The 114,191-nt window shown below is 72.6% G+C and carries 102 protein-coding genes and 2 pseudogenes (2 of these 104 cut by a window edge); 51 read left to right on the forward strand and 53 right to left on the reverse strand.

Annotated elements, in window-relative coordinates; translation table 11 throughout:
• Positions 1–3,085: the 3' portion of an SCO7613 C-terminal domain-containing membrane protein gene (locus OHA72_RS61320; RefSeq protein ID WP_327005245.1), read on the forward strand. 722 nt of this gene lie to the left of the window's left edge; the window shows 3,085 of its 3,807 coding nt (coding positions 723–3,807); its start codon lies beyond the left edge, outside the window; its stop codon occupies positions 3,083–3,085.
• Between the two features lie 65 nt (positions 3,086–3,150).
• Here the strand turns inward: OHA72_RS61320 and OHA72_RS61325 are convergent, their stop codons facing one another.
• From OHA72_RS61325 to OHA72_RS61350, 6 genes are all read right to left on the reverse strand, one after another.
• Entirely contained in the window at positions 3,151–4,044 is an 894-nt protein-coding gene (locus tag OHA72_RS61325; protein ID WP_327005246.1) for a Gfo/Idh/MocA family protein, read from the reverse strand.
• A gap of 79 nt (positions 4,045–4,123) precedes the next feature.
• The gene (locus tag OHA72_RS61330; RefSeq protein WP_327005247.1) at positions 4,124–5,116 is read right to left on the reverse strand and encodes a 1-acyl-sn-glycerol-3-phosphate acyltransferase; all 993 of its coding nucleotides are present in this window, start codon (positions 5,114–5,116) and stop codon (positions 4,124–4,126) included.
• Positions 5,116–5,952, reverse strand: a complete 837-nt coding sequence (locus tag OHA72_RS61335; RefSeq protein WP_327005248.1) for a patatin-like phospholipase family protein — start codon at positions 5,950–5,952, stop codon at positions 5,116–5,118. Before OHA72_RS61335 ends, OHA72_RS61330 begins: the two co-directional genes overlap by 1 nt.
• On the reverse strand, positions 5,945–7,597 hold the full coding sequence (locus tag OHA72_RS61340; protein WP_327005249.1) for a protein kinase domain-containing protein: 1,653 nt from the start codon (positions 7,595–7,597) through the stop codon (positions 5,945–5,947). The genes OHA72_RS61335 and OHA72_RS61340 overlap by 8 nt, the downstream gene beginning before the upstream one ends.
• A 130-nt stretch (positions 7,598–7,727) precedes the next feature.
• The gene (locus OHA72_RS61345) at positions 7,728–8,999 is read right to left on the reverse strand and encodes a glycosyltransferase family 4 protein (protein ID WP_327005250.1); all 1,272 of its coding nucleotides are present in this window, start codon (positions 8,997–8,999) and stop codon (positions 7,728–7,730) included.
• A gap of 206 nt (positions 9,000–9,205) precedes the next feature.
• A complete protein-coding gene (locus OHA72_RS61350; RefSeq protein ID WP_442788461.1) occupies positions 9,206–11,125 on the reverse strand; it encodes an amylo-alpha-1,6-glucosidase in 1,920 nt (639 codons plus the stop codon).
• 695 nt (positions 11,126–11,820) lie between these two features.
• On the opposite strand from OHA72_RS61350, the gene OHA72_RS61355 reads away from it, so the two are divergent.
• On the forward strand, positions 11,821–14,478 hold the full coding sequence (locus tag OHA72_RS61355) for an MGH1-like glycoside hydrolase domain-containing protein (protein WP_327005252.1): 2,658 nt from the start codon (positions 11,821–11,823) through the stop codon (positions 14,476–14,478).
• Between the two features lie 511 nt (positions 14,479–14,989).
• Here the strand turns inward: OHA72_RS61355 and OHA72_RS61360 are convergent.
• Both OHA72_RS61360 and OHA72_RS61365 read right to left on the reverse strand, forming a co-directional pair.
• A complete protein-coding gene (locus tag OHA72_RS61360) occupies positions 14,990–17,650 on the reverse strand; it encodes a putative bifunctional diguanylate cyclase/phosphodiesterase (protein ID WP_327005253.1) in 2,661 nt (886 codons plus the stop codon).
• 77 nt (positions 17,651–17,727) lie between these two features.
• Positions 17,728–18,243, reverse strand: coding sequence for a TetR/AcrR family transcriptional regulator (locus OHA72_RS61365; protein ID WP_327005254.1), 516 nt, complete (start codon positions 18,241–18,243; stop codon positions 17,728–17,730).
• A gap of 71 nt (positions 18,244–18,314) precedes the next feature.
• On the opposite strand from OHA72_RS61365, the gene OHA72_RS61370 reads away from it, so the two are divergent.
• Positions 18,315–19,430: an FAD-dependent oxidoreductase gene (locus OHA72_RS61370; RefSeq protein ID WP_327005255.1), complete on the forward strand. Its 1,116-nt coding sequence runs from the start codon at positions 18,315–18,317 to the stop codon at positions 19,428–19,430.
• A 49-nt stretch (positions 19,431–19,479) separates the two neighbouring features.
• Here OHA72_RS61370 and OHA72_RS61375 read toward each other — a convergent pair.
• Positions 19,480–20,226, reverse strand: a pseudogene (locus tag OHA72_RS61375) (PP2C family protein-serine/threonine phosphatase); the annotation flags it as partial.
• A gap of 487 nt (positions 20,227–20,713) precedes the next feature.
• Here OHA72_RS61375 and OHA72_RS61380 point away from each other — a divergent pair.
• A complete protein-coding gene (locus OHA72_RS61380; RefSeq protein WP_327005256.1) occupies positions 20,714–22,930 on the forward strand; it encodes an ATP-binding protein in 2,217 nt (738 codons plus the stop codon).
• On the forward strand, positions 22,894–23,169 hold the full coding sequence (locus tag OHA72_RS61385) for a response regulator transcription factor (RefSeq protein WP_327005257.1): 276 nt from the start codon (positions 22,894–22,896) through the stop codon (positions 23,167–23,169). Before OHA72_RS61380 ends, OHA72_RS61385 begins: the two co-directional genes overlap by 37 nt.
• A 14-nt stretch (positions 23,170–23,183) precedes the next feature.
• Here the strand turns inward: OHA72_RS61385 and OHA72_RS61390 are convergent, their stop codons facing one another.
• Entirely contained in the window at positions 23,184–24,527 is a 1,344-nt protein-coding gene (locus OHA72_RS61390; protein ID WP_327011905.1) for a serine/threonine-protein kinase, read from the reverse strand.
• Positions 24,528–24,547: 20 nt separating this feature from the next.
• Entirely contained in the window at positions 24,548–25,540 is a 993-nt protein-coding gene (locus tag OHA72_RS61395) for a LacI family DNA-binding transcriptional regulator (protein ID WP_327005258.1), read from the reverse strand.
• 192 nt (positions 25,541–25,732) lie between these two features.
• Here OHA72_RS61395 and OHA72_RS61400 point away from each other — a divergent pair, with 192 nt between their 5' ends.
• The 5 genes from OHA72_RS61400 (at position 25,733) to OHA72_RS61420 (ending at position 31,032) form a co-directional block, all read left to right on the forward strand.
• On the forward strand, positions 25,733–26,551 hold the full coding sequence (locus OHA72_RS61400; RefSeq protein ID WP_327005259.1) for a serine/threonine-protein kinase: 819 nt from the start codon (positions 25,733–25,735) through the stop codon (positions 26,549–26,551).
• 190 nt (positions 26,552–26,741) lie between these two features.
• Positions 26,742–26,909: an LPXTG cell wall anchor domain-containing protein gene (locus tag OHA72_RS61405; protein ID WP_327005260.1), complete on the forward strand. Its 168-nt coding sequence runs from the start codon at positions 26,742–26,744 to the stop codon at positions 26,907–26,909.
• Positions 26,910–26,912: 3 nt separating this feature from the next.
• The gene (locus OHA72_RS61410; protein WP_327005261.1) at positions 26,913–28,223 is read left to right on the forward strand and encodes a glycosyltransferase family 2 protein; all 1,311 of its coding nucleotides are present in this window, start codon (positions 26,913–26,915) and stop codon (positions 28,221–28,223) included.
• A 13-nt stretch (positions 28,224–28,236) separates the two neighbouring features.
• Entirely contained in the window at positions 28,237–29,406 is a 1,170-nt protein-coding gene (wecB, locus tag OHA72_RS61415) for a non-hydrolyzing UDP-N-acetylglucosamine 2-epimerase (RefSeq protein WP_327005262.1), read from the forward strand.
• A gap of 21 nt (positions 29,407–29,427) precedes the next feature.
• Positions 29,428–31,032 (forward strand): DUF2334 domain-containing protein, encoded by a 1,605-nt coding sequence (locus tag OHA72_RS61420; RefSeq protein WP_327005263.1) that lies wholly within the window; start codon positions 29,428–29,430, stop codon positions 31,030–31,032.
• Between the two features lie 58 nt (positions 31,033–31,090).
• On the opposite strand, the gene OHA72_RS61425 is transcribed toward OHA72_RS61420, so the two are convergent.
• Positions 31,091–31,456 (reverse strand): hypothetical protein, encoded by a 366-nt coding sequence (locus OHA72_RS61425; RefSeq protein ID WP_327005264.1) that lies wholly within the window; start codon positions 31,454–31,456, stop codon positions 31,091–31,093.
• A gap of 79 nt (positions 31,457–31,535) precedes the next feature.
• Between OHA72_RS61425 and OHA72_RS61430 the strand changes: the two genes are divergently transcribed.
• Together OHA72_RS61430 and OHA72_RS61435 are read left to right on the forward strand one after the other, a co-directional pair.
• Positions 31,536–32,843: a hypothetical protein gene (locus OHA72_RS61430; RefSeq protein WP_327005265.1), complete on the forward strand. Its 1,308-nt coding sequence runs from the start codon at positions 31,536–31,538 to the stop codon at positions 32,841–32,843.
• Complete coding sequence (locus OHA72_RS61435) at positions 32,840–33,595, forward strand: 3-ketoacyl-ACP reductase (RefSeq protein ID WP_327005266.1); 756 nt, start codon at positions 32,840–32,842, stop codon at positions 33,593–33,595. The genes OHA72_RS61430 and OHA72_RS61435 overlap by 4 nt, the downstream gene beginning before the upstream one ends.
• Here the strand turns inward: OHA72_RS61435 and OHA72_RS61440 are convergent.
• From OHA72_RS61440 to OHA72_RS61460, 5 genes are read right to left on the reverse strand one after another with little or no spacing between them, the layout of a single operon-like run.
• Positions 33,555–34,973 carry an MFS transporter gene (locus OHA72_RS61440; protein ID WP_327005267.1) on the reverse strand — a complete coding sequence of 473 codons (1,419 nt, stop codon included), beginning with the start codon at positions 34,971–34,973 and terminating at the stop codon, positions 33,555–33,557. The two genes, OHA72_RS61435 and OHA72_RS61440, sit on opposite strands and share 41 nt — an antisense overlap.
• Positions 34,974–35,010: 37 nt before the next feature.
• Complete coding sequence (locus tag OHA72_RS61445; protein ID WP_327005268.1) at positions 35,011–35,724, reverse strand: ABC transporter permease; 714 nt, start codon at positions 35,722–35,724, stop codon at positions 35,011–35,013.
• A complete protein-coding gene (locus tag OHA72_RS61450; protein WP_327005269.1) occupies positions 35,724–36,635 on the reverse strand; it encodes an ABC transporter ATP-binding protein in 912 nt (303 codons plus the stop codon). The genes OHA72_RS61445 and OHA72_RS61450 overlap by 1 nt, the downstream gene beginning before the upstream one ends.
• Complete coding sequence (locus tag OHA72_RS61455) at positions 36,635–37,507, reverse strand: ABC transporter permease (protein WP_327005270.1); 873 nt, start codon at positions 37,505–37,507, stop codon at positions 36,635–36,637. The genes OHA72_RS61450 and OHA72_RS61455 overlap by 1 nt, the downstream gene beginning before the upstream one ends.
• Positions 37,491–38,441 carry an ABC transporter ATP-binding protein gene (locus OHA72_RS61460; RefSeq protein ID WP_327005271.1) on the reverse strand — a complete coding sequence of 317 codons (951 nt, stop codon included), beginning with the start codon at positions 38,439–38,441 and terminating at the stop codon, positions 37,491–37,493. The genes OHA72_RS61455 and OHA72_RS61460 overlap by 17 nt, the downstream gene beginning before the upstream one ends.
• Before the next feature lie 144 nt (positions 38,442–38,585).
• On the opposite strand from OHA72_RS61460, the gene OHA72_RS61465 reads away from it, so the two are divergent.
• From OHA72_RS61465 to OHA72_RS61510, 10 genes are all read left to right on the forward strand, one after another.
• Complete coding sequence (locus tag OHA72_RS61465; RefSeq protein WP_327005272.1) at positions 38,586–38,774, forward strand: hypothetical protein; 189 nt, start codon at positions 38,586–38,588, stop codon at positions 38,772–38,774.
• A 32-nt stretch (positions 38,775–38,806) separates the two neighbouring features.
• Entirely contained in the window at positions 38,807–39,064 is a 258-nt protein-coding gene (locus OHA72_RS61470) for a hypothetical protein (protein WP_327005273.1), read from the forward strand.
• A gap of 118 nt (positions 39,065–39,182) precedes the next feature.
• The gene (locus OHA72_RS61475) at positions 39,183–39,767 is read left to right on the forward strand and encodes a YidC/Oxa1 family membrane protein insertase (RefSeq protein ID WP_327005274.1); all 585 of its coding nucleotides are present in this window, start codon (positions 39,183–39,185) and stop codon (positions 39,765–39,767) included.
• A 167-nt stretch (positions 39,768–39,934) separates the two neighbouring features.
• A complete protein-coding gene (locus OHA72_RS61480; RefSeq protein ID WP_327005275.1) occupies positions 39,935–41,050 on the forward strand; it encodes an inositol-3-phosphate synthase in 1,116 nt (371 codons plus the stop codon).
• A 159-nt stretch (positions 41,051–41,209) separates the two neighbouring features.
• Positions 41,210–41,917, forward strand: a complete 708-nt coding sequence (locus OHA72_RS61485) for an SCO3242 family prenyltransferase (protein WP_327005276.1) — start codon at positions 41,210–41,212, stop codon at positions 41,915–41,917.
• Positions 41,914–42,774: a sugar phosphate isomerase/epimerase family protein gene (locus OHA72_RS61490; RefSeq protein ID WP_327005277.1), complete on the forward strand. Its 861-nt coding sequence runs from the start codon at positions 41,914–41,916 to the stop codon at positions 42,772–42,774. The genes OHA72_RS61485 and OHA72_RS61490 overlap by 4 nt, the downstream gene beginning before the upstream one ends.
• Complete coding sequence (locus OHA72_RS61495; RefSeq protein ID WP_327005278.1) at positions 42,771–43,376, forward strand: EboA domain-containing protein; 606 nt, start codon at positions 42,771–42,773, stop codon at positions 43,374–43,376. Before OHA72_RS61490 ends, OHA72_RS61495 begins: the two co-directional genes overlap by 4 nt.
• Positions 43,376–44,227: a TatD family hydrolase gene (locus OHA72_RS61500; protein ID WP_327005279.1), complete on the forward strand. Its 852-nt coding sequence runs from the start codon at positions 43,376–43,378 to the stop codon at positions 44,225–44,227. Before OHA72_RS61495 ends, OHA72_RS61500 begins: the two co-directional genes overlap by 1 nt.
• Positions 44,227–45,363, forward strand: a complete 1,137-nt coding sequence (gene eboE, locus OHA72_RS61505; protein WP_327005280.1) for a metabolite traffic protein EboE — start codon at positions 44,227–44,229, stop codon at positions 45,361–45,363. The genes OHA72_RS61500 and eboE overlap by 1 nt, the downstream gene beginning before the upstream one ends.
• A complete protein-coding gene (locus tag OHA72_RS61510; protein ID WP_327005281.1) occupies positions 45,360–46,733 on the forward strand; it encodes an alkaline phosphatase family protein in 1,374 nt (457 codons plus the stop codon). Before eboE ends, OHA72_RS61510 begins: the two co-directional genes overlap by 4 nt.
• A gap of 83 nt (positions 46,734–46,816) precedes the next feature.
• Here OHA72_RS61510 and OHA72_RS61515 read toward each other — a convergent pair whose 3' ends face one another.
• The 6 genes from OHA72_RS61515 to OHA72_RS61540 form a co-directional block, all read right to left on the reverse strand.
• A complete protein-coding gene (locus OHA72_RS61515) occupies positions 46,817–47,692 on the reverse strand; it encodes a diacylglycerol/lipid kinase family protein (protein WP_327005282.1) in 876 nt (291 codons plus the stop codon).
• 55 nt (positions 47,693–47,747) lie between these two features.
• Positions 47,748–48,179, reverse strand: a complete 432-nt coding sequence (locus tag OHA72_RS61520; protein WP_327005283.1) for a hypothetical protein — start codon at positions 48,177–48,179, stop codon at positions 47,748–47,750.
• A 4-nt stretch (positions 48,180–48,183) separates the two neighbouring features.
• The gene (locus tag OHA72_RS61525) at positions 48,184–51,069 is read right to left on the reverse strand and encodes an AAA family ATPase (RefSeq protein ID WP_327005284.1); all 2,886 of its coding nucleotides are present in this window, start codon (positions 51,067–51,069) and stop codon (positions 48,184–48,186) included.
• Between the two features lie 22 nt (positions 51,070–51,091).
• Positions 51,092–53,839 carry an ATP-binding protein gene (locus OHA72_RS61530; protein ID WP_327005285.1) on the reverse strand — a complete coding sequence of 916 codons (2,748 nt, stop codon included), beginning with the start codon at positions 53,837–53,839 and terminating at the stop codon, positions 51,092–51,094.
• 905 nt (positions 53,840–54,744) lie between these two features.
• Positions 54,745–54,876, reverse strand: coding sequence for a hypothetical protein (locus tag OHA72_RS61535; protein ID WP_327005286.1), 132 nt, complete (start codon positions 54,874–54,876; stop codon positions 54,745–54,747).
• A gap of 141 nt (positions 54,877–55,017) precedes the next feature.
• Positions 55,018–55,527, reverse strand: coding sequence for a hypothetical protein (locus OHA72_RS61540; protein ID WP_327005287.1), 510 nt, complete (start codon positions 55,525–55,527; stop codon positions 55,018–55,020).
• A gap of 108 nt (positions 55,528–55,635) precedes the next feature.
• Between OHA72_RS61540 and OHA72_RS61545 the strand changes: the two genes are divergently transcribed.
• Positions 55,636–56,379: a DUF72 domain-containing protein gene (locus OHA72_RS61545; RefSeq protein WP_327005288.1), complete on the forward strand. Its 744-nt coding sequence runs from the start codon at positions 55,636–55,638 to the stop codon at positions 56,377–56,379.
• 114 nt (positions 56,380–56,493) lie between these two features.
• On the opposite strand, the gene OHA72_RS61550 is transcribed toward OHA72_RS61545, so the two are convergent.
• The gene (locus tag OHA72_RS61550) at positions 56,494–57,474 is read right to left on the reverse strand and encodes a Kelch repeat-containing protein (RefSeq protein ID WP_327005289.1); all 981 of its coding nucleotides are present in this window, start codon (positions 57,472–57,474) and stop codon (positions 56,494–56,496) included.
• A gap of 272 nt (positions 57,475–57,746) precedes the next feature.
• Here OHA72_RS61550 and OHA72_RS61555 point away from each other — a divergent pair, with 272 nt between their 5' ends.
• Both OHA72_RS61555 and OHA72_RS61560 read left to right on the forward strand, forming a co-directional pair.
• The gene (locus OHA72_RS61555) at positions 57,747–58,205 is read left to right on the forward strand and encodes a MarR family winged helix-turn-helix transcriptional regulator (protein WP_327005290.1); all 459 of its coding nucleotides are present in this window, start codon (positions 57,747–57,749) and stop codon (positions 58,203–58,205) included.
• A 242-nt stretch (positions 58,206–58,447) separates the two neighbouring features.
• Positions 58,448–59,824: a serine/threonine-protein kinase gene (locus OHA72_RS61560; protein ID WP_327005291.1), complete on the forward strand. Its 1,377-nt coding sequence runs from the start codon at positions 58,448–58,450 to the stop codon at positions 59,822–59,824.
• Between the two features lie 48 nt (positions 59,825–59,872).
• On the opposite strand, the gene OHA72_RS61565 is transcribed toward OHA72_RS61560, so the two are convergent.
• Genes OHA72_RS61565 through OHA72_RS61575 form a run of 3 tightly spaced genes read right to left on the reverse strand, consistent with a single transcriptional unit; the run spans position 59,873 to position 62,573 of the window.
• The gene (locus OHA72_RS61565) at positions 59,873–60,697 is read right to left on the reverse strand and encodes a sugar phosphate isomerase/epimerase family protein (RefSeq protein WP_327005292.1); all 825 of its coding nucleotides are present in this window, start codon (positions 60,695–60,697) and stop codon (positions 59,873–59,875) included.
• Positions 60,694–61,845: a Gfo/Idh/MocA family protein gene (locus tag OHA72_RS61570; protein ID WP_327005293.1), complete on the reverse strand. Its 1,152-nt coding sequence runs from the start codon at positions 61,843–61,845 to the stop codon at positions 60,694–60,696. Before OHA72_RS61570 ends, OHA72_RS61565 begins: the two co-directional genes overlap by 4 nt.
• Positions 61,846–61,853: 8 nt before the next feature.
• Positions 61,854–62,573, reverse strand: a complete 720-nt coding sequence (locus OHA72_RS61575; protein WP_327005294.1) for a cupin domain-containing protein — start codon at positions 62,571–62,573, stop codon at positions 61,854–61,856.
• A gap of 92 nt (positions 62,574–62,665) precedes the next feature.
• Here OHA72_RS61575 and OHA72_RS61580 point away from each other — a divergent pair, with 92 nt between their 5' ends.
• Complete coding sequence (locus OHA72_RS61580) at positions 62,666–63,679, forward strand: LacI family DNA-binding transcriptional regulator (protein WP_327011906.1); 1,014 nt, start codon at positions 62,666–62,668, stop codon at positions 63,677–63,679.
• Positions 63,680–63,890: 211 nt separating this feature from the next.
• Here OHA72_RS61580 and OHA72_RS61585 read toward each other — a convergent pair whose 3' ends face one another.
• Together OHA72_RS61585 and OHA72_RS61590 are read right to left on the reverse strand one after the other, a co-directional pair.
• Positions 63,891–64,625, reverse strand: coding sequence for an isocitrate lyase/PEP mutase family protein (locus OHA72_RS61585; protein WP_327005295.1), 735 nt, complete (start codon positions 64,623–64,625; stop codon positions 63,891–63,893).
• Positions 64,622–65,614, reverse strand: coding sequence for a hypothetical protein (locus OHA72_RS61590; protein WP_327005296.1), 993 nt, complete (start codon positions 65,612–65,614; stop codon positions 64,622–64,624). Before OHA72_RS61590 ends, OHA72_RS61585 begins: the two co-directional genes overlap by 4 nt.
• Positions 65,615–65,741: 127 nt before the next feature.
• Here OHA72_RS61590 and OHA72_RS61595 point away from each other — a divergent pair, with 127 nt between their 5' ends.
• The 11 genes from OHA72_RS61595 to OHA72_RS61645 all read left to right on the forward strand — a co-directional run bounded on the left by OHA72_RS61595 (position 65,742) and on the right by OHA72_RS61645 (position 76,195).
• Entirely contained in the window at positions 65,742–66,365 is a 624-nt protein-coding gene (locus tag OHA72_RS61595) for an ArsR/SmtB family transcription factor (RefSeq protein WP_327011907.1), read from the forward strand.
• Between the two features lie 47 nt (positions 66,366–66,412).
• Positions 66,413–66,604: a hypothetical protein gene (locus OHA72_RS61600; RefSeq protein WP_327005297.1), complete on the forward strand. Its 192-nt coding sequence runs from the start codon at positions 66,413–66,415 to the stop codon at positions 66,602–66,604.
• Positions 66,605–66,702: 98 nt separating this feature from the next.
• Complete coding sequence (locus tag OHA72_RS61605) at positions 66,703–67,458, forward strand: crotonase/enoyl-CoA hydratase family protein (RefSeq protein WP_327005298.1); 756 nt, start codon at positions 66,703–66,705, stop codon at positions 67,456–67,458.
• Between the two features lie 118 nt (positions 67,459–67,576).
• Positions 67,577–68,521 carry a serine/threonine dehydratase gene (locus OHA72_RS61610; RefSeq protein WP_327005299.1) on the forward strand — a complete coding sequence of 315 codons (945 nt, stop codon included), beginning with the start codon at positions 67,577–67,579 and terminating at the stop codon, positions 68,519–68,521.
• Positions 68,522–68,531: 10 nt separating this feature from the next.
• Positions 68,532–69,083 carry a QsdR family transcriptional regulator gene (locus tag OHA72_RS61615; RefSeq protein WP_327005300.1) on the forward strand — a complete coding sequence of 184 codons (552 nt, stop codon included), beginning with the start codon at positions 68,532–68,534 and terminating at the stop codon, positions 69,081–69,083.
• Positions 69,084–69,248: 165 nt separating this feature from the next.
• Positions 69,249–69,935, forward strand: a complete 687-nt coding sequence (locus tag OHA72_RS61620) for a response regulator transcription factor (RefSeq protein ID WP_033363396.1) — start codon at positions 69,249–69,251, stop codon at positions 69,933–69,935.
• Between the two features lie 38 nt (positions 69,936–69,973).
• Complete coding sequence (locus OHA72_RS61625; protein WP_327005301.1) at positions 69,974–71,380, forward strand: HAMP domain-containing sensor histidine kinase; 1,407 nt, start codon at positions 69,974–69,976, stop codon at positions 71,378–71,380.
• 342 nt (positions 71,381–71,722) lie between these two features.
• Entirely contained in the window at positions 71,723–73,732 is a 2,010-nt protein-coding gene (locus OHA72_RS61630; RefSeq protein ID WP_327005302.1) for an RICIN domain-containing protein, read from the forward strand.
• 236 nt (positions 73,733–73,968) lie between these two features.
• The gene (locus OHA72_RS61635; protein WP_327005303.1) at positions 73,969–74,598 is read left to right on the forward strand and encodes a hypothetical protein; all 630 of its coding nucleotides are present in this window, start codon (positions 73,969–73,971) and stop codon (positions 74,596–74,598) included.
• Positions 74,599–74,694: 96 nt separating this feature from the next.
• Complete coding sequence (locus OHA72_RS61640) at positions 74,695–74,904, forward strand: hypothetical protein (RefSeq protein WP_327005304.1); 210 nt, start codon at positions 74,695–74,697, stop codon at positions 74,902–74,904.
• 97 nt (positions 74,905–75,001) lie between these two features.
• Positions 75,002–76,195: a LacI family DNA-binding transcriptional regulator gene (locus tag OHA72_RS61645; RefSeq protein ID WP_327005305.1), complete on the forward strand. Its 1,194-nt coding sequence runs from the start codon at positions 75,002–75,004 to the stop codon at positions 76,193–76,195.
• Between the two features lie 74 nt (positions 76,196–76,269).
• Here OHA72_RS61645 and OHA72_RS61650 read toward each other — a convergent pair whose 3' ends face one another.
• Together OHA72_RS61650 and OHA72_RS61655 are read right to left on the reverse strand one after the other, a co-directional pair.
• The gene (locus OHA72_RS61650) at positions 76,270–77,772 is read right to left on the reverse strand and encodes an MFS transporter (protein WP_327005306.1); all 1,503 of its coding nucleotides are present in this window, start codon (positions 77,770–77,772) and stop codon (positions 76,270–76,272) included.
• A 90-nt stretch (positions 77,773–77,862) separates the two neighbouring features.
• The gene (locus OHA72_RS61655) at positions 77,863–78,435 is read right to left on the reverse strand and encodes a TetR/AcrR family transcriptional regulator (protein ID WP_327005307.1); all 573 of its coding nucleotides are present in this window, start codon (positions 78,433–78,435) and stop codon (positions 77,863–77,865) included.
• Between the two features lie 235 nt (positions 78,436–78,670).
• On the opposite strand from OHA72_RS61655, the gene OHA72_RS61660 reads away from it, so the two are divergent.
• Positions 78,671–79,513 (forward strand): SCO6745 family protein, encoded by an 843-nt coding sequence (locus OHA72_RS61660; RefSeq protein WP_327005308.1) that lies wholly within the window; start codon positions 78,671–78,673, stop codon positions 79,511–79,513.
• An 80-nt stretch (positions 79,514–79,593) separates the two neighbouring features.
• Here the strand turns inward: OHA72_RS61660 and OHA72_RS61665 are convergent, their stop codons facing one another.
• The 11 genes from OHA72_RS61665 to OHA72_RS61715 form a co-directional block, all read right to left on the reverse strand.
• Positions 79,594–79,860, reverse strand: coding sequence for a GNAT family N-acetyltransferase (locus tag OHA72_RS61665; RefSeq protein WP_327005309.1), 267 nt, complete (start codon positions 79,858–79,860; stop codon positions 79,594–79,596).
• Positions 79,861–80,841 carry a pirin family protein gene (locus tag OHA72_RS61670; RefSeq protein WP_327005310.1) on the reverse strand — a complete coding sequence of 327 codons (981 nt, stop codon included), beginning with the start codon at positions 80,839–80,841 and terminating at the stop codon, positions 79,861–79,863.
• A 123-nt stretch (positions 80,842–80,964) separates the two neighbouring features.
• On the reverse strand, positions 80,965–82,110 hold the full coding sequence (locus tag OHA72_RS61675; protein ID WP_327005311.1) for a golvesin C-terminal-like domain-containing protein: 1,146 nt from the start codon (positions 82,108–82,110) through the stop codon (positions 80,965–80,967).
• Positions 82,110–83,357, reverse strand: coding sequence for a BNR-4 repeat-containing protein (locus OHA72_RS61680; RefSeq protein ID WP_327005312.1), 1,248 nt, complete (start codon positions 83,355–83,357; stop codon positions 82,110–82,112). Before OHA72_RS61680 ends, OHA72_RS61675 begins: the two co-directional genes overlap by 1 nt.
• Before the next feature lie 22 nt (positions 83,358–83,379).
• A complete protein-coding gene (locus OHA72_RS61685; RefSeq protein ID WP_327005313.1) occupies positions 83,380–83,964 on the reverse strand; it encodes a bifunctional 4-hydroxy-2-oxoglutarate aldolase/2-dehydro-3-deoxy-phosphogluconate aldolase in 585 nt (194 codons plus the stop codon).
• Complete coding sequence (locus OHA72_RS61690) at positions 83,961–84,713, reverse strand: SDR family NAD(P)-dependent oxidoreductase (RefSeq protein WP_327005314.1); 753 nt, start codon at positions 84,711–84,713, stop codon at positions 83,961–83,963. Before OHA72_RS61690 ends, OHA72_RS61685 begins: the two co-directional genes overlap by 4 nt.
• A complete protein-coding gene (locus OHA72_RS61695; RefSeq protein WP_327005315.1) occupies positions 84,706–85,860 on the reverse strand; it encodes a mandelate racemase/muconate lactonizing enzyme family protein in 1,155 nt (384 codons plus the stop codon). The genes OHA72_RS61690 and OHA72_RS61695 overlap by 8 nt, the downstream gene beginning before the upstream one ends.
• Positions 85,857–87,143 (reverse strand): ABC transporter substrate-binding protein, encoded by a 1,287-nt coding sequence (locus OHA72_RS61700; protein WP_327005316.1) that lies wholly within the window; start codon positions 87,141–87,143, stop codon positions 85,857–85,859. Before OHA72_RS61700 ends, OHA72_RS61695 begins: the two co-directional genes overlap by 4 nt.
• Positions 87,144–87,174: 31 nt before the next feature.
• Positions 87,175–87,993 carry a carbohydrate ABC transporter permease gene (locus OHA72_RS61705; protein WP_327005317.1) on the reverse strand — a complete coding sequence of 273 codons (819 nt, stop codon included), beginning with the start codon at positions 87,991–87,993 and terminating at the stop codon, positions 87,175–87,177.
• Positions 87,990–88,856, reverse strand: coding sequence for a carbohydrate ABC transporter permease (locus OHA72_RS61710; protein WP_327005318.1), 867 nt, complete (start codon positions 88,854–88,856; stop codon positions 87,990–87,992). Before OHA72_RS61710 ends, OHA72_RS61705 begins: the two co-directional genes overlap by 4 nt.
• Positions 88,853–89,656, reverse strand: coding sequence for an IclR family transcriptional regulator (locus OHA72_RS61715; RefSeq protein ID WP_327005319.1), 804 nt, complete (start codon positions 89,654–89,656; stop codon positions 88,853–88,855). The genes OHA72_RS61710 and OHA72_RS61715 overlap by 4 nt, the downstream gene beginning before the upstream one ends.
• Positions 89,657–89,741: 85 nt before the next feature.
• Here OHA72_RS61715 and OHA72_RS61720 point away from each other — a divergent pair, with 85 nt between their 5' ends.
• The 5 genes and pseudogenes from OHA72_RS61720 to OHA72_RS65430 all read left to right on the forward strand — a co-directional run.
• Positions 89,742–90,887, forward strand: a complete 1,146-nt coding sequence (locus tag OHA72_RS61720; protein WP_327005320.1) for a mandelate racemase/muconate lactonizing enzyme family protein — start codon at positions 89,742–89,744, stop codon at positions 90,885–90,887.
• Positions 90,884–91,912 (forward strand): dihydrodipicolinate synthase family protein, encoded by a 1,029-nt coding sequence (locus tag OHA72_RS61725; RefSeq protein WP_327005321.1) that lies wholly within the window; start codon positions 90,884–90,886, stop codon positions 91,910–91,912. The genes OHA72_RS61720 and OHA72_RS61725 overlap by 4 nt, the downstream gene beginning before the upstream one ends.
• Positions 91,909–92,622 carry an SDR family NAD(P)-dependent oxidoreductase gene (locus tag OHA72_RS61730; protein ID WP_327005322.1) on the forward strand — a complete coding sequence of 238 codons (714 nt, stop codon included), beginning with the start codon at positions 91,909–91,911 and terminating at the stop codon, positions 92,620–92,622. The genes OHA72_RS61725 and OHA72_RS61730 overlap by 4 nt, the downstream gene beginning before the upstream one ends.
• On the forward strand, positions 92,619–93,545 hold the full coding sequence (locus OHA72_RS61735; RefSeq protein ID WP_327005323.1) for a sugar kinase: 927 nt from the start codon (positions 92,619–92,621) through the stop codon (positions 93,543–93,545). Before OHA72_RS61730 ends, OHA72_RS61735 begins: the two co-directional genes overlap by 4 nt.
• A 1,319-nt stretch (positions 93,546–94,864) precedes the next feature.
• Positions 94,865–95,218: pseudogene (locus tag OHA72_RS65430) on the forward strand (methyl-accepting chemotaxis protein); the annotation flags it as partial.
• A 46-nt stretch (positions 95,219–95,264) separates the two neighbouring features.
• On the opposite strand, the gene OHA72_RS61745 reads toward OHA72_RS65430, so the two are convergent.
• The 4 genes from OHA72_RS61745 to OHA72_RS61760 all read right to left on the reverse strand — a co-directional run bounded on the left by OHA72_RS61745 (position 95,265) and on the right by OHA72_RS61760 (position 100,413).
• Entirely contained in the window at positions 95,265–96,443 is a 1,179-nt protein-coding gene (locus OHA72_RS61745) for an MFS transporter (RefSeq protein ID WP_327005325.1), read from the reverse strand.
• A 38-nt stretch (positions 96,444–96,481) separates the two neighbouring features.
• A complete protein-coding gene (locus OHA72_RS61750; RefSeq protein ID WP_327011908.1) occupies positions 96,482–97,342 on the reverse strand; it encodes a YhjD/YihY/BrkB family envelope integrity protein in 861 nt (286 codons plus the stop codon).
• A 30-nt stretch (positions 97,343–97,372) separates the two neighbouring features.
• Positions 97,373–99,208 carry an anthranilate synthase family protein gene (locus OHA72_RS61755; protein ID WP_327005326.1) on the reverse strand — a complete coding sequence of 612 codons (1,836 nt, stop codon included), beginning with the start codon at positions 99,206–99,208 and terminating at the stop codon, positions 97,373–97,375.
• Between the two features lie 230 nt (positions 99,209–99,438).
• Entirely contained in the window at positions 99,439–100,413 is a 975-nt protein-coding gene (locus OHA72_RS61760; protein ID WP_327005327.1) for an aldo/keto reductase, read from the reverse strand.
• Between the two features lie 106 nt (positions 100,414–100,519).
• On the opposite strand from OHA72_RS61760, the gene OHA72_RS61765 reads away from it, so the two are divergent.
• Positions 100,520–100,939, forward strand: coding sequence for a MerR family transcriptional regulator (locus tag OHA72_RS61765; protein ID WP_327005328.1), 420 nt, complete (start codon positions 100,520–100,522; stop codon positions 100,937–100,939).
• Here OHA72_RS61765 and OHA72_RS61770 read toward each other — a convergent pair.
• Positions 100,876–101,709, reverse strand: a complete 834-nt coding sequence (locus OHA72_RS61770) for a hypothetical protein (protein WP_327005329.1) — start codon at positions 101,707–101,709, stop codon at positions 100,876–100,878. The two genes, OHA72_RS61765 and OHA72_RS61770, sit on opposite strands and share 64 nt — an antisense overlap.
• A gap of 87 nt (positions 101,710–101,796) precedes the next feature.
• Between OHA72_RS61770 and OHA72_RS61775 the strand changes: the two genes are divergently transcribed.
• From OHA72_RS61775 to OHA72_RS61785, 3 genes are read left to right on the forward strand one after another with little or no spacing between them, the layout of a single operon-like run.
• On the forward strand, positions 101,797–102,453 hold the full coding sequence (locus OHA72_RS61775) for a copper resistance CopC family protein (RefSeq protein ID WP_327005330.1): 657 nt from the start codon (positions 101,797–101,799) through the stop codon (positions 102,451–102,453).
• Between the two features lie 36 nt (positions 102,454–102,489).
• Positions 102,490–102,879, forward strand: coding sequence for a response regulator (locus OHA72_RS61780; RefSeq protein WP_327005331.1), 390 nt, complete (start codon positions 102,490–102,492; stop codon positions 102,877–102,879).
• A 36-nt stretch (positions 102,880–102,915) separates the two neighbouring features.
• The gene (locus OHA72_RS61785; RefSeq protein ID WP_327005332.1) at positions 102,916–103,899 is read left to right on the forward strand and encodes a YihY/virulence factor BrkB family protein; all 984 of its coding nucleotides are present in this window, start codon (positions 102,916–102,918) and stop codon (positions 103,897–103,899) included.
• Between the two features lies 1 nt (position 103,900).
• On the opposite strand, the gene OHA72_RS61790 is transcribed toward OHA72_RS61785, so the two are convergent.
• The 3 genes from OHA72_RS61790 to OHA72_RS61800 all read right to left on the reverse strand — a co-directional run bounded on the left by OHA72_RS61790 (position 103,901) and on the right by OHA72_RS61800 (position 106,600).
• A complete protein-coding gene (locus OHA72_RS61790; RefSeq protein ID WP_327005333.1) occupies positions 103,901–104,296 on the reverse strand; it encodes a roadblock/LC7 domain-containing protein in 396 nt (131 codons plus the stop codon).
• 22 nt (positions 104,297–104,318) lie between these two features.
• Positions 104,319–105,743, reverse strand: coding sequence for a sensor histidine kinase (locus OHA72_RS61795; RefSeq protein ID WP_327005334.1), 1,425 nt, complete (start codon positions 105,741–105,743; stop codon positions 104,319–104,321).
• A gap of 281 nt (positions 105,744–106,024) precedes the next feature.
• The gene (locus OHA72_RS61800) at positions 106,025–106,600 is read right to left on the reverse strand and encodes a nitrate- and nitrite sensing domain-containing protein (RefSeq protein WP_327005335.1); all 576 of its coding nucleotides are present in this window, start codon (positions 106,598–106,600) and stop codon (positions 106,025–106,027) included.
• Positions 106,601–106,838: 238 nt separating this feature from the next.
• Between OHA72_RS61800 and OHA72_RS61805 the strand changes: the two genes are divergently transcribed.
• Together OHA72_RS61805 and OHA72_RS61810 are read left to right on the forward strand one after the other, a co-directional pair.
• Complete coding sequence (locus OHA72_RS61805) at positions 106,839–108,782, forward strand: DUF1800 domain-containing protein (RefSeq protein ID WP_327005336.1); 1,944 nt, start codon at positions 106,839–106,841, stop codon at positions 108,780–108,782.
• A gap of 4 nt (positions 108,783–108,786) precedes the next feature.
• A complete protein-coding gene (locus OHA72_RS61810) occupies positions 108,787–110,142 on the forward strand; it encodes a DUF1501 domain-containing protein (protein ID WP_327005337.1) in 1,356 nt (451 codons plus the stop codon).
• Between the two features lie 2 nt (positions 110,143–110,144).
• Here OHA72_RS61810 and OHA72_RS61815 read toward each other — a convergent pair whose 3' ends face one another.
• Positions 110,145–110,516: a subtilase-type protease inhibitor gene (locus tag OHA72_RS61815; RefSeq protein WP_327005338.1), complete on the reverse strand. Its 372-nt coding sequence runs from the start codon at positions 110,514–110,516 to the stop codon at positions 110,145–110,147.
• A 384-nt stretch (positions 110,517–110,900) separates the two neighbouring features.
• Between OHA72_RS61815 and OHA72_RS61820 the strand changes: the two genes are divergently transcribed.
• Both OHA72_RS61820 and OHA72_RS61825 read left to right on the forward strand, forming a co-directional pair.
• A complete protein-coding gene (locus OHA72_RS61820) occupies positions 110,901–111,509 on the forward strand; it encodes a helix-turn-helix domain-containing protein (RefSeq protein ID WP_327005339.1) in 609 nt (202 codons plus the stop codon).
• Positions 111,510–111,608: 99 nt separating this feature from the next.
• Entirely contained in the window at positions 111,609–111,926 is a 318-nt protein-coding gene (locus OHA72_RS61825; protein ID WP_327005340.1) for an STAS domain-containing protein, read from the forward strand.
• 96 nt (positions 111,927–112,022) lie between these two features.
• Here OHA72_RS61825 and OHA72_RS61830 read toward each other — a convergent pair whose 3' ends face one another.
• Positions 112,023–112,598 carry a GtrA family protein gene (locus tag OHA72_RS61830; protein WP_327005341.1) on the reverse strand — a complete coding sequence of 192 codons (576 nt, stop codon included), beginning with the start codon at positions 112,596–112,598 and terminating at the stop codon, positions 112,023–112,025.
• A 67-nt stretch (positions 112,599–112,665) separates the two neighbouring features.
• Positions 112,666–114,191, reverse strand: partial view of a tetratricopeptide repeat-containing protein gene (locus OHA72_RS61835; protein ID WP_327005342.1) — the 3' portion only. It continues 307 nt past the right edge of the window; the window shows 1,526 of its 1,833 coding nt (coding positions 308–1,833); the start codon falls outside the window, past its right edge; it ends in the stop codon at positions 112,666–112,668.

A 114,191-nucleotide genomic window follows, 5' to 3' on the forward strand; every position in this document is an offset into this window, starting at 1 on the left:
GGTCTTCGCGGTGACCGCCGTCATCGCCGGTGGGTACGCCGTCGCAACCGGCTTGCGAGGCCCCCGCTTCGCGGCCATCCTCGCGGCCCAGCCGGTGCTGCCGTTGCTGGCTGCCGAGCGGTCGTTCGGGGCGACGGGCTGGACGCTGACGTTCGTCGCCGTGGCGGCGCTCGACGTGCTGCTCGCCCGGACGGTGGAGAAGGTCACCTGGGTGGGCGCCGGCCTCGCGGTCGTCGTCGCCGGGCCGCTGGGGCTCGTCGCGCTGTCCACCGTGGATGGCGTCGCCGGCGTCCTCGGTGCCGGCGCCGCGATGCTGGCGCTGGCCGCGGTCATCGTGGCCGCCGGTCTCGTGCACCGGGTCACGGCGCATGTCGGCGCCGGGATCGCGGTCGGCATCGTCGCGCTCGTCGCGGTGCGCATCCTCGCGGAGGTCGTGCCCGGCCAGCAGGCCATCGCGTTCGCCTGCGTGCCGGTGCTGATCGCGCTCGCCGTCGCGGTGCTGCCGGACCGGGTTCGCGACGGCGCCAGAGTCGGCGCGTTCATCGTCGCCGGCACGGCCGCCATCCCGTACGCCTACGCCGCCCTGTTCGCCGCCGGCTCCGCCGTCGACCCCGCCCTGCCCGCGTGGCACGGCCCGGCGTCCACCCTGGACTCGATGTTCTCGTGGCAGGTTCCGGTCGCTCTGCTGCCGATCGCGGCCGCGTTCCTGGTCCTGAACCGGTCCCGCTGGGTGGTGTGGCCGGCGGCGGTGCTGGTGGTGTTCGCCGTCCCGGGCACGTTCGACGCCCCGCTGCCGGTCGTGTCGCTGCTGGACTTCGTGCTGCTCGCCGGGCTGTCCGTCGCCGCGCTGCACTGGTCCGCGGGCCGCGGGACCGCCCTTGCTCCGGCTTCCGCGACCGCTCCGCCGACCGGCCCCACGGCCGGCGAGGGCCGGCCGGCCACGAACGGCGGAAGCACCACGCCGGCCGCCGCGCAGCACACCACAGGTGCAGCGGGCCACGCGCCGACCGCCGCAGGCCAGCCGGCCCCGGACACTGCAAGCCCAACGCGGGCCGACGCCGGCCAGCCGACCACGGATGCAGCAGGCCCGACGCCGACCGTCGGTGCCGGGCGGCCGGCTCCGTGGCTGAGCCCGCCGGCCGGGTGGTGGGCGGCGATGATGCTGCCGGTCGTGGCGGTGCACGCGATGCTCGTCGGGCTGGACACGCCGCTGGCAACGCTGCTCAGCATGGCCGGCCTGGTGGCGCTGTGCGTGGTGTTCGCGCTGCGGAGCGAAGCGGGGCGGCTCGCCGCGCCGGCTGTCAGTGTCGGGCTGGCGGGGTTGCCGCTGCTCGTCGCGGGGGCGGTCCGGCTCGTCACGGCCGGGGGCGCGCTGTCGGTGCCGGCGCCGATGTTCGGTGCGGCGGCCGGGCTGGCGCTCGCGACGGTGCTGGTGGTCGTGGCGCGCGACAGGCTCGGCGCCCCGGGGGTGTTCGGGGTGGCCGTCGCCGGTCTGGGCGTGACGCTGACCGCGGCCGGGTTGTCCGCGGCCGACGGCGGTCACCTGCCGTTCGGAGTGTTCGCGGCCGCGGCCGTACTGTCGGCCTGGTTCGCGGCGGCCGGCATCGCCTGGCAGCCGAGGACCGGCGACGGTGGCGCTCCTCCTTCCGGAGGACCCGTCCCTGCATGGTTCGTGCCGGCGGCGTTGCCCGCCGTCATCCCTGGGGTGGTCGCGCTGGTGGCGGTCGCGCCGGCCGTGTTCGAGACGCTGCTGCGGCCGTACCGATGGCTCGGCGCCGTCTGGCAGGGTGCACCGGACGGGGTGGGGCTCGACCCGACCGGGCGCTGGTGGGCCGGCGTGGCGCAGGCGTACAGGCCCGGACCGGCCGCCGTGACACTCGGGCTGCTCGCCGTGCTGGCGGTGTTTGCCGGTCGGCGGTCCCGGACCGCGGTGTGGACCCTCGCGGGAGCGCCCGCGACCCTGGCCGTGGTGCTCGGCTGCCTGGCGGCCGAGGCGCCGTGGCCCACGGTGCCGGCCGTGACGCTCGCCGGCGGGCTGGTCACGGCGCTCGCCGCAGCGCTGGTCAGGCCCGGGGCGAGGGCTCTGCGGGTCAACGTGGGGGCGTTCACGTGCTGGTTCACCGCCGGGGCCGGGTTCGCGGGGTGCCTCGCGACGAAACCCGCGACGCTGACCGCGCTCGCCGCGGTGCTGGTGACCGCCGCGGTCATCGGTGTCGCCGGGCGGACCGCGGCGGCGAGGACCCTCGGCTGGCTGGTCGGCGCGCTCAGCGCCGGCTGGCTGGCGTTCACCGCGGCCCGCGCGGCGGAGCTGCCGCTGCGCTGGACCGGCTACTGGGTGCTGCTCGCCGCGGCCGTGGTCCTCGCGGCGTCGGTCGTCATCCGTCGGCTTCGGCCCGCTGCAAGCGCCGTGCAGCGCGGTTCGGCGCCGGGTGAGGCGCTGGTGCTCGAGGTGGTCGCGCACACCACCGCCGTGGTGGCGTTCCTGCTCACCAGCGGGGACCTGGCCGCGATGGCCGGGATCAGCAGCCTCTGGGGGCTCGCGCTCGGGTTGCGGGCGTTCGCCGGCCCCAGGGTGGTGTTCGCCGGCGTGGCGGGCGCGGCACAGCTGGTGGCGTACTGGCTGGTGCTCGCGTCCAACGAGGTCGCCCTGCTGGAGGCGTACACGCTGCCCGCGGGTGCGATCGCCGTCGCCGTCGGCTGGTACGCGGTCCGGGCGCGGCCGGCCGGGCAGGAGCGGATCAGCAGCTGGGTGGCGTACGGGCCCGCGCTGTTCGCCTCGTTCGGCCCGAGCCTGGCCTCGGTGCTGGTGAGCGAGGGCGAGCCGCTGCGGCGGCTGCTGCTCGGCCTCGGCGCCCTCGCCGTCGTCGTCGTGGGGGCGGTGTGGCGGCTGCAGGCCCCGGTGGTCGTCGGCGGGACGGTCCTGGCGGTGATCGCGTTGCACGAGATCGCCGTGTACTGGGACCTGCTGCCGAGGTGGGCGCCCCTAGCGGTGGCGGGACTGGTGCTGGTCGCCCTGGCCACCACGTACGAGCGGCGCATCCGCGACGTGCGGCGCCTGCGGGCGGCGGTCACCCGCATGCGATGAGGCGGTGCAGCGTCGATGAGGCGGTGCAGCGGCGCGAGGTGGAACCGCGCAGGGGGCGGCGAGGATCAGACGGTGACGATCGTCTGGGTGCGGCGGGCCTGGTCGGCGGCCGCCAGGATGCCGGTGATGGAGGCCGCGTACCGCACGTCGCACGGGTGTGGCACGCCGCCCGCCGCGGCGAGCAGTGCCGTCACCGCGTGGCCGAAGGCGGTGACGGGGGTGTCGTCGCCCCAGGTGGGCAGGGTGAGGGCGCCGTGCTCGCCGAAGTAGGAGAACCCGAACGACGTCGCGTCGGGTGCGGCGTCGAGGGTCAGTGACAGCGTGCTCGCCGCGCCGCTGTCGTGCCGCAGGAGGAGGTGCACGGTGTCGTGGGGGCCGTCGGCGGCGCTGAGGTCGACGACGGGGCCGAGCAGCGGAAGGACCACCGACAGGGCGTGCGGGCCGAGGTCCCAGAGGCCGCCGTGCTCCTTGCGCCAGGTCGAGCCCGCGTAGGGGTTGCCGGGCTGGAAGATCGAGGCGTACATGGTGGCGTGTGCGGCGTACCAGCCGCCGAGGGCGGTGTTGTCGCGCAGGAAGGTCTCGACGGCCGGGATGAACCGGTTGGTGAAGAAGACCACGGATGCGACGCCGGTGGCGTCGACCGCGTCGACGACGGCGGCGGCGGACTCGACGGTCAGCGCCAGTGGCTTGTCGAGCAGGAGGTGCTTGCCGGCGCGGGCGGCCCGGACGGCGAGGCCGGCCTGGATCTCCGGTGGCAGCGCGATCGCCACCGCGTCGACGGAGGAGAGCAGCGCATCGACGTCGTCGAACGCCGTGATCCCGAACGACTCGGCGAACGCTGCGGTCTTCGCCGGGGAGCGGCCCCAGACGCCGGTGAGCGTGGCGTCGGGGTGCGCCGCGAGGGCCACCGCCTGAGTCGTCGCAGCCCAGTGTCCCGTGCCCAGCACCCCGAATCGCATCCGGCCATTCTCCACGAACCCCGAACGACTGCCGCAGCAGCCCCGAAAGGCCCCGAAAGGAGCCGCGGAAAAGGGAAACTCAGGAGGGGCCGTGCCGGTCGATCCAGGCGTCGATGCGGGCCCACCACTCGTACAGCCAGTCGACCCGCTGCTCGTGCCCCACCGGTACGTCCGCGGCGTCGACCGACCACCAGCGCATCGTGATGGTGAGGTCGAGTGGGAGGTGCCGCCACAGGTCGGCGACCGTGAGCAGCTTGTCCAGCCCGGTGTGCGCGACCCAGATGACCCCGGCCTCCGGTGCGGCGTCGAGCGCGGCGAGGGTCCCGCCGGGGCGGGGCGCCAGGACGTGCCGCATGCGGGCGGCGCGTTCGGCCATCTTGTGCAGGCCCAGGTCGCGCAGCCGCTGGATGGCGCGCTCGCGGCGGGTCGGGGTGAAGTTGCCGCCCTCCGGGAAGAGCACGAGGGCGTCGTTGTCGTCGAGGCCGGTCGCGAGGCGGGCCACGTGCGACGGGTCGCCGCCGCCGGCGGTGAGGAACTGGTTGGGCAGCCGGTTGAGCATGACGTCGATGACGGGGTCCCACTGCAGGGTGGACTTGAGGACGATGCGCGGCTCCCGGTCGAACCAGTTGACCAGCGCGTGGATGAGCAGGAACGAGTCGCCTGGGCCGGCGTGGCGGCAGAACACCAGCTCCGGGCGGCCCGGCGCGGCGACGTCGGGGTCGGTGCCGACCACGGCGACCTTCACGCCCAGCGCCCAGCGGGCCTGCTCGTACAGCACCCGCAGGAACCGGCCGGTGAGGACGTAGTGGATCCGCTGGAACCGCGGCCCTCGCAGCTTCCAGCCGAACCCGCTGGCGACCCAGAGCCCGAACAGGACGATCAGCGCGACGGCCTCGAGCAGCAGGTAGACGGCGAGCATCCAGGTGACCCGCAGGGCGCGCAACCGTCCGGAGCCGAACGGTGCGACGACGCCGGCGATGAGCAGCCAGGCCGGCATGGTGGCCAGGACCGCGAGGATGATCCCGAGGAAGACCGGGGCGAGGACGACGCGGCGCAGCCAGCGGGGTGGCATCACACAGCGGCTTCCAGGTAGGCGCAGGACGCCTCATACGCACGGTCGATGCGGGCGCGGGCGAGGGTCATGTTGCGGTAGGACAGCGGTGAGTCGTCGCGTGCGGTGCCGCCGCCGGTGGGTAGGACGTGGACGGTGACCTCGGGCGGCGCCTCGGACAGCTCCCGGGCGAAGCGGTGCCGCCGGGCGACTTCGAACGCGACCTGCGCGACCTCCCACGGCCGCCGCGGCGGGCGCAGTGGGCGTTCGATCCGGCCGACCTGCATGACGAAGACCGTCCGGGCGCCGAGGGTGACGGCGCGGCCGACGGGCACGGAGTTGACGATCCCGCCGTCGATGAAGTGCTCCTCCCCGAGGTGTACGGGTGGCAGCAACCCGGGCACGGCCGAGCTTGCCAGGACGGCCTCGACGAGGGGTCCCTTGTCGAACCAGTGCTCCGCGGCGCGCTCGATGCTGGCGGCGCAGCACTGGAACGGCACCGGCAGGTCGTCGAAGGTGGTGTCCTCGCCGAGCTCGCGGGTCAGCAGCCGGCGCAGCGGCGCCGGGGAGTGCAGGTGGGTCCTGCGGGCGAAGCGGCCCAGCTGCCGCGGCAGGGAGTCGCCGTAGACGGTGCGGGCCTCCGGCGAGACCCACAGCTCGATCAGGCGCTCGGCGACCCGCTCGTCCGGGGAGGCGGCGACGGCCGCGCCGTTGAACGCGCCGATCGACGTGCCGACGACCAGGTCCGGGCGGATCCCGGCGTGCAGCAGCGCCCTGGCCATGCCGACCTCGACCGCGCCGAGGACGCCGCCGCCGCCGAAGACGAACCCGACGGGGCCGGGGAACCGTTCAGGCACGGCTCACAACGTAACGCGGCGACGGCGTCGCCGCACCACTCGCCGGCCGCCCGTAAGCAGGCGGACCGGACGTCGCCGAGCCTGACGGCGGCGGGCCGTTCTCCTCGCCGGGCGGGGGACGGCGGTCGCCACCGGGTGGCGGCGGCGGGCGCTCGTCCTTGGACGGCCGGTCCTTGTCCTTGGGGGCCGGGACCAGGTCGGTCATCGGTGGCAGCGCGGAGCCGGGCGGGCGCTGGGAGATCCGGGTGTCGCAGTCGACGTCGTTGACGGTGAAGTTACTCGGCGGGGCGGGGTTGCCACCGTTGCCCTTCATGCCGACGGTGAGCGCCTTGCCCGGCGGCAGCGCGTAGGCGCCGGTCATCCGTACACCACCGCCGGCGCGCTCCCACGTGGCGATGCTGCCGTCGATCTGGCTGACGTCCTGCCCGCCGGGGAGCAGGAAGTGCAGCTTCCACGGGTCGGTCGGCCGGTTGCCGGAGTTGGCGATGGTGATCCTGGCCGAGAACGGGCGGTCACCGGCGGCGTTCATCTCGGGGTGGATGTAGAAGTCCACGTTGCAGCCGGCACGCGGCGCCCAAGGCTTCCAGTAGGCGAGCCAGCCGGCCGCGACGGCGACCGCGACGGCGGCGATCGACGCGGCCAGTGCACGGCGGCTGCGCTGGCGGGCGGCGCGGCGGTTGCGCGGGACCGTCACCTCGCGGCCGAACGTCGGCTCGACCGGCTGGCGGTGGCGCGCCCCGACCGCGTGGGGGACATGGACCTCCTGGGTGGAGGAGCCGTCCTCCCCAGGTAGGACGACGTGGATGCCGGTGGCGGCGGCGAGGACCCGGGCGACCTCGGCGGCCGGCGGGCGGTCCTCGGGGTCCTTGGCCAGGCACCGGGCGACGAGCCGGCCGATGTCCGCGGGCAGGCCGGAGATCTCCGGCAGCGGATGCGGGGGCTCGTAGACGTGGTTGGCGATCATCTGGGTCGGCGTGTCCGCGTGCCACGGCAGCCGGTCGGTGAGGCACCGGTAGACGAGCAGGCCGACGGTGTACACGTCGGTCGCGGGGATGACACCGCCGCCGAGGAGCCGCTCGGGTGCCAGGTAGGCGGGGGTACCGAAGACGGTGCCGTCCTCGTCGTCGGGGTCGAACGAGCCGGTGAGGCCGGCCACCCCGAAGTCGAGGATCTTCGCGCCGGCGGCGGTGAGCATGATGTTGCTGGGTTTGATGTCGCGGTGCACGACGTGGCGCTCGTGCGCGGCGGCCAGCCCGGCGGCGACCTGGGCGCAGATCTGGGTGGCCCGGCGCCACGACATCGGTCCGCTGCGCAGCCGGTTGGACAGCAGGTCGCCCTCGAGGAGCTCCATCACGACGTACGGGCGGCGGCCGTGGCGGCCCACGGCGAAGGCGTCACCGGCCTCGCCGTAGTCGTGCACGGCGGTGATGTTGGGGTGCTGGAGCCGGGCGACGACCTGCGCCTCGGCGCGGATGCGCTCGCGGTTGCCGGGTTTGGTGGCGAGTTCTTCGGAGAGGAGTTTGATCGCGACGTCCCGATCGAGCACGAGGTCCTGGGCCCGCCACACGACCGCCATGCCACCGGTGCCGACGGGTGCGATGAGCCGGTATCTGTTGCCGAGGACCTCGTCAGCCGTCCCGCTCACCCAGTCGCCGTCCTGATCGATTCCGGTCGCTGTACCCCCAGAGACCCTAATCGCGATCCGGCCGGGATGCGAGACCCCAAATGCGAACAGCCCCGGCAAACTTCCCGCCGGGGCCGCTCAAAGATCGGACTTATATCGTCAGAAGGTTGCCGTCCGGCACGACAATCTGCGGCCGTCCGTTCTCAAGGACCGCAGCGGCCTGCTTCGCGGCGAAGCCGGGCGCCTCGGTGATGGCCGTGCGGTACACCTCGGCGGTGTTGGCCGCGATGGTGGCCCAGCCGTACTTCTGGCCGACCATCGTGCGGGCCTTCTTCGCGACCCGGCGGGCGAACGGCTCGTCGTCGAGCAGGGTGCCGACGGACGCGGCGAGCGCCTCGGGGCTCTTCGCCGGGAACGTCACGCCGGTCTCGCCGGGCTCGACGATCTCGGCGAGGCCGCCGGTGGCGGCGACCGCGAGCGGCGCACCCGCGGAGGCGCCTTCCAGGGCGACCATGCCGAACGGCTCGTAGATGCTCGGCACCACCAGGGCGTCGGTGGCCGCCATGAGCGCCGGCAGCTCGCCCTCACCCATGAAGCCGGCGAAGCTGACAGCCCGTTGCAGCCGCAGCCGCCGCACGTCCTCCTGGAGTTCGGCCCGGTGCGGGCCGTCGCCGGCGATGACGACCCGCAGGCCGTTGTGCCTGGCGCGCAGCTCGGGCAGGGCGGCGATGAGGTCCTGCACGCCCTTCTCGTAGACCAGGCGGCCGGCGTACCCGAGGAGGGGACCGTCGGCGGCGAACCTGGCGCGGGCGGCGTTGACGGCCCGGGACGGTGCCTTCCAGACGCTGGAGTCGACGCCGTTGGCCACGACGGACACCCGGGCCGGCGCGAGGTCGAGCAGCCGGGTCACCTCCCAGCGCATGTACTCGGAGCAGACCACCACCCGGCAGGCCTCGTGCCCGAGCCACCACTCGACGGAGTGGATGCACTTGTTCATCTCGTCGGGCAGCCAGCCCTGGTGCCGGCCCGCCTCGGTGGCGTGGATGGTCGCGACCAGCGGCAGGTCGAGGCACTCCTTGAGCGTCACGGCGGTGTGCGTGACGAGCCAGTCGTGGGCGTGGATAAGGTCGTACTCACCGGTGGCCGCGGCGCGCAGGGCGGCGCGGGTCAGGGTGTGGTTGAAGGCCATCGTCCACGCCAGCAGCGTGGAAGTGGCGAGCGGGAACAGCGGCGGGTCCTCCGCCGCGCGGACGATGCGGACGCCCTCGGAGTACTCCTCCAGCGGCGCGCCCGGCGCATGCCGGGTCACCACGGTGACCTCGTGGCCCGCCGTCACCAGCGAGGTGGCGAGGGCGTGCACGTGCCGTCCCAGCCCGCCGACCACGACGGGTGGATACTCCCACGACAGCATCAGGATCCTCATCGGTGTCGCCGCTTTGCCGATGGTCTGGTCCACGTGGCCGCCCCCACAGTTGAGTTGTCGCTCGAAAACGCCCGCCCTGGTACCCACGCGCGCCAACGCTGACACACGCAAATCAGACTCGCGTGTGACGAGGTGGGTGGGCTTGAGACTCATCCTGCCGGGCGAGGGTTACCAGGGAGGCAAATCTCATTTCTAGGGTGTAACGGTCAGCCGACATTCCGTCGGACTCGCAGGGTCTCCGCGACGGACCAGGCCTGAAACGGGCACCCGGTGGCCTGATGTGGCGCATGTCCGTCGGCTGTCTCGCTGACCGAACCTACGCCCCACTCCCACAGATGCGCCTCGATACCGGCCAGCAACTCACGGTGATTGTTCAACCGACCGTGGCGGACCGCATCGATGTACGGGCCGATCAGCCAGGGCCAGACCGTCCCCTGGTGATAGGCCCGGTCCCGGTCCCCGGGCGACCCGCGGTGGGCGCCGGTGAACGCCGGGTCGTCGGCCGCGAGCGACCGCGGCCCAAGCGGCGTGAACAGCGAAAACACCGCGTCCGGTACGGGGGTGCCGCGCATCGGGCCCCGCGGCAGGCTCCACGCCAGCAGCTGGTTGGGGCGCGTGGACGGGTCGTCGCCGTCGGGGCCGTCGACCACGTCGTACAGCGGCGCTGCATCCCGCACGTCGCTTGCAGCGCGCAACAGTGGGTAACGGGTCGCGAAGCTCGCCGCGGCCCGCTCGCGGAGCCGGTGCAGCCCCGTCGCGTCGCCGCCGAGGCGTTCCTTCAGCCCGGCGACGGCCGCCAGCCCGTTGATCCACAGCGCGTTGACCTCGACCGGTTTGCCGACCCTCGGTGTGACGGGGATCCCGTCGACGCGGGCGTCCATCCAGGTGAGCGCGACACCGGGGGCGCCCTGCGTGACGAGACCGTCGGCGGGGTCGACGCGGATGCCGTAGCGGGTCCCGGCCAGGTGCGCGGCGACGACCTGCTCGAGCCCCGGCAGGACCTCCCTCGCCAGGTCCTCGTCGTCGGTGGCGGTGACGTGCCGCTCGACGGCGTGCAGGAACCACAGTGTGCCGTCGACCGTGTTGTACTCCGTCTGGCCGGTGTCGGCGGTGTTGGCGAGCATGCCCTCGGACAGGGTCGCCGCGTAGGCGCGCAGCAGCTCGCGACCCTCGTCGCACCAGCCGGTGGCGAGGAACAGGCCCTCGTAGCTGATCATGGTGTCGCGCCCCCAGGTGCCGAACCACGGGTAGCCGGCCACCACCTCCGGCGCGCCCTGCGCACCCGCGACGACGAAGGCGTCGGCCGCAAGTACCAGTGCTGCGTCCGCCGCGTCGGTAGCGTCGTGCGTCAAGGACCGGTTGCGCTCCTGCGCACGCTCGACGATCCGCTGTGCGCCGTGGGCCTCGCCGTCACCGGCCCACGCCTCCACCTCCAGGGCCTCGCCGGTGTGCAGCGTCGCGCTGAACTCCCCCGCGTACCAGAGGTCCTCGGACGCGTTCAGTCCGCGGGCGGCCTCCTCACGAGCGTAGGCACCCCGGTACCACTGACCACCCGGCTGCCAGGAAGGACCGTGCAAGCGGAACGCCCGCTCGACGACGGCGCCGCCGGCCACGGACGCCACCGCGGGCGGCGGGCCGGACGCACCCCGCTCGCCGTGCGCGTCGCGCCAGGTGACGAGCGCCTTCAGCGTGAGCGTCACCGGGCCGGGCGCGCTGAGCAGCCGGTGCACGACGCCGACGTGCGAGCTGCCGTGGACCATCGCGATGCGCCGTTCCAGGACGACCGGCCCGATCCGCCAGCGCCAGCGCGGCAGCCCGTCGACCAGTTCGAAGCGCTCCAGAAGGGTGTGGCCCTCGGGGCTGACGACGCCGCCGTTCCACTCGTGGGTGGCGAGGGACACAGTGGCGCCGGACGGCAGCGTCAGGACCGGGTCGAGCGCGGCCAGCCCGAGGTGCCGGCGCGCCGGCTGACCGGGCTCCGCGACCACGAGCAGGCCATGGTACCTGCGGGTTCGTAGCCCGGAGACCGTCCCCATCGCGTACCCGCCAGTGCCGTCGGGCACGAGCCACTCACGGGTCGCTCCAGCCGACAAATCACCGCATACCTGCGCACCGAACACCACCATGGGCACAATCTTGGTGGCAAGAGGTGGCAGAGTGCGAGCGACTCGCGACAAGATAATTGATCAAGGCAAGATTGGGGCTGCTGACAAAGGCACGAGTGGGAGCGAAGCGAGCATGGGGGGTGTGGGGTGGCGCAGCCCCCCGGGACCGCGGCCCGTCAGGGACGGGGAGCTAGAAACAGCACGAGTGGGAGCGAAGCGAGCATGGGGGGTGGGGTGGCGCAGCCCCCCACGGGACCGCGGCCCGACAGGGACGGGGAGCTAGAAACAGCACGAGTGGGAGCGAAGCGAGCATGGGGGGTGTGGGGTGGCGCAGCCCCCCACGGGACCGCGGCCCGTCAGGGACGGGGAGCTAGAAACAGCACGAGTGGGAGCGAAGCGAGCATGGGGGGTGTGGGGTGGCGCAGCCCCCCACGGGACCGCGGCCCGTCAGGGACGGGAAGCTAGAAACAGCACGAGTGGGAGCGAAGCGAGCATGGGGGGTGTGGGGTGGCGCAGCCCCCCACGGGACCGCGGCCCGACAGGGACGGGGAGCTAGAAACAGCACGAGTGGGAGCGAAGCGAGCATGGGGGGTGTGGGGTGGCGCAGCCCCCCACGGGACCGCGGCCCGACAGGGACGGGAAGCTAGAAACAGCCATCAGACGGGTTCTGGACCGCGCTCAACTTGGGCGAAACATCTGCGACGGAGAATGAGTTCGTGATCGAGGACGATGGGAACGCTGAACGCCGCCGGCTCGCTGAGGCCGACAGCGGTGAGCGCCCATGGCGGGGCTGGGGGCCCTACCTGTCCGAGCGCGCCTGGGGCACGGTCCGCGAGGACTACAGCGCTCACGGCACCGCCTGGGACCACTTCCCCCACGACCAGGCCCGCTCCCGCACATACCGGTGGAACGAAGACGGCATGGCGGGCATCTGCGACGACCGGCAGACGTTCTGCTTCGCCCTCGCCCTGTGGAACGGCAAGGACCCGATCCTCAAGGAGCGGATGTTCGGCCTCGGCGGCGACCTCGGCAACCACGGCGAGGACGTCAAGGACTACTGGTGGTACCTGGACTCCACGCCCACCCATTCGTGGATGAAGTGGCGCTACCACTACCCGCAGCAGGCGTTCCCCTACGACGACCTGGTCGCCGAGAACTGCCGCCGCGGGCGGGACGAGCCCGAGTACGAGTTGGTCGACACCGGCATCTTCGACGAGGACCGGTACTGGGCCGTCGAGGTCGACTACGCCAAGGCCGGTCCGACCGACATGTGCATGCGGATCACCATCCAGAACATGGGCCCGGAGCCTGCGACCCTGCACCTGCTGCCGACCCTGTGGTTCCGCAACACGTGGGCGTGGGGCCTGCCCGGCCGCGACTACATGCCCGAGATCCGCGCCAAGGACAACGGGCTGCTCGCCGAGCACCGGCTGCTGGGCCGCCTCGCGCTCACCGGCGACGGCGCGCCGCGCCCGCTGTTCTGCAACAACGACACCAACGGCGACCGCATCTGGGGCAAGCCGGGTCGTGAGTACCCGAAGGACGGCATCAACGACCACATCCTGCACGGCAAGGACACGGTCAACCCCGACCTCGTCGGCACGAAGGCCGCGCTGCACTACCTCGTCTCCGTGCCCGCCGGCGGCACCCACGAGATCCGGCTGCGGCTCAACCTCAACGCCCCCGGCGCCAAGGACCTCGCCCCCGCGGACCTGCGCACGGACTTCGACACCACGATGTCGCGGCGCTCCGCCGAGGCCGACGCGTACTTCAGCGCGCTGGTCCCGCCGACCGCCACCCCCGAGGAGGCGATGATCGTCCGGCAGGGCGTCGCCGGCCTCATGTGGGGCAAGCAGTTCTTCCACTTCGACGTCGCCCGCTGGCTGGAGGGCGACCCCGTCTCCGAGCCACCGCCGGACAGCCGCCGCCACGGCCGCAACAGCCACTGGTGGCACATGAACAGCTGCGACGTGCTGTCGATGCCCGACCCGTGGGAATACCCGTGGTATGCCGCCTGGGACCTGGCCTTCCATTGCGTGGCCATCGCTCGCGTCGACCCCGGATTCGCCAAGGATCAGCTGTTGTTGCTGCTGCGCGAGTGGTACATGCATCCGAACGGCCAGATTCCCGCCTACGAGTGGGCGTTCGGCGACGTGAACCCGCCCGTGCACGCGTGGGCCGCGCTGCGGGTCTTCGCCATCGACGGCTCCAAGGACTTCGACTTCCTCGCCCGTGTGCTGCACAAGCTGCTGCTGAACTTCACCTGGTGGGTCAACCGCAAGGACGCCGAAGGCAACAACGTCTTCGAGGGCGGCTTCCTCGGCCTGGACAACGTCGGGCCCTTCGACCGCTCGGCCGCCCTGCCCGTCGGCGGTCGCCTCGAACAGTCCGACGGCACGGCATGGATGGCGATGTACGCCCTCAACATGCTCGACATGTCCCTCACCCTCGCCGTGCACGACCGCGTCTACGAGGACATCGCGGCGAAGTTCCTCGAACACTTCGCGTACATCGCCGACGCCGCCTACGAGTTCGGCCTGTGGGACGAGGAGGAGGCGTTCTTCTACGACGTCCTGCGCACCGCCGACGGCCAGCGCATCCCGCTGAAGGTCCGCTCCGTCGTCGGCCTGCTCCCCCTCACCGCCACCACGATCATCAGCTCCTCCACGCTGCGCCGCCTGCCCGACGTCGCCGCGCGCCTGCGCTGGTTCCTCACCAACAAGCCCGAGTACGGCGACGTGGTCGGCGCGAAGAAGAGCCGCGGCGGGCAGCAGTTGCGCCTGCTGTCGATGGTCGGGCCCGACCAGCTGATCCGCATCCTGCAGCGCATGCTCGACGAGGAGGAGTTCCTCTCCCCGTACGGGCTGCGCACCCTGTCCCGCGCGCACCGCGACGAGCCCTTCACCGTCCACGTCGGCGAGGCGGACTACACGGTCGGTTACGAGCCCGGCGAGTCGACCAGCGGCCTCTTCGGCGGCAACTCCAACTGGCGCGGGCCGATCTGGATGCCAGTCAACTACATCCTGATCGAGGCGGTCCGCCGCTTCTCCGAGTTCTTCGGCGACGATCTGCAGGTGGAGTACCCGGCGGGCAGCGGCAAGATGGCGACGCTGGCGACCGTGGCGGACGACCTGTCGCGGCGACTGGTGAACCTGTTCCGCAACGACGATACGGGGCGGCGGCCGGTGTTCGGGGACGTTCCTTTGTTCCAGAACGATCCGGGGTGGCATGACCTGTTGCTGTATTACGAGTACTTCCATGGGGATACGGGGGCGGGGTTGGGGGCTGCGCATCAGACCGGGTGGACTGCGTTGGTCATTGATCTGATCCTGAACCTGCATGCGCCGCCGCATCCTCGGCCTGCTGATTACTGATGGTCCTGTTTTCACCCCCCAGGATCGTGTGGTCGTCTTCCTGCTGAGCGTCCGCTTGGGGGTACGCCGCTTGGAGTGGTTCCTGGTGTCGGTCCTCGGGGCTCGGTGGTTTCGCGCAGCCTGCGGCGGCGCGGACGGGTAGCGCGGTTGCCGTCCGTGCCGTCTTGCGGTGATGCCAAGCCAGGTCCGCACTCACATGAACCAGCGCCGTCGAGGTCGTCATTCGGTGGTGCCACACCGTCGCTGGCACAAAATACGAACAAATCACCCATGCCGCAGCACTGATCTCGCCCGCGCCAAGATCTACGATCTTGGCGCTTGATCGAAGGACGGCGGTGGCCGTCCGGACGGCCACCGCCGTCCTTCGATCATGGGGCGGGACGGAAGATCGCCGTTCGAGCGCTGGTACTCCCCGGTCCAGTGATCGATGGTCTTCGCTTTTGACCAGCGGCGGTGTTGTAGCACCGAATGATGCGCTCGACGGCGCTGGATCACCGCAACGAATCAGGGATCAGAACAGCCGAGCCCGATGCCGCTCCATGAAGGCCTCGACGTGCTCAGCGTGATCCGGCCGACTCAGCAGGAAGCCTTGGCCCAGCCGGCAACCAGCGGCTCGTACCACGTCGACGTGCGACTCCGTCTCCAGCCCGCACGCGATCACGTCGATGCCGAGGCGGCGCGCGAGGCTGACCACCACGTCAACGATCGGCGTCGCTGGGGCGCGCTGGCCGGCGGGTTCGCTGAAGAGCACCTGGTCGATCTTCAGGACGTCGACCGGGAGCCGGCGCAGGTGGGCCAGGGCGGTCGGGCCCGTGCCGAAGTGGTCGATCGCCGTGCGGACGCCGAGGGCGCGCAGGCCGGCGAGCTGCTCGACGGTGCCGGCGTCGTCGGGCAGGGACGCCTCGGCGACCTCGATGATCAGTGACTCGGCGGGGACGCAGTGGGTGTCGATGGCGGTGGCGACGGTGGTGAGCCAGCTGGGGGCGGCGAGCTGGCGGGCGGAGGCGTTGACCGATATCCACAGGTCGCGGCCGTCGGCGCGCCAGCGGGACAGCTGGCGGCAGGCCTGGTGCAGGGCCCATTCGCCGAGCTCGTCGGCGAGGCCGAGCTCCTCGGCGACGGGAAGGAACTCGTGTGGTGGCACGACGCCGAGGCGGGGGTGCCGCCAGCGCAGGAGGGCCTCGGCGCCGACGGGGTTGCGCTGGACGAGGTCGACGACGGGCTGGTAGACGAGGTCGAGCTCGCCGCGGCCGACGACGCCGGGGAGCTGCTGCTCGAGGTCGGTGCGGCGGACGAGGGCGGCCTCGAAGGACTTGTCGTAGCACTCGACGCGGCCGCCGTCGCGCCCCCGGGACAGTTGCCGGGCGCGGCGGCGGGCGATGTCGGCGTGGCGGAGCGCGTCCCCGGCGTCGGCGGCGCCGAGGAGGTCGGCGACGCCGACGTCGGCGGTGAGGTGCACGGTGTGGCCGGGCAGCTGGAACGGCTCGGCGAAGGCGGTGGCGATGCGGGTGGCGAGCGCGAACGCGTGCACGAGCGGCGCGTCGGTGAGGGCCGCGAAGCCGGCGTCGGTGAGGCGGGCGGGCAGGTCGTCGCGGCCGACGGCGGTGCGCAGGCGGCGGGCGGCCTCGATGAGCACGGCGTTGGCGACGGTAGGGCCGTGCAGGTCGGTGACGCTCTCGAAGCGGTCGAGCTCGGCAATGAGGATGGAGCCGGTGCCCGTCCCGCGGGCCTCGGCGACGGCCGCGAGGAACTTGCGGCGGTTGGCCAGGCCGGTCTGGTCGTCGGTCCAGGTGACCTCGTCGAGGCTGCGCTGCAGCTGGGCGCGGTCGCCGACGTCGCGGAGGTGGACGACGACGCCGGCGACCTCGGGGGCGGCGCGCTGGTCGCTGACGGTGGACTCGGTGTCGCGCCAGCGGCCGAAGCCGTCGCGGAGGCGGGCCTGGACGAGCACGTGCTGGCGGCCGGCGAGGACGGCGTGCAGCGCCACGGTGGCCGGTGCGACGTCGGCGGGGTGCAGCAGGTCGGTGAGGGGGCGGCCGAGGACGTCCTGGTCGGAGAGGCTGAACTGGCGGGCCGCGGCCGGTGACTGCCACCGCACGACCAGGTCGGCGTCCAGGACGATGGTGACGTCGGTGGAGCCGGAGACGAGGGTCTTGAAGTGCGCCTCGCGGGTGGCGAGGGTGCGGGCGTACCCACGGATGTCCCGGGCGGCGAGCGCCTCGCGCAGCGCGACGGCGACCACGGCGGCGAAGCCGAGACCGACGGCGGCCCGGTCGAAGCGGCCGCCGGTGAGCAGGTGCAGCATGGACACCGCGACGGCGAGCAGGGCCGGGCCGATGAGCAGGGGGTAGCCGGCGAGGGTGCCGCCGCTGTCGGCGGCGTGCGGGCTGGTCGGTGTGTCGTCGGCGCGGCGGGCCCCGGTGACGATGAGGAACGGGCCGGCGATGAGCGCGAGCCCGGCGGCGACGAGCCCGGCGGCCACCCAGTCGGCGGCTGGGCCGAACGGGTCGTCGGGGCGGCGCAGCGCGGACAGCAGGACGGTGAAGACGCCGAGCCCGACGATCGACAGGGCGGACCCGCCGGCGCAGGCGATCGCGGCGGGCCGGTGCCGGACCGCGCGCAGGCCGGTGACGACGGCGACGGAGACCGCGACGCAGCAGGCGACGGCGACGGTCAGCGGCAGCGGGCCGGCGAGGGCGGACGCGGGCGGCGCGGCGGCGAGGACCCAGACGCTGTAGCACAGGGTCACGCCGATGCCGGCGCCGTCGAGGAGGCGGCGCAGCCGGGCGCGGACGGTCGGCGCGGTGCCGGGCAGCAGGAGCAGGCCGAGCAGGAACGTGGGCGCGGCGACGAGGGTGGTGACGGCGGCGACCAGGCCCGGCGCGGCGATCGACGACGTCAGCGCCGCGAGGCCGGCGGCGGCGACGCCGAGGCCGGCGAACAGGGCGCCCATGCCGAGGAACCCGGCGCCGCGGCACGGCCCGAAGCTGCGCCGGCCGTGGTGGATGCGCAGGGCGAGGCGGATCAGGGCGCCGGCGTGCACGAGCGAGCCGACGGTGACGCCGGCCGCGACGGCACCGAAGGACAGCACCGGACCGGAGGAGGCCGCGGCGCTGAACGCGGCGACCGCGGTGACCAGGACGAGCCAGAACGTGCGCGGGTTGCTGACCACGGTCGTGTCGCTTTCGCGAGGCAAAGAGCACGGGGGGATTCGTGCTCAAGACGCTCAACGATCCGGGTCGCCCGAGGTTATCGCCCGGTTGTGACAATCTCGTGGACCGCGGCGAGCCGCGCCTTGCGCTGCTCGTCGGTGACGGTGCCGCGGGTCAGCTCGTCGAGCAGCAGCCCGTCGATGAGGGCAATGGCGAGCCTGGCCCGGTCCTCGGAGCCGAACATCACGATCGCCTTCTCCACGAACCCGCCGGCCAGGCGGGCCGCCGAGGCGCCGAGCTCGGCGCGGGCCTGCGGGTCGAGCATGAGCATGAAGCGGGCACGGGTCCGGGCCGCCCGGGGACCGGCCCAGGAGGCGAGGACGTCGGCGAGGTCCTTGCCGGTCGAGTCGAGCAGGTCCAGCTCGGCGATCCGGGTCAGGGCGGCGGTGAGCAGCGCCGAGCGGCTCGGGAAGTGGTAGCTGCAGGTGCCCTGGGGCAGCCCGGCGCCGGTGTCGACGGCCCGGTGGGTCAGCGCCCGGACCCCGCCGGTGCCGAGCACGTCGATCGCCGCGTCGGCCAGGCGGGTCTTGCGATCCGCGTCACGAACGTTCACACGACGATGCTACAGGTGTAGCGTCCGTTACTACATCTGTAGCAACAGAGTCCGAGCAGACGGAGGCGGCAATGCATGCGATCGTGATCGGCGGCGGCATCGGCGGGCTGGCCACGGCCCGCGGCCTCGCGCAACAGGGCTGGGACGTCACGGTCCTGGAGCGCCAGCCGGACCTGCGGCAGATCGGCGCGGGCATCTCCCTGTGGCCCAACGCGATCCGGGCGCTGCACCACCTCGGCATCGGCGAGGCCGTCGAGCGGGCCGGCGCCCGCGTCCACGGCGGCGGCATGCGCACCTGGGACGGGCGCTGGCTCAGCCGGGTCGAGCTCGGCGCGCCACCGGTCATGCTGCACCGCGCCGACCTGCACGAGATCCTCCTCGACGGGCTGCCGGCGACGGTGCGCACCGGGCACCCCGTCACCGACGTGCACGCGTTGCAGGACGCGGACCTGGTCGTCGGCGCGGACGGCATCGGTAGCGTCGTGCGGGCCGCGTACGCGCCGCAGGTCAAGGTCCGTGACAGCGGGCAGGTGTCGTGGCGGGCGATGGTCCGCGCCGAGGTCGACGGCGGCGGGGAGACCATGGGCCCGCGCGGCTGGCGCTTCGGCTACGCGCCGACCGGCCGGGGCACCGTGTACTGGTACGCCGCCGCGCCCGGCCCGCTGCGCACCGGTACCGCGGCGGAACAGCTGACCGAGCTCGAGACGCGGTTCACGGGGTGGCACGACCCGGTCCGCCGGCTGCTGGCCGCGACCACGCCCGAGCAACTGCTGCACCACCCGCTGCTCGAGCTGCACCCGGTCGCACCGATGCACGTCGGCGCGCGGGTGGCGCTGGTCGGCGACGCCGCGCACGCCATGACGCCCAACCTGGGCCAGGGCGCCTGCCAGGCCCTTGAGGACGCGGTCACCCTCGCCCTGCTGCTGCCCAGAGGTGCTGCGGTGTTGCCGGCGCTGCAGGTGTACGACCAGCAGCGCCGCCCACGTGCCGCGGCGGTGTCGCGCCGCTCACGGCAGGTCGGGCAGCTCGTCGGCGCCCGGGGCAGGCTCACCGGCGCGCTGGCACGAACCCTGTTCCGGCTCACCCCGGACCGCATGGCCACGGCCGCCGCGCAACGGGTCGCCGGCTGGACCCCGGACGACGTGCGGATCCCCGCGGACGTCAGGCCGGCAGCCGGGCGCCGTTGACCTCGTCGCGGCCGAGCCAGTGCCGCAGCCGGTGCCGCAGCCCCTTCGGCTCCGGCACGTCGTCGCCCACGATGTCGCCGACGACCGCGGTGATGTTGTCGGGGCCGCCGGCGCGCATGGCGAGGTCGACGAGCCGGTCGGCGCACTCGCCGACGTCGTCGTACTCGCGCAGGACCTCCTCGATCGTCTCCGCCCGCAGCACCCCGGACAGCCCGTCGCTGCACAGCAGGTAGCGGTCGCCGGCGCGGGCCGGGACGACCGAGTAGACCGGGTCGGTCGGCTGGCCCTGCAGGACCCGGCTGACCAGGGACCGCTGCGGGTGCGTCGCGGCCTCCTCGAGGGTGATGCGGCCCTCGTCGACCAGCATCTGCACATACGTGTCGTCGCGGGTGACCTGGTCGAAGTCCTCGCCGCGCAGCAGGTAGGCGCGGGAGTCGCCGATGTGGACGAGGCCGACCCGGTCGCCGGAGAACAGGATCGCGGTGAGGGTCGTGCCCATCCCCTGCTTCTCCGGGTCCGCCTCGACCTCGTCGCGGATGCGCCGGTTGGCGTCGGAGACGGCGGTGCGCAGCGCGGTCAGCAGGTCGCTGCCGGCGAACTCCTCGTCGAGGGGGGTCATCGCCTCGATCGCGAGCCTGCTGGCGACGTCGCCGGCCGCCATGCCGCCCATGCCGTCGGCGACGGCGAGGAGCCTGCCACCGGCGAACATCGAGTCCTGGTTGTTGCTGCGGACCATCCCGACCTCGGTCCGGGCGGCCCACTCCAGCGCGAGGGGGCGCGGCTGCGACTCTTCCATGGCGGTCAGCGTGCCCGATCGACACACACAGCGTCTGTACGCACTTCTGCGTATCGTGGCCGCATGCCCGCCACCCCGTTCATCGGACGAGCCGAGGAGCTCGCCGAGATCGTGGGCGCCTGGGCGGCCCAGAACGGGGCGGTGAGCGGGCGCCCGGGGGCGCAGCCGGGAGCCGCCGGGCCCCGGGTCGTGCTGGTCACGGGCGAGGCGGGCAGCGGCAAGAGCCGGCTCGTCGCCGAGGTCCTGGAGCGGCTGGACCCGCAGCCGCCCGTGGTGCTGGCCGGTGCCGCGCGGACCCTCGGCGCCGCACCGCACGACTGGCTGGCCTCGGTCCTCAGCGGGCACCCGCTCGACGGCGGGGTGCCGCCCGAGCTCGCGCAGCGCTCCCCGCGCCCGGCGCCGGGACCCGGCTGGCGCCCGCCGCGATGCTGCGGGCCGCCGTCGACGTGGTCCGACCCTGCTGGACGGGCGCTGCGGCGTCCTGGTCGTGGAGGACCTGCACGACCTCGACCCGGCCAGCCTGACGCTCATCGGCGAGCTCGCCGCGACCGCCGCCCTGCCGGCGCTGCTGCTGGTCACCAGCCGCCCGCCGCAGGAGGCCGCGTTCGCCCCGGCCGCCGCGCGCACGCTGCGCCGGCTGGGCGGCGCGCCGTCGGTGGTCCGGGCGCACCTGGCGCCGTTCGACGCCCGCGAGACGGCCGAGCTGATCGAGGCGCACCGCGGCGGCACCCCGCCGCCGGAGACCGTCCGGACGATGCTGACCCGCACCGGCGGCAACCCGTTCTGGCTGACCGAGCTCGTCACCGCCCGCGGCGACCTCGCCGGCGCGGCGCTGCCGGCACACGTCGCCGGCCTCCTCGTGGAGCCCCTCGCCGGTGAGCCCGCGCTCGTCGGCCGGGTCGCCCGCGCGGCGGCGCTGCTCGGCGACCCGGTCGAGACCGACGTCCTCGTGCACGTGTGCGAGGGCGAGATCGAGCCTGCGCTGCGCCGGCTGCTGGACCTCGGCATGCTGGTCATCGCCCCGGACCTGGCCCCCGCGGGGCCGCTGCGCTTCCGGCACCCGCTGCTGCGTGAGGCGCTCGCCCGCAGCGCCCTGCCCAGCGAGCGGGCGAGGGTGCACGCCCTGGCCCGTGCCCTCGCGGTCGAGCTCGGCGACGACGCCGCCCTCGCCAGGCATGCGGCCGCCCTCGGGCGTCTCGGCGAGGCCGGTGCGGCGGCGGTACGAGGTGCGCAGACCAGCCTCGCCGCCGGCCTGCCGGACGCTGCCCTCGACCTGGTCGACCTGGGCCTGCGCGCCGGCGACCCCGGTGACCTGGCCAGCCGCCGCGACCTCGCCCGGGTCGGGGCGGCGGCGGCGTTCGTGGGCGGCCGGTTCACGGTCGCGGAGCGGCACGCGGCGGACTGGCTGCGCCAGGCGGCCGGCCCGGCCGAGACCTCCGACGCCCACCGGCTCCTCGCCGAGATCCGCTGGTGCCTCGCCGACCGCCCCGGCCACCTGTCCTCCTCCCTCGCCGACGCCCGCGCCGCCCTCACCGCGCCCGGCGCCGCCGCCCGGGGTGACGGCACCGCCGCCGAGGACGGGGACTGCGGCGCGGTCGACGGCGCCCGGGCGCGGCAGGAGGCGGCGGAGGCGGCGAGCGCGCTGCGCACGAGCGAACCGGCGCGGGTGGTGCCGCTCGCCGAGGCCGCGATGGTCGCCGCGGAGCGGGCCGGGGAGAGCATCGCGTCGGCCGGGGTCACGCTCGGCACCGCGCTGGCGTTCGACGGCGCGTACGACCGGGGCGTGGCCCTGCTGCACGCCTGCCGTCAGATCGCCGAGCACGACCGCGACCCGGTGACCGCCGGCCGGGCCGTCAACAACCTCGTGGCGGTCAGTCTGCCGCGGCTCGGCGACGTGACCGGGCGGCGGCTGTTCGACGAGGCGATGGCCGCGATCGAGCGGGCGGGGCTGGAGTTCTGCGCGGGACGCACGACCTCGCTCGGCGTCGCGCACGCGTTGCGGACCGGGGACCTCGCCCGCGCCGAGACGCTCGTGTGGTCGCGGCTGCCGATCGAGACCGATCCGCTGGAACGGGTACGGTTCGCGGCGACGGCCGGGCTCCTCGCGGTCGAACGCGGCGACGACCCCCTCGCCGTCCGGCTCCTCGCCCGCGCCGACGGCGAGGGCCGCGACGTCGGTCTCGTCCGGGTGCTGCGGGTGGCGGTCGCGGCCCGCGGCGTCCACCCGGTCGACCCGGCGCTCGCCCTGGCCGAGTGCGTCGGCCGGTGCCGCCCGGCCCGCCTGGTCGAGGCGGCACGGTGGGCCCTGCACGGCGGCGTGCCGGCGGCGACGGTCGAGGACCTCGTCGGCGACGCGGTCGGCGCGGCGCCACAGCTGCGGCTGCTCCTCGCGGTCGCGGCCGGCCGGGACGCCACCGCCGTCGACCTGCTCCCCGCTGCCCTGCACCACGGCGACCCCGCCCCGGGCCACGGCACCCCGCCCCGGACCACGGCGGCCTGCCGGCCCCGGACCGCGGCGGCGCTCAGCGGGCCGCGGCGGACGGCGGCGGCCGCCCGGTCGAGGTGGTGGAGGCGGCGCCGTACGACGCGGCGGTGCACACCGCGGTCGCGCACGCCCTGCTGCGGCTCGGCCGGGCCGGTGACGCCCGCCAGCACGCGGAGCGGGCGGTGGCGCTGCTCGTGCACTGGCCCGGCTGGCGGCTGACCGAGGCGGAGACGCTGCTGCACAGCCTGCGGGCCGGCGGCGACCTGACCGCCCGGGAGATCGAGGTCCTCGGCTGTCTCGCCGCCGGCATGTCCAACCAGCAGGTGGCCAGCTCCCTGGGCATCTCGATCCGGACCGTCACGGTGCACGTGTCCAACCTGCTGCGCAAGACCGGTGCCGCGTCCCGCACCGAGGCGGCACTGTGGGCGGTCCGGCACCGGGTCATCACGCCCACCTGAGGCGCGTGCCCGGGTCAGGTCAGGGAAGCGCCGAACACGACCACGGCGGCGTCGAGCTCCTCGTACGCGGCGGCGGTCGTGATGGACTCCTCGCGCCGGCGGTCCAGCAGCTGGCGGCGCAGCATCTCGATGCGCTGGGCGGCGTCGGGCGGCACGGCCATGAGGTTGTTGACCTGGTTGCGGATGTCGTCGACGACGTCGGAGCGGATCTCGCCGGCGGCGGAGCGGCGGCTGACGACGTCGAGGACGGCCTGGCCGGCCTGCTGCGGCGTGAGCCTCGCCGCCGACGGCGACAGCGACGGCGTCGGGGTGCCCGACGACGCGCCGGGAGACGGGGTGCGGCCCCGGGTCGGCGACGGCGTGGCACCCGGTGGCGGCTGGACCGTGACCGCGGGCGGGATGGACACCACGATGCTCACCGACGGTGCCGGGGTGGCGGCGTCGTGGCGTGCGCCGTCGCGCCACACATAGCCGAGGCCTGCCAGTACCGACGCCGTCAGCACAACGGCGAGCACCGTGACCCACAGGCGGCGCCCGCGCTCGGCGGAGGACTCCAGGATGGCGGCGACCTCGGCGGCGGTGGGGCGTTCGGTGGGGTCGGTGGCCAGGCAGCGCAGGCACACGGACGCGACGGCCGGCGGCAGCCCCGGCACGTTGAGGGTCGGGCGGTGGTCGGCGGCGACGGCCCGTTCGAGCTCGTCCCAGGTGCCGGCCTGCACGGGCGGCGCACCGGTGAGCATCTCGAACAGCAGCACGCCGAGGGCGTACACGTCGGTGGAGCCGCTGGCGGGCGCGCCGACCAGCCGCTCCGGCGCGACGTACGGCGGGGTGCCGAACGTCAGCGTGTCGCGCTGGCCGACGTCGGCGGCGATGCCGAAGTCGAGCAGCTTGACGCCGTCGGTGGTGAGCATGACGTTCTCGGGGGTGACGTCGCGGTGCACGACACCGCGGCGGTGCGCGGCATGCAGCACGTCGGCGACGGTGGCGGCGACCGCGACGGCGTCGACCGACGGCAGCGGGCCCTCGGCGAGCCGGCCGGCGAGGGAGACCCCGTCCAGCAGCTGCATGACGACGTAGGCGGCGATCCGCCCGTGCGGGGTGACGGTCTCGCCGTAGTCGTAGACGCCGATCGCGTTGGGGTGCTCGATCCGCGCGGCGGCGCGGGCCTCGCGCCGGATCCGGTCCCGCTGGCCGCCGTCGGTGCCGACGGGCCCGTCGAGGACCTTGACCGCGACGGTGCGCTCCAGGGTGCTGTCCCACGCCCGCCACACGACGGACATGCCGCCGGCGCCGACAGGCTGCCTCAGGATGTACCGGCGGGCAAGGACGTCGCCCTGCCGGAGTTGACCGTCGTGCATCACGTCGCTACGTCACACCACTAACTTGAAGCCCGGACGACGAGTTCGGTCGGCAGGACGGGACAGTCCGGCGACCCTTCCAGCAGCAGTGCGGCGGCGACCGCGCCGAGCTCGGAGACCGGCTGGCGCACGGTGGTCAGCGCCGGCGTGGTGTAGGACGCCAGGGGCGCGTCGTCGAAGCCGACCACGGCGACGTCCTCGGGCACCCGCCGGCCGGCCTTGCGCAGCGCCTGCAGCGCGCCGGCGGCCATCGCGTCGGAGGCGACGAAGAGCGCGTCCAGGCGCGGCATGCGGTCCAGCAGCCAGGCGGCTGCGTGGCCGCCCGAGGCGGTGGTGAAGTCACCGCACGCGACGGCGGGGGCACGGCCGGCGGCCTCCAGCGCGCGGCGGTAGCCGTCGAGGCGGTCCGCGGCGGCGGGCGAGTCGGGTGGCCCGGCGATGGTCGCGATGGTGCGGCGGCCGCGCAGCATCAGGTGCTCGACGGCCTGGCGGGCACCGTCGTGGTTGTCGACGTCGACGAACGGGATGTCCAGGCCCTCGACCGGCCGGCCGCTGGCCCGCAGCGGCACCCGGGACGCGGCGAGGGACACCGCCAGGGGGTGGCTGCTGTGCCCGCCGAGCAGCAGGACGCCGCCGACGCCGCCGGTGGTCAGGAACTGGGTCGCCGACGCGATCGTGCCCCGGGTCGCGGACATCGTCAGCAGCGGGATGCCGTGGCGGGTCAGCTCCTCCTCGGCGCCGGCGAGCAGCCGGGCGGAGAACGTGTCGTGGAACAGCCGGGCGGTCGGCTCGAAGACGAGCGCGGCGACGGGCAGCCGGGAGGACAGCCGGTCGGGCCGGCGCGGCCCCCGGTGGCGGACATAGCCGAGCTGTGCGATGGCGTCGTGCACCGACACCCTGGCCGAGGTGCTGACCCTGACCCGGCCGGTGAGGACGCGCGACACGGTCGCCGCGGAGACCCCCGCGGCGGCGGCGACCTCGGTGACGGTTGGTGGCGATGACTCGTCAGGCATCCCGTCTCCTGTAGGAGCGATTCCTGCGGCCAGCGTCAGCCACCGTTACCCGGATGTCAACTATGGGTTTCGATCGGCTGTGAGGTTCCTTTGGTAGACCCGACATATCCGTATTTATCGCATCGACACGGGCTGTGGTAAACCTCGCTGGGACTTCCGCGATCGGGACCGAATAGGGAATAGTCGGCGATTGTGTCGGAGATCGAGCTTGGCCGCAGGGTGCTGGAGCGCTTCCTGCTGGTCCGCCCGATCGCCCGCGGCGGCATGTCGCTCGTCTATGAGGCTGTCGACCTGGAGCAGTTGCGCCCCGCCGCAGTGAAGGTGCTCGCGCCGGCGTTCGTCAACAACAACCGGGCCTGCCACGCCGCCCGCCGGGAGCCCCTGCTCATGCAGCGGATGCGGCACCCGACGGTGCCCAAGATCTTCGGGCACGGCGAGCTCGACATCGGCCGCGCCAGCGTCCCGTGCGTCGCGATGGAGCTGCTCAACGGGGTACCGCTGACCAAGCGCCTGGCGGAGGGGCCGCTGCCGTGGCAGCACGCCGTCGAGATCGCCGCCTCCGTCGCCGAGCTGCTGGCCGTGGCGCACCGCCGCGGCATCGCCCACCGCGACCTGACCGCCGACAACGTCATGCTGACCACGGCCGGCGTGAAGATCATCGACTTCGGCCTGGCGGTGCCGTTCGCGCACCCCGCGGCCGCCCGGGTCGGCGAGGCTCCCGCCTGGGACGTCTACGCCCTCGGCGTCCTGCTGTACCAGATGCTCACCGGGCGCTCACCGCACGCGCCGGGCGCCAGGTTGCTGCAACCGGTGGCCACCCCGGTCCTGCTCGCACCCGGCCTGCCACGCTCCGTAGCGGAGCTGTGCCGCCAGTGCATGGCCAAGCGGCCGGCCGACCGGCCCGAGAGTGCGAGGGTCGCCCTGTCGCTCTGGGCGGAGTTCGCAACCGACTGGCAACACCCCACCTCCTTTACTGAGAGCTACCGCACACGGTCGCACCACTCTGCGTAGTCGCCGAGTTTTGCCTGCGTAAACGCTCTGTCAGGTCGTTGGACGGACTTGGCCCGCTCGGGTGCATCCGACCTTGCTCACCCATTGTGATTGCCCCTCGGCCGTTCCAAGCTTCTCGGACAAGGTGCACAACGGTTGCCAACAAGGAGCCGGGAAGCACCGCCGGAGAGATAGCCGAGGGGAAGCTGTCATGTCAGGTACGAAGGTCACCGGCGTCATCGTGACCGGCGGATCCACCGCCGCGTCGCTGCCAGTCACTGGAAGCCCGGTCTTCGCCATCGTCGTCGCAGGTGTCGCGCTCGTCGTCACCGGCTTCCTGATGGTGCGGGCGTCCCGCTTCAACCGCAGCGCAGCCTGACGCATGACGGCGATCCTTCTGGTCGGCTTCGCGCTGTTGACGCTCTGGCCGGCGTACAACCTGGCGCTGGTGGTGTTCACCACCAGTGACTCGGCCACCGCCGGCCGGCGTCGCCGGCGCGATGCCGTCGCGCCGAACGAGCACGAACCGCTGACCTTCTGGATCGTCGTGCCCGCCCTCAACGAGGAACGGGTTGTCGGCCGGACCGTCTCCGCCGCACTGGCGCTGGCAGGCCCGGCAGGCACACGCACCAGGGTCCTGGTGGTCGATGACGGATCGGACGACGGCACCCCGGACGTCCTCGCCGCCATCGACCACCCGGGTTTGACGGTGCTGCGCAGGGACTTCCCCAACGCCCGCAAGGGCAAGGGCGAGGCGCTCAACGCGGCATTCCGGACGATCCGGGACCTGACCCTGCAACAGGGCGAGGACCCGGCGCTGGTCGCGGTCGGCGTCATCGACGGCGACGGGCGGGGCAGCACCAACATCCTGACCGAGGTGTCGAAGCAGATGCGCGACCCGCAGGTCGGCGCGGTGCAGACCCGGGTGCGCATCCACAACCGCAACCGCGTCCTGGGTGCCGTGCAGGACCTCGAGTTCGCCGCCATCGCCAACGCCAGCCAGCTGCTCCGCAACGCCGCGGGGACGGTCGGGCTGGGCGGCAACGGGCAGTTCGCCCGGCTGTCGTCGCTGATGCGGCTCGGCGACGCGCCCTGGTCGCACTGCCTGGTCGAGGACCTCGAACTGGGGCTGCGCATGCACCTCAACGGCGAGCGCATCCGGTACACCTCGATCGCCAACGTCAACCAGCAGGGCCTCGTCGACGTGAAGCGGCTGCTGCGGCAGCGCACCCGGTGGGCCCAGGGCAACCTGCAGTGCGTCGGCTACGTGCCGAAGCTGATCGCCTCCCGGAAGATCCGCAACCACGCCCTGATCGAGATGCTGTACTACCTGCTCGCGCCGTGGATGAACGCCTTCGGCACCGCCGCGGTCTTCGGCCTCTGGGCCGTCGCGATGTGGCGGCTGGTCCCCGGTCACGGCGAGACCATCATGATCCACTCGTGGGCGCAGATGGGCCACGTCGCGCTCTTCTGGGCGCTCGGTATGACCGTCCCCGGCCTCGTCTGGGCGCTGGTCCACCGCATGCAGCTCGGCGACGAGAAGCTCTGGCGACTGCTGTTCGCCGCCGTCGCTTACCCCTTCTTCCTTCTGCTCGGCCTGGTCTCGACCTGGCGGGCGATCGGCCGGCAGATCAGCCGGCGACAGGCCTGGGCGAAGACCGAACGCCTGGCCGAAGAGCCGGTTCTCTCGTAAAGGACGTCAGCACATGTCTCCCGAAGTCTTCCTCATCGCCGGTACCCGCCCCGAAGCCATCAAGCTGGCGCCCGTCGCCGCCGCGATGCGTGCCGCCGGCCGGCTCACCCCGGTGCTGGTCGCCAGCGGGCAGCACCCGACGATGGTGACCCAGGCCCTCGACGCGTTCGACGTCCAGGCCGACGTGACCCTGCCGCTGCAGCGGGTCACCGGCAGCCAGCCCGAGCTCCTCACCGCGATGATCGCTTCGCTCGACGCCCTCCTGGAGGAGCGCAAGCCGGCCGCGGTCGTCGTGCAGGGCGACACCACCACGACGCTCGCCGGTGCCATGGCCGCGTTCTGGCGGCGCATCCCGGTCGTGCACCTCGAGGCGGGGCTGCGCTCCGGCGACCTGGACTCCCCGTTCCCGGAGGAGGCCAACCGCAAGCTCGTCGGCCAGCTCGCCGCGCTGCACCTGGCGCCGACCGCCCTGGCCGCGACGAACCTCCTCGACGAGAGCGTCGCGCCGGGCAACGTCCTCATCACCGGCAACACCGTGGTGGACGCCGCGCTCTCCGTGGCCGCCAGGCAGCTGCCGTTCGAGAACCCCGCCGTCGCCGCCGCAGTGGGCGCCGCCGAGCACGGCGAGGCCCGCCTGGTCCTGGTCACCGCGCACCGCCGCGAGTCGTGGGGCGAGCCGCTCGACCGCATCCTCAGCGCGGTGCGCCGCCTGATCGAGGCGTACCCCGACATCCGCGTGGTCCTGCCGGCGCACGCCAACCCCGCCGTCCGCGCCCAGGTCGAGGCCGGCCTCGCCGGGGTGCCCCGGGTGACGGTCACCGACCCGCTGCCCTACCCGGCCCTGGCGCGGCTGCTGTCGCAGGCGTACCTGGCGCTCACCGACTCCGGCGGCATCCAGGAGGAGGCGCCCTCGTTCAAGGTGCCGGCCCTGGTCCTGCGTGAGGTCACCGAGCGCGTCGAGTCGCTGCACGCCGGTTGCGCCAAGCTCGTCGGCACGGATGAGGACCTGATCGTCGCCGAGGCGGCCCGCCTGCTCGACGACCCGATCCTGCGCCAGTCGATGACCGCCAACGGCAACCCCTACGGCGACGGGCTCGCGTCGCAGCGCACCGAACAGGCCGTCGCCGCGATGCTCGGCCTGGCCTCGCACCCCGCCCCGATGCCCTCCACCGTTTCCGTCTGACATTTAGGGATCTCGTACGACATGCGCAAGCTCATCAGCTCCTTCGCGGCCGTGACCCTGGCCGCCTCGCTCGCCCTGACCGCCACGGCGGCCCCTGCGGCCGCCGCCACCACGGTCGCCGCAGGCCGCTCCGGCGCCGGCGCCCCCGGCTCCAACGCCGCGACGAAGACGCTCGTCCTGTACGACAACACCGGCCCGTACTCGTGGCTCGGTGAGGACTACGGGATGATGGCGACGAACCTGGTGTCGCACTTCGGCTCCTGGACCGCGCACCCCGTCGGCAGCTACAAGGCGGGTGAGATGGCGGCGTACTCGGCGGTCGTCTACGTCGGCTCCACCTACGACGAGCCGCTGCCGACCGCGTTCCTCGACGACACCCTCGCCGGCACCAAGCCGGTCCTGTGGATGTACAACAACATCTGGCAGCTGACGGCCCGCTCCGCGGACTTCGTGGCCAGGTACGGCTACACGTGGAGGGGTTACGACACCTCCGCCGTGTCGGCGATCGAGTACAACGGCACCACGATGACCCGCGACGTGCGCAATGGCGGCGGCATCATGGACTACGTCGTGTCCGACCCGGCCAAGGCCGTCCCCGTCGGCACCGCGGTCCGCGCCGACGGCACCACGTTCCCGTGGGGCATCAGGTCGGGCAACCTCACCTACCTCGGCGAGATCCCGCTGTCCTACATCACCTCCAACGACCGCTACCTCGCGTTCTCCGACCTGCTCTACTCCGTGCTCGCCCCGCAGACCGCCGCCCGGCACCGGGCCCTGGTCCGTATCGAGGACGTCGGGCCGGACGCCGACCCGGCCGAGCTGCGCGCCATCGCCGACTACCTGTCCTCCAAGAACGTCCCCTTCACCGTCGCCGTCTACAGCCGCTACCGGGACCCGAAAGGCGTGAACAACAATGGCAAGGCCGAGGACTACACGCTGCGCCAGCGGCCACTGGTGGTCAGCGCCCTGAAGTACATGCAGAGCAAGGGCGGCACCCTGCTCCAGCACGGCTACACCCACCAGCTCGACGCGCTCAACAACCCCTACGACGGGGTCAGCGCCAACGACTTCGAGTTCTTCATGGCCCACGTCGACGCCAACGACGCCGTCATCTACGACGGCCCGGTGAAGAACGACTCGGCGCTCAACGTCACCGCCCGCGTCCTGGCCTCCCGCGCCGACTGGATGCTCGCCGGCCTGAAGCAGCCGACCATCTTCGAGTTCCCGCACTACGCCGCGAGCGCCCTGGACTACAAGACGATCAACACCCTCGTCGGCGTCCGTTACGAGCGCGGCCTCTACTTCCCCGGCGTCCTGTCCGGCGGCACCGTCGACAACAGCACCGCGCACATGGTCGGGCAGTTCTTCCCGTACACGGTCCGCGACGTCTACGGCTCGACCGTCATCCCGGAGAACATCGGCAACATCGAGCCGGAGCCGTTCAACCAGCACCCGGCCGTCCTGCCCGCCGACCTGATCGCCAACGCGAAGACCAACCTGGCCGTCCGCGACGGCGTGGCGAGCTTCTTCTACCACCCCTACCTCGGCACGGCGTACCTGAAGCAGACCGTCGAAGGCATCCAGGGCCTGGGCTACACCTTCGTCTCCGCCGCCGCGATGTCGTAATCCCCTCGGGTTACACAAAGGCCGGGTCCCGTTCGCGGGGCCCGGCCTTCGTTGTGCCTCAGGTTTCCAGCAGCAGCTCGGGCATGAGCCGCTCGACGGCGTACAGGTCGTAGACGCGGCGGACCTCGGCGATCAGGCCGGTCTCGGTCAGCACCAGGAACTCCGCGAGGCGGAACTGCTCGGTGCCCACCGCGCAGTCGTAGACCAGGGCGACGCGCCGGTCGATCACCGTGCGGGAGAAGACGGAGACCGAGGTCAGCGCGGCCGCGTAGCCGGTGAGCTTCTCGATGAAGTCGCCGTCGGGGTCCAGGTTGGACTCGACCCGGGCGCCGGCGGCGAGCAGGGTGAACAGCACGCTCGTGCGGCCGGTGGTCCAGGCCGCGACCCAGCGCGCGGCGACATCCTCAACAGCGGTCGCGTCCATCACGCGTCATCCTGCCACGAACAGGTTCGTCCCCACCCCGGGGTTCTCAGGAAAGCGCTTTCCCCTTATCCTCGGGGGCATGTTGCGCATCGATGACGGGCTCGCGCCCAAGGATCTGCTGCCCGCGGTCGGCCGGATGTGGGAGCTGTCCGCCGGGAAGATCGACGCGATCGACGCGTCCAACCCGCCGGGCGGCAGCCAGGGAGCACCCGTGTTCACCGTCGAGGGGCGGTACACGGCCCGCGGCTGGACGGAGTGGACGCAGGGGTTCCAGGTGGGCTCGGCGCTGCTGCAGTTCGACGCGACCGGCGACCGGCACTTCTACGAGCAGGGCCGCCGCCACACGATCGGGGTGATGGCGCCGCACGTCAGCCACATCGGCGTGCACGACCACGGGTTCAACAACGTCAGCACGTACGGGACGCTGCGCCGGCTCATCCTGGAGGGCCGCGTCGACGACGCGGACCGTGACATGGTCGAGCTGGCGCTGAAGGTCAGCGGTGCCGTGCAGGCCGCCCGGTGGAGCAGGACCGCGGACGGCGGCGGCTACATCTACTCGTTCAACGGGCCGCAGTCGCTGTTCGTGGACACGATCCGCTCGTGCCGGTCCCTGGCCGTGGCCCATCAGCTCGGCCACGTGCTCATGGGCGAGCACGACGAGCGGATCGACCTGCTCGACCGGCTGGTGACGCACGCGCAGAGCACCGCGAAGTACAACGTCTACTTCGGCGAGGGCCGCGACACGTACGACATCCGGGGGCGCACGGCGCACGAGGCGCTGTTCAACGTCAACGACGGGCGGTTCCGGGCGCCGAGCACGCAGCAGGGCTACTCGGCGTTCTCCACGTGGACGCGCGGGCTGGCCTGGGCGATGCTGGGCTTCGCGGAGCTCCTGGAGTTCCACTCCTCCGACCTGTTCCGCGCGGCCGCGCAAGCCACGTGCGACTTCTACATCGAGCACTCCCCCGCCGACGGGATCCCGTACTGGGACACGGGCGCCCCCGGCCTCGTCCACCTCGACGTGGACGCGCCGGCGGACCCGTTCAACGCGTTCGAGCCGGTCGACTCCAGCGCCGCCGCCATCGCCGCTCAGGGGCTGCTGCGGCTCGGCCGGGTCACCGGGGAGGACCGCTACACCCAGGCGGGACTGACGGTCACCAGGACGCTGCTGCAGGAGCCGTACCTGTCCACGGACCCGCGGCACGAGGGCCTGCTGCTGCACTCGGTCTACCACCGCCCGAACGGCTGGGACCACGTCGCTCCGGGTCAGTCGGTGCCGAACGGCGAGTCCAGCATGTGGGGCGACTACCACCTGCGGGAGCTGGCCCTGTACGTCGGCCGCCTGGTCGACGGCCCGTACTACACCTTCTTCGGGGGTGCCGCGTGAGCGCCGCGCTGGTGACCGGGGCGTCGCGCGGGATCGGCCGGGGCATCGCCCTCGCCCTGGCGGGGGCCGGCTTCGACGTGGTGGTGAACTACGCGTCCAACCTCGCCGCCGCCGAGGACACCGCCGCCGAGATCGAGAAACTCGGCGTGCGGGCCGCCCTCGTCCGTGCGGACGTCGGCGACGCCGAGGACCGGGCAAGGCTCGTGCACGAGTCGCACGAGGCGTTCGGCGGCATCGACCTGCTGGTCAACAACGCGGGGGTGGCGCCGTCCGTGCGGGCGGACCTGCTGGAGGCGACCGAGGAGTCCTTCGACCGGCTCGTCGGCATCAACCTCAAGGGCCCGTACTTCCTCACCCAGCAGGTCGCCCTGCGGATGATCGAGGCGGGCGTCGCGGGGAAGATCGTCACGATCTCGTCGATGAGCGCGTACACGGCGAGCGTGAACCGGGGCGACTACTGCGTGACGAAGGCCGGCCTGGGCATGATGACGAAGCTGTTCGCGGCGCGCCTCGCCGAGCACGGCATCACCGTGTTCGAGGTCCGGCCCGGGATCATCGCCACCGACATGACGGGGCCCGTGCAGGCGAAGTACGACAAGCTCATCCTGGAGGACGGCATCACGCCGATCCGGCGGTGGGGCACGCCCGGGGACGTCGGCCGGGCGGTGGTGGCGATCGCCACGGACCTGCTGCCGTTCTCCACCGGCCAGGTCATCGACGTGGACGGGGGGTTCCACCTGCGGACCCTGTAGCCGCCGTGTCCACGGCCGCCCTGGAGCGCAGCAGCTCGTGCACCGCCTCGATGTCGGCCGGGGCGGTGCGGGAGGCGAGCCAGTACATGACGCCGGTGGGGATGAAGAAGACCTGGAACGCGGCGAGGCCGACGGCGAGGTTCGTCGGTGGCGGGAAGCTGCGCGCGAGCCCGGCGAAGATCGCACCGACGAGCCCGTTGCCGGCGGCCCGGCCGACGCCGTTGACCAGGTTGCCGAGGGAGTAGACGGTGCCGCGGTGCTCGGGCGGGTTGGCGTCGGCGATGAGCGCGAACCAGTTCGGCGAGTTCGCCGACGTGAGCGCCAGGGCGAGCAGCGCACACAGGAACGCCGCCAGGAGGCTCGGCGTGGTGAACAGCGCCCCGACCACCAGCGCCGTCGCCGACCGGCCGTCCGGGGCGGGCAGCGTCAACGGCGCGAAGAACAGCACGACGTACAGCGGCACACCGGCGAGGATGCCGATCGCGGCGACCTTCGCCCGCCCACCGGCGTCGCGGCGCTGCCAGCGGTCGCCGAGCATCCCACCCACGACGGACAGCACCCCGCCGAGCTGGAACAGTGTTGCGAGGATGCCGCCGATCTGGATGGCGGACTGCTCGTCGTAGCCCTGCGCCTCCGCCTTCGCCTGGAACAGCCGCGGCAGCCACACCAGCGAGCCGAACGCGGCCTGCGCGGTGAGCCCCTGCAGGATCAGCCATACGTTGGTCCGCCTGGCGACGATGCCGGGCAGGTCGGCGCGGGAGATGCGGTGCTCGTACTCCTCCCCGGCAGCGAACACCGCGGCGAGGTCGGGCTCGCTCTGCCCGCGGCGGATGTCGGCGGTGGTGAAGTACGCGGCCGACGCGAGGACCCCGAGGGCGGCGAGGACGTAGAACGGCCGCCGCCAGTCCGCGCCGCCGAGCTGGCTGGCGACGAGGACCCCGGCCAGGGTTCCGATGCCCTGCGACAGCCCCCACAGGCTCATCACCAGCCCGCGGCGCCGCGGCGAGATGAGGTCGCTGACGACGGAGAAGCCGACCGAGCCGACGGCGCCGAGGCCGACCGCGGCGACCATCTGCGCGGCGAGGAACGTCCAGTAGCCCTCGGCGAGGACGGCGCCGACCGTGCCCGCGGCCCAGATGAGGGTGCCGACCATGAGGACGGGCTTGCGGTCGGTGCGGTCCCCGGCGTAGGCCCAGCCGACGGCGGCGACCGCGGTCACGAGGTAGCCGACCGCGGTCACCACGCCGAGCGCTCCCTCGCCGACGCCGAGGGAGCGGCTGATCGGCGAGTAGAGCGGCGGCACCAGGCTGATCGCCACGTTGTCCAGCGACGCCAGCACGATGAAGACGGCGACGCTGTAGACGCGGTGGAAACTCACGTGCGGACGGTAGCCCGTCGCCGCTGCGTAGGCGACATCAGCCCGTCTCGCCGGCGACGGCGAACGTGCGCAGCTTCTGCACCGCGAGCGCCGTCATCCCGACGGTGAAGACGCCGGCCATCACGAAGCTCACCGGCACCGACACCGACCCGGCAAGCACGTCGGTCGGGGCGAGCCAGTCGACGATCGTCTTCACGTACTGCTGGATGCTCAACTTCGCCGTGCCGGACAGCAGGTTGCCCAGCAGGCCCTCCCACAGCACCACGTAGACCAGTCCGAGCAGCACCGGCCGGCGGGTGATGACGCTGATCGCCAGGAACAGCGAGCAATAGGCGAAGGCCCCGACGAACGCGCCGACGACGAGCGCGAAGGCGAGCGGCGTCGAGTCGGCGAGGAGCCCGACGACGAACAGCGGCACCGCGGCGAACCCGCCGGTCACCCCGACCGCCACGGCCAGTTTCGTGAACACGATCTCGGAGCGCGGCAGCGGCTTGGACAGGATGTGCGTGATCGTGCCGTCGTCGATCTCGGAGCCGAGGACGCCGGTGCCGACGATGAGCGCGATGACCGGCAGCACGGCGGCGAAGCCGAGGCCGACGATGACCGGCTCACCCCATTCCGACGGCGGCTCCCCGAAGGCCCGGGCCGCCGCGGCGAAGCCGGCGAGGATGATCGGCAGCGGCACCAGCAGCCAGATCCGCCGGCGGCCGAGCAGGCCGCGCAGGGTGATGCGGGCGATGGTCGGATTCATCAGGCACCCACCAGGTAGGAGAAGACGCTTTCCAGGGACTCGTCGGCGGGCAGGAGCTGGCGCACTCGGACGCCCTCCTTGAGCGCGATGCGGGGCAGCGACCGGGTGAACGTGCCGTAGTCGGACGCGCGCACCTGCAAGCCTGTTGCGTCGAGGTCGACACCTGCGACGGACGCCTGGCCGATGAGCGCCACCGCGAGGCGACGGTCGTCGCTGGAGCGGATGGAGAACACGTGCGGCCGGTTGGTCATCAGCCGGCGGATGGTGCGGAAGTCACCGGAGGCGGCGAGCCGCCCGGCGACCATGACCTGCACGGTGCCGGAGACCTGCTCGACCTCCTCCAGGATGTGCGATGAGAACAGCACGGTGCGGCCGTCGTCGCCCATCTTGTGCAGCAGGTCCATCATGTGGAAGCGCTGGCGCGGGTCCATGCCGTTGAACGGCTCGTCCAGCAGCAGCACGCCCGGGTCGTGCACGAGCGCCGCCGCAACCCGGATCCGCTGCCGCATGCCCTTGCTGTAGGTGTCGATGCGCCGGTCCTGTGCCGGCTCCATCTCCACCATCGCCAGGGCGCGGCGGGCGGCCTCCTCGGGGTTGGCGAGGCGGAACAGCCGCGCGCTGGCGACCACGAACTCCTTGCCGGTCAGGAACCCGTGCACGGCCTCGCGCTCGCTGACCAGGCCGAGGGTCCGGTACACGTCGGGGTTGCGCCACGACGGCGCGCCGTCGACGGTGAGCGTGCCCTTCGACGTGGCGAGGAAGCCCGACATCATGTGCAGCAGCGTGGTCTTGCCGGCACCGTTCGGGCCGAGCAGGCCCGTGACGCCGGCGCCGAGGGTCATCGTCACGTCGTTGACGGCGACGACGTTGCCGTACCAGCGCGACACGTGCTGGAGGTCGACGGTGCCCATCAGGCGGCCACCTTCCGGTAACGAAGGAGCAGGAGCGAGATGCAGCCGGCGAGCAGGATGAGCGTGGCGGCGCCGTAGGCGGGACCGTAGTCGCCGATCGGCATCGGGTCGGCGTCCGGCGTACCGAAGATCCACTGTTCGACACCGATGAGCAGGGTCATCGGGTTGACGATGAACGAAAGGCTGGCCAGTGCGCTGTTCTCGCCGCCGATGACGTTGAGGATGCCGACCATGGGCGCGGTGATGATGAACACGCCGACGATGAACGCCGCCGCGAACGCCCGCCGGCCGGTCAGCGACGCGACGAGCAGCGCGATCCCGGCCAGGACGAGTGCCCGGATGACGGCACCGCCGAGGCCCGGGCCCATGTCGCCGAGCTCCTTCATGGCGCCGCTGAACCCGTCGGTACGGGTGAACACCGCGCCGATGTAGATGATCAGCTGCGGCACCGCGAGCAGCAGCAGGACCACGGTGGCCAGGGCGCTGTACTTCGCCAGGGCGTAGTCGGTGCGTTGCAGGGGCCGGCTGAAGTACAGCGGCAGTGTCCGGTCCCGCAGGTCGCGGGAGACCAGCTCGGGCGCGACGATGGCGAGGAACAGCATCACCGGGAACGTGATGGTGGCCGCGAACCCGCGGTAGCTGATGAACGACTCGCCGGTGAGCGACCGGACCGCGATCTCGATGACGGCGACGCTGAGCGCGATGCCGATCACCAGCCACGGGAAGATCTTCGCCTTGGCGCCACGGCCGATGCCGAACGCGGTGCGCAGGCTCTGCTCGTACAGGGAGCGGTTGGCGTACCAGCGGCCCAGCCTGGGGCCCTTGTACCGCTGGTAGCCGATGTCATGGATGACGCTAGTTGGCTGCGCCATGGCCGACCTCCTGTGCTGCTGCCGGTCCGGTCACGGACGGGGTCTGGAAGAGCTCGGCGACGCGGTGCCGGCGCTGGTCGAGGCGGTGCAACGGCAGGTCCAGCTCGGCCACGGCGATGAGGATCCGGTCGTACACCTCGTCGCTGTCCATCGGCACCATGAGCGCGGCGCCGTCACGGGTCACCGGCAGGCCCTGCTCCGCGAGGCGGGCGACCAGTAGCTCGACGCCCTCGCTCACCTCGACGGTGAGCACGTCGCGGCTGGTCGTCATGTCCGACACGGTCGCGGAGCGCAGCAGCTTGCCGCCGTCGATCGCGATCAGCGACGTGCAGATCCGCTCGACCTCGCCGAGCAGGTGGGAGCACACGACGATGGAGATGCCGAACTCGGTGCCGATGCGGTACACCAGCTCCAGCATCGCGTCCCGCCCGGCCGGGTCGAGGCCGTTGGTCGGCTCGTCCAGCAGCAGCAGGTCCGGGTCGTGTGCGAGGGCCTGGGCCAGTTTGACCCGCTGTTTCATGCCGGTCGAGTAGCCGCCGATCTGGCGGTACCGCTCCTCGTAGAGCCCGACGTGCCGCAGCGCCTCCGACGCCCGTTCCCGGGCGGCGTTGGCGGGCAGGCCGCTCATCCGCGCCAGGTGGGTCACGTATTCGGCCGCCGAGGTCTCGCTCGGCAGGCAGTCGTGCTCCGGCATGTAGCCGACCCGCTGCCGCACCTGCACGGACTGGCTCGTCGGGTCGAGCCCGAGCACCCGCAGCTCGCCGCCGGACGGCTGCAACAGGCCGAGCATGATCTTGATGAAAGTGGACTTGCCGGCGCCGTTCGCGCCGACCAGCCCGATGATCCCGGGCTCCACCGCCAAGGAAAGTTCCGAAAGGGCGGTGACGCCACCCCCGTAGCGCTTCGTCAGCGCACGCGTCTCGATGAGTGCCACGTCGCCGACCTTACGGACCGTGAACCCTGAGGACTATCCGGAACGCACCTGAACCCGGCCACTTAGGGGTCCAACCTGAGATCATCCTCAGGTTTGTGCCGCGAGCGCCTGAGATCCTCCTCAGATTCACCCCTGCCGGTCGACGTGGCGGCCAGGCTGCGCTTCGCCATCATCGCCCCGATCCCCATCGAGGGCCGGCCGGTCCGTATCGACGCGAGCGTGGGCGCGGCGACCGCGACGGAGGGCACCCTGGACGCGCTGCTGCGCGCCGCCGACGCCGCGATGTACCGCGAGAAGCTCGCCCGCCGCCATCCGGCCCGCGTGACGGCCTGACCATCCGCGTCGCCGGGCGTATCATCGCTGGCATGTCGTGGTCGTTGACCACCCTCCTTGCCGCGTGGTCCTCGGTGACCTCGCCGGCCGACGCCGTCGCCGTGGCGACGGCGGTCCTCGCCGCGCTCGCGATCGTCCTCGCGGCGCGCCTGCTCACCGGCGCCCCCACCGCGGCCCGGCGGGTCATGCCCGTGCCGGCGCGGGCCCGTTCCCGGCGGGCGCAGCCGACCCGGGCCATGGACCCCGACGCGGCCGGACGGCCGCGGCCCCGCGCGCCCGGACAGCGGTAGTCCCTCCCGACTCCCGCTCGTCCATCTCCGCGCGCCCCGCCTGCCCCGCCGAACCGAGCATCCTGCCGACCTGAGCGGCGGCCGGAGCGTGCGCGCGTCCAGCCGAAGGGCCTCCACCGTGCTGCACCATGTCCTCGTCCTGCTCTCCTCCACCACCGGATCCGTCGCCGCCGCCATCGTCATCGCCACCCTCGTCGTCCGGGCGGCGCTACTGCCGCTGAGCCTGCGGGCGTACCGCGCCGAGAAGGTCCGGTCCCGGCTCGCGCCGCAGCTCACCGCGCTGCGGGAACGGCACGGCAAGGACCCGGTCGTCCTCGCCGAGAAGACCACCGCGCTCATGCGGGCCGAAGGGTCCGGGCCCCTCGCGGGGCTGCTGCCGATGCTCGCCCAGGCGCCAGTCATCTGGCTGCTGTACCGCGAGTTCAGCGGCGACGCCCTGCACGGGCACACCCTGCTCGGCGCCGACCTGACCGCCCGGCTCCTCGATCACCCTGCGCTCCTGGCGGGCTGGCTCATCGTCGCCGCGCTCGCCGCGATCGCCGTCTGGAACGTGCGACGCCTGCCGGCAGGCTCGCCGGCGCTGGTCAGGGCGCTGTCGTTCGGGACCGTGGCGTTCGCCGTCCTCACCCCGGTCGCGGCCGGGATCTACCTGGTCACCTCCGGGCTGTGGACCGCCGTCGAGCGCGTCGTCGCACTGCGCTGACGAGTATCTCTTTTGCACGTACGCGCGGAAAGTTTTTTTGGTTTGTAGAAAAGTTCGGTTGCCACTGGCGGAAGGAGGGATGTGGGTTCTACGCTGCCAACTCAGCGACAATCGGCGATGTCGCCCACAAGATCGTCACACAACTCCAACCGCCATGGGAGGGCCCGGTGCAAACGGGTGTGTGGCTGGTAGGCGCGCGCGGTTCCGTCGCCGTCACCAGCATCGTCGGCGCTGCCGCTGTGCGCGCCGGGCTCACCGAGCCGATCGGTTGTGTCACCGAGCATCCGGTGCTGCGCAGCGATGCGCTGCCCGGATTCGGCGACCTCGTCTTCGGCGGCCACGACGTCGCCACCATCTGCCTGGTGAAGAAGGCCGAGGCCCTGGCCGAGGCCGGGGTCGTACCCGGCCGGCTGGTCGCGACCCTGCACACGGAGCTGGCGGCGGTGGACGAGGAGATCCGTCCACTGCCGCACGGCACCGCGGCCGAGGTCGCCGCCGGCATCACCGCCGACCTGCTGGACTTCCGGCGGCGGCACAACCTGGCACGGGTGGTGGTCGTCAACGTCGCCTCCACCGAGGCCGCGGCGGCGCCCCACCCAGCGCACGCGGCCCTGGAGTCGCTGCGCGACGCCCTGGACACGCTGCCGCCCAGCTCCCTGATGGCGTACGCGGCCTTCGAGGCGGGCTGTTCGTTCGTCGACTTCACGCCGTCGACGGGCGCCCGCCTGCCGGCGCTGCGGGAGCTGGCGCAGCTGCGGAACATCCCCTACGCCGGGCACGACGGCAAGACCGGCGAGACGCTCATCAAGTCGGTGCTCGCGCCGATGTTCGCGATGCGCAACCTGCGGGTCCGGTCCTGGTCCGGGACCAACCTGCTGGGCGGCGGCGACGGCGCGACCCTCGCCGAGCCCGCCGCCAACGCCGCCAAGTCGGCCAGCAAGCAGCGGGTGCTCAGCGAGACACTGGGATACCAGCCCGACGGGCACACCCGCATCGAGTACGTGCCCGACATCGGCGACTTCAAGACCGCCTGGGACCTGATCACCTTCGCCGGGTTCCTCGGCACCCCGATGCGGATGGAGTTCACCTGGCACGGCTGCGACTCGGCCCTCGCCGCGCCGCTGGTGCTGGACCTGGCCCGGCTCACCGCCGCCGCGCACGGCGCCGGCCGGGCAGGGCCGCTGACCGAGCTCGCGTTCTTCTTCAAGGACCCCCTCGGTGAGGTGGACCACGCGCTGGGCGCGCAGTTCGAGGCCCTCGCCGCGTTCGTGCGGTCGCTGTGAGCCCCGGCCGGCCTGACTGGCGCACCCTCGCCGAGCTGGTGCGGGCGCCGGCGGCGCTGAGCGTGCCGGGAGACGTGGTCGCGGGCGCCGCCGCCGGGGACCCTCGGGCCGCGCACGCCCGCCCTCGCCGGCTCGTCGGTCCTGCTGTACTGGGCGGGCATGGCCGCCAACGACTGGTCCGACCGGGAGCTCGACGCGGTCGAACGCCCCGAGCGGCCGATCCCGTCGGGGCGGATCTCGCCCCGGGCCGCGTTCGGGGTCGCGGCAGGGCTGACCGCCGCCGGGGTCGCCCTTGCCGGACTCGCCGGTGGCCGCCGCGCGCTCGCCGTCGCGGTGCCCCTCGCCGGCGCCGTCTGGGCCTACGACCTGAAACTCAAGAACACCCCGGCGGGACCGGCGGCGATGGCGACCTGCCGCGCCCTGGACGTGCTCCTCGGCGCGAGCGGCGGGCGGCTGCGATCCGCGGCGTTCCCGGCGGCGACCGTGTTCGCGCACACATACACGGTGACGGCCCTGTCCCGCGCGGAGGTGCACGGTGCCACGCCGGCGCTGCCGGCCGCGACCCTCGCCGGATCCGCCGCGGTGGCCGTCGCCGCGGCGCTGCCGTCACGGCCGTTCGGCTGGCGTTCGCTCGTCCCGCTCGCATTGTCCGGCTGGTACGCCAGACGCTACGGCGAGGCGCAGCTGCAAGCCCTGGAGAAACCGGTGGCGGGCAACATCCGCTCGGCCGTCGGCGCCGGGATCGTCAACCTGCCGACGCTGCAGGGCGCGCTGACCGCACGGGCCGGCGCGCCGATCGCCGGGATGGCCGTCGCGGCCGCCGCTCCCCTGGGCCGGCACCTCGCGAAACGGCTGTCACCGACATGAGCCTGCGGTTCGGGTACGGGACGAACGGCTTCAGCAACCACCGCCTCGACGACGCGCTGAGCGTCATCGCCGGGCTCGGATACACCGGCGTGGCCCTGACCCTCGACCACCATCATCTGGACCCGTACGACAGCAACCTGTGGCGGCACGTCCGCACGCTCGGCCACCGCCTCACCGAGCTCGGCCTCGGCGTCGTCATCGAGACCGGCGCCCGGTACCTGCTCGACCCGTGGCACAAGCACGCGCCGACCCTGCTGGACGACGAACCCGACGCACGGATCGACTTCCTGTCCCGGGCCGTGCGGATCGGCACCGACCTCGGCGCGGAGGCGGTCAGCTTCTGGGCCGGGGTCCGCCCGCCGGGGCTGCCACCGGACGTCGCGTGGCGGCGGCTCGTCACCGGCTGCACCGACGTCCTCGCCGCCGCGGAGGGCGCCGAGATGATGCTCGGGTTCGAGCCGGAGCCGGGCATGCTGGTCGAGTCGATCGACGACTGGGAGCGGTTGCGGGCCGACCTCGGCGCGCCCGTCCACTTCGGACTGACCCTCGACATCGGCCACTGCCGGTGCCTGGAGCCGGTGTCCGCCGAGGAGTGCGTGCGCCGCGTCGCCGGCCAGCTCGTCAACGTGCAGATCGACGACATGCGCCGCGGGGTGCACGAGCACCTCGAGTTCGGCACCGGCGAGGTCGACTTCCCGGCGGTGCTGCGGGCCCTCAACGAAACCGACTACGGCGGCCTCGTCGCCGTCGAACTGCCCCGGCACAGCCACGCCGCGCCGACGGTGGCCCGGGACTCCCTCGCCTTCCTGCGCGCCGCCGAAGCGCAGTCACTGGACCGATTCCAGGAGGTGCCATGAACCTGTACGACTCCCTCACCGCCGAGCTGACGGACACGGTGTGGCTGGACACGGCGCTGGAGACCGTGGCACGCCAGCCGTCGGCCATCGGCCGGCTCTTCCCCGCCGCCGGCCGCCGCTGCGGCCGGTGGGCCCTGAACGGCGCGGGTGGGCTGCCCGCCTGGACGGTCGACGACGCGGCCCGGGTCCTGCTGATCACCCGGCTGCCGGTCGCGTCCCTGGCGACCGAGCTGGAGCCGCTGTACCGCTACGGCGACGCGGCGGAGAAGCGGGCCGTCCTGCGGGCGCTGCCGCTGTTGCCGTCCTCGGACGCGTTCGCACCGATCCTGCTGGACGCCCTGCGGACCAACGACACCCGGCTCGTCGCCGCCGCGCTCGGGCCTGCCGCCTCGTGCCTGCCCGACGCCGCGTGGCGGCAGGGCGTGCTCAAGGCCGTCTTCATGGGCCTGCCCCTCGCCGCCGTCGCGGACCTCGATACCCGCGCCGACGCCGAACTCGCCACCATGCTCGGCGGGCTCGTCGAGGAGCGCCACGCCGCCGGGCGCGCCGTGGCAGAGGACGCCACGGCGCTGCTGCACCGTCTCCAGGAGAGGGTCTCGTGATGCGCATCTTCGACCCCCACATCCACATGACGTCACGGACCACCGACGACTACGAGCGGATGGCCGCCTCCGGGGTCCGCGCGCTGGTCGAGCCCGCATTCTGGCTCGGGCAGCCACGCACCAGCGTCGGCTCGTTCACCGACTACTTCGACTCCCTCGTCGGATGGGAGCCGTTCCGGGCCTCCCAGTTCGGCATCCGGCACCACTGCACGATCGCGCTCAACCCGAAGGAAGCCAACGACCCGCGCTGCCGCGACGTGCTGCAGGTGCTGCCGCGCTACCTGGAGAAGGACGGCGTCGTCGCCGTCGGCGAGATCGGCTACGACTCGATGACGCCGGAGGAGGACGAGGTGTTCGCCGCGCAGCTCGCCCTCGCGGTCGCGCACGAGCTCCCGGCGATGGTGCACACCCCGCACCGCGACAAGGCCCGCGGCACCGACCGGACCATCGCCGTGGTCCGCGAGTCGGGCATCGACCCCGGCCGCGTCGTGGTGGACCACCTCAACGAGGTCACCGTCGCGAGGGTCGCCGACAGCGGCTGCTGGATGGGCTTCTCCATCTACCCCGACACGAAGATGACCCCGTCGCGGATGGTCGCCATCCTCCAGGAGCACGGCCTGGACCGGGTCCTGGTCAACTCCGCCGCCGACTGGGGCCGCTCCGACCCGCTGCTCACGCGGTACACCGGCGAGGCGATGCTGGCCGCCGGGTTCAGCGACGACGACGTCGACCGGGTGCTGTGGCGCAACCCGGTGGAGTTCTACGGGCAGTCGAAGCGTCTCGACGTCTCGGACCTGGACGGCGTGGACGCCACCTTCGAGGGGAACTCGATCCTCCGCGGCGGGTCCTGATGCGGCTGCGGCACCCGGACGGCCAGGTGGTCCACCTGGCCTACGGGACCAACGTCCACCCTGCGGAGGACCTGCCGGGCATCCTGACGCAACTCGATGTCTACGCCGCCCGGGTCAGGTCCCACCTCGACACCTCCGTCCTGGGTCTCGGGCTGTGGCTCGCCGCCCCCGTCGCCGCCGCCCTCGCGGCGGATCCGGCACTGCGGCGGAACCTGCGCCGCGAGCTGGACGTGCGCGGCCTGGAGGTGGTGACCCTCAACGGGTTCCCCTACCAGGCGTTCCACGCGCCGGTCGTCAAGAAGGCCGTCTACCTGCCGGACTGGGCCGACCCGCGGCGGCTGCGGTACACCATGGACCTCGCCCGCGTCCTGGTCGACCTGCTGCCCGACGACGCCGCCCGGGGCTCGATCTCCACGCTGCCGCTGGGCTGGCGGGACCCGTGGGACGGCCCGCAGGTCGGCGCCGTCCACCGGGCCCTGGACCAGCTCGCCTACGGGCTGTCGTTCCTGGACCGGCCGGTCCGCGTCGCGTTCGAGCCGGAGCCCGGCTGCATCATCGAGAACACCCTCCAGGCGACGGTGCACCTGTCCCGGGTCGACCCCAGGTACCTCGGGATCTGCGTCGACCTTGCGCACCTGGCGTGCGCCTGGGAGGACCCGGTCGCCGCGGTGCAGCGCCTCGCCCGCGCCGGGCTGCCGGTCGTGAAGGTGCAGGTGTCCGCGGCCCTGTCCGTCGACGACCCGACCGCGCCCGCGCTCGCTTCGTACGTGGAGCCGCGCTTCATGCACCAGACCCGCTCCCGCGGCTGCGCGGCGTCCTTCGACGACCTCGACGACGCCCTGGCCAGCGGCGCCGACGGCCCGTGGCGGGTGCACTACCACGTGCCGCTGCACGCCTCGCCCGAGCCGCCGCTGGAGGCGACCACCGGTGTGCTGCGGGCCGGCCTCGCGGCGCTGCTCGGCGGGCCCGTCGCCGGCTGCGACCACCTCGAGGTCGAGACGTACACCTGGGGCGTCCTGCCGCCGTCCCAACGCCCGACCGGGCCGGCGGAGCTGGCCGCCGGGATGGCCGCCGAGCTCGCCTACGCCCGTGACACCCTGCACGACCTCGGTCTCAAGACGCTGGAGCCCAGATGAGCAAGCCACTGCTGGTCCTCGACGTGGTCGGGCTGACCCCCCGCCTGCTGCAGCACATGCCGCGCCTGTCCGCCGTCGGCGCCGCCGTGCCGCTGCGGCCCGTCCTGCCCGCGGTCACCTGCTCTGTGCAATCGACGTTCCTCACCGGCGCGCTGCCGTCCGACCACGGGATCGTCGGCAACGGCTGGTACTTCCGGGACCTCGGCGAGATCTTCCTGTGGCGGCAGCACAACGCCCTCGTCGGCGGCGACAAGCTGTGGCACGCCGCCCGCCGGGTCGAGCCCGGCTACACCGTGGCGAACGTCTGCTGGTGGTACGCGATGGGCGCCGACGTCGACTGGACCGTGACGCCCCGCCCGATCTACTACGCCGACGGCCGCAAGGAACCGGACTGCTACACGTTCCCGCCGGCGCTGCACGACGAGCTGACCGCCAAGCTCGGCGACTTCCCGCTGTTCACCTACTGGGGCCCCGGCGCCGGCATCCCGTCCTCGGCGTGGATCGCCAGGGCCGCCGAGCAGATCATGGTCGAGAAGTCGCCGGACCTGACGCTGGTGTACCTGCCGCACCTCGACTACGACCTGCAGCGCTTCGGCCCGTCCTCGCCGCAGGCCGCCGCGGCCGCCGCGGCCCTGGACAACGTCGTCGCCCCGCTGCTGGCCGCCGCGGCCGTGCGGGGGATCACCGTCGTCGTCCTCTCGGAGTACGGCATCACCGACGCCAGCCGGCCCGTCGACGTCAACCGGCTCCTGCGCGCCGAGGGGCTGCTCAACGTCTACACCCAGGACGGCATGGAGTACCTGGACCCGTGGACGTCGCGGGCGTTCGCGGTCGCCGACCACCAGATCGCGCACGTCTACGTGCGCGACGCCGCGGACCTGCCCGTGGTGCAGAAGCTGTGCGCCGCGCTGCCCGGCGTCGGCGAGGTCCTCGACGCCGCCGGCAAGCAGCGCACCGGCCTCGACCACGAGCGCGCCGGCGAGCTCGTCCTGCTCGCCGAGCCCGACGCGTGGTTCACCTACTACTACTGGCTCGACGACGCCCGGAAGCCGGACTTCGCGCAGCTCGTGGAGATCCACCGCAAACCCGGGTACGACCCGGCGGAGCTGCTCTTCGACCCGGCCGCCCCGGGCGCGGCGAAGGCCCGGGCGGGTGTCGCGCTCGCCCGCAAGAAGCTCGGGATGCGGTACATGATGAGCGTCGTCGGCCTGGACGCCGGCGCGAAGGCGGTGAAGGGCTCCCACGGCCTCATGCCCTCCACTGTGGACGACGGGCCGGTCTGGTTGTGCGGCGACCCCGAGCTGCAGCTCGACTCGGTCGACGCGACGGACGTGAAGGGGCTGCTGCTGCGCCTCGCCGGCCTCGCCTGACCGGCTCCGGCCCGGGCCACACGGCCCGGGCCACACGGCCCGGCTGCACGGCTCGACTGCATGGCTCGGCCGCACGGCTCGGGTCAGCGGACGAGGAGCCAGGCGCCCTTCGCGACCGTCCAGCGGCGGCTGCGGAAGGGGCCGGTGAGCTCGCCGTCGGCGTTGACGTGGAACGGCTCGCCCTCGATGCGGATGTCGCGGCCACGCAGGTGGGTCACGTCGTCGCGGTCGGGGTGGCGGCCGTTGCGCAGGGCGAGGGCGTAGCCGACCCGGGCGAGCGGCCCGACGGCGAAGGAGACGGTGACGTCGGCGAGGCCGTCGGTCGGGTCCGCGTCGGGGCCGAGCTCACCGGTGCCGCCGGCAATCGTCGGCGCGTTGGACAGGCCCGCCATCAGGACCCGCCGCCGGCCGCGTGCCACGACGGCGCCGTCGACGGTGACGCGCAGCCGCCAGCCCCGTGCGGTGAACCCGGCGAGGACCGCACCGATCGGGAACGCGGCGATCTTCAGCACCCTCTTGAGCGGCCGGGCCATCAGCGCCGCCTCGGCGCCGGCACCAACGTGCACGGCGTTGATGACGACCCCGGCGCCGTCGGCGACGATCAGGTCCGTCGGGTGCGCGGTGCCGCCGGCGGCGATCCGGGCGGCGGCCTCGAGGTCGTCGACGGGGATGCCGACGCCGCGGGCGAAGTCGTTGCCGGTGCCGAGCGGGATGAGGGCGACCTCGCACACGCCGGCCTCACCACGGCGCAGCAGCGCGCCGACCATCGTGTGCAGCGAGCCGTCGCCACCGACGACGACCAGTCTGCGGCCTTGGCGGGCGTCGAGGATCCGGTCGACGTCGCCCTCGTCGCCGCAGGTGGCCGTCTCCACGTCGCCGGCGCCGCGCAGGACGTCGAGGACCGCCTCGACGGCACCGGCCTCGGTCCGACCGGCGAGCTCGTTCGTGACGACCAGCACCCGCTCACGATACGGCCCACACGTCGATTGCACCCGTCGCGCGCCGGGTCGCTCCTCAGGACGAATCGACCACGTGGGCCTCGGGGTGGAAGGCGACGCGGTCGGGGCCGGGCAGCAGCGCCACGTCCTCGCCCGGCAGCAGTTCCTGGCCGCCGATGACGCGGCCGACCGCTTCGAGGGCGGCGGGGTCCACGGCCGTGGACACCACGACCGTGGCTCGGCGCGCCGGGTCGAACAGCACGAGGCTGCGCACCGCACCCGGCGCCGCACGGAACGCGGGCGCGATCCGCTCGCGGTAGGCGAAGTCGGCCGCCGCGAACGCGTCGTCGGTGGCGGGCCCGTCGAAGTACAGCACTTGTGCCGCCACGGGGGTCGTGCCGCCGGCCGGCCCGGCGACGTCGTGCAGGACGGTGTGGCTGCCGTCGCGGTGCTCCTCGGACAGCGTCACGATGAGCCGGTCGGCGTGGGTCTCCAGGGTCGCGTACATGCGTTCAGCGTGGCCGCAGGACGGCGCCCTTCTCCTCCGTACCACCACTGAACCGCGCCGCAAGTTGCGTGCGGTTCGTGCAGCCGAGTTTCGCCAGGGCGTTGCGGACGTGCGTCTCGACGGTGCGTTCCGACAGGGTCAGCCGCTCGGCGATCTCACGGTTGGAGCGGCCCTCGGCGGCGAGCGCGGCCACCTCCCGCTCCCGGGCGGTGAGCGCGACGTCGCGGTCCAGCCCGGCGAGCAGGTCCTCGCCGCGCCGCAGCAGCGGCCGCAGCCCGAGCCGGCGGGCACCGTCGACGGCCGCGCGTGCCACACGGCCGGCCCGGGTCCGGTCGCCCGGCGCGCCGCGCGCGATGAGGGCCGCGGCCAGTTCGAGCCGGGCGAGCACCAGCTCAGGCGCCGACGCCACGCGGCGCTCCATCGTCTCGGCGGCCTCCAGGTGCGCGACGGCCTCGTCGCGCCGCCCGAGGGCACCCGCGAGGACACCGAGGAACCGCGACACCGCGCCGTAGCAACCGGAGACCGAGTTGACGTGGAGACCGGCGTACGGCGTGAGCTCCCGCAGGCACGTCCCGACGACACCGAGGTCACCGGCGAGCACGGCGGCCTCACCGGTCGACGCCACCACCGGCAGCCACAACGCGTCGCGGGGCAGGTCCGGCAGCGCCGCACGGAGCCGGTCGAACCTCGCGAACGCGGCGTCGGCGGCGTCCGGCCCCTGTTCGAAGAGGTACCCGACGGCGAACGCGTCCGCGATCGGCACGTGCGCCGCGCCGGCCAGGGTCTCCCGCAGCCCGGGCAGGTCACCGCCGGTGCGCCGCAGCAACGCGGTCATGAACGCGTAGTACTGCCAGTACGCCGAGATGTCCTGCATCCGCAGCGCGATGGTGTGTGCGTGATCGATGTGCCGCGCGGCGGCGCCGGCATCACCGGCGAGCCAGGCGGCCGTCGCCCTGCCGCGCGCCGCGTGCCACCGGGCGACGGGCCAGCCGAGCCGGTCCGCGAGCTCCTCCAGCGCGAGCAGCTCGTGCTGGAACACCGACGTCGCGCCGAGCAGCAACGACGCCTCGATCCGCCAGATCCTGCCCCACAGCGCGGCGTCGGGCCGGTCCTCCCGCGCCCCCAGCTCGATCATCCTGGTGCCGAGCGCCAGCTGCTCGGCGAACTGGTCCGGCCCGGCGACGGCCTCCTTCATGGCGTGCATGGCGTCGATGACGGCGATCGGGTCGCCGGCCTCCTCCGCCAGCGCCAGCGCCAGCGCCGCGGTCCCGGCCGCACCGCCCGCACTGCGCGCGCCGGGTGCCGCCGTGGGTTCGCCGGCGGTCGCGCGGCCCGCACCGGGCGTCGTGGATTCGCTGCCGAGGCTTGCTTCGATGAACGCGCGCTGGGCGAGGACCCGGGCCCGCCGGGCGGAGCGTTCGTCGCCGAGCAGTGCCTCGGCCCGTGCGCACAGCGTCAGCACCGCCGGTGACGCACCCCCGCCGACCCCGCGGACGACGACGGCGGCCCGAGCGGCAAGGTCCGCCGTGCCGAACGGGCCGTCCAGGCAGCGGCGCAGCGCGGCGTCGATGCGACCGAGCCGGTACTCGGCCTCGGCGGCGGCGAGGATCAGCTCAGGGTCGTCCGCGGCGACGGTGAGGGCCTGGTCCAGCCACCGTGCGGCGTCCTCGAACGCGAACCGCCGCGCCGCCTCGGTCGCGGCGGCGTGGGCGGCGTCGGCGGCGGCCCGGCGGCTCGGCGCGTCGACGGCGGCGCGGAGCCGGTGCCGGGCCAGGGCCGCGGGGTCGTCGTGGACGGCGTCGGCAAGCCGCCGGTGCCAGGTGAGGCGTTCCGTGCGGGTCATCGTCTCGTACCTGGCCTGCCGCACCAGGTCGTGCGCGAACCGCAGCCGGCCGCCCGGCGCGGCGTCCTCGACCAGGACGCCGGCGGCGACCGCTTCCGCCAGCAGGGACTCCCGGTCGTCCTCAGTGAGGAGTGCGGGGTCGATCTCGGCGCCGATCGCGCTGCAACCGCCGAGCAGGCTCCGGCAGGCAGGGCTCAGCCGGGACAGCCTGGCCTCGACGACGCGGCGCAATTCCGCGGGCAGCCGCGTCGCCGGGCCCGGCTCACCGCCGAGCGGCGAGCCGGAGTCATGCAATGGATTCCCACCGCCCGGCGCCACATCTCCGCCCTCGGGTGGAGGCGCGTCGCCGGGCGGCTGTTCGAGGCGGGTGAGTTCGCGGACGTACAAGGCGTTGCCGCCGCTCTGCCGGTGCACACGGTCCACCCGGGCAGGATCCACCGGGCGACCGGTCGCGCCGCGCAGGTAGCCGGCCACGTCCGCGCTGGTGAGGCCGCCGAGCCGGAGCTCCGTCGCGTTGGGCAGGTCGCCCAGGGCCTCCGGAAGGGGGGCGGCGCCGTCGGGGTCGCGGACCGTACACACGACGACGAGATGCGAACCGGCAAGGTCGGCGCACACGTGACGCAGCAACCGCAGCGACGCCGGGTCGGCCCAGTGGGCGTCCTCCAGAACGACGACGGCTGCCGGCGCGGCCAGCAACGCCCTTGCGGCCCGGTCGAGGACCTCGAACTGCGCCACGGGGATCCGGCCGGCCGACGGGTCCGACGACGGGCCGGGCAGCAGCGTGTCCGGGTCGAGGCCTGCGATCCCCTGGTCCTGGCCGGAGCGCAGGATGCGCCGCCACGGCCACAGGGCGGGCGCGCCGTCGTCGCCGGCGCGGCCGAGCAGGACCGGCAGGCCGGCGCCGGCGGTGAACCGGTCGACGAGGGTGCTCTTGCCGATGCCGGCCTCGCCGGTGACGAGGACCGCGGTGCCGTGGCCGGCCCGCGCCTGGTCGGCGGCCCGCCGCAGCGCCGCCAGCTCCGCGGTCCGGCCGACGAAGACGGTCATGTCCGACAGTGTGCCGGACGGGTCAGCTGCCGGCCTTGACCCAGGCCGCGATCTGCGTGCGGGATTCGAGGTTGAGTTTGCTCAGGATGTTGGAGACGTGGACGGCGGCGGTCCGCGGCGAGATGTACAGCCGGCGGGCCAGCTCCGCGTTCGTCAGTCCCTCCGCGAGCAGCACCGCGACCTCCCGCTCGCGCGGGGTCAGGGCCTGGTCGCCGGCGACGGGGGTGCCGAGGCCGAGCCGCCCGCGCAGCGCCGACAGCTCCGCGACCCGCCACCCGGACCAGCGGGCGAGCAGCGGCTCGGCGGTGCGCACGTGCTGGCGGGCGCCGTCGAGGTCGCCGAGGGCGAGCAGGCAGCGGGCGGCGCCGACGTGACCGGTGCCCTTCGTGGCGGGCAGCAGCATCGACGGCTCGGCGACGGCGCGCCGGTATCCGGCGAGGGCGCTCGTGTGGTCGCCGGCGGCCTCGGCGATCTGCGCGTCGGCGAGCCATCGCCAGGCGTCGTCGAAGAACGGGTCGTCGATCGCGGCGGCGACCGGCCGCAGCTCGTCGACGCTGAGCCCGCCGACGAGACCGGCGGAGATGAGGTCGTGGGCGAAGTCGCGGCCGGTGACCCCGGTGACGCGGACCGCGTCGAGGACCGCCCGGAGCAGCTCACGGGCCTGCTCGGTCTGCCCGCGCCGCGCGACCAGGTGGAACTGCAGGCCGGGCACCGACGTCTGGGTCAGCATCGTGTACGTGTCGGTCGCCTCGACCATGCCGCGGATGACGGTGTCGGCCCGGTCGAGTTCGCCGGCCTCGAGGAGCAGCCCGGCGAAGAACACGCCGTGGTAGTCGATCCCGTTGCGGGTGCGCAGCAGGCCCCGGTCCCGCCGCCGGGCCGACTCCAGCTCGGCAAGGGCCCCGCCGAGGTTGCCCTCCTGCACCGCGAGCCGCGCCCTGCCCTGGAAGTACGCGGCGACCGCCAGGGACTCGAACCCGGCCCGCTCCGCGAACGTCCGCATCCGCTCCAGCGCCGCGGCCCAGTCGGCCGGGCCACCGGGCAGCAGGTTGTAGAGGTTGTTGAGCGACCGCGCGGCGAGCAGCCACTCCCCCGCCTGCTCCGCCTCCTGCGCGGCCTCGTTGAGCAGCTTGATCCCGTCGTCGACCCCGGCGGCGAAGTTGACCAGCGCGGAGCCCTTCTCGACCTTGCCGGCGAGCCAGACACCCGGCAGGCCCAGCTCCTCGCCGAGGGTGATCGCCTTGTCCGCCCATTCGATGGCGCGTTCGGTGTCGTCGTGCAGCATGTACGCCTGCGCTATCGCGGCATATGCATACGCCTTCGCCGGTCCGTCGTCGAGCGGCTCGATCTCCGCCCGCAGCTGCGCGGCCCGCTCCTGCATGCTGCCGCTGCTGCCGACCTCCCAGCTGAGCCGCACGAGCAGCCGCAACGCGTCGGCGCGCTCCGCCCGGGTGCCCGCGACGGCGAGCCAGCGACGGCCGAGCTCCTGCGCGTCGTCGAGGAGCCCGGCGAGCCACGCGGCGCGGGCCCCGCACGACAGCAGCTCCACGTCGTCGGGCAGCTCGTCGAGGCCCATCTCCGCCAGCTGCAGCGCCTGATACGGCGAGCCCATCGCCAGGTAGGTCGCCAGCCCCCGCCGGGCGGCCTCGACCATGTCCAGGTAGCGGCCGGCGCCCCGCGCGTGGTGCGCGACCAGCGCATAGTCCTTGCTGCCGGTCGACAGCAGCGTCTCGAGGGCCAGCTCGTGCAGGCGCCGGCGCTGCCGGGCGAGCAGCTCGTCGACGAGCGCCTCACGGGTCAGCGCGTGCCGGAAGCTGAACTCGTCGTCGCCGGTCTCCACCATCAGCCCGCGCCGCACGAGGACGCGCAGCGCGTCGATGAGCTCCGGCTCGCTGTGGCTGGTCACGGCCGCGAGCAGGTCGAACGGGACCTTGCGCCCCAGCACCGCGGCCGCTTCGACGATCCGCTTCTCGGTCGGGTCGAGGTCGTCGAGCTGCCGCCTGAGCGCCTCGGCCACATTCCACGGCAACGGCCGGTCGCACAGCGTGTCCAGGTCCTCGTCGCCGTTGGCCTTGATCAGCTCTTCGAGGAAGAACGGGTTGCCACCGGTGCGGTTGTGCAGCGACAGCGCCGTCCGGTACGCCGGGGGCCGCCCCGTGACGGACTTCAGGAACCGTGACGTCTCGGCGAGGTTGAGCCGCTCGAGCCGGACGTTGGTCACCATGTATCGGCGCTCGAGCCGGGTCAGCAGGTCGGCGAGCGGGTGCCGGCGGGTCACCTCGTCGGGGCGGTAGGTGCCGATCAGCAGCCGGCTGCCGGGCAGGTCCGCGATCCGCTCGAACAGCGCCACGCTCTCCGAGTCCGCCCAGTGCAGGTCCTCGAACACCACCACCGACGGCCCGGGCGTCGTCAGCAGCCGCACGATCTCCAGCCCGGCCTGGATCCGGTCGATCATCGACCGCGACGCGTCGGTGACGGTCACGAGCAGCTCCGGGTCGAGCCCGACCGAGCGATGGCAGCTGTCGATCGCGTCGAGCAGCACCTCGAACGGCCGGCTGAGCGTGCCGGGATCGGCCTGCCCGTCCAGCACCGGCACCGTCTCGGGCAACCCCGTGATCAGCTCCTGCACCAGACGGCTCTTGCCGATGCCCGGCTCGCCGCCGAGCATGGCGATGGAAGGCTCGGACCCGTCGAGGAGCCGCCGCAACCTGCGCAGCTCATCGTCGCGGCCGACCATCACCTGGCTCACTCCGTTACGGCTGGCCCGCACGCCACCAGCCTACCGGCGGGCGGGCGGTGCGACGGCTGTGACGGACGCGACCTGCGCCACCATGGCCGGTCGTCCCCGCTGTTGCGCCGCGGCCGGCGGTGCAGGCCGAGAAGCTCCTCCTGGCGGTGCTGGACCTGAACGAAGAGGAACACTGGGTGCATCATGTCGTAGCTCCTTGACTCGGTGATGTCTCCATCGTGGTCGTGTAAGGAGCCGTTTCCATCGGTACCTGTTACGTATCTTGGGGCTCGGGGCGATACCTAGTCGCTGGCCGGTGCTCTAGTCACCGGGGCTTTCACCTTCGCCGGTGCGCTGGTTGCCGTCCGTGCCGTGCCTGGGGTTCTACCAAGCCAGGTCCGAACTCACATGATCCAGCGCCGTCGAGGTCATCATTCGGTGGTGCCACACCGTCGCCGGCCCAGAAAAGCGACCAAATCACCCAAACCGTAGTGCGTCCAAGACGCCCACCAAGATCCAGCCCGGCCCCGTCATGATCGAAGGATCCGGGTGGCCGTCCGGACGGCCACCGCCGTCCTTCGATCATGGGCCGGAACGGAAGATCGCCGCCGGAGTGCTGGTACTCCCCGGTCTAGTGATCGATGGCCTTCACTTTTGACTGAAAACGGCGTTGTAGCACCGAATGATGCGCCCGACGGTGCTGGATCATGTGAGGTCGGACCTGGCTTGGTAGAACCCCAGACACGGCACGGACGGTGACCGCGCTACCCGTTCGCGCCGCCGGAGGCTGCGCGGAACCACAAACGGCCGCAGCCGTGATGGATTTCTATTACGGGCATGACAAACACGCACAGCAGCCCCGGACAGCTCAGCGTCGCCGAGCACCCGGAGGGAGGTGGGTGCCGGAGACGCGGAGCGTCCGGGGCTGCAGGGGTTGCGGACCTGGCTCAGGCCGCCGCACCGGAGCGATGCGCTCGGCGCCGCAGCTTCACGCGGCTTGACCAGTGCTTGGCCTCGTCGAGCATGTGCAGCTGCCGCTGGCGGACGAGCTCGGTCAGGAGAATCGGGTGGACGTTCATTTCGGGGCTCCTCTGCGATCCGTGTGTTCCTATCGTCGCGCGGTAAGGTCCGCACAACATCGGTAACGCTTACGTAATCGCATCGGGGCGGCATACGTAGTCGGCGGGCCGACCGACGTACGTACACGTAGGCGACAGAGATCAGACGCGTGTGCGACCCCGGTTCAGGGCCATGAGGAAGCGGTCGCTGCCCTGCTTGACCTCGACGTACTGGCCGTCGCCGGAGACCAGGGCGCCGGTCACCGGCAGCTGGCCGCCGCGGGCCGCGACGATGGTGCCGGCCAGGAGCACGACGATGCCGAGGAGGGCGAGCACCGCGCTGGCGTCGGAGTTCATCGCGATGGCGCCGAAGACCAGCAGCAGGCCGACGGCGAGCAGGGGCAGGCCGATCGCGAGCAGCTTCTTGCGCTGCGCGCTGCAGGTGGCGCACCAGGGCCACGCGGGGGCCTTCACCGTCTTGCGGAGCGCCAGCACGATGATCAGGTACAGGATGCCGCCGCCGAGGATGAAGATCGCGGCCCACGCCGGCGGCTTGGAGATGAGCTTGATCGAGCGCTGCTCGGTGGCGGGCTCGCCGTGGCGGGGGCAGACCGGCGGCAGGTGGCCGGCGCCGGCGGCGACCTGGGCGGCGGGCAGGGTGATGACTGGCATGGACGGAAGCTCCCCGTGAAGATCTACGGAACACAACGACCCCGGACGATCTCACGGAAAGCGGGCAGCACCGTCAGCCGAAGGGCCATTTCTGGGTAACCGGTCCGCATGATGCTGATCGGCACGTCGGGCTGGCAGTACCGCGACTGGCGGGGACGGTTCTACCCGCAGGAGCTGCCGCAGCGGTGCTGGCTGGAGCACTACGCGGGCGTGTTCGGCACGGTGGAGGTCAACAACGCGTTCTACCGGCTGCCGGAGCGGGCGACGTTCGAGGCGTGGCGGGAGCGCACACCGGAGGACTTCGTCGTGGCGGTCAAGGCGAGCCGGTACCTGACGCACGTCCGCCGCCTGCGCGACCCGCGGGAGCCGGTCGAGCGGCTCATGGATCGGGCCCGTGGACTGGGCGGCCGGCTCGGACCCGTACTGCTGCAGCTGCCGCCGACGATGCGGGTGGACATGGAGGCGCTGGACGCGACCCTCGCGGCGTTCCCGGCGGGCGTGCGGGTGGCGGTCGAGCCGCGGCACGACTCGTGGTGGGTGGACGAGGTGCGGCAGGTGCTGCGGGACCGTGGCGCGGCGCTGTGCTGGGCGGACCGCGGGAGCAGGCCGGCGACGCCGCTGTGGTCGACCGGTGACTGGGGGTACCTGCGCCTGCACGAGGGCCGGGCGACGCCGTGGCCGCGGTACGGCCGGACCGCGCTGGACACCTGGGCCGGGCGGCTGGAGCGGTTCACCGACTCGTACGTCTACTGCAACAACGACCCCGGTGGCGCCGCCGTGCAGGATGCCCTCACCCTGGCACGGCTGGCCCGGCGACGGGGGCAGGACGTCGGCCGGGCCGGACGGCCGTAGGCTGTCGCGATGGCCAAGTTCCTGTGCGTGATCATGATGCTGATCGCGCTGTTCGCGTTCCTCATCTGGCAGCGCAACCGGCTGCTGCGCCGCGGCCACCGGGACGAGGACTGATCAGCACGGGTCCAGTTCGAGGGACTCGGTGGTGGCGGCGACGAAGAGGCCGGGCATCGGGCCGCCCGGCAGCGTGATGAGGGTGGCACCGACGGTCACCACCGCGAGCCCGTGCCGCGGGTTTGGCATCCCCGGCAGCGCCCGCCACCGGTCCGCGGCCGGCTCGAAGAGCTCCACCTGCGGAAACGTCGCCTTGCCCTCGCCGCCGGCGGCGATGACCCAGCCGTGGCAGGTGCCAGTCGCGGCGAGGCCGCCCCGCGCGGTCGGCAGGTCCGGCCGTCTGGTCCACGCGCCGGTGGCCGGGTCGAAGGACTCGACGGTGGCCAGGTTGCCCGCGGCGGTGCGACCGCCGACGGTGTAGAACAGCCCGCCGGCGGCCGCGCCGCCCAGGTGCTCGCGCCGCGTGGGTGGTCCGGGTGCGGAGCGCCACCGGTCGGTCACGCTGTCGTAGACGAGCATGGACCCGGCCAGGACGTCCTTGCCAGGGCCGATGCCGCCGGCCACGAAGATCGAAGTGCCAAGTGCGGCGCTGGTACCGGCACCGCGCGCCTCTGGCATGTCCGCCACGGATTCCCACCGGCGTGCGTCCGCGGCCAGCCGGAACGCCGCGGCGCTCGGGGTGCCGTCACCGAGATATCCGCCGAACACGTAGACCACGCCGTCGACCGCGGCGGCCATCGCGTGGTTGACGGCGAGCGGCAGTGGCGGCCCGGCGATCCACGCGCGGGTGGCGGTGTCGTAGATCTCGACGGTGCGGACGCTGCCGCCGTCGCGCTGGTATCCGCCGGCGACCACGATCCGGGTCCCGGTCACCGCGGCGGCGACCTCGGTGCGCTCGGACGGTGCGTCGGCCAGCCTGCGCCACGGGCTGGTCTGATTTGTGCCGGTTGATGCCGGAGTGGTGGGATGGACGGGGTCGGACGGGCCGCCACAGGCGGTCAGTCCGAGCAGCGTCGCGGCGGCCAGCAGCGTGACCCGCATGCTTCCAGTGTCGTCGATGGGACACCGGTCGGTCGAGATCCGGTCTCCAGAAGTTTCAATTCATCCGATAGCCGAAAAATTGCTAGGACAAAATACGCTAATGCCCCGAAGTCGGTCTACGTATCGCGTTCGAAGAATTGCTGAGGGTGATGACGGGGCAACGGAGCCGCTACGTTTTCGATATTCTGTGTGCTCTATGGGGACCGGAGGGGGGCCGCCCACATGGGCATGCGAGGTGTCGTGTCAAAACATGAGCGTCTGCGTGACGCGCGGTGACCGCTACGCAGGACGTGGCCGCGCACTCGACGGCGACGGAGACCGTGCTGCACCTGCATCGGGCGGCCAACGCCGTCCGGCAGCACGTCGAGCAGGTGGTGCTGCGTCCGCGGCAGCTGACGTGGACCGGTTTCGTCGTGCTGCGCACGGTGGCGGCGGCCAGGAGGATGGAGACCAGGCACGTCGCCGAGCAGGCGGGCATCTCCAAGGCCACGCTCACCGGCGTCGTCGACACACTGTCCGGCCGGGGGCTGGTGCGCCGCAGCCCTCATCCCGACGACGGGCGGCTGGTCGTGCTGCAACTGACCCGCAAGGGCCAGCGGCTCATCCGTGAGCTGCTGCCGGAATCACAGAGCGCGGAGGTGTTCGCCCTTTCCTACCTCGAACCGGCACAACTCGCCGTCGTCACGACTGCACTGCGTGGAATGATCGCTCACCTGGAGCGACCACGCTGAGATGACGCCGCGCCGCGTCATCTGATCGGGTGTCAGTCGTTGGACGGAGCAGGTCAACAGGTGTGACCTCCGGCGCGGACGTCTGCCCGCATCTCGACTACTGTCGGGGCACCATGCGCGGATGCCGCCCGGTGCAAATGTGCCCGAACGGGCACGAGGGTTGCATCCAGGGTGGTCTTTTCATCTTGCGGTGGACGGATCAGACTGCATGGGACCTGTGCCGAGTTGCTGGAAGGACCCCGATGACCGAGGCTGGCACGCACGACGGCGCCGGCGAGTCCGGCACGCCGGACCTGCCGCTGCGCTCGGCCGCGCCGTCACGTCGCGCCGCCATCGGTGACCTCAACAACAACGACCCGATTCGCATCGACGACTACCGGCTGATCGGTCAGCTCGGCGTCGGCGGCATGGGCACGGTCTACCTGGCGCAGTCCTCCGACGGCTCCCGCGTCGCGGTCAAGCTGGTCCACGCGCACCTCGCGCGCGACCCGCGGTTCCGGGTGCGCTTCGCCGGAGAGGTCCGGGCCGCGCAGCGGGTCCCCGGGTTCTGCACCGCCCGCGTGCTCGACTCGGGGATGTACGAGGACCGGCCCTATCTGGTCACCGAGTATCTCGAGGGCATCCCGCTGTCCCGGCTCGTCGCCGACGACGGCCCGCTCGACCCGGCGATGCTGCACAGCGTCGCGCTCGGCGTCGCGGCCGCGCTCGCCGCGATCCACAACGTCGGCCTGGTCCACCGCGACCTCAAGCCGAGCAACCTGATGGTCACCCTCGGTGGCGTCCGGATCATCGACTTCGGCATCGCCCGCGCGATGGACGCCGCCAGCGACATCACCGGCACCGGCAACATCGTCGGCAGCCTCGGCTGGGCCTCGCCGGAGCAGCTGCGCGCCGAGGAACCCTCGGCCGCGATGGACATCTTCGGCTGGGGCTGCCTGGTCGCGTTCGCGGCGACGGGCCGCCACCCGTACGGCGGCGAGGAGGCCGCGGCCCGCGCCTGGAAGATCCTCGAGGGCGAGCCCGACCTCAACGGCATCCCCGACCCCGTCCGGGAGCTGGTCGCCGCCGCGCTCAGCCGCGACCCGCTGGACCGGCCGGACGCGCGGCAGCTGCTGCTCGGCCTCGCCGTCGACGACCTCGACGCGGCGCCGCTGCCGGCGCAGCGCCGCTGGCTGCGCGGCTCCACCCAGATGTCGCGCCGGCGGGTGACCTCGATGGCGATCGCGGTGCCGATGGCCCTTGCCCTCGTCTTCGCCGCGGCCGAGACCACGTCGGACATGATGGGCGGCAAGTCCGACCCCGGCACCCACCGCGGCAGCACCAACGGCGACGAGGTCGGCAGCAACCTGTCCCCGGCGCCCAACCCGCAGGTGACCGTCGGCGGCCGGCACAACCCGGGCGCCACGACCACCGTGGGCAACCCGACCAACGGCCCCCAGGTGTTCCCGACCGCCTCCGGCGTCGCGTCGGCCACGTCGACCGCGGTCCCGACGGCGACCGCGACGACGCCGATGCCGACCACCCCGGGACCGACCACGCCCGAGCCGACCACGCCCGAGCCGACCACCCCGGCGCCGACCACCACCGAGCCGGCCACCGACGGCATCCCCGGCGCCTGACCACGCACGCGAAGGGGAGCGGCAGCAGCGCCACTCCCCTGACGCGCGCTACACGACGTGCGTGAGGTAGCCCTCGATCGACTCGGCGAGGACGTCCGCGCCGGGGCGTGACCAGACAGCCTCGTGGAAGACCTCGACCTCGATCGGGCCGGTGTAGCCGGTCGCGTCGACGGCCTCGCGGAAGCGGCGCAGCTCGACACAGCCGGTGCCAGGCAGTCCCCGGCCGAGCAGCACGCCCTCCGGCAGCGGCGTGATCCAGTCGGCCACCTGGAAGCAGGCGATCCGCGACTCGGCGCCCGCCCTGGTCAACTGCGTCCAGACCTGGTCGTCCCACCACAGGTGATACGTGTCGACGGCCACCCCGACCACGGACGGCGGAAACGGCGCCGCCAGGTCCAGCGCGTTGGACAGCGTCGACACCACGCAGCGGTCCGAGGCGAACATCGGGTGCAACGGCTCGATCGCCAGCTGTACACCGGCCGCCTCGGCATGCGGGACCAGCTCACCGATCGCGTCGCCGACGGTGCGGCGGGCCGCGTCCAGGTCCCGGCTTCCGTCCGGCAGGCCGCCGCTGACCAAGACCAGGACCGGCGCCTCCAGCGTCGCCGCCTCGTCGATGGCGCGACGGTTGTCGTCGAACCAGCCGGGCGTGGTGAAGAACCCGCCCCGGCACAGCGTGGTCACCCGCATGCCGGCGGCGCGCACGAGGGCGGCGGTGCGTTCGAGGCCGAACGTGTCGACCTGGTCGCGCCACAGCCCGATCTGCGTGACGCCCTGCTTGACGCAGCCGCTCACCGTCTCGTCGACCGGCCAGCGCTTCGTCGTGGCCTGGTTGAGTGAGAAGCGGTCCAGCGCGCCGGCGGCGCCGCTCACAGGTCCAGCGCCGGGATCTCGATGCGGCGGCCCTCGCGGGCGGCCTGCAGGCCGAGCTCGGCGAGCTGGACGCCGCGGGCACCGGCGGCGAAGTCCCACGGGAAGTCGGCGCCGTCCACGACGTGGCGCAGGAACAGCTCCCACTGCACCTTGAAGCCGTTGTCGAACGGCTCGTTGTCCGGCACCGGCTGCCACTGCGCGCGGAACGGCTCGGTGACCGGCAGGTCCGGGTTCCACACCGGCTTCGGTGTGGTGCCGCGGTGCTGGACGTGGCACTCCCGCAAGCCCGCGACGGCGCTGCCGTGGGTGCCGTCGACCTGGAACTCGACGAGCTCGTCGCGCCGGACCCGCACCGCCCACGAGGAGTTGATCTGCGCGACGATGCCGCCCTCGAGCTCGAACGTGCCGTAGGCCGCGTCGTCGGCGGTCGCCTCGTACTTCTGGCCGACCTCGTCCACCCGGGTCTGGATGTGGGTTGCGACGGTCGCCTGCACGGAGCGGATCGGGGCGAACAGCTGCTCCAGCACGTACTGCCAGTGCGGGAACATGTCCACGACGATGCCGCCGCCGTCAGCGGTGCGGTAGTTCCACGACGGTCGCTGCGCGGCCTGCCAGTCGCCTTCGAAGACCCAGTAGCCGAACTCACCGCGTACCGAGAGAATCCGGCCGAAGAAGCCACCGTCGATGAGGCGCTTGAGCTTGCGCAGGCCCGGCAGGAACAGCTTGTCCTGCACGACGCCGTGCTTGATGCCCGCCGCCCGCGCGGCACGGCAGAGCGCGACCGCGGCGTCGGTGTCCTCGGCGAGGGGCTTCTCGGTGTAGACGTGCTTGCCGGCGTCGATGGCGGCGCGGATCGCCTTCTCCCGCTGCTGGGTCACCTGCGCGTCGAAGTAGATCTGCACGTCGGGGCGGGCGAGTGCGGCGTCGAGGTCGGTCGTCCACTCGGTCAGGCCGTGCTGCTGCGCCATCTGCGCCAGCTTGTCGGCGTTGCGGCCGACGAGGACGGGCTCCGGCCAGATCAGCGAGCCGTCGCGGGACGGCAGGCCGCCCGCCTCGCGGATGGCCAGCAGCGAGCGGACCAGATGCTGGCGGTACCCCATGCGGCCGGTGACGCCGTTAAGCACGATACCGATCGGGATGCGGGTCACGGGACTCCTCAGGCGGCTTGAACGTGGTAGGTGTCGAGCAGGCCGCACATGCCGTGCCTGCCGTGTTCGCTCGGCGCGGGCAGCACGTTGATGCCGCCCCGGCCGAGGTGACTCGCGTCGCCGGCGGCGAGCGCGTCGATCTGCCGGCCCGTCTCCAGCGCGGCGTGGAGCGCGCCGCGCTCCCATCGCTCGCGCCAGGCGGGCAGCTTGGGTGCGATCAGCCGCGCGGCGGCCGCCTGGAACGCCCGCAGGGCGCCGGGTCCGCTCTCCCGCAGCGCCAGGAAGCCCGTGACGGCCAGGTCGCGGCGGCGGAAGGCGGCCGTGATGTCGCTGCCCGGCACCCCGCCCTCGGGCAGCGTGGCGGCCTGCGCGTATGCGGCAGGATCCGCCAGGACGTCCGGCGGGAACGTCAGCACGGCGTCGCCGGCCTCCGGCAGGCCGCTGTTCTGCATGACCACGACGATCTGCAGGCCGCCCTGGTTGACGAGGCGGTGGATCGTGCCCGGCGGGAACCAGGCGACGGTCCCCGTGCGCAGCGGCGTCTCGCGGTAGCCTGCGCCGGACAACGTCTGCACGAGGCCTTCACCGGCGGCCACCACGTACCCCTCCGAACAGGTGAGGTGCATGTGTGGCGTCCCGCCGAGGAGACCGTCGGGCGCGACCGAGTCATAGACGGACAACCGGGAGATCCCGACCGCTCCGGGCATCTGGTCCCGTTCCTCCGTCATCGCCGCCCCTTCCACGCCAGGAAAACGCTTTCCTCTGGTCATGTCGACGCTAACCCGTATGCTGCGAACGAGTCAATGGAAGGAGGCTGATGATGGCGACGCTCGCCGACGTGGCCCGCCGTGCCGGGGTGTCCCCCGCGACCGCCTCGCGGATCATCAGCGGCAGCACCAAACTCGTCACCGACGAGCTGCGCGAGCGGGTGCTGCGGGCCGTGGACGAGCTGCAGTACGTGCCCAACGCGCACGCCCAGTTCCTCGCCAGGGCCCAGCGCACCGCGGTCGGCGTCATCGTGCACGACGTGTCCGACCCGTACTTCGCCGAGATCACCCGCGGCCTGCAACAGGTCGCCACGGCGGCCGGCCGGCTCGTCATCATCTGCAACAGCTACCGCGACCCGCAGCGGGAGCTGGAGTACGTGGAACTGCTGCGGGCCCAGCAGGTCGCGGCGATCATCCTGGCCGGCTCCGGCTACCACGACCCGGCGTTCACGAAGGCGTTGACCGGCAAGCTCGGCGCGTACACCCGCACCGGCGGCCGGGTCAGCGTCATCGGCCGGCACGAGCTGCCCGGCGACGCGGTCATGCCGGCCAACGCCGACGGCGGCCACCTCGCCGGCGTCGAGGTGTTCGGCGGCGGCCACCGCAAGGTCGGGGTCATCGCCGGCCCGAAGGTGCTGACGACCACCACCGACCGGCTCGCCGGGCTGCGCCGGGCCGCCCGCCAGTACGGCCGGACCCTGCCGCCGCGGCGGGTCGTCTTCGCCGACTTCGACCGCGACAGCGGCGCCGCCGCGACCCGGCGGCTGCTGGACGACTCCCCCGACCTGACTGCCATCGTCGCCCTCAACGACTCGATGGCCGTCGGCACGCTCAGCGTGCTGCGGGAGCGGGGCATCGCGGTGCCGTCGCAGATGAGCGTGGTCGGCTTCGACGACATGCCGATCGCCCGGGACGTGACGCCGTCGCTGACCACGGTGCGGCTGCCCCTGATGGAGATGGGCGCGCGGGCGATGACGCTCGCACTGGAGGACCGGGCCCGGACCCCGCGCGTCGAGCCGGCACCCGCGACCCTGGTGCACCGGGAGTCCTCGGCGCCGCTGACCTGATTTGCGGTAGGTCGTTCACTTTGACGCGCCGTCCTGCGGGTGGCGCCATCCCCTGCCGTTTGACCGAAGCCGTGTGGCGGTCGTCCGGGCGGCTCGGTCCGTCCTTTGACCGTGGCAGCGGGACAGCCGGGTTGCGCATCTCACGGATGTGCGTGCCTCGCGGGGTGTTGCGCGCCTCACGGGTGTTGCGCGCCTCGCCGGGTTGTGTGCTTCACGGGCCGGCGGCGGCGATCTCGGCGTAGGACGGCAGGCCGGCGGTGCGGACCGGGGTGCCGTCGCGGACTGCGCGGGCGGCGTCGACGGTCGCGGCGAGCGCCACCCGGAACAGCATCGACCCGGTGCTCACCCGCCGCACCCCCAGCGCCGTCAACTCCGCGACCGTGGGCCCGCAAGGGTCGTGCAGTACGTTGAGCGGCAGGTCCACCGCACGGACGACGGCCTCGATGTCCGCCGGCTCCCGCAGGCCCGGGACGAAGACCCCGTCGGCGCCGGCGTCCGCGTACGCCCGCACCCGCCGCAGCGTCTCGGCCAGGTCACCGGCCCGCTGCCAGTGCGTGTCGGTCCGCGCGTTGACGAACAGCCCGGGCACCTCCCGCTTCACCGCCCTGATCAGTCGCACCTGCGGCTCGGACGGCCCCATCGCGTCCTCGACGTTGATCCCGGCCGCCCCGGCCGCGGCAACCGCGACCGCCGCGCCGACGGACCCGCGTTCGATGTCGACGGTCACGTGGCAGGGCAGCCCGGTGATCCTCCGGACGAGGCACAGCGTCTCGGCGTCGGCGGCGCCCTCCCCGTCGGGCAGCCCGTTCGCCGCGGCGACGCCGAGGCTGGTCGTCCCGATCGCCGGGAAGCCTGCGCCGGCCAGCATCCTGGCCGAGGCGACGTCCCAGGCGTTCGGCAGGATGAGCGGGTCGCCGGCGCGGTGCAGCGAGCGGAAGTCGGTCACCGCGCACCACCACTGCCGGCCACGCCGGACCCCGCCACGCCGGAGCCGGCCACGCTGTCCCCCGCCGCACCAGACCCCGCCGCACCAGACCCCGCCACGCCGAACCCAGCCACGCCGGAGCCAGACCCGGCCACGCCGGACCCAGACCCAGCCAGGCCGGCCCCGGACCCAGCCAGGCCGGCCCCGGACCCAGCCAGGCCGGCCCCGGACCCGGCCGTGCCGGTCCCTGCCACACCGGACCCCACCACGCCGGGTCCAACGGCCACATGCCGGCCATCACCCCCTGTCGCGGGCCGGCCACCGTCAACGGTCGCGGTCAGGGCGCCCTCGGTGAGGGCGAGGGCGTGGGCGCGGCCCGGGCAGGTGCGAGGGCCGGCGCCGAAGGGGATGCCGTGCAGGCTGACGCGCACCACCTCGCCGGGCTCGACGCGGGTGTTGCCGAGGGTCGTCGGCCGGGTCGCCATGCGCTTTGTGGCCGCGACCGGCGGGGTGTCGCGCAGGGCAGGTTCCAGGCCCGCGGCGCGGGCGCGTTCGATCAGCGTGATGGTGGCGTCGCAGGCCTGGACGAGCAGGCCGATCCGGGCGGCGGTGGTCTCGTCAGGTGCGCCGCCGAATGTGGCGATCAGCGTCCGCACAGCGGCGTCCGCGGCGGTCTCGTCGCCGGTGCCGGGCTGGTACGCGGCGGCGGCCGCACGGACCGCGTCGATCGTCCTTGCGGAGGAGCCCAGGCCCAGTGCGGCGGCGAGGTGTTGCACGGGATGGGCGTGCGGGGATGAGGCGGCCGCCTCGCGGAGCGTCTGGGGGTCCACTGTGGACAGCAGGGACTCGCTGAGGGCGCGGCGGCGGGTGTGCGCCTCGCCGGTGCTGAACCGGCCGACGGTGGCGCGCAGCCAGGCGATGCCGTGGGTGGCGGCGGGCACCGGTGGGACCACGAAATCCGGGTCGTGGAGCACGGCGAGGGCGTCGCCGGGGTCGTCGATCGTCTGCATGGCACGACCGTATGGCTGGGACCGTTCGGTACACGACGAACTGACGAAGCGGACAATAGGGGTTGTGAACCCACCGTCCTCGCTCGCCAAACTCGCCGCGCTGCTCGCCGATGAGACGCGGGCCGCGATGTGCCTGGCCCTGCTCGACGGGCGGGCGTGGACCGCCGGGGAACTGGCCCGGCACGCCGGGGTCGCGCGGTCGACGGCGACGGAGCACCTGCACCGGCTGACGGCGGGCGGGCTGCTGGCCGAGGAGCGGCAGGGGCGGCACCGGTATGTCCGCCTCGCCGACGCTTCCGTCGCCGCGCTGCTGGAGGACATGTCGGCGCGGCTGGCGCCGCAGGTGCCGCGACCGACGGGGTTGCGGGCGGCGACGGCGTCCGCAGCCCTCGCGCGGGGGCGGACCTGCTACGACCACCTCGCCGGGCGGCTCGGGGTGGCGGTGACGGACGCGTTGACGGCGCGCGGGCTGCTGGACCAGACCGGTGGGTTCGCGTTGACGGAGGCCGGCCTGGCATGGATGGCAGGGCAGGGCCTGGCGCTGGACGGCGGGAAGCGGCCGGTGGCCCGGGGTTGCCTGGACTGGACGGAGCGGCGGCCGCACCTGGCCGGGGTCGCCGGCGCGCGGCTGTGCGAGCGGTTCCTGGCACGCGGCTGGGTCGCCCGGATCGGGTCGGGGCGCGCGGTTCGGGTCACGCCGGACGGCCGGACTGCGCTCGCCGAGCTGCTCGGCATCGACGGCGTCGATTAGGTTTCGCGGCCGTTGGGTACTCAGCGATCACTACCAAGGAGGCCGTTGTGTTCGCTGTGATCGCCGCGATCCTGTTCGCTGTTGCGCTGCTGATGGACCTGTTCGGTGCCGACGCCGGACCCATCCTCGACGTGGGGACCCTGAGCCTGGCCGGGTTCCTGTGCGTCGCCCTGCACCTGGCCGGCGCCGGCACGTGGCACACCCGCTACGGCAGCTACCGCCGGGGCCGTCGCCGCTGAGCGGTCCGCAACCCACGTGCACGCGCCACGGCGGCCGTGTCCTACCCGGAACGGGGTCAGGACCCGGCCGCCGTGGCCGTTGGTCGACACTGGCCGGTATGAGTGTGCGCATCGAACGGTCCGGACCGGTGTGGACGGTCGTGCTGGACCGGCCGGAGACCCGCAACGCCGTCGACCGGGACACCGCGGAGCGGCTCGCGGCCGCGTTCCGGCAGTTCGACGCCGACGACACCGCCGCGGTCGCGGTGCTGTGGGGCGCCGGTGGCACGTTCTGCTCCGGTGCCGACCTGAAGGCGGTCGCGGCCGGTGACGGCAACCGCGTCGAGGCAGACGGCGACGGGCCGCTCGGCCCGACCCGGATGCGACTGGGCAAGCCGGTGATCGCCGCCGTCGCCGGTCACGCGGTCGCGGGCGGCCTGGAACTGGCGATCTGGTGCGACCTGCGGGTCGTCGAGGAGACCGCGACGTTCGGGGTGTACTGCCGGCGCTGGGGCGTGCCGCTGATCGACGGCGGCACGGTCCGGCTGCCGCAGCTGATCGGGGTCGGCCGCGCGCTCGACCTGATCCTGACCGGGCGCCCGGTCGACGCGGCGGAGGCGCACCGCATCGGCCTCGCCGACCGGGTCGTGCCGCCCGGCGGGTCCCGGCCCGCGGCGGAGGCGCTCGCGGCCACCCTCGCCGCGCTGCCGCAGGAGTGCCTGCGCAACGACCGGCGCTCCGTGTACGAGTCGCTGGGCCGCCCGATGGACGAGGCTCTGGCGGTCGAGCACGGGTACGGCGTGGCGTCCCTGCGAGCGGGCGCCGCCGGCGGTGCCGCGCGGTTCGCCGCCGGCGAGGGCCGCGGCGGCAGGTAGCTTTCCGGCGCACGGGACATAGCTTTCCGGCGCGCACGGGACATAGCTTTCCGGCGCGCACGGGACATAGCTTTCCGGCGCGCGCGGGGCGCGAAGCGGCGGGACGTAGGGTTGGCGCATGGTCGACAGGGCAGCGGTCGAGGCGGCGGCGCGGCGGATCGACGGGCACGTGCGGCGCACCCCGTCGGTCGAGATGGCGCCCGGTCTCTGGTTCAAGCTGGAGCTGTTGCAGCACAGCGGCTCGTTCAAGGCCCGCGGGGCGTTCAACCGGATCCTGGCCGCCCGGGAGTCGGGTGAGCTGCCGGCCGCCGGGGTCGTCGCCGCGTCCGGCGGCAACGCGGGACTCGCCGTGGCGTTCGCGGCGGCCCGGCTCGGCATCCCGGCGGAGGTGTTCGTGCCGCGGGTGGCACCGGAGGTGAAGGTGCGCAGGCTGCGGGAGCTCGGCGCCGTGGTGCACCAGCACGGCCGGGAGTACGCGGAGGCGTACGCCGCCTCGATGATCCGGGTGGCGGAGACCGGGGCGCTGTTCGTGCATCCGTACGACCAGCCGGAGATCGTCGCCGGGCAGGGCACCCTCGCCCTCGAGCTTCCCGACGTCGACACGGTCCTGGTCGCCACCGGCGGCGGCGGGCTCGTCGGCGGCATCGCGGCAGCGGTCGGTGACGGGGTACGGGTCGTCGCCGTCGAGCCGGTCGGTGCACCGACGTTGCACGCGGCACTTGCCGCCGGTCATCCCGTGGACGTAGCCGTGGACAGCGTCGCCGCGGACTCGCTGGGCGCCCGGCGGATCGGGACGATCGGCTTCGACGCGGCGGTACGCCACGGGGTGCAGAGCGTGCTCGTGGACGACGACGCGATCATCCGGGCCCGAAGGACGCTATGGGCGCAGCACCGGATCGTGGTGGAGCTGGGGGCGGCGGCCGCGTTCGCCGCGCTGGCGCAGGTCGAGGACGCCGGTGCGGGGCGGGTAGCGGTCGTGCTGTGCGGGGCGAACACCGACCCCGCGGATCTCACCGGCGACGTCTCCGCTGAGACAGTTCAGGATCTGTCTCAAGGCGTGTAGCCTGCCTGGCATGCCGCTCGATGAGATCTTCGACGCGGCCATGCGGCGGTTCCTGGAGCGGCGCCGGGTCGACATGCGCTCGCTCGCGGTCGAGCTGGGCATGGGCCGCGCCACGCTGTACCGGCGCGTCGGCAGCCGCGACCAGTTGCTGGGCCAGGTGCTGTGGCAGCTCACCCAGCGCAGCCTGCAGCGGGCCGTGAAGCACGCCGAGGGGCGTCGTGGCGCCGACCGGATCCTGGCCGTGATCGGCAACTTCCTTGCAGGCGTCATCGAGCAGCCGAGCCTGCGGCACTTCCTCGCCGCGGAGCCGGAGGCGGCGCTGCGCATCCTCACCTCGAAGCACGGCGTCGTCCAGCCGGGGGTCCGCGCACACCTGGAGGGCCTCCTGCAGGAGGAGATCGCGGCGGGCACCTTCATCCCCCGGATGGACCCGCGGACCCTGGCCTTCGTCCTGGTCCGCATCGGCGAGAGCTTCCTGTACGCGGACGCGATCGCCGACGGCGAACCAGACGTGGATCAGGCGTTGCTGGTGATCGGGCGGCTGCTGGACGACCAGCCGTGACACGCGCAGGTCGCGGAATTTGTACGGCACCCGGCCACCCGTCAGTACCCGTCCGAACGGAAGTCTCGGCGAATGGAGGATGGCCACCTCCGAAAAAAGATGACATGTCGGAATCGTCCATCGACCGCGGAAACTGCCACTTGCGCCAGGACGTATGTTCTTCGCATGGCCACGGTGCTGCTGGTTGAGGACGACCATGTCGTGCGGGGCGCTTTGCTGCGCTCCCTGACCGACCGAGGTCACACGGTGCACGCGGTCGGCACCGCACTGGAGGCGTTACGGCGGTTCGCCGCGGAGACGCCGGACCTGGTCGTGCTCGACCTGGGGCTGCCCGACCTCGACGGCGCCGACGCCCTGCGGATGCTGCGCGGCATCGCGGACACCCCGATCATCATCGCCACCGCCCGCGACGACGAGGCGGAGATCGTCCGGCTGCTCAAGGCAGGCGCCGACGACTACATGATCAAACCGTTCACCTCCGCCCACCTCGACGCCCGGATGACCTCCGTGCTGCGCCGCACCGGACGGGCGAGCCGCGAGGAACCCACCGCCATCGAGGTGGGAGGCTTGCGTGTCGACATCGGACAACGCCAGGCACACCTGCACGGCGAGCCGCTGACGCTGACCCGCAAAGAGTTCGACCTGCTGGCGTACCTCGCCGCCCGTCCCGGACGGGTGGTCTCACGCCGTGAGCTGTTGGAGGAGGTATGGCGGCAACCCTCAGTGGGCGAGGACCAGACGATCGACGTGCATCTGTACTGGCTACGCCGGAAACTTGGCGAGAGCGCCTCGGCACCCAGATACCTGCACACCGTGCGGGGCGTGGGCTTCAGGTTCGCGGCCCCGGACTGAGGCGGACCCTCGCCTACGTCTGCGCCGCGGTCACCACGATGGTGGCCCTGGCGTTCCTGATCCCACTCGGGCTGGTCGTGCAGCAGCTCGCCCGTGAGCGTGCCTTCGCCGACGCCGAACGCCAGACCGCCGTGGTCGTGGCGGTCCTCACCGTGACCACCGACCCCCTGGCGATCGAGCGTGCCATCGCGAGCACCGGCGGCCCGGCGGTCAGCCGCGTCTCGGTGCACAACCTCGGCGAAGAGGGCCTGGAGATCGGCACCGGGCACGCCGCCGCGAAGGACCTCGCCCATGCCGCCGACCAGGCCGCGCCGGTCACGGCGACCGTCGCCGGCGGGCTGTCCTACCTGGAGCCGGTGGACGTCGGCTCGGGCCGCACGGCGGTTGTCGAGGTCTTCATCCCTGAGGATGAGCTGTCCAACGGGGTCAGCGGCGCCTGGTGGGCACTGACCGCCGTCGCCCTGGGGCTCGTCATCGCCTCCGTCTGGGTCGGCGACCGCCTCGCGGCGAAGGTCACCGCATCGGCCCGGCAGCTCGCCGGCGCCGCGCAGGCACTGAGCGAGGGGTACCTCGACGTGCGGCTGGACCCGTCGGGGCCGCGGGAGCTGGCCGAGGCGAGCTTCGCGCTCAACGTGATGGCGGACCGCATCATGGCCCTGCTGACCAACGAGCGCGAGCTGGTCGCGGACCTGTCGCACCGGCTGCGCACGCCGCTGACCGCCCTGCGGCTGGACGCGGAGACCCTCGACGACAGCCAGGACGCCGACCGCATCCGCGACGCCATCGCCGCGCTCGAGGTCGAGATCGACAAGCTGATCCGCGCGATGCGCGAGCCGATCGACGCGCACTCCCCCACCCCGGACCGTGGCGAGCGCAGCGACGGCGCCGCCGCCTCGACCGGCGAGCAGGGCTGCGACGTCGCCGAGGTCGTTCGGGATCGGATGATGTTCTGGTCGGCGGTCGCCGGCGACCAGGAGCGCGACTGCAAGGCCGTCGGCACCGACCGGCCGGCACCCGTCCACGTCGCGAAGAGCGAGCTCGCCGCCGCGCTGGACGCGTTGATCGGCAACGTCATCCGGTACACCCCGCAGGGCGTCCCCTTCGAGGTGGCGGTCACCCGGCGCGACGACGGCTACGTCGTGCTGCGGGTGGAGGACGGCGGTCCCGGCATCCCCGACCCGGAGCTGGCGCTGCAGCGCGGCGAGAGCGGCCAGGGCTCGACGGGCCTGGGCCTGGACATCGTGCGGCGGGTCGCGGTGGAGGGCAACGGCACCGTCAACATCGGCACGTCCGGCACCCTCGGCGGCGCCAGCGTCGTCATCGTCATGGCCGACGCCGACCCCGCGCCGAAGGAGCAGCCGCCGCAGAGCCGCTTCGGCCTGGTCGGCCGGCTCTCCCGCGAGCCGAACGAACGCCGCACCCGCCGCGGCAAGCCCGCCCCATAGCCTCCCTGTAGTCGCGCCGTCTCTGCCGGTAATCGAAGGTGTTCGCTGGGCGTACAGGTGACCGGCGCCGTCCTTCGATCACCGGGGCGGCAGCGGGGCGCCGCACAGCCACGTGGCGTAGGGCCGCCACAAGTCTCGGTTATGAGTCCCTTAATTGGGTCGTTTGGGCTGGAACCGCACGTTGACGGCTCGCTATGGTCAGCCCGTTCCCACGTGGACGGACCGGCACTCACCCGCCTTGCCACCCTCGAAGGCCGGCCGTCCCGCGCGCGGCGGGGACGGGTACCTCTGCCCTGTGCCCGTCCCCGCCGCGCGCCCCTTTCCCCTCCGGAGGAACCGAGCGTGTCTCGAGTCTTGCACCGCGTCGTCGTGACCGTTGCGGTCGCGATCGTCGGCACAGGTGCGGCGATCGCCGGGCCCGGCGCGATCGACAGCCTGTTCAACGAGAAAGGGCCGGCCGCGATCAGTCGCGTACCCGCCGACAACCCCGAGCTCGGCCTGGTGTACCAGGGTCTGACGCCGGCGAAGAAGGGCCAGCCGTGCGTCGGCGGGTACCAGCTCACCGAGCGCGGCCAGTGCAGCCACGGCCCCGACGTCCCGCCCGCCGGCCTGACCGTGCGCGGCACGATCGCGCCGATCACGGACGCCGGACCCACGCAGGTCGTCCCCGAGTCGGACACGGCCGCCGCCCCGCTGGAACAGACGGTCACTGCCGAGGACGGATCGGTCTCCTCTGAGAGCGGATTCGCCCTGGTACCGGAGGCCGCCGCCGACACCGCCCTGGGGTACACGATCGGTGCGTCCGGCGTGGCCTGCGACGGCGACGGCGTGGCCGGCAAGCGCGTGCAGGTGCTGTACGTGCGGGACGCCAACACGGCGAGCCGGTTCAACCAGTACCTGGAGAGCTTCCGCACCTGGAGCGCCGGCGTCGACGCGATCTACAACACCAGCGCCAAGGAGACCGGCGGCGAGCGGCACGTCCGGTTCGTCACGACCGCCGACTGCAAGGTCGACGTGCGCGAGGTCGAACTGCCGGCCGGTGGCCTGAACACCTTCGACGCCACGATCAACGGGCTCAAGGCGCTCGGCTACAACCGGACCGACCGCAAGTACATGATCTTCGGCGAGTCGAAGGTGTACTGCGGGATCGGCACGTTCAACGGCGACACCCAGCCGGGCACGAGCAACCGCAGCAACGGTGGCCCCGGCTACGGCCGCAGCGACTCCGGCTGCTGGGCGGCGAGCGTCGCCGCGCACGAACTGGGGCACAACCTCGGCGCCGTGAACAACAACGCGCCGAACTCCAGCAAGGCCGGGCACTGCCTCGATGAGTACGACATCATGTGCTACAACGACTCGGGTGGTCTGAAGACGTCCGTCAGGACGGGTTGCACCGACAAAGCCGGTGAGAACCGGATGGACTGCAACCACGACGACTACTACAACACCAACCCGAGCCCCGGCAGCTACCTCGCGACCAACTGGAACGTGGCCAACAACCAGTTCCTGATCGCGGGCCCCGGCGGCACCACGCCCCCGCCGCCGTCGCCCACGGCCACGGCGTCCCCCACGAAGACTGCGTCGCCGACCCCGACGAAGACCGCGTCGCCCACGCCGTCCAAGTCGGTCACGCCGACGAAGACCGCGTCGCCGACGCCGACCTCGACGAAGCCGCCGACCGGGCTCAAGGAGCTGCGAGTCAGTGACACCACCGCCAACTCGGTGCGGCTGTCCTGGGACGCGGCCGCGGCCGGCAGCCGGTACGCAGTCGTCCTCAATGGACGCTCCATCGGTCAGGTCGGCTCGACCAACGTCCGGATCGTCGGCATGCGCCCCGACACCGACTATCAGATCGGGATTTCGCTCGCGCAGAACGGCACCCTGACCCCGTGGACCACGACCGCGAAGGTCCACACCGCCGCCGCACCGGCGCCGACGGCCGGCTCATGGATGGTGTTCGGCAACAGCCTGACCGGCGGGGTGGCCGACGTGTTCGGTGCCCGCAGCGCGGCCGGCACGCCGATCATCATCTACCAGCGGCACGGCGGGGCGAACCAGCAGTGGAAGCTGGAAGCGGCGACCGGCGGCAAGTTCGTGGTGAAGTCCAAGGCCACGAACGCCTGCATCACCACCACGGGTGACAAGGACGCCGTGGGTGCGACCCTGGTGCAGGGCGACTGTGCAAAGGCCTTGCAGTGGACGCTCACCCAGACGGAGTTCGGCGTCTCGCTGCAGTCGGCGAGCGGCCTGGTCGTCGGGGTCAGCAACAACGAGTACTTCGGCAGCCGGCTGCTCGTCCTGCAGAAGCCGAGCGGCGCGAAGTACCAGAGCTGGATCACGCAGCGCACGTGAACCAGTCCCCAAGCGATCGCGGCCCGGTGTCCTTGTGGCGCCGGGCCGCGGCCCGTATGACGCCGTTTCTCGCGGGGGCGGCCGCCGGCCGCATGACAAAAGCCGCCCGGGCAAGAACAATCGGCCGCGTGACGAGACCGGGCCGCGCGACGACAACCGACCGCACGGCGAGCACGGGCGGTGCAGCGACGACCGTCCGCGTGCCCGGCATGGAGCGCGCGCCGACGACCGGACGCATGACGAGCACCGTCCGTGCAGCGACGACCGGGCGCATGGCGAGCGCCATCGGCCGCGCGACGGCGGCCGGCGCGCTCCTGGCCGGTCTGGTGTTCGGGGGCGCGTCGCCGGCCTCGGCGCACGACGGCGTCATCCTCACGCTGCACGGTGACGGCCGTGGTTCGGTGTGGGTGACGGCGACCTGGCAGGACGGCCACCCCGTCACCGAGGCCGTCGGCATCACCCTGCTGGCCACGACGGCCGACGGCCGCCGTGAGGGCCCGGCCGGACTGCGGCGCAACGGGGACGCTCTGACGTACGCCGGCACGCTCGGCGAGGGCGACTGGACGGTCGTGGCCGAGATGGGCACGCCGGCGATCGGGCGCTGTCAAGGCGTGCTGCACGTGGCGGCGGCCGACGGCGCACCGCAGGACATCGTCTGCGCGCCACCACCGGTCGCGGCGACCCCGCCACCCGCGCCGGCTGCGAAGGCCTCGTACACCTGGGTCTGGTATGCGCTGGGCGTCGCGGTGCTTGCCGCCGTGGCCGCCTGGCTGTTCCATCGCAAGTCGATTGCGGCCAGGGCAGCCGCCCGGAGGACGCCGGGCCGCAAGGCATCCCCCCGAAGGACCACCGCACGCCGGAAGTGACGCCCGGCACGCCCTCTTGACCGGTACAGTCCAGCGCCGTACTGTACCGGTATAGGCACTGCAACGGCAGGCCGAAAGGTTCGAGGAGGTCCGGCCATGTTCCCGTTCGCGATGATCGAATCCCAGAACGCGATGGCCCACGAGGTCCGCAGCGCGCTGCCCGGCGCACCGGTGGTGGCGCCCCCGGTGCCGCTGATCGGCGCCCGGCGGCCCAGGGCCCGGCAGCTCCGTGCGGCGCTCGCCGCGTCTCTGCACCGCGCCGCCGACGCGGTCGCTCCGGCCGCCGCGTGCAGCCCGGCGCGCTGAAGCGCGATATCGTCGTCGGGTCCCCGGCGGATGAACTGCACGGGGACCCATTCGACGGCAGCCGATGCCGGCGGCGGCAATGATGGTGGGAGGTGCGATGGCGAGGGTCACCTTGCAGACGATCGCCGACCAGGTCGGCGTGAGCCGGATGACCGTCTCCAACGCGTTCTCCCGGCCCGATCAGCTCTCCCCCACTCTGCGCGACAAGATCCTTGCGGTCGCGTCGGACCTCGGCTACGTGGGGCCGGACCCCGCGGCCCGCGCCCTGGCCCGCGGCACGACCGGCGCCGTCGGCGTCCTGCTCACCGAGTCGCTGCGAGACGCGTTCAACGACGAGGTGGCCACGACGTTCCTCGGCGCGATCGCGGAGGAGCTCACCCCGACCGGTCTGGGCCTGACGCTGCTGACCGCCACCGCCCGTGACGACGTCGTCCCCGCGCGGGACGTCGCGATGGACGGCGCGATGGTCTACTCCTGCGACCCGAGCTCGTCGGCCGTCGACTGGCTGATCCGCCGCCGGCTCCCCCTGGTCTTCATCGACCAGGTGCCGGCCGCCGGCATCCCCAGCGTCAACGTCGACGACCGGCCGGGTGCGCGGGCCGCCGCCCAGCACCTCGTCGACCTCGGCCACCGGCACATCGGCGTGGTGACCAGCGGCGTGCGCGGCGCCCACGGCCTGCTGCCCCTCGGCTCCGTCATCCCAGGCGCCGCGACCAAGAACACCACAGCCGGCAACAGCACCGCGCTCGGCAACGGCACCGCGGCCGGCAACGGCACCGCAGCAGGCAACGGCACCGCCCTCGGCAACGGCACCGCCGTCGACGAGGGGGCCGTCGTCATCGACGGATACGTGGCACAGCAACGGATCCTGGGCTGGCTCGACGCGCTGACCCCGGCCGGCATCACCCCGCCGGTCGTCCGGCTCGCCCACGGCCGACCCGAGGACGGCTACGACGGCGCCCGGCTCCTCCTCGCGGCGGACCCCCGGCCGACCGCCGTGCTCTGCTTCTCCGACGCCATCGCGCAGGGCGTCATCCAGGCGGCGTACGACCTGGGGCTACGGGTACCCGAGGACCTGTCGGTGGTCGGGTTCGACGACAGCCCCCTCGCCGCGCGGATGCGCCCGGCGCTGACCACGGTCCGCCAGGACGTCCTGGCGAAGGGCCGGGCCGCGGCCGCCGCGCTGACCCGCGCGATCGCCGAGACCCGCGCCGGCGCCGAGGTCACGCCCGACCACCTGCTGATCCCCGCCGACCTGATCATCCGCGAGAGCACCGCACCACCCGCCTGACGAGGCCCCGCCCGCCTGACAGCGCGGGTCCCCGCGGCGAGTGCCGCGGGGACCCGGGAGACCACAGGCGGCGCTCAGTGCACGAGCACCGGCACCTGCTCCTGGTCCGACGTCGTGTTCTCGTCCGCCGGCGTGCGACGGATGAACAGGATCACCAGCAGCGCGGCCACGCCGAGGAGCACGGCACTGGCAGTGAAGGCCACGTTGTACCCGTGGATCGCCGCCTCCGCCTGGCCCAGCGGTGACGCCGCGTGGGTGGTGAGGTAGCCGGTGACGGCCGTGGTGAAGATGGTGTTGAGCAGGGCCGTGCCGAGCGAGCCGCCGACCTGCTGGGTGGTGTTGACCAGCGCGCTGGCCACGCCCGCGTCGTGGTTCGCGACGCCGGTCAGGGCGACGCTGCTCAGCGGCACGAATACCAGGCCCATACCGAAGCTCATCGCGACGAACGCGGGCAGGATGTCCACGGCGTAGCTGGAGTTGAGGTCGAGCCGGGTCAGCCAGATCATGGCCAGGGTGCCGAGGACGCCGCCGACGGACATGATGACCCGGGGGCCGACGCGGGGCAGGTAGCGGGCCGCGAGAGTGGCCGCGGCGATGATGCCCGCGGAGAACGGCAGGTACGCGAAGCCGCTCTTGAGCGCCGAGTAGCCCATCGTCTGCTGCAGGTAGAAGGTCATGAACAGGAACATGCCGAGCATGCCCGCGCCGACCAGGATCGAGACCACGAACGAGGTGCCGCGGTTGCGGTCCCACAGCACGCGCAGCGGCAGCAGCGGGTGCTTGGCCCGCGACTCCCAGACGACGAACGCGGCGAGCAGCACCCCGGCGGCCACGAGCCAGCCGATCGTCACCCCGGAGCTCCAGCCGTCGGTCGCGGCCTTCGTGAAGCCGTACACCAGCGCAACCTGACCAACGGTTGCCAGGACCGCACCGGGGATGTCGTAGCGCGTGTCCCCCGTCGCCTTGCTCTCCCGCACGACCGGCAGGGCCGCGATGAACGCGATCACCGCGATCGGGATGTTGACCAGGAGGGTCCAGCGCCAGTTGGCGTACTCGACCAGCAGGCCGCCGGAGATCAGGCCGATCGCGGCGCCACCGCCGGAGATCGCGCCGAAGACGCCGAACGCCTTCGCCCGCTCCTTCGCCTCGGTGAACGTGACCGTGATGAGGGACAGGGCGGCCGGGGCGAGCAGTGCGCCGAACGCACCCTGCAAGCCACGTGCGGCGTAGAGGGTCTCGGCGTTGACCGCGGCGCCACCGAGCGCGGAGGCGCCGGCGAAGCCGAGCAGGCCGACCAGGAACGTGCGGCGACGGCCGAAGAAGTCGGCGATGCGGCCACCGAGCAGCAGCAGGCCACCGAAGGCCAAGGTGTACGCGGTGACGATCCACTGCCGGTCGGCGGTGGAGATGTGCAGGGCTTCCTGCGCCGAGGGCAGGGCGATGTTCACAACGGTGGCGTCCAGCACCACCATCAGCTGCGCGACGGCGATGACCGACAGCGCGAGCCAGCGTTTCGGGTCGACCGCAGCCGTGGCCCCCGCCGTGGCGGTGGCCGTCCCCCCCGAGTCGTTCGACATGAGCGTATGCCTCCCAAGGCATGGTTGATCGAGACCGCGCCCAGGTGGACGGACGGGTCTTGGTAGCGCAAGCGTGTTGCGGAGAAAAGGTCAGGCGGGCTGACGCAGGACGGGCAGCAGCACCCGGTCGACCATGCGGGTCGCGAACGCCTCGTCGAGCGGGCCCTCGCACCACATGCTGCGGTTCAGCACCATGGCATGCAGGATCTCGTGCAGCAGCTCAGCGGTGGCGCAGTGCGGCAGTTCGCCACGCTCCACCGCGCGTCGCACGATGGTGTCGTACGCGGACTGCTTCGCCTCGTAGGCACAGCGGCGGATCGTCTCGGCCAGCTCCGGGTTGCGGGTGGCCGCGGTCATCAGACCGGTCATGACGTCGCCGTCGGGGCTGTTGGCGAAGGTGCACGCCGCGGTGAGCAGCGCCATCAGGTCACCGCGCAGGGAGCCGGTGTCCTGCGGCTCGAACGGGCCGCCGAACCGGTGCTCGAAGGCGTCCATCACCAGGTCCGGCTTGGTGGGCCAGCCCCGGTAGATCGTCGCTTTGCTGGCGCGGGCCCGCGCCGCCACGGCATCCATCGACATGCGGTCGTATCCGACCTCACCGAGCAGCTCGAAGACCGCTTCGCAGATGGCTTCGCGGCGGCCGGGCTTCGGTGTGGGAGACATGACCACTTCCTAGAGTGCGAGGTCCGGTTTCCGCAAGCCCTGGATCGCAGGTGTACGGAACCGTTTCGTATCGGAACCCTACTCCCCACCATCTCCGGTACGAAACCGTTCCGTACACCTGGGCCTCGTGAACGACGTCACAGGGCGTTTCGGGAATGGCCGCCGGGTCACGTGTTGCCTTTTGCACTGGCGTCACCCGGGTTCACGCACGCTCAACGCATATATCGTCAGGTCCATGACAGAGTTGTCGATCGAACGTCGTATGTGGAGCCTGTTCGAGCCGGTCCACGCGGTCACCTACTTCGCCGACGACGCGCTGGGTGCGTTCGAGGCGGCGGGCCTGCGCGGGTTCTGGCGGGGGTACTTCGCCGGCCGCAGCGCCCCGCTCGGCGCGGTGACGGCGGGGCCGGTGCTCGCGGCCTTCTACGGCTTCGCGCCAGGGATGGTGACCCGGGCGCTGCCCGACGTCTGGACCCGGATCACGCCCGAGGCGGCCCTTGCCGCCCGGCTCGAAGGATCACGGCGGGTCCTGCAGAAGGTGGACGGCGACCTGACCGAGGTCGCAAGCCTGTTGCGGGCCGCGGCAGAGGCGGTCGACCTGCACGGCCGGGTGCTGGGCGCGGCCAACGCGATGCTGCCCTGGCCGGAGGATCTGGCGGGGGTGCTGTGGCAGGCGGCGACGGTGCTGCGAGAGCACCGCGGCGACGGTCACGTGGCGGCGCTGCTCGTCGAAGGGCTCGACGGCGCCGAGGCCAACGTGTGGCGGGTCGCGCTGCGCGACGGCGCGGGCCGGGAGTTCTACCAACCGGCGCGGGGCTGGACCGACGAGGAGTGGGACGCCGCGACCGACCGGCTGCGCTCCCGTGGGTGGGTCGACGCGGACGGGAAGGCCACGGACCCGGCGCGGGAGGCGTTGACGGCGCTCGAGGCCACGACGGACGCTCTGGCCGCGACGCCGTGGCGGGTCCTGGGGACCGACGCCACGGCGCGCTGTGCGGAGCTGCTGCGGCCGATCGCGGTGCAGACGTCGCGGATGCTGCGGCACCCGAACCCGATCGGGCTGCCGTCGCTGGACTGATCTGCGGTCGGGCTGAGCTGCCGCTGGGCCTTACCGGGCTTTCGCTGGGCCTTACCGGGCTTTCGCTGGGTTGATCTGCGCTATGCGAGCTCTGGGTGGCGCTTGAGGTAGGCGGCGATGAACGGGCACTGCGGGACCACCCGCAGTCCCCGGTCCTTCACCGCGCCCAGGGCACCGGCGGCGAGCTTGCTGCCCAGGCCCTTGCCCTCGTACGCCTTGTCGACCTCGGTGTGGGTGAAGACGATCTCGTCGGGGTGCAGCCGGTAGTAGGCCGCACCCGCGAGCTCACCGTCGACCCGCAGCTCGAAGCGGTGCTGCTCCGGGCTGTCGACGACCTCGATGTCCACTCAGGACGCCTCTCCCCGAACGTCGGCGTGCGCCGCGGGGATGCTGCCGAGCCGACCGGCCTGGTAGTCCTCGAACGCCTGCACGACCTCGGCCTTGGTGTTCATGACGAACGGACCATACGCCACGACGGGCTCCCGGATCGGCTTACCGCCGAGGAACAGCACGTCCATCGTGGGGTGCCGCGGGTCCTGCTTCGCCTCGGCGGTGACGGTGATGCTGTCGCCCGCGCCGAAGACCGCGAGCTGGCCCAGCTCCACCGGGCGGCCCTTCGTGCCCACGGTGCCCTTGCCCGCCAACGTGTAGGCGAGGGCGTTGAAGTCCTGGCGCCACGGCAGCGTCAGCGACGCCCCGGGCGAGATCGTCGCGTGGATCATGGTGATCGGCGTGTACGTGTTGCCGGGGCCGGCATGCCCGTCGAGCTCACCGGCGATCACCCGCAGGAGTGACCCGCCGTCGGGCGAGCTGAGCAGCGACACCTGGCCGCCGCGGATGTCCTGGTAGCGCGGGGCGGCGAACTTGTCCGCCTTCGGGAGGTTGACCCACAGCTGGAAGCCGTGGAAGAGGCCGCCGCTGACGACGAGGTGCTCCGGCGGGGTCTCGATGTGCAGCAGGCCGGAGCCCGCGGTCATCCACTGGGTGTCGCCGTCGCGGATGACGCCGCCACCACCGTTGGAATCGCTGTGCACGAACTCGCCGTCGATGATGTACGTGACGGTCTCGAACCCCCGGTGCGGGTGCCACGGGGTGCCCTTCGGCTCGCCGGGCGCGTATTCGACCTCACCCATCTGGTCCATGTGGATGAACGGGTCGAGCGTGCGCAGGTCGACGCCGGCGAACGCGCGCCGGACGGGGAAGCCCTCACCCTCGAAGCCCTTCGGCGCCGTGGTCACGGACACCACCGGGCGGGGACGCGCCGAGACCGGGTCCGGGGTGGACACGCGGGGCAGCGCAAGGACGTTGTCAACGGTGATCGCGGGCATCTGACGCCTCCAGGGCTGAGCGGGTTGTCGCCTGCCGTAACGGTACTTGCCAGGCAAGTATTCCGCAAGTCAACAATCTCCACTCAGCCCTGGTCAGGGGCCGTCGCGCCGCGGGGTTGCCCGCTACACCCTTATGAAGCGCACCGCATCGGCCCGGGCACACCCGGTGCCCGAACCGGTCAGGGTCACCGCGGTCCCGGTCCCCGCCGGCAGGGCGAAGGTGCCCAGGTCGACCCACCCGGACGGGCCGGCGGTGCCGTTGACGGTGGTCTGCGTGCCGGCGACGCTGAGCTTCGCCGCCGGGTCGCTGTTGGCGGCAGTCACCCTGTAGTAGGAGACCTTGTATGTGCCCGCCGCACGGAGGTTGGGCCGCCAGGTCGCGGTGTTCCCCGCGGTGTTGCAGGCGGCGTAGCGGGTCGGGGAGCCGACCGTCCAGCCGGTGAGCGTGGACGCGGACCAGGTGCCCGTCTCGCTGTAGCCGTAGGCCGCCGGGCCGTCGTCGTCGACGTAGTAGTCCTTCTGCCAGTACTTCACGTAGTCGAACTGCACGCTGGACGGCAACTTCGTTGCGTCCGGGATGCTGCCGTAGGCGATGCTGGTGAGCCAGATGCTCGTGTAGTCGTGCGTCCAGTCCGTCGGCAGGTAGGGCGCGGTGTACTTGAGCACGCCGTCGATGTAGAACTTCGTGCTGGTCTCGGACCAGTCGATGCCGTAGACGTGCCAGTCCCTGGAGTCGATCGTGCTGCTGGTGTAGGTGGTGCCGTAGGACTTCCCGGCCGAGACGCCGCTGCCCTTCCACGTCAGCACGCCGTGGTGGATGCGGGTGGGGCTGATCGAGTCGATCTCGAATCCGTCGATCTCGGTGCGCTGCGACGCCGGGTAGGTGGTGGAGCCGTCTCCGGCCATGAGCCAGAAGGAGCTGTGCCAGCCGGCGCCGTCGTTGAGTTTCGCGCGGGTCTCGTAGTAGCCGTACCGCAGCGTCTGTTTGCTGACCACGCCACCGCCGGTGTAGTCCTTGCCGCCGTACGTCTCCTTCTTGAGAGCGATGTTGAGGGCTCCCCCGCTGACGGAGACGTTCTGCGGCCGTTGCGTGCTGTACGCCTTGGAGTCGGTGCGGTAGTTCCACTTCGCGGTGTCGACGGCGGTGCCGTTGAACTGGTCCTCGAAGGCGAGTGTGTAGCCGGTGCCGGCGGGGTCGGCGTGGGCGGCGACGGGTCCCGCGGCGACGGCCGCGGACGTGAGGAGCAGGAGTGTGAGCAGGCGGCGCATCAGTTCCTCCCGTAGTACAGGCGAAGGTTGGTGAGGTCGACGAGGTAGAGCACGTCGACGCCGGCGGTGGTGGTGCGTTCCACGGCGAAGCGCTCCACGGGTATGCCGGGCGCGACCGCGGCGGCGGTCCACGCGGTGCCGGTCTTCGTGGCGACGGACATGCCGGCCGCGGTGGCGTAGTAGATCCGCTTCTGCTCCGTCGGGTGCCAGGTGATGTCGATCGCGGCGGTGGTCTGCGCGGCGGAGTAGACGGTGTCGCGGACCCAGGTCGTCCCTGAGACGTACGCGTAGCGCACCATGAAGTTCGTCCCGCTCCGGTACCGGTAGGCGACCTTCGGGCTGGTGCCGTCGACCGTGAGCTTGGCGCTCTGCACGGCCGGTCCGGTGCCGTCGTTGCCCTGGTACACCTCGCCGGCCTCGATCGGCTGGATGACGTCGGCGGTGGCCGTGCTGACGGGCACGCTCACCGCGGCGCCGGTGCGGTCGGCGAACGTGTTGCTCGCGGGCCGGTAGAGCAGGTAGCTGAGCTGGTGGCGGAACGCGGTCGCCGGGTACAGGCCCCACTCCCACAGGATGTGCAGGTTGCCGGCGGCGTCGAACTGCAGGTCGTCGGGGTAGACGGCCCGGTTGGCGGACTCGGCGAACACCGCCAGGCGGGTCCACGTGGCTGCGGCGTTGTTCCACCGGTAGAGCCGGCCGGAGCGGGCGGTGCTCCCGTCGAGCCGGGCGATGAGGTACAGGTCGCCGTTCGGTGCGGTGGTCAGGACCGGGTACGTGACGCCGATCCCCTGGTCGGGCAGGTCGCCGGCGTGGTTGGTGGGCGCGCCGCCGACGGTGTCGGAGCGGAAGTACCGCCAGGCGTTGTTGTGCATGCTGGCGAACACGTGGAACCGGCCGCTGCCGTCCCGCGCGATCGACGGCTGGTTGTGCCCGACGTCGTCGGTGTACTCGGCCTGGGCCGCGCCGTTCATGACGGGCAGCTTCGTCCAGCCGCCGGCCGTGTCGCGCCGGGCGATGGCGACGCGGTGCGTCCCGGCGGACGAGCCGGGCTCGTTGAACGCCAGGTACGCGTAGTCGCTGCCCGGGGTGTACGTGTCCAGCGGTGACCACCAGGCCGCCTGGTTGGAGCTGTCGATGGGGTACGGCACGAGGGTGACGGTGGCGGGTGCGGCGTGCACGGCGGTTGCGGGCACGGTGATGAGGGTCGTCGCCATGGCGGTGGCGGCGACCAGGACGGCTCTGTTCATGTGTCCCTTCCTCAGGGCTTGCTCAGGTCGTGCGGAGGACCTCCAGGAGCGGTGGCAGGCCGCCGTCACGGGTGACGGCGCCGCCGACCCCCAGCGCCCGGGCGCCGGCGGTCAGGTGTTCGTGTGCGTTGTGGGCGTCGATGCCGCCGGTGGCGACGAACTTCGCCTCGGGGAACGGGCCGCGCATCTCGCGCAGCCAGCCGGGTCCGAGCGACCCGGCCGGGAACGCCTTGAGCCAGTCGCAGCCGGCCCGCAGCGCGTGGTGGACCTCGGTCGCGGTCGCGACGCCCGGCAGGTGCGGCAGCCCGGCCTCGTGGCTGGCCCGCGCGACGTCCGCGTCGAACCCGGGCGCGACGGTGAACACCGCGCCGGCCGCCGCGGCGACGGCGACCTGTTCGGGGCTGCGGACGGTGCCGGCGCCGACGGGATGCCCGTGCCCGGCGAGGGCCCGCAGGCATTCGAGGGCCTCGGGGGTCTGGATCGGGACCTCCACGACGCCGAGGCCGCTGTCCCACACGGCGCGGGCGATCTGCAGGGCCCGCGGGATCGGCACGCCCCGCAGGATCGCCACGAGCGGGCGGCCTTCCAGCAGCTCGTCGAACGTCATGGTGTCTCTCCCAGGGGTTTCAGGCCGAGCCGGGACCGAGGGGCGGCGCGGAGCAGTGCGGCGGGCTGGACCGCGGTGGCGCCGCCGTCGAGCACAATCTCGGTGCCGGTGAGCATCGCCGCGTCCGCGGACACCGCGAACGCGACCGCGGCGGCGACATCGGCGGGCTCGCCGAGACGGCGCAGCGGGTGGGCGTCGCGCTGCCGGTCCGCGTCGCCGGGCTCGGACAGCCGGTCCTCGGTGGCGGGGGTGCGGATCCAGCCGGGTGCGACGGTGACCGCGCGGACGCCGTGCCGGCCGTAGTCGACGGCGACCTGGCGGGTGAAGGCGGTCAGTCCGGCCTTGGCCGCGGCGTACGCCGGCAGCCCGGGAGCAAACGATCCACTGTGGATGGACCCGATGGTGACGACGACGCCCCGGCCGGCGGCGACCATGCCCGGCAGGGCGTGCTTGACGGCGAGGAACGCCGTGGTGAGGTTGGCGTCCACGACGTCGTGCCAGTCGGCGAGGGTCGTCTCGTGCGCGGGCGCGCCGGCGGTGAGGCCGGCGCAGGTGACCAGCGCCGCGACCGGCCCGAGCCCGGCGAAGGCGGCCGCGACGGCGGGCTCGTCGAGCAGGTCCAGGCACGTCGTGTCGGCGGCCGGGGCGCGGTCGAGGCCGGCGACCCGGTAACCGTCCGCGCGGAGCCTGGCGGCGACGGCGGATCCGATGCCGCCGGTGGCGCCCGTCACCACGGCGAGGTCAGGCACGGAACACCTCGTAGTGGGTGATCAGGTCCTCGTCGAGGGTCACGCCGAGTCCCGGGCCGTCCGGCACGACGAGCGCACCGTCCACCAGGGACGGTGGTGCCGCCAGGTCGTCGCGGAGCGGGTTGGGCAGCCGGTTGTATTCGAGGCTGGTCACGTTGGGTGTTGCCGCGGCGAACTGCAGGGCGGCGGCGAGGCCGATGGCGGAGCCGACGCCGTGGGGTGAGACGTCGACGTGGAAGGCGGAGCAGAGTGCGGCGATGCGGCGGGCTTCGGTGATGCCGCCGGCGCGGGTGAGGTTGGGCATGACGGTGTCGGCGGCTCGGGCGAGCAGGAGGTCGCGGTAGCCGTATCGGATGAATTCGCTTTCGCCGGTGACGACGGGGATCCGGACGGCGGCTCTGACTTCGGCGAGGCCGGCGACGTCGTCGGTGGCGAGGGGTTCTTCGAGCCAGCGGACGCCCAGGTGTTCCAGGGCGTGGCCGAGGCGGATGGCGGTGTTGACGTCGTAGGCGCAGTTGAGGTCGACGTGCAGGGCGGCGCGGCCGTCGAGTGCGTCGGCGACGGCGGTGGCGTGGGCGAGGTCGGTGGTTTCGCCGCGGCCGAGTTTGAGTTTGACGGCGTGGAAGCCGTTGTCCACGAAGGACAGTGCTGTTTGGACGGACTGTGCTGTGGAGGGCAGGAATGGGATGGGTGAGGCGTAGACGGGCACGGTGGTGCGGACAGGGCCGCCGAGCAGCCGGTGGACCGGTTGCCCGGCGGCCTTGCCGCGCAGGTCCCACAGGGCGAGGTCGACCCCGCTGATCGCCTCGAGGTAGAACCCGCCGGTGCGTCCGGCGCCGGCCTGCGCGCCGAACATGAGCTCCCACAACGCCTCCGACGCACCCGCGTCCCGGCCGACCAGCATCGGGGCCAGCAGCTGCCCGACGATGGTCGCCGTCACGCGCGGCTCCGGCAGCCCGTACGCCTCGCCGATCCCTTCGAGACCGTCAACCGTTCGGATACGAACGAGGGTGGTGTACTGGCCCAGCCGTGGCATGACGCGATGACTGGAGGCCGGGGTGAGCAGCCATTCGGGGACCTCGTCGTACATTCCCGCGAACGGTGCGGCGAGCGCGACGGCTTCGACGGAGGCGATGGTGAGCTTCATTTGATGAGGGCGTTCATCCGGTCGCGGGCGGAGGTGAGGGCCTCCTTGGGGTTCTTCTTGCCGATGAGGATCGACTGGACCTCTTCGGCGAGGACCTTCTCCATCTGGGAGAACTGCGGGTAGACCCAGAACGGGCTGGCACTGGAGTTCGCGCCGATCTGGCTGGTGAAGTCGGTGGCGAACTTGTCGTTCTTCACCGCGGCGTCGGCGAGGCCGGCGTTGGTCGTCGGCGGCAGCCCGGTCTTCTTGAACCAGTCGACGTTGTAGCCGGCGTCGGTGGTGACGGTTTTGGCGTAGTTGGCGGCCGCAGCGGCGCCGGCGCCGTTCATGACGGCGATGACCTGCCCCCAGGCGAGATGCCGGGGTTTGTCGCCGGAGTTCTTCACCGGCCTGGCGACGGGGACCATTTTCGCGGCGAGGTCCTTGTCGGGTGAGGATTTCGTGACCGCGGCCCGTCCGCCGATGGCGTCTTCGTAGAAGGCGGTCTTGCCCTGGGACATGAGGGCGCGGGCGTCGACGCGGTTGACGTCGGGGGCGATGAGTTTCTGGTCGTAGAGCTTCTTGTACCAGGTGAGGGCCTCGACGCTGCCGTCGTCGCCGATGACGACCTTGTTGCCCGCCACGATCGGGGAGCCGAACTCCCACATCCACGGGATGATGTCCTTGAGCTGGTCGACCTTGGTCATGCCGGCCCAGGGCACGATCCCGCCGCCGAGGCCCTTGACCGCGGTGAGCGCCGCCTCGAACTCCGCGACGGTCTTCGGCGCGGAGGTGACGCCGGCCCTGGTGAGCAGTTCGGTGTTGCTGATCAGCCCGATCCCGGCGAACGTCCACGGCAGCCCGTACTGCACGCCGCCGGACTGCCCCAGTGCGAGGGCGGCCGGGGCGTAGTCCAGACCGGCGGCGACGCTCTTGAGGTCCAGGAGCTTGCCGGTGGCGGCGAGGGTGGCCAGCCACGCCACGTCCAGCTGCACCGCGCCGGTCAACTGTCCACCCTGGACCTGCAGCAGCAGCTGGTTGAGATAGTCGTTGTACGGATACGAAGGAGTGCTGATCTTCACGCCGGCGTTGGCGGCGGAGTACTTCGCGATGGCGTCCGTCATCGGCTGCTTCGTCACGGCCTCGTTGAACGACCACGACGTCAGCGGGAACTCCTTGACCCCGTCGTCCTTGAGGCCCTCGATGCCGGCCGGGGCGGGGGTGTTCGTCGAGGGGGCACAGGCGGCGAGGGTGCCGAGCCCGAGCAGGCCGAGTGCGGATCTTCTGGTCAGTGAAAAGGGCATGGTGGCTCCAGGAAACGGGGTGTTGGGGTGTTCAGCCCTTCACGGCGCCGGAGGTGAGGCCGGCGACGAGGTAGCGCTGGAGGATGGTGAAGCCGATGACGACGGGCAGGGACACGACCAGGGAGGCGGCCATCAGGTCGGGCCAGGCGGTCTCGAACTCGCCGAGGAAGGTGTTGACCAGACCGGGCGGCAGGGTCTGCTTGTCTGGTCCGGCCAGGGTCAGGGCGAAGATGAAGTCGTTCCAGCCGCGGATGAACGCGAACAGGCCGGTCGCGACCAGCCCCGGCAGCGACACCGGCAGCAGGATGCGGTGGATGATCGCGCCCTGCCCGGCGCCGTCCACCTTGGCGGCCTCGATGAGTTCGTCGGGGATGGTGTCGAAGAACCCTTTGAGCATCCACACGCACAGCGGCAGGGTGAACGTGGTGAACGACAGGATCAGCGCCAGATACGAGTTGATCAGCCCGACCTGCGAGAACACCAGGTACAGGGTGATCAGCAACAGCGCCTGCGGGAACATCTGCGACGCCAGGACCAGGTACATCAGCGAACGGCGGCCCCGGTACCGGAACTTGGCGAACGAGTACCCGGTGTAGGCCGCGACGATGACGGTCAGCACCGCCGTGACCGTCGACACGATCAGGCTGTTGGTCAGGTACCGCAACAGCTTCGGGTTGTCGAAGATCGCGGTGAAATGATCGAAGGTGACCCGGTCGGGGATGAAATGCGGCGGGAACCGGAACACGTCATGCGTCGGCGTCAACGCTGTGACCAGGACCCAGTACACCGGCCCGAACGCGAAGATCCCGATCAGCGCGACGGTCGTGGCGGGGGCGAACAACCGTCTCATGCGGGCTCACCGCGCTCGGAGACGCGGACGTAGATCACGACGAGGATGAGGATGAGTGCCAGCCAGAGTGCGCCGAGCGCGCTGGCGGTACCGAGGTCGAAGGCCTTGAACGCGGTGTCGTAGACGGCCACGGCGAACGTCGTCGTGGAACCCGCCGGGCCACCGCCGGTCAGCACGTAGATCATGTCGAAGTGCTGCACGTTCCAGATCACCTCCAGCAGCACGACGATGCCGAGAATCCCCCGCAGGTGCGGCAGCGTCACATGCCAGAACCGGTTGATCGCACCCGCACCGTCCAACGCCGCCGCCTCGTGCAACGCCACCGGTACCGTCTGCAGGCCGGCGAGGAGCATCACCATGATCCACGGGAAACTGGCCCAGCTCTTCGCCACGACGATCGCGGCCATCGCCGTGCCCGGGCTGCCCAGCCACACGATCGGCTCGCCGACCAGGTGCAACTGGACCAGCAGGCCGTTGAGCAGGCCGTAGTTCGCGTTGAAGATCCACAGCCAGACGAACGACACCACCACGCCCGGGATGACCCACGGCATCAGGAACAACCCGCGCAGCACCGCCCGGCCACGCAGCTTCGTGTTGAGCGCCAGGGCGAGCGCGAAGCCGATGATGACGGGCACGACGGTGGAGCCGACGGTGAACACGACCGTGTGCTCCAGGACCGGCCAGAAGTTCTGGTCGAGCACCGCCGTGAAGTTGTCCAGGCCGGCGAACGAGCGGCCCGGCAGGACCAGGCTCTGGTTGAACAGGCTCGTGGACAGCGACCCGACGAGCGGATACAGCACGACCGCGCCAAGCAGCGCTAGCGCCGGCAGGGTCAGCAGGAATCCGAACGTGCGGTCCTTCACAGCGACACCGCACTGGGGTGGTGGGCCGGACCGACGTAGCCGAGACCGATGCTGATCGAGTCGGCGGCCTCGATGACGATCCGCGACAGTGCGACCTCCCGGTTCTGCAAGTCGATTGCGGACAGGGGCCCCGACACCGACAGCGCGGCGACGACATTGCCGGCGCCGTCGCGGATCGGGGCGGCGACGCAGGCGCGGCCGAGCGCCAGTTCCTCCAGCTCGGAGCCGTAGCCCCGGGCCGCGGTGCGATCGAGCTCGGCGTCGAGCTGCTCGTGGGTGGTGATCGTGCGGGGCGTGTAGGCCACCAGGGCGGCGGTCGGCAGCAGCCCGCGGCGCTCGAGCGGCGTCAGGCCGGTGAGCAGGGACTTGCCCAGGCCTGTGGCGTGCAGCGGGTTGCGCTGCCCGGCGAGGACGAACGCCCGCGGCGCCTGCCGGCCCTCGAAGTTGAGCAGGTAGAAGAGGCTGGCGTCGCGGCGGACCGCGACGTTGACGCCGAGACCGAGGTCGGCGGCCAGGTTCTGGGCGATCTGCCGCGCCTCGCGGTGCACGGGGTGGCTGTTGAGCACGGCGCCGCCAAGACTGACCGTGTCCAGGCCGAGCCGGTAGAGCCCGCTGACCGGGTCGCGGTCGACGAAGCCGGCCGCCTCCAGGGTTGCGAGCAGGCGCGACGCGGTGGAGAGTCCAAGGTCTGCGAGCTTGGCGACGTCGGAGACGCGCAGCTCGGAGCGGCCGGCCGTGAAGACCCGCAGCACCGTCAGCGCCCGCTCGACGCTCTGGTTGCTTCCGACATCCGAAGCCATCGGGACCCTCTCTGGAAGTTGCTTGCGTGATACGGCAAGATATCCCGCATGCTGCAAGTGGTCAACCGCAGGGCGGGGGTGCCTCATGAAGATCGTTGACGTGACGACCTTTCCGCTGAAACTGCGCGGCGACGACGTCTATCTGGGCGCCGCCACCCGGGATAATCCTGAAAAGTCGGACTATTACACCCGGCCGCCGTGGCGCAGCCTGTACTCGGACCGTTACGAGACGCTCCTTGTCAGGATCACGTGCGACGACGGCACGGAGGGCTGGGGCGAGGCACTCGCACCCGTCGGGCCGGAGATCGTGCAGGCGATCGTCGACCGGCTGCTGACGCCCGCCCTGCTGAAGCAGGACCCGCGCAGGGTCCGGCCGATGTGGACCAGGCTCACCGGGCTCATGCGGGAGCGCGGCCACCTCGTCGGTCACCAGGCAGACGCCCTGGCCGCCGTGGACATCGCGCTGTGGGACCTCGCGGGGAAGGCGGCCGGGCTGCCCGTGCACGCGCTGCTCGGCGGGGCGTACCGCGACAGCGTCCCCACCTATGTCTCCGGCCTGCCGGTCGCCACCGACGCGGAGCGGGCCGATCTCGCCCGCAACTGGATTGCACAGGGTGCAACGTCGGTGAAGCTCCACCTCGGCCGTGGGGTGGAGGATGACCTCGCGACGTTCGACGCGGTCGCCGCGACCGGGATGCGGGTCGCCGTCGACGCGCACTGGGCCTACGACCTCGCCGACGCGCTGCGCCTCGGCAAGGCGCTCGACGCGCGGGGCGCCTGGTTCCTGGAGGCACCCCTCGCTCCCGAGGACGTCGACGGCCACCGCGAGCTCGCCGCCGCGCTCGTCACCCCCGTCGCTGTCGGCGAGACGCTGCGCAACCGGTTCGAGTTCAAGCTGTGGCTGCAGGAACGGGCCCTGGACCTCGCGCAGCCCGACGTCGGCCGGACCGGCATCACCGAGGCCATCGCCATCGCGGAGATCGCGTCGGTGCACCACGTACCCGTGGCGCCGCACCATTCCGTCGGGCTCGGCGTCGTGCTCGCCGCCGGGATCCACGTCGCCGCCGCGATCGAGGCCATGCCGGTCTTCGAGTTCCAGCCGGGCCCGTTCCCCGTCGCCAACCGCATCCTCACCCTGCCGCTGACCGGCGGACCCGGGTCGTTCCACGTGCCGACCGCGCCGGGCCTCGGCGTCGAGGTCGACATCACCGCCCTTCTGGAGGACCAGTGAGCCGCTCCACCGACGTGCGCGGGCTGATCCCCGTGCTCGCCACCCCGTTCCACCCCGACGGCTCGCTGGACACCGGCAGCCTGCGGCAGCTCGTCGAGTTCTCCGTGAGTGCCGGCGTCGACGGGGTCGCCGTGTTCGGCTTCGCCAGCGAGGGTTTCACGCTGACGGTGCCGGAGCGGGCGGCGATCCTCGCGGTGGTCCGCGCGGTGCTGGGCCCCACCCTGCCGATCGTCGCCGGGGTGTCGGCGACCGGCACCGGCGACGCGATCGACCAGTGCCGCGCCGCGGCCGATGCCGGCGCGAGCGTGGCCATGCTCATCCCACCGTTCATGGTGAAGCCCTCCCCCGCGCAGATCGTCGACTTCTACGGCGCCGTCGCGGCCGGCGGCGGACTGTCCGTCATGGTCCAGGACGCGCCGGCGTCCACGGGGGTCAACCTGCCCGTGCCCCTCATCGTCGAGTTGTCCAAGCTCGACGGCGTCGACTCGGTGAAGGTCGAGACCCAGCCGACCGCCCCGAAGGTCGGCGCCGTCATCGAGGCCACGGCCGCCGACTTCCTGGTCCTCGGCGGCCAGAACGCGTTGTTCGTCCTTGAGGAGTACACCCGCGGCGCCGTCGGCACGATGCCTGCAAGCGAGTTCCCGGACCTGCTCGTCCCGGTCCTGCGTGCGTATGAGGCGGGGTCGCTCGCCGAGGCTCGGGCCGGGTTCAACCGGCTGCTGCCGCTGATCCGGTTCGGGCTGCAGCCCGGCATCGCGTGGTCGATCCACAAGCACGTGCTGCACCGGCGGGGCGTCATCGCGTCCACCACCGTGCGCGCCCCCGCCGTCGACGCCGACCCGGCGACGCTCGCGGCGCTGGACGTCATCCTGGACGACCTCGGCCTGCAAGGTCTTGGACAGCTCGGCCCGGAAGGTCCTGGACAGCTCGGCCCGGAAGGTCCTGGGCAGCTCGGCCTGGAAGGTCCTGGACAGCTCGGCCTGGAAGGTTCTGGGCAGCTCGGCCTGGAAGGCGCACAGCGGTGAGGGGTGTCCTCGTGCTCGGGGCGACCTCGCCGATCGGGCTCGCGATCGGCCGGGCGTTCGCCGGTGACCGGGTCGCGGGTGCCGCCCTGGACACCACCGACGACCCCGCGTTCGAGGCGAGCTGGGCGGCCGACTGCTCCACCAGCGGCGGCGCCGCCGCGGTGGTGCGCCGCGCCGTGGACCTGTTCGGCCGGCTCGACGTGCTCGTCCTCGCCGCCGCCGTGATGCCGGTTGCCCCGGCCGAGACGCAGACCGACGACGAGTGGCGATCCGCGATCGACGTGACCCTCTCCGGCGCGTTCTACGCCTGCCGGGCCGCGCTGCCGCACCTGCCTTCCGGCGGCAGCATCGTGGCGGTCACCTCCGTCAACAGTTTCCTCGCCGCTCCGGGGCTTCCCTCGTACGCCGCGGCAAAAGCCGGCCTGGACGGCCTCGTTCGCCAGCTCGCGCTCGAATACGGTCCCCGCGGCATCCGGGTCAACGCCGTCGCGCCCGGCATGATCGGCGGCGACCATCTCCCGGACGCCGCCGCCGGCTATCCGCTGCAACGGGTCGGGCGGCCGGAGGAGGTCGCGGCGGCGGTCGCGTTCCTGGCCTCGCCCGGCGCCGGCTTCATCACCGGCGCCTGCCTCCCCGTCGACGGCGGCCTGTCGATCGCCTCGCCGGCCGCGTTCCTGCGCCCGGACCTGCGCGCCCGATGGCTGTCATGAGCGGGCTCATCGTCGGGGTCGGTGAGGCGATGGTGCTCTTCCAACCCTCCGACCTCCTGCCTCTGGAGGAGTGCCGGACCGCGTCGGTGCACGTGGCCGGCGCCGAGCTGAACCTCCTCGCCGCGGCGGCCCGGGCGGGTGCGCGGACGGCGTTCTGCAGCCGGGTCGGCGACGACCCGTTCGGGCGGCGGGTCGTGGCGGCGGCGGCCGGGCTCGGGGTCGGGACCGGCCTGGTCACCGTCGACGGCGCCCGGCCGACGGGGGTGTTCGTCAAGGACGTGCGGCCCGACGGTGCCCGGCGCGTGCACTACTACCGGGCCGGTTCGGCCGCGTCCGCCCTCGACGAGGAGGACGCCGACCGGGCCCTGGCCGCCGGGCCGGACCTGGTGGCGGTGTCGGGGCTGACCGCCGCGCTCGGTGAGGGGCCGCGGCGGGCGGTGCTGCGGCTGGCCCGCGAGGCACACGCCCGCGGCGTCCCGGTCGCGGTCGACCCGAACCTGCGGCCCGGGTTCGACGGCGTGGCCGGTGCTGTGAGGGAGTTGCTGCCGCTGACGACGTACCTCCTCCTGGGGACGGACGAAGCGGTGCCGCTGTTCGGCACGGACGACCCCGCGACGGTCTTTTCGCAGGCCAAGACCCTCGGCGTGGGCGAGGTGGTGTTGAAAGCGGGTGCTGGCGGTTGCTGGCACGAGGGTGACGCGCCGACCCATCTGCCGTCCGTGGCGGTGCGGGTGGTCGATCCGGTCGGCGCCGGGGACGCGTTCGCCGGGGCGTATCTCGCCGCCCGCCTGCGCGGGATCGGGCCGCGGGGCGCCGCGTGGCTCGGCACCCGGTTCGCGGCGAGCGTGGTCGCGACGGCCGGGGACACCGACGGGCTGCCGTCTCCTACCGAGGTCGTGGCACTTCTGGCGGAGGCGCCCTGACCGGCGTGCACGCCCGTTGCGCAGGAGGCCCGCCCGTTGCGCAGGAGGCCCGCCCGTTGCGCAGGAGGCCCGCCCGTTGCGCAGGAGGCCCGCCCGTTGCGCAGGAGGCCCGGCCGTTGCGCAGGAGCCCCCGCCGTTGGTGCCAGGAGGCCCCGCGGCCCCCGGCCGTGGTGCCAGGAGGCCCTGCGGCCCCCGGCCGTGGTGCCAGGAGGCCCTGCGGCCCCCGGCCGTGGTGCCAGGAGGCCCCCGGCCGCGGCGGGACCCGCGTCATCCGGTCGGTGCCCATCGGCGAACCCTTCAGTGCGGCGCCCGGCGGCCGATGGACGGTTGGGTCCTCCTGCAAGGTCCAGGGGGTCAACCGTCCAGAGGGAGCGTCGAACGTCATGCCCGGAGTCCTCGCCTGGCTCATGCCGAAGGTCCGGCTCAGCGACGCGGCCTTCCAGTCCAGACACCGGGCGCTGCGGCTGCTGCTGGTGCTGCACCTGCCGCTGCTCGTCATCCTCAGCCTCATCAACGGCCACACGATCGTGGGTGAGCACTCGCACGACGGTGCCTGGCTCGTCTGGTCGGCGAACGCCGGCGTGCTGATCTGCGCGGTCGCCGGCAACATCGCCCGCAGCAGGCGCGGCGCGGCGGTCGCCGTGTCGACGGGGCTGGTGCTGGCCGCGGCCGCGCTCGTGCACGCCGGCAACGGCCTCACCGACCTGCACTTCCACTTCTTCGTGGTGGTGGGGTTGGTCAGCCTGTACCAGGACTGGGTGGCCCTGTTCGTCACCGTCCTGCTGGTCGGCGCGCACCACCTGCTCGTCGCCATCGCCATGCCGGACATGTTGTTCAGCAGCCCGCAGGCACGTGACCATCCGATCCTGTTCGTGCTGATGCACGCCGGTTTCGTCGTCGCGATGTGCTTGACGCAGCTGACGTACTGGAGGTTCGCCGCCAACGCAGAGGCCGAGGTCGACGCGGACCGCGCCAGGGTCGCGGCGGAGAACCAGACGGCGCTGCGGGCCGCGGCCGACGACGCCACCCGGCGCGAGGAGGCCGCCGCGAGCAACGCCGCCGAGCAGGTCGCGCACAGCGAACGCCTCGGCCGGCGCCTGGAGACCGTCCTGGCCGACGTCGCCGACGCGGGGGTCCGGCTCGGCGCCGAGGCGGGTGCAGCGATGGAGTCGTTCGAACAGAAGCTGGCCGGGATGACGGGCGCGGTCCGTGACGCCGTCTCCGACGTCGAGGCGGCGCTGAGCGACTCCAACCACGCGCGGACCGTCATCAGCGAGCTCGAGACGGCCATCGCCGACATCGCCACCGTCGCCGGCCTCATCCAGGCCGTCGCCGACCAGACGAAGCTGCTCGCCCTCAACGCGACGATCGAGGCCGCCCGCGCCGGCGAGGCCGGGAAGGGCTTCGGCGTGGTCGCCAACGAGGTCAAGGATCTCGCGGCGCAGACCGCCGCCGCGACCGGCCGGATCGAGACCACCGTCGGCCAGGTCACCGCGGGCGCGGCTGCCGCGGCGAACGCGGTCGGCGGGGTCGCGGACCGGCTCGGCTCGGTCGCCGCCGCCCAGCGCGAGGTCGAGGCGTCGCTGCACGAGCAGACCAGCCTCGCCGCCACCACCCGCGGCTCGGTGGCCGCAGCGGCCGAAAAGGTCAGCGCCACCGCCCACCAGCCCTGACGACAGCACCGACCGGCGCCGGCCCCGGCAGGCGAGAGGCCGCGGGTCAGCTGGGGGCAGGAGCCGGGATCTCGGCGGCCGGGTTCGGGGCGGACGTGCGGAATGCCGGGGCCAGGGCGACGATGCCCGCGGCCAGGACCGCCGGGACCACGAACGCCAGGCGGAGCGATGCGCTCTCCGCGACCGCGCCGATGAGGCCTGCGCCGACCACGAAGCCGACGTAGTTGAACAGGTTGACGCGGGCGATCGCGACGCCCGTGCCGGCTGGGTCGAGGCGGCCCGCGGCGGAGAACGACTGCGGGACGACCAGGGACAGGCCGATGCCGACGACGGCGAACCCGGCGATGCCCATGGCCGCCGTCTGGGATGCGGCGACGAGGCCCAGGCCCAGCCCGCCGACGACGCCGCCGACGGAGACGACGCCGACGGGGCCGAAGCGGCGCACGATCAGGTCGCCGGCGGTGCGACCGACCAGCATCATCGCCTGGTACGCGGCGAGGCCGAGTGCGGCGACGCTGGTGCTCGCGGCGAAGGCGTGGTCGAGGAAGACGGTGCTCCAGTTGGAGACCGCGGAGTCGGCGATGAACATGAGCATCATCGCGACGCCGACCAGAATGACGGGGCGCCACGGGACGGCGGTCGCGGCGCCGGGCGGCACGTCGGCGACCTCCTCGGCGCGACGCAGCTGCCAGGGGCCGGCGGCGAGGGCGAGGATCGCGCCGAGGACCGCGACCGAGCCGAGGGACGCGGCGATCGACCAGTCGAGGCGGGACGTGCCGGCCGTGGCGAGGGCGCCGAGGATGGCGCCGACGCTCCATACGGCGTGGAAGGAGTTGAGGACGGGGCGGCCGTAGCGGCGTTCGACGCTGACGCCCTGCATGTTCATGGTGGCGTCGACGACGCCGAGCATGAGGCCGACGAACGCAAGGGCGAGATACAGCTGCCACGCCTGCGCGGCGAGGCCGACGGCGGTGATGGCGAGGGCGACGCCGGGGCCTCCGGCGCGCAGCACCGGTGAGCTGCCGAAGCGGGTGGACAGCAGGCCGGCCAGAACGCTGCCGATGCCCGCGACGACGGGGACCGCGAGCAGGACGAGGGAGAGCTCACCGTCGGAGAAGCCGAACTTCTCCTGCAGCACGCCGACCTGGGTCAGCAGGGCGGCGAAACAGAAGCCCTGGACGAGATACGCCACGGCGACGCTGAGTCTTGCCCGGCGGTCCCGCATGAAGGCCCCCAATAGTGAGAATTCTTCGGAAGCATCGTTCACGAACCTGCCGAGCGCAAGGCCCACCATCGGCTCGCCTGCAGGGTCGCACCGTAACCGATGAGCGTCACCAGGTGGAACAGGTACAACCAAAGGAGGACGGCGACGATCGCGCCGACGGCGTCGAGGCCGCCGAAGGGCACACCGAGGTCCAGCGGGAGCGACCAGAACAGCACGAAGCCGTGCGCGAAGCCGGACAGGTTCGCCGCGGTGAACGAGCCGACCACGGCCGTCGGGCCCCAGGCGGGGGTGGCGGGGGCGCACCAGCGGTACACCATGACGAACACCGGGCTCAATACCAGCCACGTGGCGAGGAACGACACGATCACCGCGCCGACGCTCGACCAGCCGCCGTCCTGCAAGCGACGTGCGGCGCCGGGCAGCACGAGGAGGAGGCCGAGCAGCAGCGCGGGCGCGGCGGCGAGGACGGGCAGGATCAGCAGCCGCCCGCGCCAGCCCGCTACGGGGGCGGCGGCAGGGGCGGCGGCAGGACCAAAGACAGGCCCGGCAACGGGGGCGGCAACGGGACCTGAGGCGAGGGAGACGAAGGCGCGGCGCAAGCCCTCGCCGTACCAGGTCGCCGGTAGCAGCGCGGTCAGCGTCAGCAGCCACGACATCCCCAGCCCCGCCTCGACCAGCACGGCGGTGGCCCGGTCCGCGCCGAGGCGGTCCGGCATCGCCGCGATCACCGGGCCGGCCAGGTCACGGACCCGGCCGGCACCGGCGATCAGCCCGGCGAGCTTGATCGTGAGCAGCGCGACGGGCACCACCGCGACCGCACCGTAGAACGTGACCGCGCCCGCGTGCAGGTTGAGGTCGCGACCGTGGAAGAACCGCAGGACGACCCGCACCAGACGCATCACGACCGCACGGGTACCCAGCGCAACCCGCTACGACACGGCGGCCGGCAGCAGTGTGGTGAGCATGGAGCGCAGCAGGTCGATGCCGTCGTAGCTGAGCACGGACTCGGGGTGGAACTGCACGCCGGCGAACGTCGGGCCGCGCAGGGCGTGCACGTCGCCGTTGGCCGGGTCGCGGGACAGCTCCACCTCGCCGTACGCGCTGTCGAAACGGTCGTGCGGGTGCGTGGCGGCGAAGGTGGAGTAGAAGCCGACGGTCGCCGGCCGGCCGAAGAACACGATGTCGCGCTGCATGCCCTGATACGGGTTGGCCTTGCGCCGCAGCGGCAGCCCGAGCAGCCCGGACAGCAGCTGGTGGCCGAGGCACACGGCGAGCGTGGGCGTGCCCGCCGAGAGCAGCTGGGACGCGACCGCCCGCATCGCGGCCATCTTCGGGTCCTCGACCCGCCGCGGGTCGCCGGGCCCGGGACCGAGCACCACCAGGTCGAAGCCGTCCACGGCAGGAGCGGCCGAGTACTTCTGGAGGGTGACGTCCAGGCCCAGGACCCGCAACTGGTGGTGCAGCATGCCGGTGAACGTGTCCTCCGCGTCGACGATGAGGACCCGCCGCCCGGCGAGCTCCGGCGTGGCGAGGGCCCGCGTGTGGTGATCGCGCAGCCAGAACGGCGCGAGCGTGGCGTTGCGCGCGACGAGCGCCGCCTGCACCGCCGGGTCCGCGGCGAGCGGCGCGGCCGGCCCCGCCGCGGCCGCCGGGCCGGTGCCCAGCCCCAGCGCGGCGAGCACCCCGGCGGCCTTGGTGTGCGTCTCCGCGACCTCCCCCGCGGGCGTCGAGTGCCGCACCAGCGTGGCGCCGACCGGCACCCGCAGCCGGCCGCCGGCGGAGATGTCGGCGGTGCGGATGAGGATCGGCGCGTCGAGGGTCTGCCGGCCGAGGGAGTCCCGGCCGATGAGGGCCAGGACGGCGCCGTAGTAGCCGCGGCCGCGCCGCTCGTGGCGGGCGACGACCCGGCACGCGTTCTCGATCGGGCTGCCGACGACCGTCGGCGCGAACATCGTCTCGCGCAGCACGTCCCGCACGTCCAGTGCACTGCGACCGGCCAGGAGGTACTCCGTGTGGACGAGGTGCGCCATCTCCTTCAGGTACGGGCCGACGACCTGTCCGCCCTCGGTCGCGACGGTCGCCATCATCTTGAGCTCCTCGTCGAGGACCATGGACAGCTCGTCGATCTCCTTGCGGTCGGACAGGAACCGCAGCACGGCGTCCTTGTCCGGCACGCCGCCCGGGTGCCGGAACGTGCCGCTGATCGGGTTCATCATGACCAGGCCGTCCTCGACGCTGACGTGCCGCTCGGGGGTGGCGCCGACGAGGGTGCGGTCCCCGGTGTGCACGACGAACGTCCAGTACGCGCCGCGCTCCCGTTCGAGCAGCCGCCGGAACACGGCGAGGGCCGCCGCGACCGGGTCGCCGTCGACGTCGGCCTCGAACACCCGGTGGATGACGAAGTTGGACCCCTCACCGCGGCCGATCTCGTCGCGGAGCACCTCGGAGACGATCGACGCGTAGTCGTCGTCGGACACGTCGAACGCGCCACCGGACAACACCACCGGCACGTCGGACAGACAAACAACCAGGTCGGAGACGGGGTGCAGCGCACGCGACTCGATGCGCAGCACCGACAGCGGGGTGCCGTCGTCGACGCAGTCGAACCCGCGCTCACGCACCTGCCGGAACGGCACCAGCGACAGCGACTCGTCGGGAATGTCGGCGAGCGAGGCGACCGTGACGACGGTGCCGGTGAGCACCTCGACGACGTCGCGGCCCTCGCGGCGCAGCAGGGCGAACGGACGGTTCAGGTCGGGCAGCATGCGGGTCGTCCCTCTCAGGTCTGGCCGCCCGTCCGAGCGGCCGGCCCCTGCGAGGAGGGAACGAAAAAGCGACCGCCGGAAAGGGCGGCCGCGGATGTGGGTGTCACGCGGAGGTGGGCCGCCTCGTCAGGCGGGCCACCAGCAACTGTTCAGCAACGCGGACACGCCGACCACCATACGGCGTCTCCCCGGGCGGCGCCAGCACCACCCGGGGAGGAACAGCACAGCCGTCAGCGGTTCAGCGACCCCATCGTCTCGGTGGCGTACCTGGTACCGGCGACATCGCTGCCGATCGCGAGTTTCTCGATCGCGGCCAGGTCGTCGGCCGTGAGGACGACGTCGAGCGCGGCGACGTTCTGCTCCAGGTACGCCCGCCGCTTGGTGCCCGGGATCGGCACGATGTCCTCCCCCTGCGCCAGCACCCAGGCGAGGGCGAGCTGCGCGGGCGTGACGCCCTTCACCGCCGCCAGGGACCGGACCTCGGCGACCAGGTCGAGGTTGCGCTGGAAGTTCGCGCCCTGGAAGCGGGGGTTGGAGCGGCGGAAGTCCGACGGGTCGAACTGCGACGGGTCGGTGATCTCGCCGGAGAGGAAGCCGCGGCCGAGCGGGCTGTAGGCGACCAGGCCGATGCCCAGCTCACGGAAGGTCGCGAGGATGTCGTCCTCCGGGTCGCGGGTCCACAACGAGTACTCGTACTGCCCGGCCGTCACCGGGTGCACGGCGTGTGCACGGCGCACCGTCGCCGCGGACGCCTCCGAGATGCCGAGGTGGCGGACCTTGCCCGCGGCGACGGCCTCGCTGAGCGCGCCCCAGGTGTCCTCGATCGGCACCCGGTCGTCGACGCGGTGCTGGTAGTACAGGTCGATGTGCTCGACGCCGAGCCGGGTGAGGGACGCGTCCAGTGCGGCGCGCACGTAGTCGGGGTGCCCGTTGATGCTGCGGGTACCCCCGTCGCGCTGAATGCCGAACTTCGTCGCGAGGGTCACCTCGTCGCGGCGTCCGGCGATCGCGCGGCCCACGAGCTGTTCGTTGGTGAACGGGCCGTACATGTCGGCGGTGTCCAGGAAGGTCACGCCGAGGTCGAGGGCGCGGTGGATGGTGGCGACGGACTCGGCGTCGTCACCCGGGCCGTAGAACTCGCTCATCCCCATGCAGCCGAGGCCGAGCGCCGACGTGGTCAGAGTGCCAAGGGTTCGCTGTCGCATACCTCCACGGTGCCCCTTCGAGCGCACTCGAAGTCAACAGCGAGGGGTCAGTAGCGAGGAGTCAGCAGCGAGGTGCCGGCAGCGAGGGGTCAAATACGCTGGACGCATGGAGTTCACCATCGCCGAGGTGGCCGAGCAGACCGGGCTGACCGCGCACACGCTGCGCTACTACGAGCGGGCGGGGCTGCTCGACCCGCCGGAGCGGGACTGGAACGGCCACCGCCGCTACTCCGAGCGTGACGTCAGCATGCTGCGCCTGCTGACCCGCCTGCGGGCGACCGGGATGCCGATCGCCGAGATGCGCCGCTACGCCGAGCTGTGCCGGGTCGGGCCGCAGACGTTCGACGAGCGCCGCAGGCTCCTGGAGGACCACCGCCGGCAGGTCCTGCAGCGCATCGCCGAGCTGAAGGACGACCTGGCGCTCATCGACTACAAGATCGGCGTGTACTACGAGTCGGCGGCTCAGGCGGAGGAGGTGCCCGCCGCCATGGTGGGCCGGGCGGCACCGGATCTGGCCAGGCCGTAGAGGCAGACCAGCGCCGCGAGGACGAGCGGGATGCCGTCGCGGATGAGCCCGTCCGCGCCGAGCAGCAACCAGCACAGCACCGGCTGCACCACCAGCACGAACACGCTGATCATGGCGAGCAGCACGCGGGCCCAGGTGTGCCCGAACATCATCGCGAAGCTGATCAGCGACGCCACGAACGCGACCACGATGCCGAGCACGAACCACGAGATGACCAGCGGCACCGCCGTCGAGCGGGGCACCCGCGGCTCACCCCACAGCGTGCCGGCGGCGACCAGGCACGGCACCGTCAGCAGCGCGGAGTAGGACAGCGCCGCCACCCGCGCGGTCAGCGCCCACGGCGGGATCGGCCGCTTCGGCGGGCGGCGGGTCAGGTGCTCGGCGATGGCCGGCGAGCGGAACAGCTGCCACACCACCACCGCGCACAACGTCAGGATGACGGCGAGCGCCACCAGCACCGGCCACGGCGGCAGGTATCCGTCCTCGCGGGGCTGGGCCAGCCGGGCCGAGGCGAACACTGTCGTGACCGCGAGAATCAGCCCGAACGGCCGGGCGGTCAGCCGCCCCCAGCGGATCTCCCGCATCAGGAACAGGAATCCCAGCGCGCGCAGCATCGCCCAGACGGTGCGCACCCCGAGACCGAATCCTCCCTCGCTGGAGTACTCGAGGTTGACCAGGTCCGCGGCGAGGGTCAGCACGGCGGTGAGCAGCACGATGCGCCGCAGCCTCCGGCTCGCCGGGGTCGGCGCCGGAGGCCGTTTGATTTGCACCAGTTCACGCCAACTGCCCTGCATGAAACGGCACGCTAACACCGTCGACCACACATCGCTGACGTCAATGCACTATCGTTGCCGCCCATGACCGGGCGATTTGTTGGTGTGGTCAGGCGAAGTTCGGTTCTCGCCGCGATAATTGTCGGAATTCTCGGCATACTGCCGTTTCCGTCAATTGCCACCGCATATGCACCGCGTCTCACGCTGGCCAGCAGCACGCCAGGCGCGGAGACCCGGGTCGGGCACCTGCCGCAGGAGCTGCAGCTGGTGTTCAACGACAAGATCCTGGACGCCCAGGTCACCCTGACCGGGCCCGACAGCGCCACGGTCCCCCTCGGCACGGTCACCGTGCGCAACGAGACGGCCCGCATCACCCTCGGCGTGCCCGACGGCGCCCCGGGCAGCTACACCGTGTCCTACACCGCCAGCGGCATGAGCATGGCGGGCAACGGCAGCTTCTCGTTCACGGTGACCACCGGCGTGAAGAGCAGCAGCTCCGCGAAGCCGGGCCGGACCCCGACGTCACCGCCGGCCACCCAGGCGCCGGCGACCAGCGCCGCCGCCGCGCCCGCCGACTTCGTCACGAGCAACGCCGCGCCGCCCGTCGCCGAGGCGCCCGCACCCGCGGGCCGGCCCGCCTGGTGGACGTACGCGGCGGTGCTGCTGGTGGTGGCATGCGTGCTGGTGGTGTTCCTCGGGTTCAGCCGGCGCCGGATCCGACCTGCCAACCCGGCTAAGTAGGGCAGATCCGGCACAATCACGAATTATCGTGAAGGCATGCTGGAGCACCTGCGCGTCCTCGTCGTCGACGACGAGCCCGACCTGTGCGAGATCGTCAAACGGGTGCTCAGCCGCGCCGGCGCCGAGGTGTACACGGCGTCAGGCCTGGCGGGCGCCGAACGCGTCTGCGTCGAGCACCCAGCGGCCATCGACCTCGCCATCACCGATCTGAAGCTCAATGACGGCTCCGGGGTGCAGGTCGCCGAGGTCGTGCGGGCCAACTGCCCCGACGCGCTCATCATGTACATGTCGGGCCTGCCGTACTTCGACGCCGCCGTCGTCGAGCTCGGCCCCGACGCCTCCGTGGTGGCCAAACCCTTCCGCGCCACCGAACTGGTCGACATGGTGCAGGTCGCCCTCATCAGGGCCGGAAGGGTCGCTCCGTAGCGTTATCCCCGCACACCGGCAGGGCATAGGTACGGCATGGCTCAGGACGACCCCACCGGCCCGCAGCTCGAGGATCCGCCGAGCCGGCCCACGCAGCTCACCAAGCGCTCCTGGATCGACGTCCTCAAGCGGACGGTCAAGGAGTTCAACGACGACAACCTCACCGACTGGGCCGCCGCGCTGACCTACTACGGGGTGCTGTCCATCTTTCCGGGCATCCTCGTGCTGCTCGCCGTGTCCGGCATGTTGCTCACCGACACGACCCAGGACGCGGTGATCGAGAACGCCCAGGAGCTGTTCCCGCCCTCCATCGCCGGGCCGGTCACCGACGCCGTCGACGAGCTGAAGGAGGGCTCCGGCTCCGCCGGTGTCGTCGCGATCGTCGGCCTGCTCGCCGCCGTCTGGACCGCGTCCGGCTACGTCGGCGCCTTCATCCGCGCCTCCAACTCCATCTACGACGTCCCCGAGGGCCGCCCGATCTGGAAGGTCCTGCCGATCCGCCTCGGCGTCACCATCGTCGTCGGCATCCTGATCGCCCTGGCCGCGATGAGCATCGTCTTCACCGGCAAGTTCGCCGAGCAGGTCGGCAGCTGGATCGGCCTGTCGAAGCAGGCGGTGCAGATCTGGGACATCGCCAAGTGGCCGGTCCTGCTGCTGGTCGTCCTGCTGATCCTGGCCGTGCTCTACTACGCCTCGCCCAACGCCCGGCAGACCGGCTTCCGCTGGGTCACCCCGGGCGGCGGCCTGGCCGTGCTGATCTGGCTGCTCGCCTCCGCCGGCTTCGCGATCTACGTGTCGAACTTCAGCTCGTACAACAAGACCTACGGCACGCTCGGCGGCATCATCGCCTTCCTCGTGTGGCTCTGGATCTCCAACATCGCCATCCTGCTCGGCGCCGAGTTCGACGCCGAGCTCGAACGCGGACGGGCCATCCAGGGCGGCATGCCGGAGGACAAGGAGCCGTTCATTCCGCTGCGCGACTCCAGCAAGGTCAAGGAAGGCCACGACCCCGATCTGTAGCTCAGAGGCGGGCGGCCGGGGTCATGGCGGCGCCGACCTGGTCGACGAGGCCGGTCATCTCGAACGCCACCTGGCCCACGTCGCAGCCCGGCTGGACCATGCTGGCGAGACTGGCGAGGCTGTGACCGTCGCCCAGCGCCATGACGAACAGCAGGCTGTGCCCCATCGACACGATCGTGCGCAGGACCGGGCCGGCGTCGGTGCACGCCGAGAGGCCCTGGGCCAGGGAGACCACGCCGGCGACCATCGCCGCGAGCTGGTCTGCGCGTTCGGGCGCGAGCTCGTTGGACGCGGCGACCAGCAGACCGTCCCCGGAGACTGCGACGGTGTGCCGGACGCCGGCCACGCGTTCCGTGAAGCCGCTGAGCACGTAGTCGAGCCCCGTGGTGGCTGTCATGACGAGGAGTGTCCTTCCTGGTTCACCGGCACGGGCACGGCGCCGAAGCGGCCGATCGCGTGCTGGTACGTCGACAGCAGGGTGCTGACGTCGTCGGATTCGACGGGGGTTGGATCCACGTGCGGTGACGGTCCGACGGTACGCCGTGGCAGCCCGTCGTCGAACGCCCGGGCCTCGACCGTGGGCCCGTCGGCGGCGACCCCGCCCCGCACGACGGGGAGACGACCGGCGTCCTTGCGCGGGTGCGGGATGTCCATCGGCTCGCCGCCGGGCAGCGCCGGGCTGCGTTCGAGCAGCCGGGGCGGCAGCGGCCGGTCGGCCCTCGCCACCGGCGCGGGCGCCACCGGCACCCCGGCGCCGTGGCCGGAGTGGGCGCCACCGGCACCGCGGCCGGAGTGGGCGCCACCGGCGCCATCGACACCGCCGCAGCGGTCACCACCGGCGTCGGCGCCTTCGGCTCGGGACCCACGGGCGCGGTCTCCACCGGTACCGGCGCCGCATGGCACAACAACGAGGACGGCAGGCGCACCGTGGCCACCAGTCCGTCCGACCCCGGGGCCGGTTGGAGGGTGACGTCGAGTCCGTGCCGGGCGGCGAGCCGGGCGACCACGGTGAGTCCCAGTCGCGGCCCGAACGGCGGCGGGTCCGCGAGGCGGCCGTTGAGCTCCTCCAGGCGGGCGAGATCGACGGCGGGACCGCGGTCCGCGACGTGGATGACGGCGCCGTCGCCGGTGCTGCGGGCGTCCACGACGACGGGCCGGTCGGCCCCCGCGTGCCTGGCGGCGTTGTCGAGCAGCTCGGCGAGCAGGTGCACGACGCCGTCGACCGCGGCCGGCTCGACGCTCACGTCGTCGTCGACGCGGCCGTACTCGACCCGCTGATACGCCTGGATCTGCGACTGGGCGGCGCGCAGCACGTCCAGCAGCGGCACCGGGGCGGCGTGGTCGCGGGCGGTGTCGGCGCCGGCGAGGACCAGCAGGCTCTGCGTGTCGTGGCGGATGCGGGTCGCGAGGTGGTCGAAGGCGAACAGCACCGCGAGCCGGTCCGGGTCGGCCTCGTCGCGTTCGGCGTCGTCGAGGCGTTCCAGGAGCGCGTCGGCGAGGCGGGCGGAGCGGCGGGCGAGGTCCGCGTACATGCCGGTGAGGCCGCTGCGGAGGGCGGCCTGCTCGGCGGCGGCCCGCGCCGTCTCGCGCTGGACGGCGTCGAACGCCTCGGCGACCCGGCCGATCTCGTCACGCCCGATCCCGTCCCGCCCGATCCCGTCACGCCCTGCCTCGTTGCGCCCGACCTCGTCGCGCCAGCCCGAGGGCGGCAGCGGGTGCGCCGCCCGCAGCGCGCCGGCGAGCAGGGCACGCAGCCCGCGGCGCACGGACCGGCCGGTGGCGACGGCGACCCCGACGGCGGCGGCGGAGACCGCGAGCACCAGCGCGAGACCGAGGATGATCATGCGGTTCTGCCGGTCGCGGGCGTCGGTGACGGCGGCGGTGTTGTCGGCGGCGACCCGCTCGGCGAGGTCGCGCAGGCCGTCCAGCTGGGCGAGGCAGGTCCGGGCCCACCCGGCGGTGTCGGTGGCGGCCGGAGGCGCGAGCAGCAGCTGCTCGACGTCGGCGGTGACGTCGAGGCCGGCGAGCTGGGCACGCCAGGCCGGACCGGCGTCCGCGGCGAACCGCTCGAAGGCGCCCTCGGCGGCGGCCCGGTGTGCGACGAGCTGGTCGCGGTCGGCGGGGGTCAGCTCCCTGCGGCGAGGGCGCGGGCGGCGCCGACCTGCACGAGGGCGAGTTCCTCCTTGCCCACGGCGAGCCAGCCGGCGGCGCGCATCGCGGCGGTGACGGCCGGCGGCGCGGGCAGGTCGGCGATGCGCTGCTGGAAGGCGACGAGGTCGGCGATCAGCTGCCGGTACCCGAGCAGCAGCACCTGCCCGGGCGCGTCGGGTTCGCGGGCGGAGGCGCGGGCCCGCAGCACGGCGAGCCCGTCCAGACCCGCGACGATCTCCGGGGAGGCCTGCGGCAGCAGCGCCCGGAGGCGGGCTACGGCGGCGTCGGTGCGGGCGGCCTCGGCGGCGAACGCGTCGCGGGCGTCGGCACCGCTGAGCATCCGGGCGGCGGCGAGGCGCTCGCGCTGCAGCCCGTCGGCGACCCGGCCCGCCTCCGCGCCGGCGGCGACGGCGCCGCGCAGGTCACCGGCGCGGCCGGTATGCCCGGCGTACACGGACGCGGTGACGCCGGCGAGGGTGAGCAGGCCCGCGAGAGGCAGGACCAGGATGATGGCGAGCTTCGCTGCGACGGGGATGTCGGCAAGCCTCACCCTCCGACGTCGGCGGACCGGCGCAGCGTCACGCACGACCCCCACCGCCTCCCCTATTCGGCTTTCTCATGGGTACACCCTCTTGCGTTACGTATGGAAGAGGTAACTTCAGGTAGTCGCCCGAATTCCACGCATTGACGCGGTATGCGCCCCGCTTAAGCAAGAACAAAGACAAAGTTGAACCGCACCCGTACCTGTCCGCTTGAATGGGCGATCACGCGCTCATTAGGGTTCAGGGATGCCTGAGCGGCTCTTCTCGGACGACACCCCCTCGTCCGGTTCGCCCAAAAAGGTCAAGGGCGCCTTCTTCGCCGACTACACGGGCGAATTTCCGATGCCGCGCGTCCTCAACGAGCCGTTGCCGGCCGACGAGGACGATGAGGAGCCCGCCGCTGCGGCGCCGGCCGCTACCGATACACCCGCCGCAAAGACGTCAAAAGGACCCGCGCCCGCCTGGTTGCGCACGGGACGGCCCGCGCTGCACGAGCTGATGCGCAACCGGCGCCAGGCGCTGTGGGCCCTGGGCGGCGGCGCCGTCGCGATCGGCGGGCTCGGATCCGGCGCGGCCGCGATGCTCGGCCGGCCCGAGGACGCCGACGACATGGTGAAGACCGGACAGGGCGGCGGCAACATCTCGCCGCGCGACGCCGGCTCGTTCTCCAACCGCGACTCCAGCTACACCAGCGGCCAGGGCGACCTCAACGACCTCGGCGCGACCGGCACCGCCGACTCGGCGTCCGCCGCCGCCGTCGCCGCGATGCGGGCCACGCCGCGCTTCCCGTCGCCGCTCAACCGCGACCCCGTGCTGCACCTGCTGCGGCGGTGCACGTTCGGGCCGACCCAGGCCGACGTCGCCGCGGTCAAGGAGCTCGGCATCGACGGCTGGCTCGACCAGCAGCTCGAACCCGACAAGATCGCCGACCCGGTCGCCGACGCGGCGCTGAAGACCACGCCGACCGTCACCATGACCACCGCGCAGATCCGCGCGGCGGTCAAGGATGGCGACAACAAGGCGATGTACGAGCTGACCCGCGCCGTCATCGCCAGGCAGATCTGGAGCACCCGGCAGCTCTACGAGGTGATGGTCGACTTCTGGAACAACCACCTCAACATCACCAGCCCGTTCGACGGCGGCTGGGACACCCGCGTGCCGTACGACGTCAACGTCATCCGCAAGCACGCCCTGGGCAAGTTCTCCGACATGCTCATCGCCTCGGCGCGCGACCCCGCGATGATGCGCTACCTGGACAACACGTCCTCGGACAAGCGCAACGTCAACGAGAACTACGGCCGGGAGCTGCTGGAGCTGCACACCGTCGGCATCGACGGCGGCTACAACGAGAAGGACGTCCGCAACAGCGCGTACCTGATGACGGGCCGCACCGCGACCCGCGAGGGCATGTTCAAGTACGAGCAGAACCGGCACTGGACCGGCGCGGTGAAGGTGCTGGGCTTCCAGCACGCGAACAAGTCCGCGAAGGACGGCCTCGCGGTCGGCGACGCGTACCTGCTGTACCTCGCGACGCACCCGTCGACCGCGAAGTACGTGGCGCGCAAACTCGCGGTGCGCTTCGTGTGCGACACGCCGCCGCAGTCCCTGGTCGACCGGCTCGCGACCGCGTACCAGCAGAGCGGCTCGGCGATCGTCCCGGTGCTCAAGGTGCTGTTCCGGTCCCTGGAGTTCTGGATCGCGGCCGGGCTGAAGACCCGCCGCCCCTTGGAGAACTTCGTGGCCACCGCCCGGGTCGTCGGCACCAAGCCCGGCGCGGACACCGGCAAGGCCCTGGAGGACCTGTACAACTTCACGCGCAAGCTCGGCCAGGCGCCGCTGGGCTGGGACCCGCCGGACGGCTACCCGGACGTCGCGAACGCCTGGAGCTCCGCGGCCGGCATGCTGGAGACCTGGAACTCGCACCGCGCCTTCCTGCAGCAGTCGTTCAAGGGCCTCAACAACCCGCGCGCCGACTCCCTCGTCACCCAGCCGGCCGCGACCATGGCGACCTATCTGGACGTGCTGTGCAACCGGCTGATCTTCCAGCCGATGCAGCCCGCCGAGCGCGACGCGCTGATCAAGTTCCTCGGTGCGAAGCCCGACACCCGGGTCACCGACGCCAACCTCGGCGGGAAGCTGCCGAACCTGGCACCGCTGGTCCTCGACTCCGTCTACCACGCGCTGCGGTGAGGTCATGACTCTTCCTGAAGGTGAGCGGCGACCGACCTCCCTGGAGGAACTGCGCCGGCACGGGCCGAACCTGTGCGAGGCCGCCATCCGCGTGCACGCTTCACAGGTCGCCGATGAGTTGGACGCCGAGCGCGACAAGTGGAGCAAGGGCTTCACCCGCCGCCGCCTGGTGCAGGGCGCCGGGTTCGTCGGCGTGGCCGCGCTCGGCACCCAGCTGGTGACGAGCCGGGTCGCGTTCGCCGCGCCCGAGGACTCCAAGGGCACCCTGATCGTCATCTTCCTGCGCGGCGGCATGGACGGCCTGTCCGTGGTCGCGCCGGGCGACGACCCCAACTACCGCCAGCTGCGGCCCAACATCGCGATCCCGATGGCGGCGCTGCTGCCCGCCGGCCGCGGGTTCGGGCTCAACCCGGCGATGACCGCGCTGTACCCCTTCTGGCAGGCCGGCAAGATGGCCGCCGTGCACGCGGTCGCCTCCCCCGACGCCAGCCGCAGCCACTTCCAGGCGCAGGACGCCCTCGAACGGGGCGCGGCGTCGGTGGCGGTGCGCACCGGCTGGCTCGACCGGGTCCTCGCGCAGATGGGCCCCGGCACCACCTTCCGGGCCGTCGCGCAGGGCTCCGCGCTGCCGCGGTCCCTCGTCGGCGGCGAGCAGGCGATCGTGCTCAACGGCATCCGCGACTTCCGCATCGACAACGACGCGATGCGCAGCCAGACGATGGAGGCGTTGAAGACCCTCTACACGGGCCTCGACCACTCCCTCGCGGCCACCGCCGGCGGCACCATCCAGGCGATCAACACCGCGCAGAAGATCGCCAACTCGCAGTACCGCCCCGCCGAGGGCGTGCAGTACCCGGGCGGCGGGATCGCCGACCGCCTCCGCGACATCGCGCAGCTCATGAAGGCCGGCGTCGGCCTGCGGGTCGCGGCGCTGGACGTCGGCGGCTGGGACATGCACACCAACCTCGGCCGGGTCGACGGCGGCGACATGCGCAACTCGCTGACCAACCTGTCCGAGGCGATCGGCGCCTTCGCCACCGACCTCGGCCCGCTGCTGGACAACACGACCATCATCACGATGAGCGAGTTCGGCCGCCGCGTGCAGGAGAACGGCAACGTCGGCGTCGACCACGGCCACGGCAACGCGATGCTGCTGCTCGGCGGCGGCCTCAACGGCGGCAAGGTCCACGGCAACTGGCCCGGCCTGTCCGCGGGCGCGCTCGACCAGGGTGATGTCGCGGGAGCCAACGACTACCGCGACATCCTCGCCGAGATGCTCAAGAAGCGCTTCAACGTCCAGGACTCGGCGGCCATCTTCCCCAACCACCAGTTCAAGACGCTGGGCGTGTTCAAAGGCTGAAGTTACAGACTGAACACGGGCCCTGTCGTCGTGGACAGCGAGCATGCATTGCCATAGGTCTTCTTGTAGTCGACCCGCTTGCCCTTCCACCGGCCGACGGCCGTGACGGTGACCGGGTCGTACTGCATCGTGCACGCGACGCCGGCCCCCTGCTGCAGCCGGCCGAAGTCGCCGCCGACCTTCGCGAGCGCGGAACACGCGTCCCGCGCCATCTTGTGCGAACCACCGGCGGGCCTGCACGTCAGCGACGCGCGGCGCTGCACCGGCTTCGTGCTCTCGCCCTTGGCGACCGTGAGCACGAACCGCGTCGGCTTGACGGAGGCCGCTGTCGCCGCCGCCGCCGTCGCCGTTTCTACGGTCGCGATCGCCGCCACCAGCATCGTGGCCGTCGCGACCAACCGTCCTGCACCCATTCCCTGACCCCCGTTGCACCTGCTGAAATTCGTGCGTAGCCTACTTCCCCATATCCGACATTTCTCGTTTTTCATATTTTACGACTAACGCCGGCGTTGCCGTCTCGACAAGGGGGACGGTGGCCGCCGACGCCCGGCACTCCTGCGTCCCGGCGCAGGGGACGGTGGCCGCCGACGCCCGGCGGTCCTGCGTCGCGGCGCGGGGGACGGTCGCCAGCGACGCCCGGCACCCGTGCGTCGCGGCGCCGCGTCGATGGATCGCGGCGAATTGCGGCGCGCGGTGCTCCCTGTTGATCGACGTCGCGGTCTAGGGTGCTAGCAGCAGATGCTCGGGAGGAGGCTGCCGTGACCCTTGAGGCACAGGCGCAGAAGCTCGTCGTCGGCCTGGTGCGTGTCGCCGTGATGGCGCCCACCGACGCTCCCCCGGACGAGCGGTCCACGCTGCCACCGCCGCACCGGCAGGTCCTGCTGCTGCTCGGCCGCCGCGACCGCGAGTTCCGGCTCTCCGACCTCGCCGCCGAGCTCGGCTCGTCGGTCGCCGCCACGATGGCGATCGTGTCGCCGCTGGTCGCCGAAGGGCTCGTGGAGATGCGGCCGGCACCGTCCTACGCCGCGCACGACATGCGCGTCGCCGCCACCGAGCGCGGGCTCGCCCTGACCCCCGCGCCGTCCAACTGGGCGGAGAACGTCCTGGGCACCGTCGAGGACCTCGACGAGCACACCCAGGCGCGCCTGCTGCGGATCGTCACCACCAGGATCACGCAGCTGCAGCGGGAGGGCCGCATCCCCGTGAGCGGCATGTGCCTGTCGTGCCGCTTCTTCGACGGCTACCGTCACCCCGGCACCGATGCGCCGCACCACTGCTGGTTCGTCGACGCCCCGTTCGGCTACCGTGAGTTACGACTCCACTGCCCCGACCACATTCCCGGCGGAACGCCGCCGCGCACCGGGTGAACGGCACGGCCGCGCGCTGCGAGCCGCCCGAAGTGCTCCTATGCTGTGGCGAATGAGCACCCTGGGAGCGCCATGTCGATGTCGGTAACGGTCAACGTCATGATGGACGGATCAACGGTGGTCTCCGTCCGGGGCGAGATCGACCATGGCACCGCCACCACGCTCCGTCAGGACCTCGTCGCCGCCGCGACCCAGCGCCGCCCGAGCGTGCTGCGGGTCGACCTCGGCCTCGTCACGTTCCTGGACTCCGCCGCCGTCGGCGCTCTCGTCGGCGCCCAGCGGGAGGCCGGCGCCGAAGGTGTCCGCCTGGTGATCCACCGGGCCAGCCCGTTCGTGCTCCGCCAGCTGCGCATCGCGGGCGTCGATCAGCTGCTCGGCGCCCCTGCCGAACCGGACCCGGACCACATCGCCTTCTGAGCCCTCCCCACGGCCCGGCACCCGGCCGCGATTCCCCGATCGTGGCCGCCGGACCGCACCACCCGAATCGCCGGCCGCATCGGGGTGGGCGGGCGTTCAGGGGCTGTCGGCCTGCGCGGCCGGGGCCGGTGAGGCGGCGCTGACCTGGGCCGGCACGGTGTGGTCCCACCGGTCGGGGGCGGGACGGACGTCGTCGTGCGGGAAGACCCACATGCGGTACGCCCACAGCCGGAACAGCATCGCGAACGCCGTGCCGAGCACCATGCCGAACCCGAAGTCGGAGATCTCCTCGACCAGGGCGCTGACGGCGGGCTCCTGCAGCCCGAAGACGTACCGCGCGATGAACAACGGCGCCGCGTTGATCGCGACGCCGAGCCCGTTGATGACCAGGTAGAGCGCCATCTCGTGATGGCGGCGCCGGCCACCGCGGGTCCGGAACGACCACTCGCGGTTCAGGTAGTACGACACCACCGACGCGACCACGTTCGCGATCGTGAGCGCCGTGACCGGCTTGTCCTCCAGCACGGTCAACCGGAGCCCGTAATTCACCAGCAACGTGACGAAATAGCAGAAACCGCCCACGATCACGAACTTGACCGTCTCGCGGTGATCCCGCATCAGGCTTGCCACGGGGCGGGGTAGCCGGTTGAGAGTCCGGTCAGTGAGCCGCATCGGCCGGACTATACCCGGCGAACCTTGCGAACCGCTCGGCGCGGACCACCCGTTCCCACCCTCGCGCTCATCGCCGCCCAGTGCAGACCGACGTGCCCGGCGTGACGGCGACGGTGGCATCCACAGGCCCGACGACCACGCAGTACGCCGCGGCCGGATCGACGCCCTTCACCACGTACGACGTCGTGCCCGGCGGCACCTCCGCCACCACGACCGCGGGCCCGCCGGCGCGTGAAAGTGCCACGACCGCCCTGCTCTGCAGCCCCGTCCACGAGACGGCGAGCGCCGTGCCGTCGTCGCGCAGGCGCAGACCCTGCACCCGCACCGGCTCACCGCCCGCACCGGCCCCACCCTGCCCGGCAGCCCCGGCCCCGGCCCCGGCGCCGTCGACAGGCGCGGCCGAGGAGCCCGCGCCGACGGACGGGGTGGCATCGGCGGGCTGCCGCGCGGACCGGTCCGCCGCGCCGCCGGACGGCCAGAACACCGACACCGCAGCGATCACCAGCGCACCGACGACCAGCCCGGCGACCGCCTTGAGCGGCACGACGAGCCGCCGCTCCCCCGCTGTCGCAACATCTACGACCCCGATATGACGCAACGCGGCAGGACTGGAAGCCACGTGCACCACGGAACCGGCGCCTACGACCCCAGGAGGAGCCCCGACAACCGGCGGCTCGCCCAGCGGCGGCCCCCACGGCGGAGCGTCATCGTCGAGGTCGAAATCGAGGTCAAGGTCGGAGGCGAGGTCAAGATCCGGGGCAAGGTCGAGGTCCGGGGCAAGGTCAAGGTCCGGGGCAAGGTCGAGGTGCTGATCGTCGGGGCCGCCGTCGGCGTCGGAGTCCATGTCGCGGACGGACTCGAGCCGCGCTGCTGCCTCGCCGCCCCTGTCCGGGTCGAAAGCGGACCCGCCGCCCGAATCGAGCTCCCGGGGCGTGGCAGGCCCGCCGACCGGAGCCGAAGGGTGCGACGTGGCCGGACCCGCGGCCGGCGCTGACGGGCGAGCCGGAGGCGGGTCAGCGGCCGGAGCCGACACACGAAGCGCGGGCGGATCAGCGGTCAAGGCTGACGGGCGACGCGGAGGCGGGTCAGCGGCCGGAGCCGACACACCAGGCGCGGGCGGATCGGCGACCGGAGCCGACGGGCGGGTCGGGTCCACTGACACCGCGGGCGGGAGCAGCGAGGCGGGCATCGGTGGCTCGACCGCCGCCAGTTCCCACTCGACCGCCTTCGTGAACGGGTGGCGGTTGCCCAGCCGGGACCTGGCCGCCGCGTGCGCGAGCGTGAACAGGCGCCGCGACGCGGGGACGTTGCCGTCGGCGTGGTGCAGGGCGGCCAGTTCCGCGGCGATGCGGATGGTGTCGAGGTCGTCGGCGCCGTACTCGCGGCGGTGCACCACGTAGGCCGCATTGAGCATGGCGAGGGCGAGGGGGCGCTCGCCGCGGTCGCGTTGCAGCAGGGCCAGGTTGACGCGGGTGAGGCGGATGACGCGTGCGGCCTCGGGGTCGGACTCGTCGACGCCGCTGTCCAGGACGCGGTGGTAGAGCGCCTCGGCCGCGTCCCACTCGTCGTAGTCGTGGCGCACGGCGGCGAGGA

Source organism: Dactylosporangium sp. NBC_01737, from assembly GCF_035963215.1.
Taxonomy (GTDB): Bacteria; Actinomycetota; Actinomycetes; order Mycobacteriales; family Micromonosporaceae; genus Dactylosporangium.

Coding starts and splice junctions, on each gene's coding strand:
- OHA72_RS61325 (WP_327005246.1), bottom strand. CDS start 4,044: ATGCGATTCGGGGTGCTGGGCACGGGACACTGGGCTGCGACGACTCAG.
- OHA72_RS61330 (WP_327005247.1), bottom strand. CDS start 5,116: ATGCCACCCCGCTGGCTGCGCCGCGTCGTCCTCGCCCCGGTCTTCCTC.
- OHA72_RS61345 (WP_327005250.1), bottom strand. CDS start 8,999: ATGAGGATCCTGATGCTGTCGTGGGAGTATCCACCCGTCGTGGTCGGC.
- OHA72_RS61350 (WP_442788461.1), bottom strand. CDS start 11,125: ATGGTGGTGTTCGGTGCGCAGGTATGCGGTGATTTGTCGGCTGGAGCG.
- OHA72_RS61370 (WP_327005255.1), top strand. CDS start 18,315: ATGCATGCGATCGTGATCGGCGGCGGCATCGGCGGGCTGGCCACGGCC.
- OHA72_RS61390 (WP_327011905.1), bottom strand. CDS start 24,527: ATGCACGACGGTCAACTCCGGCAGGGCGACGTCCTTGCCCGCCGGTAC.
- OHA72_RS61395 (WP_327005258.1), bottom strand. CDS start 25,540: ATGCCTGACGAGTCATCGCCACCAACCGTCACCGAGGTCGCCGCCGCC.
- OHA72_RS61405 (WP_327005260.1), top strand. CDS start 26,742: ATGTCAGGTACGAAGGTCACCGGCGTCATCGTGACCGGCGGATCCACC.
- OHA72_RS61410 (WP_327005261.1), top strand. CDS start 26,913: ATGACGGCGATCCTTCTGGTCGGCTTCGCGCTGTTGACGCTCTGGCCG.
- wecB (WP_327005262.1), top strand. CDS start 28,237: ATGTCTCCCGAAGTCTTCCTCATCGCCGGTACCCGCCCCGAAGCCATC.
- OHA72_RS61420 (WP_327005263.1), top strand. CDS start 29,428: ATGCGCAAGCTCATCAGCTCCTTCGCGGCCGTGACCCTGGCCGCCTCG.
- OHA72_RS61425 (WP_327005264.1), bottom strand. CDS start 31,456: ATGGACGCGACCGCTGTTGAGGATGTCGCCGCGCGCTGGGTCGCGGCC.
- OHA72_RS61430 (WP_327005265.1), top strand. CDS start 31,536: ATGTTGCGCATCGATGACGGGCTCGCGCCCAAGGATCTGCTGCCCGCG.
- OHA72_RS61445 (WP_327005268.1), bottom strand. CDS start 35,724: ATGAATCCGACCATCGCCCGCATCACCCTGCGCGGCCTGCTCGGCCGC.
- OHA72_RS61450 (WP_327005269.1), bottom strand. CDS start 36,635: ATGGGCACCGTCGACCTCCAGCACGTGTCGCGCTGGTACGGCAACGTC.
- OHA72_RS61455 (WP_327005270.1), bottom strand. CDS start 37,507: ATGGCGCAGCCAACTAGCGTCATCCATGACATCGGCTACCAGCGGTAC.
- OHA72_RS61470 (WP_327005273.1), top strand. CDS start 38,807: ATGTCGTGGTCGTTGACCACCCTCCTTGCCGCGTGGTCCTCGGTGACC.
- OHA72_RS61485 (WP_327005276.1), top strand. CDS start 41,210: ATGGCCGCCAACGACTGGTCCGACCGGGAGCTCGACGCGGTCGAACGC.
- OHA72_RS61490 (WP_327005277.1), top strand. CDS start 41,914: ATGAGCCTGCGGTTCGGGTACGGGACGAACGGCTTCAGCAACCACCGC.
- OHA72_RS61495 (WP_327005278.1), top strand. CDS start 42,771: ATGAACCTGTACGACTCCCTCACCGCCGAGCTGACGGACACGGTGTGG.
- OHA72_RS61500 (WP_327005279.1), top strand. CDS start 43,376: ATGCGCATCTTCGACCCCCACATCCACATGACGTCACGGACCACCGAC.
- eboE (WP_327005280.1), top strand. CDS start 44,227: ATGCGGCTGCGGCACCCGGACGGCCAGGTGGTCCACCTGGCCTACGGG.
- OHA72_RS61510 (WP_327005281.1), top strand. CDS start 45,360: ATGAGCAAGCCACTGCTGGTCCTCGACGTGGTCGGGCTGACCCCCCGC.
- OHA72_RS61520 (WP_327005283.1), bottom strand. CDS start 48,179: ATGTACGCGACCCTGGAGACCCACGCCGACCGGCTCATCGTGACGCTG.
- OHA72_RS61525 (WP_327005284.1), bottom strand. CDS start 51,069: ATGACCGTCTTCGTCGGCCGGACCGCGGAGCTGGCGGCGCTGCGGCGG.
- OHA72_RS61535 (WP_327005286.1), bottom strand. CDS start 54,876: ATGAACGTCCACCCGATTCTCCTGACCGAGCTCGTCCGCCAGCGGCAG.
- OHA72_RS61540 (WP_327005287.1), bottom strand. CDS start 55,527: ATGCCAGTCATCACCCTGCCCGCCGCCCAGGTCGCCGCCGGCGCCGGC.
- OHA72_RS61545 (WP_327005288.1), top strand. CDS start 55,636: ATGATGCTGATCGGCACGTCGGGCTGGCAGTACCGCGACTGGCGGGGA.
- OHA72_RS61550 (WP_327005289.1), bottom strand. CDS start 57,474: ATGCGGGTCACGCTGCTGGCCGCCGCGACGCTGCTCGGACTGACCGCC.
- OHA72_RS61560 (WP_327005291.1), top strand. CDS start 58,448: ATGACCGAGGCTGGCACGCACGACGGCGCCGGCGAGTCCGGCACGCCG.
- OHA72_RS61575 (WP_327005294.1), bottom strand. CDS start 62,573: ATGACGGAGGAACGGGACCAGATGCCCGGAGCGGTCGGGATCTCCCGG.
- OHA72_RS61580 (WP_327011906.1), top strand. CDS start 62,666: ATGGCGACGCTCGCCGACGTGGCCCGCCGTGCCGGGGTGTCCCCCGCG.
- OHA72_RS61590 (WP_327005296.1), bottom strand. CDS start 65,614: ATGCAGACGATCGACGACCCCGGCGACGCCCTCGCCGTGCTCCACGAC.
- OHA72_RS61595 (WP_327011907.1), top strand. CDS start 65,742: ATGTGCCTGGCCCTGCTCGACGGGCGGGCGTGGACCGCCGGGGAACTG.
- OHA72_RS61605 (WP_327005298.1), top strand. CDS start 66,703: ATGAGTGTGCGCATCGAACGGTCCGGACCGGTGTGGACGGTCGTGCTG.
- OHA72_RS61610 (WP_327005299.1), top strand. CDS start 67,577: ATGGTCGACAGGGCAGCGGTCGAGGCGGCGGCGCGGCGGATCGACGGG.
- OHA72_RS61615 (WP_327005300.1), top strand. CDS start 68,532: ATGCCGCTCGATGAGATCTTCGACGCGGCCATGCGGCGGTTCCTGGAG.
- OHA72_RS61620 (WP_033363396.1), top strand. CDS start 69,249: ATGGCCACGGTGCTGCTGGTTGAGGACGACCATGTCGTGCGGGGCGCT.
- OHA72_RS61625 (WP_327005301.1), top strand. CDS start 69,974: ATGGTGGCCCTGGCGTTCCTGATCCCACTCGGGCTGGTCGTGCAGCAG.
- OHA72_RS61635 (WP_327005303.1), top strand. CDS start 73,969: ATGACGAGCACCGTCCGTGCAGCGACGACCGGGCGCATGGCGAGCGCC.
- OHA72_RS61640 (WP_327005304.1), top strand. CDS start 74,695: ATGTTCCCGTTCGCGATGATCGAATCCCAGAACGCGATGGCCCACGAG.
- OHA72_RS61645 (WP_327005305.1), top strand. CDS start 75,002: ATGGCGAGGGTCACCTTGCAGACGATCGCCGACCAGGTCGGCGTGAGC.
- OHA72_RS61650 (WP_327005306.1), bottom strand. CDS start 77,772: ATGTCGAACGACTCGGGGGGGACGGCCACCGCCACGGCGGGGGCCACG.
- OHA72_RS61655 (WP_327005307.1), bottom strand. CDS start 78,435: ATGTCTCCCACACCGAAGCCCGGCCGCCGCGAAGCCATCTGCGAAGCG.
- OHA72_RS61660 (WP_327005308.1), top strand. CDS start 78,671: ATGACAGAGTTGTCGATCGAACGTCGTATGTGGAGCCTGTTCGAGCCG.
- OHA72_RS61670 (WP_327005310.1), bottom strand. CDS start 80,841: ATGCCCGCGATCACCGTTGACAACGTCCTTGCGCTGCCCCGCGTGTCC.
- OHA72_RS61675 (WP_327005311.1), bottom strand. CDS start 82,110: ATGCGCCGCCTGCTCACACTCCTGCTCCTCACGTCCGCGGCCGTCGCC.
- OHA72_RS61680 (WP_327005312.1), bottom strand. CDS start 83,357: ATGAACAGAGCCGTCCTGGTCGCCGCCACCGCCATGGCGACGACCCTC.
- OHA72_RS61685 (WP_327005313.1), bottom strand. CDS start 83,964: ATGACGTTCGACGAGCTGCTGGAAGGCCGCCCGCTCGTGGCGATCCTG.
- OHA72_RS61695 (WP_327005315.1), bottom strand. CDS start 85,860: ATGAAGCTCACCATCGCCTCCGTCGAAGCCGTCGCGCTCGCCGCACCG.
- OHA72_RS61700 (WP_327005316.1), bottom strand. CDS start 87,143: ATGCCCTTTTCACTGACCAGAAGATCCGCACTCGGCCTGCTCGGGCTC.
- OHA72_RS61705 (WP_327005317.1), bottom strand. CDS start 87,993: ATGAGACGGTTGTTCGCCCCCGCCACGACCGTCGCGCTGATCGGGATC.
- OHA72_RS61715 (WP_327005319.1), bottom strand. CDS start 89,656: ATGGCTTCGGATGTCGGAAGCAACCAGAGCGTCGAGCGGGCGCTGACG.
- OHA72_RS61720 (WP_327005320.1), top strand. CDS start 89,742: ATGAAGATCGTTGACGTGACGACCTTTCCGCTGAAACTGCGCGGCGAC.
- OHA72_RS61735 (WP_327005323.1), top strand. CDS start 92,619: ATGAGCGGGCTCATCGTCGGGGTCGGTGAGGCGATGGTGCTCTTCCAA.
- OHA72_RS61745 (WP_327005325.1), bottom strand. CDS start 96,443: ATGCGGGACCGCCGGGCAAGACTCAGCGTCGCCGTGGCGTATCTCGTC.
- OHA72_RS61750 (WP_327011908.1), bottom strand. CDS start 97,342: ATGCGTCTGGTGCGGGTCGTCCTGCGGTTCTTCCACGGTCGCGACCTC.
- OHA72_RS61755 (WP_327005326.1), bottom strand. CDS start 99,208: ATGCTGCCCGACCTGAACCGTCCGTTCGCCCTGCTGCGCCGCGAGGGC.
- OHA72_RS61760 (WP_327005327.1), bottom strand. CDS start 100,413: ATGCGACAGCGAACCCTTGGCACTCTGACCACGTCGGCGCTCGGCCTC.
- OHA72_RS61765 (WP_327005328.1), top strand. CDS start 100,520: ATGGAGTTCACCATCGCCGAGGTGGCCGAGCAGACCGGGCTGACCGCG.
- OHA72_RS61775 (WP_327005330.1), top strand. CDS start 101,797: ATGACCGGGCGATTTGTTGGTGTGGTCAGGCGAAGTTCGGTTCTCGCC.
- OHA72_RS61780 (WP_327005331.1), top strand. CDS start 102,490: ATGCTGGAGCACCTGCGCGTCCTCGTCGTCGACGACGAGCCCGACCTG.
- OHA72_RS61785 (WP_327005332.1), top strand. CDS start 102,916: ATGGCTCAGGACGACCCCACCGGCCCGCAGCTCGAGGATCCGCCGAGC.
- OHA72_RS61790 (WP_327005333.1), bottom strand. CDS start 104,296: ATGACAGCCACCACGGGGCTCGACTACGTGCTCAGCGGCTTCACGGAA.
- OHA72_RS61795 (WP_327005334.1), bottom strand. CDS start 105,743: ATGATCATCCTCGGTCTCGCGCTGGTGCTCGCGGTCTCCGCCGCCGCC.
- OHA72_RS61805 (WP_327005336.1), top strand. CDS start 106,839: ATGCCTGAGCGGCTCTTCTCGGACGACACCCCCTCGTCCGGTTCGCCC.
- OHA72_RS61810 (WP_327005337.1), top strand. CDS start 108,787: ATGACTCTTCCTGAAGGTGAGCGGCGACCGACCTCCCTGGAGGAACTG.
- OHA72_RS61825 (WP_327005340.1), top strand. CDS start 111,609: ATGATGGACGGATCAACGGTGGTCTCCGTCCGGGGCGAGATCGACCAT.
- OHA72_RS61830 (WP_327005341.1), bottom strand. CDS start 112,598: ATGCGGCTCACTGACCGGACTCTCAACCGGCTACCCCGCCCCGTGGCA.